Below are 114,082 nucleotides of genomic sequence, written 5' to 3'. Positions count from 1 at the left end.
CGACGTTCTGGCCGCAGATCTGCCAGTGGGCGGCGCTCGCGATGTCGAGGTTCGCGGCCGAGACGTCGCCGGCGTCGATCCCGGACTGCGGGCCCTGGCCGATGTGGTCGCGGTTGTCGCAGACCTGGCCGAAGGACGTGGTCAGGATGTTCTGGCCGCAGATCTGCCAGTGGGCGGCGCTGGAGGCGTCGACGTTGACGAGGCTGACGGGGCCGGCGGAGACACCGGAGCTGTTGCCGGCCATGGCGGGAGCGGCGGCACCGAGGGCGGCGACGGCACCGGCGGCGACTGCGGCGACAGTGAGAACCTTGCGCATGAGTTGCGATTTCCTTCTGAGTTGTGCGCCCGATGTGCCGGGCGGCTTGTTCGGATGACCTCCGCCTCTGTGGAGGCGGCGGCGACGGCCTGACCGCGCGTCGGCGACGGGCAGCCCCGGTCGGCGCCGTGGGCGCCGGGTTCGGGCACTGCTGCCGGTGGGAGTTTCGAAGGCGGACTTCGAGCTCCCGGCGCCGACGCGCGGAGGCGCTAGTCTGGGGCGACGGACAGCTCGGCGGCGCGGTCCAGCGGCCGCCCCAATTCCCCGATCACCGTGCGGGAGAGTGACACCTCTTCCCCCCCGGTGGACGGGGAGACGCAGACAGCGTTGTGGCCGCTGTCGACGCTGATACCGGCGGTCGAGCCAGCGGCTCCACCGGGGATGATCTTCAGGTCGGGCAGTCCGGGGCCGTCGAAAGCCCACGGCCTGGCCGCGGTGCGCGGCTCGCCGCGCACGTCCTCGACTGTGTCGGACCGGTCGGTCCTCCGCTCGTGTTCGGCGGAGCACTCGAAGGCGGCGGCCGGCCGGCCGCTGGGCACTCCGTGGAGTGCCGCCGCCACCTCGTTGGAGGCTGACGTCGCTGTGAGCGCGGTGAGGCTCGGTTGTCCTGCGTCGTCGGCGAGGACGCTCCCGGGCGTCGTCGCAGCACCGAAGCGCAGGCCATCGGTCACCAGTCGCGCCAGTGCGTCGACCTGATCGGTCGAGGGCGCGACAGTCTCGTAGACACCGGGCACCACGGGGACGGGATTGTCCGCAATGGACGTCGTTCCCTTGACAAGGGTTCCCACCAGTGGCGCCACTACTCCAGCGGCGTCGTCTCCGACAGACTCGTCGTCCAAGTCGAGCAAGCCAGGTCCGGCACCGTCCGGCAGCATGTCGCGCACGGCCCCGTCCGTCTCGTGCATCAGTGATCCCACCGGCGCTGCAAGTCCTGACACCAGCCCGGTGACCTCCTCCTGCGCCGCCTGGTCCCGATGTCCCTGCTGGTTGTGCGGGACCAGTCGCGCGGCCAGGCGCGACATGTCGGAGACCTCTGCGGCGAGAGGGTCGGTCATCGAGGCAAGGCCCTGCGATGCGGTGTCGTCTGATGCCCAAGCGGACGTCGCCATCGCGAAGGCTCCCAAGAGCAGGGAGCCGAATGCGGCGAGCGCGGCGCCGAGGAGGAACCGGAGCACGCTGAAGCGGCGAGTGTCCTCGCTGCCGCAGTCGTTGCGTCCCATCGTCTCCCCCGTCGACCCGTACCTGAGCGCGAGCGGTCTGGCCGCTCGCACCTAGAAGAACGAAACCGAACCGAGAGGGGATACGGGGTGAATCAGATTTTCTCGCCGAAAATAGGGCGAGTGCGACTCACAGCCGCTCCGGTCCCGGCCACGGCACCGGTTAACAGACTGTTTACACGGCATCAACGAGCGAGAAATTGGCTCTTGGGAGCGTGGCAGCACAGCTCCACGGCCCGCCCCGGGCCCCAGGGCTGGACCGCGTCATCGCAAGAAGGGCTCCTACCTCATGGCTATCAAGGCCGAGTACATCTGGATCGACGGCACCGAGCCGACGGCCAAGCTGCGTTCCAAGACCAAGATCCTCGGCGCCGGCGAGGAGCCGCCGATCTGGGGCTTCGACGGCTCCAGCACCAACCAGGCCGAGGGCCACTCCTCCGACTGCGTGCTGCGCCCGGTCAAGGTCGTGCCCGACCCCATCCGCGGCGGCGACTCGATCCTGGTCCTGTGCGAGGTCCTCGACACCGACTTCACCCCCCACCCGACCAACACGCGCGCCAAGACCGCCGAGGTCTCGGAGAAGTACGCGGGCCAGGAGTCCTGGTTCGGCATCGAGCAGGAGTACACCTTCATGGTGGGCGACCGGCCGCTCGGCTTCCCCGAGGGCGGCTTCCCGGCCCCCCAGGGCGGCTACTACTGCGGCGTCGGCGCCGACGAGATCTTCGGCCGCGAGATCGTCGAGAAGCACCTCGACAACTGCCTCGCCGCCGGCCTGCCCCTCTCGGGCATCAACGCCGAGGTCATGCCCGGCCAGTGGGAGTTCCAGGTCGGCCCGGCCTCCGCCCTCGAAGTGTCCGACTCCCTGTGGCTCGCCCGCTGGCTGCTCTACCGCACCGCCGAGGAGTGGAACGTCTCCGCGACCATCGACCCCAAGCCCGCCAAGGGCGACTGGAACGGCGCGGGCTGCCACACCAACTTCTCCACCAAGGCCATGCGCGAGGACTACGAGCCCATCATCGCCGCCTGCGAGGCCCTCGGCGAGAAGGCCGACGAGCACGTCAAGAACTACGGCGACGGCATCGCCGAACGCCTCACCGGCGCCCACGAGACCGCCCACTACACCCAGTTCTCCTACGGCGTCTCCAACCGCGGGGCCTCCATCCGCATCCCCTGGCAGGTCGAGAAGGACAAGAAGGGCTACCTCGAAGACCGCCGCCCCAACGCCAACATGGACCCCTACCTCGTCACCGGCCTCATCGTCGACACCGTCTGCTCCGCCCTGGAGAAGAAGGGCCTCGTCTAGGACGCCGAGCGAAGGGCACCGCGCGCCGCGCGGTGCCCTTCGCCGTGCACGGGGCCGTTCAGGCGGCGGCCCGGACGCCGAGCGACGCGACGCGGCGCAGCAGCGCCTCGCGGGAGAACCGCTCGGCGACGACCCGCTTCGCCACCGCGGTCTGCCGCGCGCAGGCGTCGGGGTCCTCGACGACCCCGCGCACCGTCGCGGCGACCTCGTCCGGTTCGCAGTACAGCGCGGCGGGCCCGAAGAGTGGCTCGAACCGGCGGTCCATCACCACGGGGACGCCCGCGGCCATGGCCTCCAGGGGAGCGATGCCGAACGCCTCCCGGCCGTCGGCGGCGATGAAGTAGACCATGGCGTCGATCGTGCCGAGGAACTCCTTGGCGCCGAGGGACCCGAACGGGTGCTCGACCCAGTTCGCGGGGAGGCCTCCGAGGAGGCGCCTGGGGGTGTCGGCGCCGCCGAGGACGTGGATCTCGAAGCCCTCGGGGTAGCACGCCAGCAGTTCGCCCGCGGTGCTCGGCCATTTGAGCTCGTGGTCGCGGGAGTGGCGCCCGATCCGGATCGGGCCGGAGCGCTCGCGCGGCCCGGGAAGCTCCCAGCGGCGCGCGTCGACGCATTCGAACCAGTGCTCGGCGGCCAGGTCGACGCCGACGAGCTGGTCGGCGTGGTGCTCGTCGAGCGCCGCCCTCACCATGGGGCCCACGGTGTACCAGGTGTGGTCGCCGACCCAGTCCCGCACGTTGCGGTGGGCGGTCCGCAGGTCCCAGGCCTCCTCGACGCCGCCGTCGGGCCCGTAGTACTTGAACGGGGTCTGGTTGGCCAGGACGACGGTCCGCGCCGCCTCGATCTCGGGCCGGTCGTCGAGGGGGGCGAGCACGACGGTCGGCAGCCGGACGATCATGAGGTCGCAGCGGACCCGGTCGAACGCGCCGAGCATGACCACCCGCTCCCCGTCGACCAGCCGTTCGATCTTGGGGTTGACCGGGCGCGAGACGTCCCACCGGAAGACGGGGTGGTGGAGGAGCCCGACCCGCAGGCCCGCCTCGGCGTAGGCGGCGATCTCCTCGGCGTTGGCGGTGGTGTTGCCGCCGGGGAGCGCCAGGTGGGAGACGATGACGATGTCGAGGTCGAGGCGCCGCCCCCCGGTCCTGGCGGCGGCCCGCCGGAACTGCCACTCCAGGAGCGCGGCGCCGGTGGCGATCCGGTACGCGGGGGCGGCGTCCGGTGCGGCGAGGACCTTCTTCATGTCGGCGGTCGCCTTGCGGGAGAACCCTACCCGCAGGCGGGCGCGGGACTGGGCGAGCCGGCGCCGCTGGTCCTCGGTCAACCCGTCGGGGCCGGTGCCACGAGTGCTCATGCGGCGGCCGCCTCCCGCCGGACGGCGCCGACGCCGAGACCGCGGACCCGCTCCAGGAGGAACTCCCTGGAGAAGTCGCGGCGCACGCGGGCGAGGGCCAGCTCGGACTGGCGGCGGTAGGCCGCCGGGTCGTCGGCCAGGGACCGGACCAGGTCGGCGACCTCCGCGGGCTCGCAGTACAGGGCGCCGTCACCGTAGAGCGGCTTGAAGCTGGGCGGCAGGATGCACGGCAGTCCGACCGCCATGGCCTCCAGCGGGGTGCGTCCGAACGCCTCCTGGCCGGCGTCGGCGATGAAGAAGACCAGGACGTCCACGTCGTGGAGGAACTCCTTGGGGGACATCGATCCGAAGTCGTGCACCACCCAGTTGGCGGGCAGGGTCCCCAGGAGGCGGCGGGCGGACCTCGCGCCGCCGAGCACGTGGATCTCGAACTCGTCGTCGTCGGGGTAGCAGGCGAGGAGGTCGCCGGTCGACTCGGGCCATTTGCGGACGTGGTCGCGGGCGTGCCTGCCGATCCGGACGGGGCCGCTCCGGGGCCTGGGGAGGTCGCGGCGCCACGCGTCGGGGTCGACGATCCCGAACCAGTAGTCGGCGGAGAGGTCGATGCCGTCGAGCTCGCCGTCGTGGTCGACCGCGAACGCGTCGCGCACGACCGGGCCCTGGGCGTACCAGGTGTGCTCGCCGAGCCAGGACGTGAGGTTGGCGTGGACGGTCCGCACGTCCCAGGTGAGGACCCGGCCCTGCTCGGGGCCGTAGTACTCGTAGGGCGGCTGGTTGACCACCAGCACCGTGCGCTCGGCGGTGATCCGCGGCAGGTCCTCCATGGGCCGCATCATGATCCGCGGGAATCGGACGATGGCGAGGTCGCAGCGGACCGAGTCGTGGGCCGAGAGGACGACCACGCCCTCGTCGTCGACGAGTTCGGCGATCTTCGGGTTGAGCGGCCGGTCGAGGGGCCAGTCGTGGACGCGGTGGTGCAGCAGCCCGACCCGGAGCCCGGCGGCGCGGAAGGCCCGGATCTCCTCGGCGTTGGAGGAGGTGGTGCCCCCGGGCATGGAGAAGTTCGAGACCAGGACGACGTCGAGGTCGAGGCGGCGCCCGCGCTGGTGGCGGTGGTGGTCCTCGTCGAGCCAGTCGGTGAGCGCGCGCAGGGCCGCGATCCGGGTGCCCTTCGGCAACGACGGGTCCTCGGCGAGAGCGGAGAGGGCGGCCGTGGCCGAGGCCGACCAGCCGCCGTGGAGCCGGGACTGCCACAGATCGAGTTCCCGGCGCTGCTCCGGCGTCGGCGCCTCGCGGTCGCGGGAACCGCGCACCACGGCGAGAGCCCGGCGCTTCGCCTTGCCCGCCAGTCGCTTGAGCGCGGCGCGCTTGCCCCGCAGGAGCCGGCGCGGCAGCCGCCGCAGCCCCGCGGGGCCGCCCTTCGCGGCGCCGCGGAGCCGCCGCAGCCCTTCGGCCCGGCGAGCCATGAAGGACGGGCCCTCCAGGACGGTCACGGACCTGCGGGGGTCGGACTCGAGTTCGATCGCGATGGCGGCGTCCATCGCCACGAACGCCGCGCCGGACGCCTCCTGCGGGTCGATCCAGTCGACCGCTTCGGCGGCCGCGAACTCGATCGCCTCGGCCGACAGGATCGTGTGCCGCTCTTCGAGGGAGAACCAGCTGGCGCAGTGGGCGACCGCGACGGTGCGCCCGCGCCGTCGCTCGGCGGCCATCGCGGCGCGCATGGCGCGCTGGGCGGGGCCGTCGTACCGCCAGTCCCCGACGTAGACCAGGTCGGGGGCCGGAGGCCGCTCGCCGTGGCGGACCAGCTGCCGGGGCGCGGGGAACGGACGGGCGCCGGCGCCCTCGGCGGGCATCGCGGGACGGGACTCCTTGCGCTGGACGGCGCGGTGCCAGTGGGTGAACGCGGACTCGTAGACGGCCCGGACCGGGTGCATCCACCCGTCGCCGACCTCGCCGCCGGACAGGGAGCCCGGGCGCTGACGCACGATGGTGTGGGCGACCTGGTCAAGGTGGCGGCGGCGCGAGCCGACGGTCTTCTGGATGCGAAGGCGCAGTTCGGAGTCGGCGCCTTTGAGGACCGCGTCGAAGCCGCCGAACCGCTCGCGGAGGAGTGCGGTCCGCACCGTCATCGACGTGGAGCGCGGTTCGGTGAACCGGCTGCGGGGGGCGGTCACCAGGCGCAGGTCGGCGTCGGCGCGGACGCCCAGGGACTGGGTCATGACCAGTTCCGGGTCGGCCAGCAGCGGTGCGACCTGCTGCTCCAGCCATCGGGGGTGGGCCCAGTCGTCGGAGTCGAGACCGGTGACGAACTCGCCGGCGGCCTCGGCGAGGCCCTGGTTGCGGGCGCGGTAGGTGCCGCCGCTCTCGGGGCGGCGCAGGAGCCGGATCCTCGGGTCGGACAAGGCCGCGGCGAGGCGGGCCCGCGCCTCGGGGTCGGTGGTGCCGTCGTCGACGAGGAGGAGTTCCCATGCGCTCCAGGTCTGGGCCGCGACCGAGCGGACGGCGGTGAGCAGCTCGGGTCCTGGGTCGCGGCAGGTCATGAGCACCGAGACGAGCGGTCCGCCCTCGACCGAGGAGGCGGGCGCGGTGCCGCGGAGGCGGTCGAGGAGCGGCGCCGAGCCGTCCGGGTCGAGTTCGAGGTCGTCCCAGCCCGCGAAGTCGCCGAACGCGGCGAGGAACGACGCGGCCTCGCCGCCGTGGTGCGGGTGGGCCAGGTCCGAGCGGAGCGCGGCGCGGGCGTGGGGGTCGGTGTCGAGGCGCTCGATCGCGGCGCGGTCGGCGGGGTCGACGAGCAGGATCAACTGCGCGTGCAGCGAGCGGTGGCGATCGGGGACCGGTTCGGGGCCTTCCATGGCCTCGGCGAGGCGGTAGAGGTCGAGGGCGTGGGCGAGGTCGAACCGGGAGCGGGGCCGCCGGGCGAGCGCTTCGGCGAGGTCGCGGAGCGCTTCGGGCCGGGCCGTGTCGGGCAACTCGCCCAGGGGGATGGCCGTCCCGAGGGCCCGGGCGGGGTCGGAGGGGTTGACCTTGGCGGCGAGGGCGAAGCGCCCCAGGTCGGAGCCGCCGCGCACGACGGCTTCGACGAGTGCCGCCGGGTCGGCGCGGAGGAGTCGGTCCCGGTGCTCGCGGAGGAAGGCGGCGAGCCGGGCTTCGCGTTCAGGGCCGGCGGTGGACCGGGCAGGGGTGCCGCCGTTGCGCAGTGGTTCCGACATGAATGGTGAATGGCCTCAATTGTGGGTGTCCGGCTGACGTGCGGCGCGCGGAGACTGCGGTTGAACTCGAGGTGAACAACTCCGGGCGCCGGGGTCGCCATTCTATCCTCATCGCGCCGGTGGCCCGGTCCCGCGCGAGTCGGCGCCACGGCGGCCCACACCGGTCCGGGGCTCGGCACCGGTCGGGGCGGGGCCCGCTCGGTATCATGGCGAATTGATGAACGCCCTCGACGCAGCCCCCGCCTCCCGGTTCTCCCGGAACGACCACCCCGCGGTCCCCCGCCCGGCGCTCGGCGCGTGGGCCCCCACTGCGACGGTGTCGGTCGTCGTCCCCGCCTACGGAGGCCAGGACCGGCTCGACCTGCTCCTGGCGGCGCTGTCGGCGCAGACCTACCCTGAGGCGCTGTTGGACGTCGTGGTCCTCGACGACGGCAGCGAACCGCCGCTGCGGCTGCCCGAGCTGCGGCCCTTGCGCACCAGGCTGGTGCGGGCGGCGGCAGGGCGCTGGGGCATTCCGTCCGCGGTCGCGGCCGCGGTCGACGCCGCGGAGGGCGAGGTCGTCCTCCGGCTGGACTCCGACCTCGTCCCTGCGCGGGACCACGTCGAGGCGCACGCCCGCTGGCACGCCGCCGCGGACTACCTGGTGGTGGTCGGCAAGCTCGCGTTCGCGGACGTGGAGGCGGGCGGCTTCGAGCCCGCGGGGGTGCGCGACGCGGTGGCGGCGGGCCGCGCGGACGCGCTCTTCGCGGACGCGGTCGCCTCGGCGGACTGGGAGATCGGCCTGGTCCGCGAGGGGGGCGGGAGAGTCCTGGACGAGCTGCGCGCCTTCACGATCGCGAACGGGGCGACGATCTCGTTCACCAGGTCGCTGTACACCGGGTGCGGCGGCATGGACGCGGCCGTGCCGCTCGGCTCGGACACCGAGCTGGGCTACCGGCTCGCGCAGGCGGGCGCCCTGTTCGTCCCCGACCCCGAGGCCCGCGCGTGGCATCTGGGCCGGTCGCAGATGAACTCGGACCGCCGGGCGGGGAAGCGGTTCCGCCACCCGTTCCTGGCCGACCGGGTGCCGTCGCTGCGCTACCTCCGCGAGGAGCCGGGGCGGTCCTGGACGGTGCCCTACGTCGAGGTCGTCGTGGACGCCCGCGGCGCAGCCTTCGAAGCGGTGCGCGCGACGGTGTCCTCCGTCCTGGGCGGAGCCGTGTCCGACGTCGCGGTCGCGCTGCTCGGCCCCTGGAGCGAGCTGTCGGCGGCCGGGCGGGTTGCACCGCTCGCCGACCCGCTGCTGGACCTGCGCCTGATCGGCGAGTGCTTCGCCGGGGAGGCGCGGGTGCGGCGGGTCGAGTCGGTCCCCGCGTCGTCCGCTCCGGTGCCGTTCCGCCTGTCGCTGCCGGCGGGGGCGGCGTTCACGTACGACGGGCTCGCCGGACTCGTCGCGTTCGCCGACGAGCGGCGCGTCGGCCGGGTCGAGGTCGGCGTGCGCGCCGACGCCGGTCCGGCGGTCGCGGTGCTCGATCGGACCGCCGCGCTCGCACGCGCGGAGCGGTGCCGCGCCGAAGGCGAGTCGGCCGCGGCGGTCCTCGACGCGGTGTGGGGCGTCGCCTCGGTCGACGGCGGCGACTGGTTCGCCGCCTCGGACGCGGAGCCGGTGCGCCGGCTCCGGCGCGAGCACGGGCGGGAGGCGACCGCCCGCGGCGCGGCGCAGCGGCGGCTGCGCAGGCGGATCGCGGCGCTCAAGCCGAAGCGGCAGCCGTTGTCGCGCCGGTTGCGCCGCGGCGCCGGGAAGGTCAGGTCGGCGCTGCGGCGGCTACGCGGGAACCGTTGAGTCCCAAAGGGACTCGGGGAAGGCCCGGCCGATGCGCTCGAGCTCGTCCCGGTCGTCGCGGAGGCGGTGCACGCCGACGTTGCCGAGGGAGTCGGCGGGCCGGTAGGCGCCCTCGCGTTCGACGACGGTGGCGGTGTCGAGTCCCAGTTCGGCGCCGAGTTCGCGACGGTAGTCCTCCGAGGTGACGAAGTCCTCGAAGCGGGCGGTGACGACGCGTTCGGGGTGGGCGAGCTTGGCGACCGCCGCGTCGAAGGCCTCCACGGCCCGCGAGTAGTGGCCGATGAAGCGGTCGGCGGGGAGCGCGAGGCGGTCGGCCTCGACCATGCGCGAGGCGTAGACGTCGCGCATGTCCCGGGTCACGACCACGATCTTCCCGTTCGGGAAGTGGTCGATGCGGTCGACGAGCTTGGCGTTGATGCCGTTGCTGAAGACGCTGACGCGCGGCTCGCGGTCGGGGAGGTTCGCGACGGCGGTGAGGAAGCGCCCGAAGCCCTCCCGGACGGCGCCCTCGCGGTAGGCCGCGGCGAGGTCGGCCACGGCGGCGGCGAGCCTGCGGCCGATCGCCTCGTCGGTGCCGACGGCCTGGACGAGCGCTTTGGAGGCGCACGACCGCGGGTTGCCGCCGGTGCTCCCCGAGAAGCCGATGACGTCCCGCTCGATCGAGGTCGTCAGCGCCTCCCACACTTCGGCGGGGTCGCCGGACCGGGCGATGGTGCGGAACTCGGCGCTGCGGAAGAACGTGATCTCGGCGGGCCCGAACGGCTCGCTCGCGCTCGCGCACTGCTTGTAGTAGTCGAAGAGCGCGCCCGATCCGGTCCAGCCGAATCCGGCGAAGAACACCTGGGAGCCGCCTTCGACGACCGGCGCGGGGGCCGGTTCGGGCGCGGGGGGCCGTGACAGAAGGCGACGCAGGCGCCCCTCGGGGCGGGGCGGCTCTTCGGGTTCGGCGGTGGGGGCCGCAGCGGCGACCGCCTCGCAGATGCCGGTGACGGAGCGGCGCTGCTCGGGGGTGTAGTCGCCGAGTTCGAGGGCCGCGGCGATGTGGTCGAGCTTGGGCGCGGGGCCCTCCCCGGCGCGGGCGGCGTCGAAGAACGCGGCGCCGAGCCGGTGGGAGAGGTAGAGGTTCTCGATCTCGGTGAGGGCCGCGAGCTCCTTGTCATAGCGGCGCTGCTCGAGGCCTTGCCGCTTGGCGGCGTTGAGCTTCATCCTGGCGTTGCCGTAGGAGCCGAGAAACCGGTAGCAGACGGCCGCGTGGTAGTGGATGAGCTTGTGGTGGCTGGAGGTGTGGTCGGGGAGGGTCTTGTCCCACAGGAGCAGGGCCTCGTCGTAACGGCCGAGCTCCATCTTGATGCGGGCCAGGTAGAAGTCGTGCTCCGGGGCGTGCTCCAGGGCCGCGAGTTCGGCGATGCGGTCCTGGTGGGCGAGGAGCCGCTGGCGGCGGGCGTAGAGGCCGGCCTCGCCCTTGTCCTTGGGGACCGAGCCGTAGATGCGGCCGATCTCCTTGTCCAGCGCCTCGCGGGTCGGCTGGAACGGGTCCGTCTGCGCGGTCATCGCCCACTCCTCAGGTGACATGAATGAGAGTCATGATTCCATACCGGACCCGGGGCGCCGCCGTGACCGGCGCCGCGTTCACACGCTCGCGGCCTCCGAGGCCGCGCGGACGCCGAGCCCGCGGACCCGGCGCAGCAGCGCCTCGTGGGAGAAGTGCTCGCTCACGAACTCCAAGGCTCTGCGGGACTGCTCGGCGTACGCCTCGGGGTCCTCCACCAGGCCCTTGACGACCACCGCGACCTCCTCGGGCTCGCAGTAGACGGCCGCGGGGCCGAAGAGCGGCTCGAAGCGCCGGTCCATCACGCACGGCAGGCCCACCGCCATCGCCTCCAGCGGCGCGCGACCGAACGCCTCGGCGCCGTCCGCGGAGATGAAGTAGACCATCACGTCGAGCCCGTGGAGGAAGTCCCTGGACTCCACGGAGTTGAACGGCTGGTCGACCCAGTTCGCGGGCAGGCCGCCGAGGATCTCCCTCGCCGCGTCGACCCCGCCGAGGACCCGGATCTCGAACTCCTCGCCCTCGGGGTAGCACCGCTTGAGCGTCAGCGGGTCGTTCGGCCACTTGAGGCGGCTGTCGCGGGAGTGGCGGCCGATCCGGATCGGCCCGTCCCCGGGGCGGCGCCCCTCGCGGCGCCACTCGGCGATGTCGATCGACTCGAACCAGAAGTCCTCCGCGAAGACGACGTCGCCGGTCTCCTCGGCGTGGTGCTCGCGCAGCGCGTCGCCGACGACCGGGCCGATCGAGTACCAGGTGTGCTCGCCGAGCCAGGCGGTCAGGTTGGTGCGGACGGTCCGCACGTCCCAGATGACCTCGACCCCGCCGAACTCGCCGTAGTAGGAGTACGGGGTCTGGTTGACCACCAGGACCTTCTCGGCCGCCTCGATCGAGGGGGCGTCGTCGAGGAGCTGCATCCCCACCCCGGGGAACCGGACGATGAGCAGGTCGCAGCGCACCCGGTCGTGGTAGCCGATGAGCACCACACGGTCGCCGTCGACCAGGTCGGTGATCTTGTCGTCGATGGTGCGGGACACGTTCCACCGGAACACCGGGTAGTTCAGCAGCCCCACGCGCAGTCCGGCGTTCCGGTAGGCGCGGATCTCCTCGGCGTTCGCGGAGGTCGTGCCGCCCGGGAGGCCGAAGAAGGAGGCGATGACGACGTCGAACTCGTGGTCGACGCCGCTCGCGCGCCACTGGGCCTCGCGGTCGTAGAAGTCGAGGAGGATCTCGGCGGTCGCGATCCGGTAGGCGACGGGCGTCCGCACCGAGGACACCGTGCCGCGCATCAGCGGCAGGGCGGTCGCCGAGAAGCCGTTCCACAGCCGCGCCTTCCAGTTGGCGAGGGTGCGGCTCTCGCTGGGGGTCATGCGCGGCGCCGGCACGACGGCGGGCCCGTCCCGGCGCAGCGAGCGGACCTGCCCGAGCCGGTTGAACACCTGCACGAGCAGGAGGACCCCGAGGGCGGCCTCGAAGACCAGGGCCGCGGCGAGCAGCGGCACGCCGAGCGACCCGGGGAGGAGGTAGACGGCCGCGGCCACGGCGGCCGCGAAGACCAGCGCGAACCCCAACCGAGTCCGGGTTCGGGTCCGCCCCAGGAGCTTTCGGAGACGCTGGATCATGCTCTGCCTTTCGAAGGAACGGCGACCGCGAGGTCGCCGCCGGGGGGCACAGCCACCCGAGGACTCGGTGTTTGATCTGCCGCGCCGCTTCGACGCCGGTCCCGGCGCCGAGAACGCAGCCGAAGGCGACCAGTGCCAGGCCGGCCGGCTCGCCGGGGCCTGCGGCCAGGCCTGCTCCCAGCGCCGCGGCGGACGCCGCGGCGGCGGCGGCGAGCAGGCGCCTGCCGTCCCGGGTGAGCATCGCGGGTCGGACGGGACCAGGCTCGGCGTCGGGCTCGGGTCCCCGCGGCGGGGCGGCGGTCTCGACCGCGGTCGAGGCCGCGTCGTGGTCGAGGCGGGGGAACTCGATCCGGGCGGCGTCCCGGGTCGGCCCGTCGGTGAAGCGCACCCGCGCGGCCGAGACGGCGCCGGCGTCCACGAAGGACCACCCGTGGTGCTCGGCGAGTGCGAGCGCCTCGGCGCTCATGGGTTCGCGTTCGGTGGAGAGCGCGTCCAGCCGCGAGTAGTGCGCGAGCGCGACGGTCCCTTCGCCGCTCGCGGCGGCCGACCGCAGGAGGCCGGTCTGCTCGGGCCCGTCGAAGCGCCAGTCGCCGACCAGGAGCAGGTCGACGTGCTCGGGGGCGCGGGCGCCGACGCGGATGGGGTCGGGCGCGAAGAATCGCCTCGGCCCGTTCTCTGCGTCGACGAAGGCGTCTCCGGTCCGGTCCTCGATGGTCTTGTGCCACTGGCGGAAGGACGATTCGTAGGCGTACCGGTCGGGGCTGAGCCAGCCCTCGCCGATCTCGCTTCTGGACAGTGAGCGGTCGTGCTTGCGGACGATGGTGTGGCGGCCGGGGACGGCCCGGACGGCGGCCTCGCCGAAGTGGCTGATCACGCGGAAGCGGAACTCGGAGTCGGCGGCCTTCCGTGTCGCGTCGAAGTAGCCGACGTGCGGGAAGACCTCGGATCGCCGGTACATGACCGAGGTGGAGCGGATCTCGGTCTGGCGGCTCCCGGGCGAGAGCACGGTCCGCAGGTCCCCGGTGGCCCTGATGCCCTCGGAGAAGGTCATGACCGTGCCCTTGTTCTGTGTCAGCGGCGCGACCTGGTATTCGAGCCACCGGGGGTGGGCCCAGTCGTCGGAGTCGAGGCCGGTGACGAACGCGCCGGTCGCGTGGCGCAGGGCGTGGTTCCGGGCGGTGTAGGTGCCGCCGTTCTCGGAGCGGCCGAGCACCCGCACGCGCGGGTCGAGCGCGGCAGCGGCCTCCAGGACCTCGCCGAAACCGGCGCCGGAGGCGTCGTCGACGAGGAGGAGCTCCCAGTTCTGCCAGGTCTGCGCCCGGACCGAGCGGACCGCGGTGAGCAGTTCGGGGCCGGGTCGGTGGCAGGACATGACGACGGAGATGCGCTGGACGCCGGTGACGGGGGCCGCGCCCCGCAGCTCGATGCGGTCCAGCAGGTCGCCTTCGCGGTCGGCGAGCACCAGGTCGAGCTCGTCCTCCCATTCGGCGAACCGCTTGAACCGGTGCAGGAACTCCTCGGTCTCGCCTCCGGAGGAGGGGTGGACGAGGTCGGCCTCGACGGCCCTGCGGACGGACCGCTCGATCCCGGTGTGCGCCTTCAGGGTGCTGCCGATGCGGCGCCGTTCGCCGAGGTGCAGCAGCAGTTGGGCGTGCATGCCCTGGTGGCGCGGGTGGAGCGGGGTCTCCTGCGCGGCGAGGAGGTCGTACAGCTCCAGGGCGCGCCGGCGGTGCCAGCCGTCGAGCGGCTGGGTGCCGAGCACCAGGGCGAGGGCCGCGGCGGCGGCGGGTTCGGCCAGGTCGGCGGCGAGGAGCGCGGGGTCGGCGTCCTCGGCGAGGGCGAGGTCGGGACGGGCGGCGAAGGCTCGGGCGGCGAGCATGAGGCGCCCGGCGCGGGACCGCTCGCCGATCGACTTCACCGTGATCGCGTCGAGGGACGCGGCGGCGGCGAATCCGGCGTAGGCGCTCGGCGGTGCCGCGGCGCGGTCGAGTGTCGGCATGGCAGTCATGGGAATCAGTGCTCTTCTACGCCTCGGGGAGCGAGGCGGCTACAGCCACCACTCGGGGAACTGGAGGTTGGCGGTGACGTCCTGGCAGCCCTGGAACGAGGCGTCGAAGTCGTCGTGCCACTGGCAGGTGACCAGGATCAGCTGGTTCTCCTTGAACAGGAAGTGGTTCTGCTGGGTGAGCTCGTTCCCGGCGCCGTCGGTGAACTCGTTGAACATCATGACGCCGTCGCGGCGGTGCACGATGGTCGCGCGGTCGTTCATCGTCGTGTACTCGTACCCGGTGGCCTCGAAGTAGGACCTGACGAACTCCAGCTGCGCCGCGTAGTCCTCCTCGACCGCGGCGTCGAGCAGGTAGGTGCTCACGTAGATCCTGGAGGTCTCCGCGCCGCCGTCGAGGGCGAACACGTAGTCGTTGAACTGCTCCGCGACGGGGAACTCGCGGGCGCCCTCGCTCGCGACGTAGCCGGCGGGCGGCGTGACCGTCAGGTCGAGCGGGCCGGTGGCCTCGGGGATCTCGACCTCCTGGACGGCGGGCGAGGTCTGGTCCCCCTTCGGCTCCTCCTTCTCGCCGCCCCCGCCCTCCGAGCAGGCGGCGACGAGGAACGCGAGCACCGCGACCGACGCCGCGACGCGGCCGAGTCGGCCCGAGACGGCGTGGGGACGCGGCGTCCAATGAGAGCGGTTCTGGGGGTAAGGCATAGCTCGATGCTAGCATGTGCGCAGCTAGACCCCCTGCCCACGAGTTCCGGTGCGACCTGGCGTACGGAGGGCTACGGCCGCGGCAGCGCCTCGGCCAGCAGCGGTTGCAGCACCGCCATGTACTGATGCGTGATGTGGTTCGAGTCGCGGTAGACGAGTGTGTCGCTCACGACCGCCGGACAGGATCCGTCGATGCAGAACCATCCGGTGGTGTCGACCGAGGCGATCCCCTCCCGCTCCCAGGCGTCCGCCTCCGCCTCGCGCCAGTCCAGGTCGAGCATCGCGGGCTCCGAGGGGAACACGCACTCGGTGGCTTCCTCGAGGTGCAGCGCGAGGCAGTCGGCCGCGTCGAACGGCGCCCTCGGGGTGTCGGTGAGGGCGACGACGTTCGGTGAGGCCGCCACCAGTCGGCGTGCGGCCCTCGACCAGCCCGCGGCCCACTCCTCCGACCCGCCCTCGTCGACGCCGCGCAGGTCGTAGGAGAGGGAGGAGCTGACGATGACCATGGCGGGCTCGAGTTCGTCGATCTCGTCGAGCACCGCCGCGCGCCAGTCGTCGCATTCGCCGTAGCGTCCGTCGACCGCGTCGTTGTCGACGGTCACCGACGCGACCGGGCACGAGCCCTTGGTGTGCACCACCAGCCGCCACCCGGCCTCGAGCGCGATGGCCTCGACGGCGGGGAACCACTGCGCAGCATGGGAGTCGCCCATCAGCACCACGGTGGTGTCCGCGTCGGTGTCGCCGAACACGCAGTCGTCCGCAGGCTCGGTCGCGTCGAAGGGCAGCAGGCACCCGTTGTCGAACACGCCGCCTCGGTCGTCCTGGATCCCGCCGAGCACCTCGACCACGTCCTCGGGGACGGTTTCGAGCGTCAGACCCTCCGTGAGGGCCAGCTCCATGGCGGAGACCTCCTCGATCGCCTCGACCGGGGGGTCGTCGTCGTCCGCGTCCCCGGCGACCGGTCCGGTCGTCACGGCGGCGACCACGACGGCGACCGACACGACCGAGCAGACGACGCCGACGACCAGCCCCCACACCTTGCCGGACTTGAACGGCTTCGCCGTGCGGACCGGCTGCTCGACGTACCGGTAGGAGAGCTGCGCCAAGGCGAACGAGCCGAGGATGAGCACGACGTTGAGCGCGATCGAGGGCTCGGCGTCGACCGCGAGCGGCACGAGGATGAGCACCGGCCAGTGCCACAGGTACAGGCTGTAGGAGATCCGGCCGACGAACTGGAACGGGCCGGTTCCCAGGAGTCGGGCGGCCGGGGTGGCGCCGGGGGCCGAGCCGGCGGTGATGACGAGCATCGTCCCCACCACCGGCAGGATCGCGGTGTAACCGGGGAACGGGGTGGCCTCCGAGTACAGCACCCCCGCACCGACGATCGCGGCGAGGCCGACGATCCCCAGGACCCAGGCCAGGTATTTCGGCGTCCGCTTCAGCACCGGCAGCGACAGGGCGAGCAGGGCTCCCGCCGCGAGCTCCCAGGCCCGGGTGTGCGCCCCGTAGTAGGCGGCCGTCGGCGCCTGCTCGGTGACGAAGACCGACGCGACCAGGCTGATGACCAGCACCGCCGCGGCGAGCGCGGCACCGGCGGCCACCAGTCGGCGCGGGTCCTTCTTGACCAGCAGCAGCAGGCCGAGCAGCAGCAGCGGCCAGACCAGGTAGAACTGCTCCTCCACGGCGAGGGACCAGTACTGCTGGAACGGCGAGGGCATCTGGTCGGCGTTGAGGTACTCCGACTCCTGGGCGATGAGCCGGTAGTTCACGACGTAGACGATGACGGTGAACGCGTCCTGCATCACCGCTTCGAGCCGGGTGATCGGAAACCACAGCCACGCGCCGGCGATCGTGGCGACGGTGACGAGGCTGGCCGCGGGGAGGATGCGGCGGGCCCGGCGGGCGTAGAACCCGGCGATGGACACCTTCCCGGTGTCGAAGACCTCCTTCACCAGCAGCGAGGTGATGAGGAATCCGGAGAGGACGAAGAACACGTCGACGCCGACGTAGCCGCCCGCGAAGAACCCGAACCCGGCGTGCGAGAGCAGGACGAGGAGCACTGCGACGGCGCGCAGCCCTTGGATGTCGGGGCGGAAGCCGACGCCCTCCCAGCGTTCGAGCGGGCGACGCGGGGCCTTCGCGGGGACCGGGGCGGCGGGCGGGGGCGGGGCGGGGGCTCTGAACGCGGGACGCGGGGGGTAGGGGTTGGGGGCGGTGCGCGGGGGGAAGGGTCCGGGGGCGGCGGCGGGCGGCGGGCCCATCGGGACGGCGGGGCCGGGGGTGGTGAGGGGTAGGTGGAGGGTCTCCTCGTTGACCGCCCCCGCGGTGGTCCGGTTCTGGGGCCTGGGGGGTTGGGGCGAGGTCATGGTGAGAAAGTCTCCGTCTACGGGGTGCCGAGGCGTCGGGTCGCCCCATCCTAGGCGCCGGTGGTTCGCCGGGCGGCTGGGTGGTGCCGGCCCGTCCGTCGAGGACTGCGGAAGGGTCCGTAGGGATCATCGTACCGAGCATTCGCGAGTCGGACCCGCCCCGACCGGTCGCGCGGGGTGCGTATTACCGCAGATCGGGCAGGGCGTCGGCGAGGAGGGTGGCGAGGGCGACCGCGTACGGGGTGGAGATGTGGTGCTTGTCGCGGTAGACGAGGAGGCCGCCGACGACGAGGGGGCAGCGTCCGTCGAGGCAGAACCACGGCTCGGTGTCGACCAGGAGCGCGTCGGAGGCTGCGACGGCGGCGAGGCCGGCGGTGCGGTTGTCCAGGTGGGACAGGGCGTAGGGGTCGCTCTGGAGGCAGTCGGCGGGGGCGTCGGGGTGGAGGGCGAGGCAGTCGGGGGCCGCTTCGCCGGTGGCCCAAGGGGTGTCGGTGAGAACGGCCACGTTCGCGGCGGCGGCGCCGACGCGGTCGAGGGCGGCGGTCCAGCCGTCGGCCCAGGCGGCGGCGGGGTCGTCGGCGCCGAGGGGGGTGGCGTTGTCGGAGGTGCCGATGACGACGAGTTCGGGCCGGAGCACGTCGATCTCGTCGTAGACGTGCTCGCGCCATTCGCGGCACTGGGTGTACTCGCCTTCGGCCTGGACGCTGCCGACGGGGACGTCGACGGGCGTGCAGGAGCTCTTCGTGCGGCTCAGCAGCCGCCAGCCCTCCTCCTCGGCGATCGCGTTGAGGGCCGGAAACCACTGGGCGGCATGGGAGTCGCCGAAGAGGACGACGTCGGTGCCCGACTCCGGGTCGCCCCACACGCAGCCCTCGGGCAGCGCGGTCGACTCGAAGTCGAGGTGGCAGTCGCCGTCGTAGGTCGCGGGCCGGTCGCCGGCGACCTCGGGCAGCGGCGGGGCGAGGTCGGCGGGCACGGACTCGAGCGCGAGGCCGTCGGCGAGGCCCTCCTGGAGCGCGGCGAGGTCGGCGGCGCGTTCGACGGCGGCGAGGTCGACCGCTTCGGCCGCAGGCGCTTTGGGGAACCACAGGGTCAGGGCCAGGACCGCGGCGACGCCGAGGAGCGAGCAGACGAGGCCGGTCGCGAGCCCGGCGAGGTCGCGCTTGAGCGGCCGCCACGTGCGCGCGGGGGTCTCGATCCACGCGTAGGACAGCTGCGCGACCCCGACGGTGGCGGTGAGCAGGATGAGGTTGAGCAGCAGCGAGGGCTCGGCGCCGAGCGCGAGCGGCGCGAGGATGAGGATCGGCCAGTGCCACAGGTACAGGCTGTAGGAGATCCGCCCGAGGAACTGGAACGGCGCGGCGGCGAGCAGCGACGCGGCGGGGTTCGGCCCGGCGGTCCCGGCGGCGATGACCGCGGCGGTGCCCAGGACCGGCGCGAGCGCGGCGTACCCCGGGAACGGTGTCGCCTCGGTGTAGAGCACCCCGGAGGCGCCGATCGCGGCGAGGCCGCCGAGGCCGAGCACGGCCGCGACCGCCCGAGGCAGGCGCCGCAACCGCGGCAGGGTCAGGGCGAGGAGCGCCCCGGCGGCGAGCTCCCAGGCGCGGGTGTGGGCGGCGTAGTAGGCGGTGGGCTGCGAGGCGGCGGTGACGGCGACCGAGAGGGCGAGGGTGGCGGCGAAGACGGCCGCCGAGGCCGCGATCCCGGCCGCGACGAGGCGTTTCGGGTTGCGGCGCACCAGCAGCAGGAGCACGAGGAGCAGCAGCGGCCAGACCAGGTAGAACTGCTCTTCGACCGCGAGGGACCAGTACTGCTGGAACGGCGAGGGCATCTGGTCGGCGTTGAGGTACTCGGTCTGCTCGGCGATGAAGCGGTAGTTGACGAGGTAGACGACGACGGCGAGCGCGTCGTGCATGACCGCTTCGAGGCGGGTGACGGGGAACCACAGCCACGCGGCGGCGACGGTCGCGATGAGGGCCGCGCTGGCGGCGGGGAGGATGCGGCGGGCGCGGCGGGCGTAGAACCCGGCGATGGAGATCCGCCCGGTGTCGAAGACCTCCTTCACCAGCAGGGAGGTGATGAGGAAGCCGGAGAGCACGAAGAACACGTCGACGCCGACGTAGCCGCCCGCGAAGCCGGGGAGTCCGGCGTGGGAGAGCAGGACGAGGCCGACCGCGACGGCGCGCAGGCCCTGCACGTCGGCCCGGAAACCCGTGCCCTTCCAGGAGGCCGGGGCGGCGATGCGCGGCAGCAGGAGCGTGTCGCGTTCGAGGGCGGTCATGAAGCGGCGCGGCGGGCGGGCATCGGCACATCCTCCGCCGCGAAGGCGAAGCGGCGGTGAACGGCGGGGGGAGCCGGGGCGAACAAAAAGCGGCCCCGACCGGGTGGTCGGGGCCGTGGTGCCTAGAGCGCCTTGAGGACGCGCGGTTCGAGCTTGTAGAAGATCCAGCGTCCGAAGAACAGCAGGAACGTCGAGACGCCGACGGCCGTGCCGAGCTGGAACCAGCTGGGCGCGAACTCGGGGATGAAGACCGCGCGGTGCATCGAGAAGATGCCGATGAGCGGGTTCACCGAGTAGAGGTCGTAGACGAGCGGGTGGTCCTTGAGCGCCGTCTCGACCTGGGTGATCGGGTAGATGATCGCCGATGCGTAGAACAGGAGGCGCATGAACAGGCTCAGGAACCGCTGCACGTCCTTGAACAGGACGTTGGCGGCGGAGAGGATGAACACCATGCCGGTGAGCAGCATGGCCTGCACGAGGATCGCGGGGATGAGCCACAGCAGGTTGAGCCCGAAGGTGCCGCCGTAGATGACGGCGATGATCAGGAGGATCGGGAAGCCGACGACGTATTCGGCGAAGCGCGCGAAGACCTTCGAGACCGGGAAGACCTCTCGGGGCACCTTCATGACGGTGATGAGGCTCGACTGCCCGCCGAGGGACTTGGCGCCCTCGCTGGTCGCGGAGCTGAACCACTGGTAGGCGAAGATGCCGGAGACGATGAAGAGGATGTAGCCGACGTTCTCGGCGCCCTCGGGCATCGCCCGGCCGCTGTCGAAGAGCAGGCCGAACACGAACCAGTAGATGAGCGCGAGGCTGACCGGCTCGATGAGCGACCACATGTAGCCCATCGCCGTCGACTGGTACTTGACGGCGAGGTCGCGGCGGACGAGGACCGACAGCGAGTAGCGGTGGCGCAGGAGCGCGGTGAAGCCGGTCGTCAGCGGGAACTTCCGCTTCAGCGGCTTGGTCTCGGCCTCGCTGCTCTCGGGCTTGGCGCCGATGGGGCGCTCGTCGCTGCGGGCGGAGTCGAGGAACGCCGGCAGTTCGGCGGTGTCGTCGAGGTTCCGGCGGATCGGGGAGGCCCCGGCCATCGGCATGTCGCGGCCCGGCTCGATGCGGGTCGCGTGCGGGGCCGGGGGGACCTGGCCGGGCGCGTGCGGCGGGCCCTGGGGGGCCGCCGCATACGGCGCGGTCGCCGGAGGCTGAGCCGCGGGAGGAGGCGTCGGGTGGCCGTAGGGCGCCGGGTTCGGCGGCGGCGCGGTCGGCTGCCCTTGGGGCGGCTGGCCGTACGGGCCGGGCTGGCCGCCCGGGTGCGGCGCCCCGCCGTAGGGCGGCGAGGGGTTGCGCGGCTGCGAGGGGCCGTACGGCTGCTGCGGGTTCGGCTGGCCCTGCGGGGCGCCGTAGGGCGCCTGCTGGGGACGGTGCGCCGGGGCGCCGTAGGCGGCCGGCTGCTGCGCGGCGGGCGCGGGGAAGGAGGCCGGACCGGCGCCGTAGCCCTGCGGCGGCTGCCCCTGGACGGGGTGGGGCGGCTGCGGGGTGATGCCCGGGGCCGCCGACGGCGGCGGGCTCGCGAAAGCCGCCGATCCCGAGCTCATGGCCCCCGGCGGGTAGCCCGCGGGGGAGCCCGAGGGCCCGGTGCCGAAACCGCCTTGGGGAGCGGCCGGGTCGAAGGTGTCCGGGCTCCCGTCGCCGCCGCCGGCTGGGCCGGAGACTCCGTCGGGGTGCGGGCTAGTCGAGCTCATGCATCATCTCCGTCAGGTGTCGCTCCAGCGCCACCGAGTCCAGTTCACGATGTTCGAGAATCGTATAACGGCCTGGGCGGGTCCTCGGCGCATAGGCCACCGCTGTGGCGAGCTCGGCCGTGTTCAGACCCAATTCATCTGCGGTGCGCGGCAACCCGTGCCGCCGCATGGCCGCCGACAGCTCCTTGAACAGGGCGAGGTCGCCGCGCAGCCAGGTGCACACGAGGGCGCCGAGCGCCCCCTCGGCGCCGTGCGTGGCGAGACCGGGGTGGAGCGCTTCGAGCGCGTGCGCGATCTCGTGGCAGCCGCCCGAGCAGGGACGGGAGGACCCGGCCATGCTGGAGGCGAGGCCACCCTGGATGAGCGCGTCGGCGAGGGTCGACAGGAACGCGTCGTCGCCGATGCCGCCGGGGTGGCGCAGGACCGCCTCGGCGCCGGTGCGGGCGATGGCCGCGGCGAGGCCGTCGACGGGCTCGCCGTTCACCTCGTGGGAGAGCTGCCAGTCGGCGACCGCCGAGAGGTTCGTCAGCGCGTCCCCGATCCCGGACCGCAGCTGGTGCGCGGGGGCCTGGCGGATGAAGTCGAGGTCGGCGAGCACCGCCAGCGGCGGGTGCACCCCGTAGGAGACCGAGACGCCGTCGCGTTCGAGCGAGGCCGTGGGGGACGCGAGGCCGTCGTGGGCGAGGCTCGTGGCGACCGAGACCATCGGCAGGCCCAGGTCGGAGGCCGCCCACTTCGCGGTGTCGAGCAGCTTGCCGCCGCCGATGCCCACGAGCGCGTCGACCCGGTGGTCGTCGCGCAGGCGCCGCGTCAGCTCCTTCGCGCTGTCGAGGCTCCCGGGCTTGACGGTGTGGACGGTCGCGTCCGGGAGGTGGTCGAGTTCGGCCGCGATCGTCTCGCCCAGGCCCGGCCCCAGCGCGACGGCGACGCGACCGCCCGAGGAGATCCGCGAGTCCGCGAGCAGCTCCGGCAGGCGCGCGACCGCGCCGGCGGAGACCTCGACGGTGATCGGCGCCAGGACGGTGCGGGCGAAGGTCGGCACTACAGGTCCTTCAGGATGGCCTTCGCCAGCGCCCAGTCGGCGTGGTCGTCGACCTCGGTCCAGGCGACGGGCCCGGTCGAGACCGTCCCGATCCGCCCGGCCTCGGCCAGCAATTGATAAGCGTCCTCGTAGTAGAGGGTCGTGTCGCGCTCGAAGGTCGCTTCGAGGGCCTTGACGAGGTCCTCGGCCACGGCGGCGGGGATGAGGCTGACGCCGATGTACTCCCCCGCGGCCGACTCGACCGGCTGGGCCTTGTGGATGAGCTCGACGCCGCCGGGGCCGGTGCGGACCTTCATGGCCTCCTCGGTGAGCGTCTTGTGGTCGTCCAGGGCCAGGAGCAGGCGCGGGTCGTCCTCGGCGGCGGCCAGGAGGGACCGCTCGACGCTGGTGGGGTGGACGGTGTCACCGTTGACGAGGATCGCGCCGTCGGCGAAGTGGCCGCGGGCCGTCCACAGCGAGTACGCGTTGTTCCAGTGGGGTTTGTCGTTGTCGACGATGGCGACGCGGGCGCCGTAGCGGTCCTCCAGGACCGGGGCGTGCTCGCGGATCTTCTCGGCCGCGTGCCCGACGGTGATCGCGAGGTCGGCCACGCCGACTTCGACGAGGCCGCGCACGATGGTGTCGAGGATCGTCTCGGTCGCGGTGACCGGCAGGAGCGTCTTGGGCAGGTGGTCGGTGTCGGGGCGAAGGCGCTGACCTTGTCCGGCGGCGAGGATGACGCCTCTCACGTGTGTCTGCCTTTCGCTCTGCGACTTGTGACCCGATCAGTTTACAAGCCGGGAAAGGGGGGAGGCCCCTGCCGACTGTGCGACTGCACACGTCGGCCGGGGCCTCCAACTGGGAAGGGACGGCCGCTGCGGCGCCGGGCCGTCGCCGGTCCGGTGCGCGCGGTGACCGCTGCTGGTGAAACGAGCCCGCGGGGGCCCGGTTACGGCCTGCTACCCGGCGATCTTCTTGGCCAGGTTCTCCGAGAGCGTGTCGAGGAACTCGTCGGTGGTCTCCCAGGGGGCGTCGCGGCCGATGAGGAGCGCGAGGTCCTTGGTCATGCGCCCGCCTTCGACGGTGTCGATGACGACGCGTTCGAGGGTGTCGGCGAAGCCGGTGACCTCGGGGGTGCCGTCGAGCTTGCCGCGGTGGGCGAGGCCCCGGGTCCAGGCGAAGATCGAGGCGATCGGGTTGGTCGAGGTCTTCTCGCCGCGCTGGTGGGCACGGTAGTGGCGGGTGACGGTGCCGTGGGCGGCCTCGGCCTCGACGGTCTTGCCGTCGGGGGTCATGAGGACGGAGGTCATGAGGCCGAGCGAGCCGAAGCCCTGGGCGACGATGTCGGACTGGACGTCGCCGTCGTAGTTCTTGCAGGCCCAGACGTAGCCGCCCTCCCACTTGAGCGCGGCGGCGACCATGTCGTCGATGAGGCGGTGCTCGTAGGTGAGGCCCTTGGCCTCGAACTCGGCCTTGAACTCCTCGTCGAAGACCTCCTGGAACACGTCCTTGAACATGCCGTCGTAGGCCTTGAGGATGGTGTTCTTGGTGGACATGTAGACGGGGTAGTTGCGCTGGAGGCCGTAGCGGAAGCTGGCGCGCGCGAAGTCCTCGATGGACTTCTTGAAGTTGTACATGGAGAGGGCGACGCCGCCGGCCTCGGGGTACTTGACCACCTCGAACTCGATGGGCTCGGAGCCGTCGTCGGGGGTGAAGGAGACGGTGAGGGTGCCGGGGCGGTCGACCTTGAAGTCGGTGGCGCGGTACTGGTCGCCGAAGGCGTGGCGGCCGATGACGATGGGCTTGGTCCAGCCGGGCACGAGGCGGGGGACGTTGCTCATGATGATGGGCTCGCGGAAGACGACGCCGCCGAGGATGTTGCGGATGGTCCCGTTGGGGGAGCGCCACATCTTCTTGAGGCCGAACTCCTCGACGCGGGCCTCGTCGGGGGTGATGGTCGCGCACTTGACGCCGACGTTGTGCTCGGCGATCGCGTTGGCGGCGTCGACGGTGACCTGGTCGTCGGTGGCGTCGCGGTGCTCGATCGAGAGGTCGTAGTAGCGCAGGTCCACGTCCAGGTAGGGGTGGATGAGCCCGTCCTTGATCTTGCTCCAGATGATGCGGGTCATCTCGTCGCCGTCGAGTTCGACGACGGGGTTCGCGACCTTGATCTTCGACATGGGTTTCGACACCTCTCCTGCGCCCTCGCGGCGCCTGGTCGGATCGCGCCCTGGTGCGGCGCGGGAGCGTACCGCTCCTAACAGTACGAGCGTACTGACCCTTGGCGGGCGTCCGTAGACCGGCCCGGGGAGTCGATGGTCACAGCCGCCGCGCGCACGCCTGCTGCGCGGGCGCGTCCGCCCGTCGGGGACGTTCAGATCACGCGGCCTCACCCGAACGGACCCATTGCCGGTCATCACAGCCCGGAATCGTTCCGTGCGCGCGCGATGACGGAATCGGCGGGCGGTCGCCCCGATACCGTCGACGGAAGGGCGTGGGATGAGACCAGGGAAAACGTTCACTGAAGTTCAACGTAACGATTCCGTCTCAAGGCTGGCGTGCCCGGGGTCACGACAGGTAGGTTCGTTAACTAGAAACAATCTTTCCAATTTGTTTCGGCTTCGGATCACCCGTCTACGGCGACGCTTGCGAGCCGTGATTTCGACTAGCGCACGAAGGAGTGCACCAAGGTGACTGCACCTACCGCACCCCCGCCGCAGCAGCGCGCGGCGGCCGCGGCGCCCCCTGGGCGCACCGCCTCAGGCGTCATGCGACGCGTCTGGACCTCCTACGCCTTCCGGCGCATCCTCCAGTCCGTGTTCGTCATCTGGCTCGTCTCGACGATCACCTTCCTGCTCATGCACTTCATGCCCGGCGACCCCATCGAGATCATGGCCGGGCGCCTCAACTCCGCGGGCATGTCGCACGACCAGGCGCTCGCCACCGCGGCGAACATCGTCAACTACGACCCCGACGCCAGCGTGTGGGCGCAGTACCTCGACTTCCTCAAGGGCCTCGTCACCCTCGACATGGGCAACTCGTTGACCAGCCCGAGCAAGACGGTCTTCGACCACGTCATGGAATACCTGCCCTGGACGCTCTTCGCCGTCGGCGCCGGCATCGTCCTCGCCACCGTCATCGGCCTCTCGATCGGCATGGCCGCCGCCTACCGCCGCGGCTCGGCCTTCGACCACGCCATGACCTCCATCGGCTCCTTCCTCACCGGCGTGCCGAACTACATCCTCATCGCCGCCGTCGTCGTCATCGGCTACACCGTCCTGGGCATCCTGCCGTTCCTGGACATGCGCGGCCGCGTCACCGCCGGCGTCGAACCGGGCTTCGACCCCGTGTTCTTCGGCGACGCGCTCTACCACGCGATCCTGCCGATCATCGCCTTCGCGTTCACCGCCACCGGCTCCTTCCTGCTCAACATGAAGGCCGCCACCACCGAGGTCCTCACCGAGGACTACGTGACCGTGGCCCGCGCCCGCGGCCTCAAGCCCGGCCGCATCTCCCGCAGCTACGTCGGCCGCAACGCGATGCTCCCTGTCATCCCCCAGGTCGCCCTCCAGATGGGCACCCTCGTCGGCGGCTCCATCGTCATCGAGCAGATCCTCGACTACCCCGGCGTCGGCCAGATGCTCATGAGCGCCATCTCCGACCGCGACTACCCGGTCGTCCAGGCCGCGGTCATCATCCTCGCCACCTCGGTCGTCATCGCGAGCCTGATCGTGGACCTGGTCCTCGTCAAGATCGACCCCCGCATCAAGACCGAAGGGCAGGACGCCTGATGACCGCCATCGACGCCGCGGCCGTCACGACGCCGCACAAGCAGCGCGGGGAGACCTTCTTCGGCCGCCTGTGGACCGGGCTCACCCGCTCCCCCGCCGGCTTCGCCGGGACCCTGCTCGTCCTGCTCATCGTCGGCTTCTCCTTCATCGGCCCGCTCGTGGTCAGCAAGGACAACCCGGTCGACGCCACCAACATCTGGGCCGAGCCCTCCGCCGAGCACTGGCTCGGCACCGAGTACCAGGGCAAGGACACGTTCATCACCCTGGTGAACTCCGGCGCCGAACCGATCTGGGTCGGCACCCTCGCCGCCCTCATGGCCGTGTTCGTCGCCGTCGCCCTCGGCTCCATCGCCGGGTACTACCGCGGCCGCATCGACGCGGTGCTGCTCCAGCTCACCGACGTCACCGTGACCATCCCGCAGTTCCTGCTCATGCTCGCCGTGGTCGCGTTCTTCGAGAACATCCCGCCGTGGGGCATCGCCATCGTCGTCGGCTCCACCATGTGGGCCTTCCTGTTCCGGTCCATCCGGGCGCAGGTCATGTCCCTCAAGGAGCGCGAGTTCGTCGAGGCCGCCCGCCTCCAGAACCTCGGCGGGGCCAGGATCGTCTTCCGCGAGATCCTCCCCAACATGGCCGGCTTCATCTTCGTCAACTTCGTGATCTCGGTGAACCAGGCGATCTACGCGATCGTCGGCCTCTTCGTCCTCGGCCTCATGCCCTCGGGCACGCCGAACTGGGGCCTGATGATCCACAACTCGTGGAGCCAGAACTTCTACCTCAACCCGGTCACGCTGCCGTACGTCATCGCGCCGCTGGTCATGATCGTGCTCTTCACGGTCGGACTGGTGACCATGGGCCGCGGCCTCGACCAGGCCCTCAACCCGCGCCTCCGGGAAAGGTGAGAATATGACCGAACCGATCCTCAGCGTCCGCGACCTCTCGATCGCGTACCGCACCGGCCGCAAGGAGTCGGTGACCGCCGTCAGCGGCATCGACCTCGACCTCTACGAGGGCCAGTCCCTGGCGCTCGTCGGCGAGTCCGGCTGCGGCAAGACCACCCTCGGGCTGGGCCTGCTGCGACTGCTGCCCAACCTCGGCGAGATCACCTCCGGCTCCCTGACCTACCGGCTCAAGGACGGCTCCACGCAGGACCTCCTCGCCATGAAGAAGGAGCAGCTGCGGCGCTTCCGCTGGAACGAGGCCGCCATGGTCTTCCAGGGCGCCATGAACGCCTTCAACCCGGTCATCCGCATCATCGACCATTTCGCCGACACCCTCCGCGACCACGACTGCGGCGACGGCAAGAAGTGGACGAAGGCCGCCGTCGAGGCCCGCGCCGGGGAACTGCTGGAGACCGTCCGGCTCGACCCCGACCGCGTCCTCCAGTCCTACCCGCACGAGCTGTCCGGCGGCATGAAGCAGCGCGCCCTCATCGCGCTCGCCATCGCCCTGGACCCGAAGGTCCTCGTCCTCGACGAGCCGACCACGGCCCTCGACCTGCTCACCCAGCGCTCGATCGTGCAGCAGCTCCACGAGCTGCGCGCGAAGTTCGGGTTCACGATGGTGTTCATCACCCACGACCTCGGCCTCGCCGCCGAGCTCGCCGACCGGGTCGCCACCATGTACGCCGGGAGCATCATCGAGACCGGTTCGGCCCGCGACATCTTCTACACGCCCAAGCACCCGTACACCGCCGGGCTCATCAACGCCGTCATGCCCGTCAAGGGCGACCGCCCCGCGCTGGAGTCCATCCCCGGGTTCCCGCCGAGCCTCAAGGCCATGCCCTCCGGCTGCGCCTTCCACCCGCGGTGCGAGTTCGCGACGGCCGCCTGCCAGGGCGAGCGCGTCCCGCTGGAGCTGCTGACCGAGCGCCCCCAGGCGATGGACCACGCCGTCGCGTGCCTCCACCACGACCGGGTCCGACTCGACCGCAAGCACAACGACTCGCCGAAGGAGACCAGCCGTGTCTGACGCCCCGCTGCTGAAGCTGTCGGGCCTGGAGCAGGTCTTCGACACCAAGAAGGGCCCCGTGGCCGCCGTCGGCGGCGTCGACCTCCAGGTGAACCCCGGCAAGGTCCTGTGCCTGGTCGGCGAGTCCGGCTGCGGCAAGACCACGACCGCCCGCGCGGCGGCCGGCCTGACGCGCCCCACCGCCGGCACCGTCGAGTTCCGCGGGAAGGCCCTGACGGCGATGAACGGGTCCGAGCGCGCGGCCTACCGCCGCTCCGTCCAGTACATCCACCAGGACCCGTACGCGGCCCTCAACCCCACGCGCACCGTCTTCTCGACGCTCAGCGCGGGCCTCAAGCGCCACGGCATGGTCAAGAACCGCACCGAGGCGCGCCTCAAGGCCGCCGAGCTGCTCCAGCTCGTCGAGCTGACCCCTCCGGAGTCCTACCTGGACTCCTACCCGCACCAGCTCTCGGGCGGGCAGCGCCAGCGCGTCAACGTCGCCCGGTCGCTCGCCATGAACCCCGAGCTGCTCATCTGCGACGAGTCGACCTCCATGCTGGACGTCTCGATCCGGGTGAGCCTGCTCAACACCCTCGGTCGGCTCCGCGACGAGCTCGACGTCGGGTTCCTGTTCATCACCCACGACCTCGCCGTCGCGAAGTACTTCGCGTGGGACGGGGAGATCGCGGTGATGTACCTGGGGAAGGTCGTCGAACACGGCCCCACCCCCGAGGTCATCGGGAACCCGCAGCACCCGTACACGAAGGCGCTCATCGGCGCCGTGTGCGAACCGGACCCGGACCTCGCGAGGGCGAACCAGTCCGCGGTGCAGCTGCGGTCGGCGGAGATCCCGTCACTGACCGACCTGCCCGCCGGATGCGCCTTCCACCCGCGGTGCCCGGCATTCGAACCGGGCCTGTGCGACTCGGCGGAGCCGTCTCTGACGCTCGCCGACCGCGCGGGCGACGGCGCCCGGCCCCAGGGCCGGCGCGTGTCCTGCCACGTGGTCGCACGCGACCTCAAGCGGGGCTCCGTCCGGCCGGCGGCCGTTGGTCAAGGGGCCGCCGACCGGACGCTGACGTTCGACGCCGTACCCGGCTCGCGGCGTCCGGCGCCCACCACTCCGGTGGACGATCCACCAACCCCTCGGGGGGCGGCATGGTCGGCCTGATCGCCCGCACGGGGCTTGCGGCGGGGGTCCTGCTGCCCCTCGCGGCGGGGCTCCTGCTGCTCTCCCTGTCCACCGGAACCGCGGAGTTCGCCGTCACCACCTTGACGGCGGGTCTCGGTCTGTTCCTCATCCTCATCTCGTTTATTGCCCTCTACATTGAAAGGAAGCGGCGATGACCTCTCAGCAATTCGAGCTCAGCCGACGTAGGCTCATGCAGGCGGTCGGCATCGGTGCCGGCGCCGTTGCGACCACGAGCGTTCTCGGTGCCTGCCAGGCGGGCGGCTCGGACGACGAAGGCGCCAGCGGCAAGTTCGTCTACGTGTACCCGTTCGACATCACCACGCAGCACTACAACGCGGCGATCAACAACGCCGCGCTGCTGACGTCGGCGCCGGTCGCGGAGCTGTTCGTGCCCCGCCCGGCGATCCTGAACTGGGACACCCAGGAGTGGATCCCGCAGCTGGCCGAGTCGGTCGAACTGGCGGAGAAGGTCCTGACGATCAAGCTGCGCTCGGGCATCAAGTGGACCGACGGCAACGCCCTCACCTCGAAGGACGTCGTCGGCACCATCTACCTGCAGAAGCTCAACGCCGCGCAGGGCACCGTGGGCTGGGACCAGCTCGTCTCGGCGACCGCCGACGACGACACCACCGTCACCGTCACCTACAGCGACGTCTTCACCGGTGTCGAGCACGGCGCGCTCAAGGCCCAGATCCTGCCGCACGCCCGCTACGGCGAGTGGATGGACGAGGCCGAGACGCTCGTGCTGGCCGGCAAGGTCCAGGGCGACCCCGAGCAGTCGGCGCTGTCGGAGAAGATCGCGGCCGAGAACTTCCTGGAGGCCGAGGGCGGGTTCATCACCTGCGGCGCCTACAAGTTCGGCGAGGTCGGCGAGACCGTCGTGACCTTCGAGGTGCACGAGGACGGCCTGTTCGCCGACAACGTGAAGTTCTCGACCATCGAGGTCCAGAAGGGCGACAACGCCGCTTCGGTGCAGTTCCTGCTGGCCAAGGAGGTCGACTACTCGACCCAGGTGCTCGGCGCGACCGACCGCTCCTCCATCGAGGGCGTCGAGGGGCTCGTCGAGCTGTCGACCCCCGGCTACGACGGCATCGGCCTCATGCTCAACCAGGACCGCTTCCCCGAGTTCGCCGACGTGCGGGTGCGCAAGGCCATCCAGTACGTCTTCGACCCCGAGGTCATCGGCGAGATCGCCAAGGGCGCGGGCGGCTACTACATCCCGGCGACCTACACCGGTCTGCCGGACCCGCACGCCGAGGGCCTGTTCGACGACGTCGAGCTCGAGTACTACTCCGCCGACCACGCCAAGGCCGAGTCGCTGCTGACCGAGGCCGGCTGGAAGAAGGAGTCCGACGGCTGGCACAAGCCGGACGGGAAGCTCGCCGAGTACACCATCATCGGCGTCGAGGGCTGGACCGACTTCACCCTCTCGGGCGAGCAGGCGGCGAACCAGCTGTCCGAGTTCGGCCTGGCCGTGAAGTACGCGAACGTGCCGGACGACAACCCGTGGGGCATCTGGACCGCGGGCGACTTCGACATCGCGGTGCGCCAGTGGGCGAACCCGTTCGTGCCCTACGTCTACGGCTCCTGGCAGATGACCTGGTTCACCGACAACGGCCTCACCGCCGACGCGATGGGCATGGGCCTGCCGGTCGACGCGGTCGAGTCCCCGAGCCAGGGCACCGTGAACATCGAGGACCTGTACTTCCAGTCCCAGAAGGGCACCGAGGAGGAGCAGGCCGCGGCGAACAAGACGCTGGGCATCGTGTTCAACGAGACCCTGCCGCGTCTGCCGCTGTTCCTGAACCAGCGCGTGTCGTACGGCATCGAGGGCGCCCGGGTCAAGTCGATCGACCCGGCCGGCTACGAGCTCAACGACATCTTCTTCGACAACCCGATCATGGTCCGCATCCTCGAAGGCGGCATCGAGCCCAAGTAGGGGCCACCTGATCGCGCCCCCTGGAGACGCTGCTCGCTCCAGGGGGCCGAAAACTCGGCGGCGGGATCCCCGATTCCGTCCCGCGGCCGCGCACGACCGAGGCGGGTCAGCGCGGCTTCCGAGAGATGAAGGGCCCCGGCCGGAGACAACGGCCGGGGCCCTTCTGCATGCCCGAGTGGGGCCCGGCGGAAATGTCGCGCTTACGCCGCTCGAACATCGTTGCGCTCCAAGAAGGTTGACCCGATCGATGTGGAGTCTGGGCCGGTGCGGCGGTCGGCGTAGCGGGTGAGGAGGAAGGCCTCGAGGGCGGTGCGGTCGCGGGCCGCCGATTCGCGGGCGGGGCAGCCGTGGCAGCCCCAACACCTGGGGAGTGGGCCTCTGACTTCGCGGATGCTCGGGCTCAAAGACGGCGGCGACAAGGGGAGGGCTGATGGCCGGGGTAGCGTTTGCGGCTTCACGGTTGCGGATGCTCGGAGTCAAGGCGGGCAGCGACAAGAGCAACGAGGCGGGCAGGCGGCGCTTGCGGCTTCACGGTTGCGATTGCTCGATGTCAAAGCGGGCGGCGACGAAAGCGGAGGGTTGGGGCGGGCAGCGCTTGTGGCTTTGGGGCGGTGGACGGTCGGCGTCCGTCCCCGGGCTCGTCGGCATCTTGACATGCTGAGGGGCCCGGCCCCGTCGGGGGCGCGGGCTGCGCGGCGTTCGATCGATCTGGTCGATCATGAAGTGCGGCGCCATCCCCCCAGCAGTCGCCCACTGGGGCAGGGTAAGAACGGCGGCTCCCCGTAGTCCACCGGTCCAGGCGGCCGCGTCATCCTCACAGGAGTCGGTGTCCATGAAGGCACCTCAGGTACCGATGTCGCCGGTGTAAGCCTGACCTCGTCAGCCTTGAATCGCTCACGCGCCCTGGCCCTGGCCGCCTTCGCAGCCTTGACCGCCCGACCGGATTCGATCAGGTCGCCGAAGCCGGTGAGATCAGGCGTCATCCGCTCCGACCATTCAGCGCGGTAGAGCCCAGTCGGGAACAGATCCCATGCGGCCTCACGGTTCTCCGCATCCATATCCGAATCGCCCCGCCAGTCCGCACACCCGCAACCCTCCGAGTCGCCACCCGCCCGGCCCTCATGGCCCCGGAGGTCGTGACCCTCATGGTGGGTGATGACCGCCCGGCCGGGACCGGTCTTCTCGACCGTCCAGCCCGCGGTGTGTACACGGCCATGATGGAAGCGGCACAGCAGGATCAGGTTGGCGGCGTCCGTCAGTCCGCCATTCGCCCAATGAACCACATGGTGCGCCTCAGTCCAAGCCACAGGCCGGTCACAACCCTCCCAAGCGCATCCCTCGGGTTGCTCAAGCTCCAGCTTGCGGCGGAGGGCGGTGTTGGGGAGGCGGAGGGCTCGGCCGAGTTCGATGGCTTCGCCGGTCTCGTAGTCGAAGACGGAGGGGATTACCCCGGCTTCGCAGGCGAGGAGACGGGCCTGAGCCACCGAGATGGGCTTGCCTTCGAGGAGGGGCAGGCGGCCGGTGTCGTCGCCGCGGAGGGTCTCGATGTCCACGGTGAGGTCGAGGGTGGCGGTGTGGCCGTGGCGGGTGGCCGCTTCGGGAGAGGAACCGTAGCCCGCGAGGAGCTGATGGAGGGCCTCGGCGTGGCGGTTCGCCTGCGGGGGCAGGACCTCGTCTGCGTCCTTCTCGTCCTGGCGGGGAGGAGGGCAGGCGGTCTTCAGGTACTTGTCGAGGAGCCTGCCGGTGGTCTCGGAGAGGTCCCCTTCGAGGTGCCACATGCCGTTGGCGGTCTCGGACAACTCCAAGCGCTGGAGGGACTGCTCGCCGAGGCCGTCGAAGAGTTCGGCCTCTTCGGCGATGGAGGCCCACAGTTCGTTCAGGTGCCGACGGAGGTCGTTGAAGGTGGCGTGCTGGGCGTACTGGGCGACCATCGCCTCAGGCGTCGCGCACAGGGTCTCGGAGTCGAAGGGCGAGGGCGCGGGAGTCCTGAAGGGGGTCTTGGCGAACAGGCGCATCGCGGGAGTCTGGTCCAGCTGCCGGATCGCGTAGGCGACCTGATCGATTCGAGCCGCCCCGGTGGTCGCCGCCTCGGTGAGGACCTGGAACTTGCGGGAGAGTCGGGCGATCACGGCGATGGAGCCCGCGGTGTTGAAGGTGAAGTCGAACTGCGAGACCAACAGGTCGCGGAGGGCGGAGAACCCGAACGCCGAGCGGTGCAGGTTCGCGTTCTTCATGTCGATCACCGAGGTGAGGACCTCGACATGGAAGGCGTTGATGCCTGCGGCGGCCGCGTCGAGGGTCGAACGGATCGCCTGGGCCTTGGCGGAGCGGTCGGGGTTGGAGGCGAATGCGGGAGCCGTCCGGGTGGGGGTGCAGGTGCTCATCGGTGGTCTCGCCTCGCTTCCATCTTCTCGAATGCTTGGGTGGTTTTCGTTTCTACGTACTAGATCAATTGTGACAGGGTGACCTCGTAGTGTCATCACCTGAAGGAGTGAATATTCCATAGAGGATAGTCAATGTCTGCCGTCGACTGCCTTGCCCCGCAATACAACGGAGGGAATCGATGGCGCACTGGACCGCAATTATGAGCGGACCTCACGGCCGCCGCCGGGCCCCGGGATGACTCCCACCTCTTCGTCGCTGCCCTCTTTGAGTCCGACCCAATGCGACCGGACAGCCACCGATCAATGACGAAGGCCCCACCGCGAGACGGTGGGGCCCTCTGTAAGGCTTCTTGTCCGAGTTCAGCAGTCTTCAGGGTTGGTGATCCCGCATTCGTCTTCTGTGGGCGTCTCGGTTTCGTCGCCGCCGCCTCCGCCGTCTTCGGCGACCGGGACGATGGTGATCTCCGAGCCCGGGGCGACCACGTCGCCGCTGGTGAGGGGGCCGTCGGGGCCGGTCACGGATTCGATCACGGTGGCTTCGGGGTCGCCGTCGACGGTGGCGGTGAGGCCCGCGGTCGACAGGGCGGTCTGGAGGTCCGTCGGGGTCGTGGCCGCGTCCCAGGTGACCGGGACGCCCTTGGCGGTGATGGTCACCGTGGAGTTCTTCTCCTCCGTGGAGTCCTTGCCGGGGCTCTGGTCGTAGACGACGCCGAGGGTGTCACCGCCGTCGCCCCAGACGACCTCGACTTCGAAACCGGAGTTCTGGAGGGTCGTGGTCGCCGTATCGACGGTCATGCCGAAGACGTCGGGCACCGTGGCCTGGCCGCCGGAGGAGACCGTGAGGACCACCTCGGTCTTGAGGTCGACCATTTCGCCGGCCTCGGGGTCCTGGCTGAGGACCGTGCCCTCGGGCTCGGTGCTGGCGACGTTCTGGCGGTCCACCGTCAGGCCCTGGTCGATCAGGGTGGCCTCGGCGTCGTCGTAGAGCTCGTTGACCACGTCCTCGACCTCGACCTTGTCGGGCGCGGTCATGATCGTGATGGTGACCTCGCTGCCCTGCTCGACCTCGTCGCTCGGGTCGGGGTTCTGGTCGATGACCTTGCCGATCGAATCGTTCTTCGGGTCGTCGGCGACCTCGGTCTCGACCTTCACTTCGAGGTCCCTCGAAGTGAGTTCGGCCGTGGCGTCCTCCTCGGACAGGCCGATCACCGTCGGCACCGTCACCAGGGCGGCCTCGTTCATCGCCTTCATGATCCCCCAGGTCGCGGCGCTGACCGCCACGAGCGCGAGGATCACGCCGAGCGCGATGAGCCAGGGGCGGCGCTTCGAAGACGAGGTCGCGATCGGGGTGATGGGGGCGGTGGAGTCGCCGTCGATGAGCTGGGTCCGGTCGGCCACGCCCATGACGGCGGGGGCCATGACGGCCTGGCCGCGGGCGGCGCGGATGAGGTCTTCCCGCATCTCACCGGCCGAGTGGTACCGGTTCTCGGGGTTCTTCGCGAGGGCCTTCATGATCACGGCGTCCACCGACGCCGGAATGTTCGGGTTCAGCTCCGAAGGCGGGCGGGCCTCCTCGCGCACATGCTGGTAGGCGACGGAGACGGGGTTGTCGCCGGTGAACGGCGGGTGCCCCACGAGGAGCTCGTAGAGGACGCAGCCGACCGCGTACACGTCGGAGCGGGCGTCGACGGTCTCGCCGCGCGCCTGCTCGGGCGAGAGGTACTGCGCGGTGCCGATGACCGCGCTGGTCTGGGTCATGGTCGCCTGGTTCGAGGCGAGGGCCCGGGCGATGCCGAAGTCCATGACCTTGACCTGGTTGGTGTCCGAGAGCATCACGTTGCCGGGTTTGACGTCCCGGTGGATGATGTGGTGCTTGTGGCTGAAGTCGAGGGCCGAGCACATGTCGGCGACGATTTCGCAGGCCGCCGCCGGGTCGAAGCGGCCCTCGGCGAGCAGGACCTCTTTGAGGGTGCGGCCGTTGACGAACTCCATCACCATGTACGGGATGCCGGCGTCCTCGCCGGTGTCGAAGACGGCGACGATGTTCGGGTGGTTGAGGGACGCCGAGTTCTGGGCCTCGCGCTGGAACCGGATGAGGAAGGACTCGTCGCGGGACAGGTCGGCCCGCAGCAGTTTCACCGCGACGTCGCGGCCGAGTCGGAGGTCGCGGCCGCGGTGGACTTCTGCCATCCCGCCGTAGCCGACGATCTCGCCGATCTCGTATCTGCCGCCGAGCAGGCGGGGCTCTGTCGTCATCGCGTTTTACGTCCTCGTGTTCCGTTCATCGCGGGTTGATTCTAGTGGCAGCGCGGGCCCGGAAAACCCGCTATCGGTCGTTGCATTCGGCCCCGGGCAGGCATTCGCCCACGCCACCGCCCTTGGTGGTCTCGGCGCCCTCGTCCGGTCCGGAGGTCTGCTCCTCGGGCGAGGTGTCCTCCTCGGCCTGCGTAGTGCTGGTGTCGGGCGTGGTGTTCTCGCCGCCCTCGGGGTCGTCGCCGCCGGGGAGGTTCATCAGCAGCACCACCATACCGCCGACCAGGACGAGCGCCCCGACGGCGATGAGCACCTTGATGAAGTTCTTGTTCGGGGCGCTGGAGCCCTGAGCGGGGGGAACGGCGCCGAGGTTGATGCTCGGCGGCGAACCGGGGTGCGAGCCCTGTCGCGGGACCAGGGAGGGCTCGGCGACGCCCGCGGGCGGGCCGCCCATGGTCACGACGCCAGCGCGCTGCGGGAGCGCGCCGACGGGGGGCATGACGGAGGTCGCGCCGGGCGCGTCGACGGCGACGCGGGCGGCGGCGGCCATGTCGGCGGCGGTCGCGAAGCGCCGGTGCGGGTCCTTGCCCATGGCGCGCTCGACGAAGGCCCGCACGCCCGGCGGGACGTCGAGCGGCAGCGGCGGGGCGGGGGTGCGCACGTGGTGGAGCGCGAGTTCGATGGGGTTCTCGGCCTGGAAGGGCCGGTGCCCGGTGAGGCCGTGGAAGGCGACGACGCCGAGGGAGTACATGTCGGAGGCGGGCAGGACGCCGGTGCCCTCGGCCTGCTCGGGCGCGATGTAGGAGGCGGTGCCCATGACGGCGCCGGTCTGGGTGAGGTCGCCGGAGGCGCCGGAGCGGGCGATGCCGAAGTCGGTGAGGACGGCCTGGCCGTCCCGGTCGCGGACGAGGATGTTCCCCGGTTTGATGTCGCGGTGGATGACGCCCCGGTCGTGGGCCTGCTGGAGGGCCTCGGCGGTGGCCGCGATGATGGGCATGAGCTCGCGGGCGTCGATGCGTCCGCGCGCGGCGATGAGGTCGGCGAGGGACTTGCCCTCGACGAACTCCATGACGAGGTACGCGGTGGTCTGGCCGTCGGGCAGGTCGGCGTTGCCGAAGTCGTGGACGTTGACGATGTGGGGATGGGTGAGGGCGGCGACGGTCTTGGCCTCGGCGGTGAACCGCTGCGCGAAGCCCGGTTCGCTCAGGAGCGAGGGGAGCATGGCCTTGACAGCGACGGTGCGCTCAAGGACGGTGTCCTCGGCCCGCCAGACCTCGCCCATACCGCCCACGGCAATGCGTTCGCGCAGGCGATAGCGTTGCCCGAGGAGCATATCGGGGCTCAACACGGCGTCTCCTCATCTCTCCGGGGGTCGACGGTTCAGTCTACTGTCAGGCCGCCTGGCGCCTGCGGCGTCGATCCGCCCTATATCCACGTCAGAGCGGGTGCCGGGGTTGCCGTGTGCGGGGATCGTGAGGGAACCGTGTCGTACCCGGTCCCTGATGTTCACCGAACGGTCAGTCCGCGGGACCGTCGAGGACCTGCTGCATGAGGTCGCCGGAGATCTCGGCGGCCTGGGCGGAGGCGCCGTCGCCGTAGGAGTCGAGGAACACGCAGACGGCGACGGCCGGTTCGCCGTCCTCGCCCATGGCCCAGCCGTGGAACCAGCCGTGCGGGGCCTCGGAGCCCTCGGCGCCCTCGGAGTGCTCGGCGGTGCCGGTCTTGCCGCCGACGGTGTAGCCGTCGATCTGGGCGTTGGAGCCGGAGCCGTAGTCGACGACGGCCTCCATGATGATGCGCAGCTGCTCGGCGGTGTCCTTGCTGATCGAGCGGCCCAGGGACTCCTCGCCGCCCTTCTGGACCGTCTCGCCGGCGGAGTCGGTGAGCTCGTCGACGAGCTGGGGGGCCATGCGCTCCCCGTCGTTGGCGATGGTCGCGGCGATGAGCGCGTTCTGGAGGACGGTCTCGCGGACCTCCTGCTGGCCGATGCAGGCCTGGGCGCGGAAGGCGTCTTCGCTGATGTCGCCCATGACGGACTCGGCCGAGTACAGCGGGGTCTCGTAGACCTCGCCGAAGCCGAAGGCCTCGGCGGTCTCCTGGATGTCCTCGACGGAGAGCTCCTCGACGCACATCCGCGAGAAGGTGGTGTTGCAGGACTTCGCGAACGCCTCTTCGAGGGTCATCTCCTCGGCAGGGCACTGGTTGCTGGAGTTGGTGATCTCGTGGTCGGTGCCCGGCGCGGTGTAGGAGTTGCCGGCCTTGACGATCGAGTCGGCGCTGCCGCCGTTCTCGATGAACGCGGCGGCGACGATGGTCTTGAACGTCGAGCCGGGCGGGTAGTGGCCCTGGCGGGAGCGGTCGAACGCCGGCTGGTCCTCGTCCTCGTTCATGACCGCCTCCCATGCGGCGGTCGCGGTGTCGCCGTCGTTGGAGGAGACCTCGGTCGGGTTCCAGCCCGGGTAGGAGGCCTGCGCGAGGATGCGGCCGGTCTGCGGGTCGAGGACGACCGCCGCGCCGTTGACGCCGGTCTCGGCGATGGCGTCGTACGCGGCCTTCTGGAGGTCGGCGTCGATCGTGGTGATGACGTCCCCGCCCGGCTTGCGCTCCTTGAGGACCGTGGCCCAGAAGTCGTCGAAGGCGAGCAGCGAGCTGGTGCCCGAGAGGAGGTCGTTCTCGGCGGCCTCCATGTTGGAGACGCCGTAGATGAGCGACTTGAACCCGGTGATGTTCCCGAAGTAGTCGCCTTCGGGGTAGTCGCGCTGGTAGCCGTAGTCGGAGTTCTCGGTGGGGACCGACTGGGCGATGAGCACGTCCCCCGCGTAGATCGACCCGCGCGGCACCCCGTACTCGTCGAGAAGGGTCCGGCCCGCGGCCTGGCCCTCGTAGTCCTCGTGGTGGAAGAAGCCCACCCAGGTGACCTGGGCGATGAGGGCGCCCAGCAGGATCAGCGCGATGACGCCCATGCGGCGCAGGGCCGGGTTCATTCGCCGCCCTCCTTCTTCTGGTCGCCGCCGGACGGCGGCGGACTGCGGTAAGGGTCGGGGGGCGGGGTGCCGAACACGGACGGCGGCGGAGGCGGGGGGCCCTGCGGCGGTCGCTGCGGCGACTGCGGGGCGGGCCGCGTCGGCAGGCCGGGGCCGCTCGCGGGCCCGTAGGAGGACTCCGGCGGCGGGGGCGGCGTCTGCGGGGCCCGCTCGGTCGTCGGGCTGCCGGTGGAGCCGGGGCCGTAGGGCGGGGAGCCGGGCGGGCTGTACGGCGGGGGCGAGCCGGGGAGCGGGCCGACCACGTCCTCCTCCACGGTCCCGGTGCCCGGGCCGCCCTGGAGATGCCCGGGGATGATGAGCTCGGTCGGCTGGTCGCCGCCGGGAATCGGCCCGGAGTCGGCCACTCCCGCCGCCTGGGCCTTCGCGGCCTCCTCGGCGGCGCGCTTGGCGGCCTGCTCGGCGAGGAACTCCGGCGGGGCCTCGGTCTTCTGGAGGCCGAAGGAGGCCTGCCAGGGCTTGCGGGCGTCGTCGGAGACGCGCACGAGCAGGCCGATGAGCAGCCAGGAGCCGACGAGCGAGGAGCCGCCCGCGGCGAGGAACTGCGTCGTCTGGCCGGTCATCGGGATGAGCCCGGTGACGCCGCCGAAGACGACGAACAGCTGGAACGCGACAAGGAACGCGAGGCCGCCGGCCATGAGCTTGCCGAACAGGTCCCGCGACATGATGCCGGTCTTGAAACCGCGCTCGACGAGGACCGCGTACAGCAGCAGGATGCCGATGAGCCCTATGAGCCCGGCCTCCTCGCCGATCGCGGCGAGGATGAAGTCCGATTCGGCGGCCGGGATGCGGTTCGGGTTGCCCGCGCCGAGGCCAGTGCCCAGCAGCCCGCCGGTGTTGATCGCGACCAGGCCCTCGACGAGCTGGTAGGAGTCGTTCACCGGGTCGCCGACGTACGCCCACGGGTCGGACCAGATCGCGACGCGAGTCTGGAGGTGCCCGAAGAACGGGTAGATCGCGATGCAGCCGCCGATGAACATCGTGAGGCCGATGAGGATCCACGAGGCCCGCCGCGTCGCCATGTACAGCATCGACAGGAAGATGCTGAACAGCAGCAGCGAGGTGCCCAGGTCGCGCTCCATGATGAGCATGAGCAGGCTCGCGGCCCAGACGATGACGATCGGGCCCAGGTCCTTCATGCGCGGCAGCTGGAGCCCGAGGATCTTCTTGCCCGCCACCGAGAGCATGTCCCGCTTGCGCACCAGGTACACCGCGAAGAAGATCAGCAGCATGAGCTTGGCGAACTCGCTGGGCTGGATCGAGAAGGAGCCGAACCGGATCCAGTTCTTCGAACCGCCCGACGAGGAGATCGAGGCCGGAAGGAAGCCCGGCAGCGCCGCCAGCGCGATGCCCGCGAACAGCAGGATGTACGCGTAGCCGCGCAGCACCCGGTGGTTGCGCACGACCGCGAGGAACACCGTGAGCAGCACGACCGCGGCCATGTAGTACATGAGCTGGCGCCCGCCCTGCCCGGCGAACACGCCCGCGTCGGCCGGGAGGGCCTCCTCGCGGATCGCGGTCCGGTCCAGGCGCCTGATGAAGACGATGCCGATGCCGGTGAGGAACGCGGCGATCGGCACGAACAGCGGGTCGGCGTTCGGGGCGAGGAACTTCACGGCGGCCCACGCGCACAGGGTGACGATGAACCACACCAGCGGCAGCAGGTAGGTGACCGACGTGGTCGTGTCGGTGAGCGCCACGTCGATCGACAGCTGGAAGAGGAACACCGCCACGCCGGCCATGAGCAGCATGGTCACTTCGCGGCCGATGCGCTTGGGCATGCCCGCCAGGGGCGTCAGCGGCGGCTCGGACGGCCCCACCGGCCGGGCGGTGGCCGACATGGGCTGGGCCATCGTTTCCCCTCGCGTCTCGGATCGACTCTGGATGGTGCGCGTCCCGGGCCCCGTGCGGAGGACCGTCGCTCAGTCGGCAACAGTGCTTGCGCGCCAGCGCGCTCGGTCCCCGGCGCCCGGCCGTCCGGTCGCAGTGAGCCTACAACGGTGACGCTCAGTCGTCGCGGCAGTCCTTCGCGGCGGCCGGGACCGACTCGGCGTCGATGCTCGCGCAGATCGGGTCGAGGCGGGTGTTCGTCGCGGCCGGGTCGACGAGGTCGTCGAGTTCGGCCTCGGCGTCGGCGAGGCTGTCGGCGGTGATGCCGTCCTGGAGGTCGGCCTCCTCGGCGTCGTTCGCGTCCTCGGCGGGGCGGGCCGACTCGACCTCCAGCCATGCGGCCTGGAGGCCGGCCACCTCAAAAGGGAGGCCCCGGTAGATGCTGATGTTGCCCGCATCCGAGACCCCGACGAAGTACTGGGTGCGGATCCACCACACGCCGCCGCCGGCGGCCAGGGCCAGGACGATGAGGCAGGCGAGGATGGTGCGCCACACGCGCCCGCGCCTGCGGCTCTTCGGGGCGGGTTCCTCTTCGGCGTCGGGGGCCTCTTCGGGCCCCTCCTCCTCGGCTTGGATCGCGCGCAGGACCGCCGTGTCGGACTCGGCCAGGCGGGCGTCGGCGGCGGCGCCGCCGATGATGGGGCGCTGGTCCCCGGGGTCCTCTTCGACGACGTCGGCGATGAGCACGGTGACGTTGTCGGGGGCGCCCGCGTCCAGGGCCTGCTGGACGAGCGATTCGGCGGCCTCCTGCGGCGAGGCCGCGGTCTGGAGGGTCCGGGCGATGTCGGCGTCGGAGACCGGCCCCGAGAGGCCGTCGGAGCACAGCAGGAGCCGGTCGCCGGGCACGCCCTTGAGGGTCTGGAACGCCGGCTCGACCTCGGAGGCGCCGAGCGCGCGCAGCAGGAGCGAGCGCTGCGGGTGCCGCTCGGCCTCCTCGGCGGTGATGCGGCCCTCGTCGACGAGCATCTGCACGTACGTGTCGTCGACGGTGATCTGCTCGAACCCGCCGTCGCGCATCCGGTAGGCCCGCGAGTCCCCGATGTGCACGAGGTTGAACCACTCGCCGTCGAACCACAGGGCGGTGAGCGTGGTGCCCATGCCCTCCTTCTGCGGGTCGTCGGCCACGACGCGGCGGATCGCCCGGTTCGCGTCGGCGACGGCGTCGGCGAGCTCGTCCACGACCGAGTCGGCGGGCGGGGGCACGTCCAGCCGGGCGATCGTGTTGACGACGATCGCGGAGGCGAGGTCACCGGCGGCCATGCCGCCCATGCCGTCGGCGACCGCCACGAAGTGGGACCCGGCGAACACCGAGTCCTGGTTCCCTTGCCTCACCACCCCGCGATCGGAGATGGCCGCGTATCGCAGGTGCAAACTCATGATTCAACCGCCGTAGCGCGGGGCACGCCCGCCGTTGGATGCCGACATCGCCGTGTCACCAGCTCAAGGGCGCAACTCGAAGGAGGAACGCCCGATCCGGATGGGCACTCCGAGCGGGACAGGCGTGGGTCTGGTGACTCTAGCGCGCCCCAGGTACGTGCCGTTCGTGGAGCCCACGTCCTCGACCATCCACTGCCCGTCCACCGGCAGCACCCTGGCGTGCCGGTTCGACGCGAAGTCGTCGCGGATCACGATCGTCGAATCGGGGGCGCGCCCGATCGTGATCGGCTGACCCGAGAGCACGAAGCGACGCCCGGCCAGCTCGCCGGTGGTCACCACCAGCCACTGGGCCGTCTGCGCGGGCGCCTGGGGGCGGGCGCCGCGGCCCGAGGCCGGGGGCGCCGAGACCGGGCCCGCGGCCGGGCCGGCCGCCGCCGGGCGGCGCTGCGCGAGCAGGTCCCTGGTGATCGTCCGGGCCGCCGCGAACACGAACAGCCACAGCAGCACCAGGAACCCGAACCGGGCGACGGTCTGGACTATCTCAGGCATTCGGCGCTCCCCGCGGACGAACGATCGGTCCAGGACACGGTAGCCCACGTCGACACGGGCGAGGCGGCGAGCCGCCGGAACCGCCCGGTCATCCGACCGCTACCGGCTTGGGGCCCTGGACGTCTCGACCGCTGCGCACCGTCCCGAACCGGCCCCGGACGCGACGGCACCCCGCCCGCGGCGCGGACGGGGTGTGCCGGTCGGCCGGGAACTAGCCGGCCTGAAGCGTCAGGGAGGTCGTGCCGATCTGGATCACGTCACCGGGCTGCATGCTCACCGTCGCGATCCGCTGGCCGTTCACGAGCGTGCCGTTCGTCGAACCGAGGTCGGTCACCGACACCTGGCGGCCGTCGAAGTCCACGCGCACGTGACGGCGCGAGATGCCCACGTCCGGCAGCCGGATCTGCGCCTGCTCACCGCGGCCGATCACCGTCGCGCCGTGCGCCACCGTGAACTGGCGCCCGTCCGCGGTCACCAGCACCGGGCCCGTGGGCGCCTGCTGCTGCGCGGGACCGTAACCGCCGCCGGAGACCGGCTGGTCCACACCCTCGTTCAACGCCGCGACCTCGGCCGTCACACGGAACATGCCGGTGTCCAGGCCCTCGCCGCGCTCGATCTCGACGATCACGTCGCCGTAGACCGTCCAGCCGTTCTCGCCGATGAACTCCGCCTGCGACTGCGCGAGCTCCTGCGCCAGCGCCGCCGCGTACGGCGCGAGGCGGTCGTGGTCGGGCGGGGAGAGGTCGATGACGTACCGGTTCGGCACCAGCACGCGACCGCCGGCGAGGACCGCCTTGTGGGTCTCGGCCTCGCGCTGCATGGCGCTGGCGATCTCGACCGGGTGCACAACGCCCTTGAACATCTTGTTGAAGGTGCCCTCGAACAGGCCCTCCAGTTGTTTTTCCAAGCGTTGCAGAACGCTCACCGGTTCTCCTCCTCGTCTGACGTCAACCGAAACGGCGACGCATCCCGAAATAGCCGCGTCGACCTCCGATGGTATCGGCTGGCTTCACGCGACGGCGAGCGGTTGAGACGCAACCCTTCCGCGAGTCCGATTCGCCTCCTCTGATCGGGTGAGGGCCGTGTCGGCTGGTGGTACCGAATACCGGGACCCCCAGGCAGGGGCGGGTGGCGGACCCGGGCGAAGGCGCGTATGGTGACGCGGGTGACAGATCGCGACTTCAGCTCATTCGTCCGGGACGTGCGCAAACGCGCCCACGTCTCGTTCCGCGAGCTCTCCGACTCCGCCGGGGTCTCCAACCCCTACCTCCAGGGCGAACGCGGCGTCCGCCGCCCCAGCGGCGCCGTCCTGCGCCAGCTCGCACTCGCCCTGCGGATGACCACCCCGATCATGTACCTCCGCGCCGGGTTCACCCCCGAGAACGGCTCCGCGACGCCCCTGGCGATCGCCACCGACCGCGAACTCACCTCCAAGCAGAAGCAGACCCTCGCCGAGATGTACGAGGCCTTCTGCTCCGAGAACGAGCGCGCCGCGAAATAAGGCCCGGGCGCCCACGGCGCCCGGACCCTCGAGCACTACCTCAGCGGCCCGCCTCCACGAAGCGCCGCAACGCCTCCAGCACCGCGTCGTTCTCCTCGGGCAGACCGATCGTCACCCGCACCCCGTCACCGGCGAACGGCCGCACCAGCAGCCCCAGCCCCTCGCAGTGCGCCGCGAACTCGACCGTCCGGTCCCCCAGCGGCAGCCAGAAGAAGTTCGCCTCCGAATCCGGCACCTCCGGCACCAGCTCCCGCGCCGCCATCACCGTCCGCTTCCGCTCGGAGGCCACCAGCGCCACACGGCGCCGCATCTCCCCCTCCGCATCGAGCGCCGCCAACGCCGCCGCCTGCGCGACACCGTTGACCGCGAACGGGATCACGCACCGCCGCACCGCCTCGGCCACCTCCGGCGCCGCGACCATGTAGCCCACGCGCAGCCCCGCCAGGCCCCACGCCTTCGAGAACGTCCGGAACACCACCGCGTTCGGCCGGTCCCCGTACCGCTCCACCGCGTCCGGACAATCCGGATCGGTCACGAACTCCCGGTACGCCTCGTCGACGACCACGAGCACCGACTCGTCCACGGCTTCAAAGATCCGGTCGAGCTCCGCGGCCGTCACCGCCGGCCCCGTCGGATTGTTCGGACTGCACACGATCAGCGCCCGCGTGTCCGGGCCCACCGCGGCGATGAGCGCCTCCACGTCGTGGCGGTGGTCGGCCGTGTTCGGCACCCGCACACTCCGCAGCCCCGCCACCGTCGCCGCGATCGGATACGCCTCGAACGAGCGCCACGAATAGACGACCTCGCCCCCCGGCCCGCCGATCGCCTGGAGCAGGTGCCCGATGAGGGCCACCGAACCCGTCCCGGTCACGAGACGGTCGGCATCGACGCCGAGGCGCCGGGAGAGGGCGTCGCGCAACGCGACGACCGCGAGGTCGGGATAGCGGTGGACGTCGCCCGCCGCCGAGGCGATCGCCTCGGCCACCCCCGGCAGCGGCCCGTATGGGACCTCGTTGCTGGAGAGCTTGACGGCGTCCGGGATCGCCTTGCCGGGGACGTACAGCGGGATCTGCCGCAGCTCGTCGCGGATCGGCTTGGTCATGAGGACTCCTTATCAGGGTGCGCCTCCGCAGTGCCCGCGTCGACCGAACTCGCGTCGACGACGGCCGTGCCGGGGGATTTGTCGTGCAGGCACTGGCGGAACGGCTGGTCTCGAATGCACCATATCCCGTCCAGGATCCACAGCACCGCGCCGAACGGGAAGCAGATCAACGGCAGCGCCGCATACGCCCACCGCAGCAGCAGCCGCCCCCAGCCCAACGCCACCGGCGCCAGCGACACCACCTTGATCCCCATGAGCCGCTTGCCGAGCGTCTGCCCCGTGTTCAACGTCGCCGGCACCTCGTACGCGAACCACAGGCCCAACGCGATGAGCAGCACCACCGTCAACTGCTCGTTGAACGCCGAGGGCACCGCCACGTCCTGCGCCCCGCCCTCCCCCGCCGCCAGCACGTCGGAGAAGTACGGCAGCAGCGACTCGTTCACGAACAGGTACAGGAAATAGCCGTTCACCACGGCGTTGAGCGCCAACATGCACACCACGTCCACGATCCGCGCGACGAAGCGCTGGCCGGGGTGGGCGAGGACGCGGCCGCCGAGGATGCGGCTCACGTCGGGGCGGGAGATCCAGCCGATGGTGACGCCCAGGGACCGGATGGGGACCGTGTCGAGGGGCTGGACGGCGCCGGGCGTGCGCTGGATGACGCGCGGCGGCGGGCCGTCGCCGTAGCGGGGGTCGCGCGGCAGGGTCTGCACCGCGGGGTCCGAAGGGGACTCGGGGAGCGGTTCGGGTTCGAGCGGCTCGGGTTCGGCGGGGGGTTCGGCACCGGCGGGGACGGGCTTGCCGATCCAGGCGCCGCCGTCCCAGTAGCGTTGGGTGGCCGGGTCGGCGGGGTCCGGGTACCAGCCCGGTGCGATCGTGCTCATCGAGGCCCATTCTTGCAGCCGCCGCCGAGCATTCCCAGTCAGTTCGGACACAGGGGCCGCAGGGGCCTGCGGCGGGCAACGATACGGCCCAGTCGGTTACTGCCTCGACTGGGCCGCTCGCAACTAGCTCCACATCCAACCGAGTTACCAAGCGTGAAGTCTTGTATAGCGGTGTCCTGCTCCTAGGTGCTGGACCCGCTGTGCCTCCCGACGGCAAAGGTCGCACGTGGGTACTCGGCGGCTGTGCGCGAATCCTTCTGATCTGCGAGGACCGTGTCCTCGGGAAGTCCGTCCGGATCCGTAACTCATTTCTACTCGCGTACTGACGGGTAGTAAACCCCTAACCGCAAAAAACCGAGGAGAGTTCTCGAACCGGTGACGCGAGTGTCGCTTCGGTGCCGCTGTTTCCCCTGATTCGGCACATCGCCCACGAGATCGGACTACCTTGCGGGGCAGCGGCGCCGCGAGCCCGCGACCAGCGGCGCCGAGACACGAGGAGGTCACCATGACCACGTATCCGCCGGTCCCCGACCCGCCCGAACCCGAGCGGTCCGAACCGGACCCGCCCGGCGGCGACCCGGCCGCGGGCGGCTGGAACCCCTCCTCCCCCTCCGCCGAGAACGCGTCCGGCTCCCTGCCCGACCCCGCGCCCGAAGGCACGCCGCAGTTCCCGCCGCCCTCGCCCGCGAACCCGCCGCCCTCCTACCCGCCACCACCCGTCGGCGGCGGCTTCGACCCCTACTCCGGCGGCGCCGTCCCGCCGCCCCCGCCACCGCCGCCGCCCTACAACGGCGACGGACCGATCCAAGGCCAGCAGCCGCGCAACGGCCTCGGCACCGCGGCCCTCGTCTGCGGCATCATCGCGGTCGTCACCTCGTTCATACCCGGCCTCAACTGGTTCACCTGGCCGCTCGGCGTCCTCGCGATCGTCTTCGGCGCCATCGGCTGGAGCCGCGCGAACAAGGGGCAGGCCACCAACAAGGGCATCGCCATCACCGGCCTCGTCCTCGGCATCCTCTCCTTCTTCACGTTCTGCCTCATCTGGATCATCATCGGCGCCGGAGCCGGCTCCATGACCTACGACGCCGCGCCGTTCCTCTAACGGGCGAGCGCCGCTTCGCCGGCCCTCCAACCGGAACAGCGAAAGGGCCCGCAGTCCTCACGGACTGCGGGCCCTTGCACGTTGCCAAGCGGCGCAGCGATCACCGGCCCGTTCGGACCCACACCGCCCTCGGAACCGCCGAGGCGCAACCGCCGTGCGACACCGAAGCGGCCGACTCCGACCGGACAGCCGCTCCGACAGCGCAACCGCTCCTAAGGCGCCGACTCAGAGCGCGAGCCAGGCGCCGCGGCGCATGACCGACACCAGGTTGAGGTCGTCGTCGAGGACCACGGCGTCGGCGAACTTCCCCGTCTCGATCGCGCCGACCTCGTGCAGACCCAGCAGCTCCGCGGGCGTCGCCGAGGCCATCTGCGAGGCCGCCTCCACCGACTGCCCCGCCAGGCGCACCGCGTTGCGGAAGGCGTCCAAGAGCGTGATCGTGGACCCGGCGATGACGTCGGTCCCCGCCACCGTCGCCACCCCGTCCAAGACCTCGACCTCGTGGCGGCCCAGCATGTACGTGCCGTCGGCCAGGCCCGCGGCATCCATCGCGTCCGAGACCAGCAGCGTCCAGGCCGGCAGCGACGTGTCGAACGCGAACCGCATCGTGCCCGGGTGCAGGTGGACCGGGTCGGCGACGATCTCGGAGAAGATCCGCTCGTCGTCCAGCAGCGCCGGGATCGGGCCGGGCTCGCGGTGGTTGAAGGCGCGCATGGCGTTGAACAGGTGCGTCGCCGCCTGCGCGCCCGCGTCGATGCCCGCCGCCGTCTGCTCGTAGCTCGCGTTCGTGTGCCCGATCGCGGGCACCACCCCGCGCTGGTCGAGGAACTCGATCGCCGCCAGGGCCCCGTCGAGCTCGGGCGCGACGGTCACCATCTTCACCGCGCCGCGCCCGTCGTCGAGACGGCCGGCCTCGATGAGCTCGGTCAGCTCGGCGATGTCGGGGTCGCGCAGCACCTCGACCACGTGGGCGCCGCACTTCGCCGCCGAGATGTAGGGGCCCTCGTAGTGGACGCCCGCGAGCGTCCCGTCCGCGACCAGCGGCCGCAGCGCACGGGTGGCGCCGAGGAGGAATTCGTGGGTCGAGGAGACCAAGGAGGCAACGAGGGTCGTGGTGCCCTTCGCGGCGTGGAAGGCCGCGGCCCCGCGGGCCGAGTCGGGGTCGCCGTTCGCGAGCGAGAACCCGCCGCCGCCGTGGCAGTGCACGTCGACGAAACCGGGCAGGACCCAGCCGGTGGGCGCGCCCTCGCGTTCGAGGACCCCTTCGAACCGGTCGCCTTCGACGATGAGGGTCCCGTTGACCACGCCGTCGGGGGTGACGATCCGGCCCACGGCCGGGAGCATGACGCCGTCCACCGGCGCTCCTTCCATTCGATCCGGGGTGCGCGAGGCCACCCCGGTGCGGCAGAATGTCAATGAGCGCGCGAACATGACTTGAGCACCGTTCGAGCGCCGACAGACGTAGTTCGAACACTATCGTGCACACCGCGCGATCCCGACCCGAGGAGCGACGTGGACCGCTATGCCCGGTGGAACACCCTGCTGGAGATCCTCGCAGAGACCGGACGCATCACCGTGGAGGAGGCCGCCGAGCGCCTCGGCGTCTCCCAGGCCACGATCCGGCGCGACTTCGACCAGCTCTCCCAGCAGCAAATGATCACCCGCACCCGCGGCGGCGCCGTCGCCGGCGGTATCTCCTACGACCTGCCGCTGCGCTACAAGACCGCGCGCCACGTCGAGGAGAAGCACCGGATCGGCACGGCCGCAGCGGGTCTGGTCAGTGCGGGCCAGGTGATCGCGCTCAACGGCGGCACCACCATCACCGAGGTGGCGCGGTCGCTGGCGATGCGCACCGACCTCGTGGCGACCCCCGGCTCCACCGGGCTCACCATCGTCACCAACGCCCTGAACATCGCCAACGAGCTCATCGTGCGCCCGCACCTGAAGGTCGTGGTCGTCGGCGGCGTGGTCCGCCCCCAGTCCTACGAGCTCATCGGCCCCCTGGCCGCCCCGATCCTGCGCGAGATCACCCTCGACATCGCCTTCCTCGGCGTCGACGCGATCGACATGAAACTCGGCGCGACCAGCCACCACGAAGGCGAAGCGGCCATAAACGCCCTCATGGCCGCCCGCGCCCGCAAGGTCGTCGTCATCGCCGACGGCTCCAAGATCGGCGGCCACGCCTTCGCCCGCATCTGCCCCACCGACCGCGTCCACACCCTCGTGACCGACGGCAACGCCCCACCCGAACAACTGCGCGGCTTCGAAGAAGCCGGCATCCGAGTCATCGTCGTCTGATCCGCCTGCGGGCGTCCAACCACCCCGCCCAGCGGGCCCGGTCATCTGATCCAGCCGCCCCCGCAGGCCCGGTCGTCCGACCGAACCCGCCCCACGGGCCCAAGAACCGCGCGACCAGACCCGCCCCACGGCCCGGAAACGGCCGGCCGAAACACGACACGGCCCGTTGGCGCTCGCTCTCCCCAACCGATTCGGTCGGTCAGGGCTCGTTCGGCTCGACCAGGCGGAACATCCCCGCCATGTCCCCGTGGCCGAACCCGTGCCGCTCGTAGAGCGGCACCGCACCGTCGGTCGCGAAGAGCCCGACGAACGCGGTCGACGGCACGGTCCTCGCGATGTGGTCGAGCAGCCGACGCACCACCGCGGCCCCGATCCCGGCCCCCTGCCGGTCGGGCAGGACCGCCACGTCCTGCACGTAGAAGTACTTGGCGCCGTCGCCGACCAGCCGGCCCATCCCGACGATCTCGTCTCCCGCAAAGGCCACCACGCCCGCCAGGGACCCGTCCAAAGAGGCGGGCGTCGTGTCCCAATCGAACGCCTCGCCCCAACCGACCGCCTCGGCGAGGCGCCGATGCTCCTCGGGAGTGGGCAGTCGGTCGAACAGCGCGTAGGGCTCGGTCATGCCCCGATTCTGTACCGGCGGCGATCGGCCTACTTCCGTTTTCGCTCGACGTGGTGTCCGGTTCTTGCGGGGCGGTCGGACTGTACGGGTCCGGCCGCCCCGCGCTCCGCGGAGGAGCGGCTGCGGCGGGGACCGGGCGCGGGCGGCTTCCCGCGCCCGCTCGTGGAATGGCGACGTTCGCGAAACCCCTCTGTCGCCGCCCTCCCGCCGCAACCGGATGGCCTTCTTTTTTGATATCTACTAAACCCGGTACGCCAAGGCACGGCAACAAAAGTTTCCCGCCTGTGGATAACTTCGCGAAGGATGCTTAGATTGCCTGCTCGCATAGGGCAGAGTTATCCACAGGGTGGGTGGTCGTCGGTTCGCTCGGGGCGGTTCGGATATGCGGCTGGGGCCGCGGGCCTTCGGCCCGCGGCCCCAGCCGCATATCCATGTGATCGTCGTGTTCGGACTCCCGTCAGCGGGGCGCTCCGGTCGCGTGCGGGAGGGTCGGTTCGAAGAGGCCGCTGTCGTTGACGCCGCCCTGCAGGGAGTCGAACGGGGGCATCTCGCCGTTGAACACCGGCGTCTCGGGCTCGGGGACCTCCTTGGGTTCGCCCAGTCGGTCAAGGCCGTAGGACACCGTGAGTCCGAGCAGAAGCAGACCCACGTACAGCACGCCCGTGAGCTCCTCGATCAGCGCCGGGTTGGACGCCGGCGCTTCGAAGGTCGGCCACAGCATGATCAGGGCCCACACGGTAACGGCCGCAAGCGACGTGCCGAAGACGCCGCCGCGGCGACCCCACGGGCTCGTGCCCGCCAGGAACACCACGATGAGCGCGACCGGGCTCAGCATCACGGTGGCGACGGTGCTCACCGAGAAGGAGCCGAGCAGCAGCCACTCCGAGGTCGGCTGCACACCGGAACCGAACACCACGGGCACGAAACCCGCGAGGGCACCGAGCATGAGCGACAAGAAGGTGCCGCCCAACAGCGTGAACACCGAGGCGGCGTTCCTGGGGCCGGTGCCCTCCACGGCCGACTTGACCGCGCTGAACCGATCGCGCACCGACGGGAGCAGCCCGATGAGCCCGCCTGCCACCGAGATCGCGACGGCGCCGACGAACAGCCACAGCTCCCCCGGGTTCGTCCAGGTCGTGGCCTGGTCGGGGGCGCCCATCCGCTGCGCCAGCTCGATCACCGCAGGGTACGAGGCGCCGACCACCAGCAGCGTCGCGAGGCCGGCGATCCAGGCCGGCAGGCGGAAGAGCGCCGTCAGAACGGTGAAGAGGATGGCGAGCACCGCGACGGCCCCCGCGGTGAGGGCGAGGCCGACGAGCGGGTTGTCCCCGACGAACACCGGGGACATGGTCACGACGAGTGCCGGCAGGGCGGGAACGGCGAGGTTGACGGCGCCGAGGCGCAGCGACAGGCCGAAGCCCGAAGCGATGAGCACCAGTGAAGCGATGGTCATCAGATGCGCGTCGAGCGTTTCCATCGTCGCCTCGCCGCCGAAAACTGCGTCCCTGCTCTGGTACGCGAAGAACAGCGCGTTCAAGGTGAGCAGCAGCAGGATGCCCTCCCAGATGAACTGGAAGAGCGGCCGGTCGCGGCGGACGGGGGTCTCGACGTAGCCGACGGTGGTGGCGGCCTGGCCCGCGAAGGGGTCGACGGGCTGGGCGCTCTGGGCGTCCACGCCGTTGCCGACCGCGGGCAGGCCGGGGCCGGGGGCGACGTCGAGCTGCCGGGTCTGGTCGAGCGCGGGTTCGTCGCCGCGCTCGGGGGGTACGTAGGTCATCGTTGTCGTCCTCTTCGGGGGATAAGGAGGGGTGGACGTCAGCGCCCGTAGCGCCGGTCGTCGTCGGTGGCCGGGCCGAAACGGGTGCCGTAGCCGCCCTGGTTGTCGCGCAGGTCGTCGAAGACGCCGGAGGCGCCGAAGGGGTCGGCGGTCTTGGGGATGCCGCCGGTGGTCGACCAGGGGTCGCCGCCGCCGGAGCCGAGGTCGGCCAGGTCGTCGTCGTAGCGTTCGAAGGAGTCGGTGCGGTCGGCGGGGAGCGGGTCGTCCTCGCGCAGGTCGGCGAGGGAGCCGGCGCGGCTGGTCGAGGCGGCCTCGGCTTCGTCGACGGTGTTCATGGCCTCGACGAGGCGGGTCACGAGGAATCCGGCGACGATGGCGCTCAAGGCGATCCAGCTGGGGTCGAAGCTCCAGCCGCGCGCCTGGGCGAGCCACATGAGGGCGAGCACGAGCATGGAGGCGAAGACGGTGCCGCACACGCCGCCGCGGCGGCCCATGAGGCTGGTGCCGCCCAGCAGGGCCGCGCCGAGGGCGAGGACGGTGAGGAGGATCGGGTCGGGGAGTCCGGCGGCGCCCGCGTCGGGGACGGCGGTCCAGGCCGCGACGACGCCGGCGGCGCCGGCGAGCGAGGAGGAGAGGAGGACGCCGAGGAACACGATGCCGCCGCGGCCGTGGCGTTCGCCCGCGGGGGTCTCGCGGATGGGCGCCAGTCGGGAGCGGATGCCGGCGAACGCGCCGACGAGGCCGAGGAACAGCGACAGGCCGGCGGCGGCCGCGAGCGCGGCGAGGGCGCCGGTGGTCGGGAGCTGCTCCAGCATGAACGCGGAGGGGTCGCCCGCGGAGCCGGCCCACAGGCCGATCGCGCCGCCGACGGCGCCGCTGGCGGCCCAGCCGGGGGCGCGCAGCCAGGCGGAGAGCGTGGCGAGGACGATGCCGACGAAGGCGGCGGCGCCCAGGCCCATCGCGAGGGCGACGGCCGAGCCGGAGCCGGAGGCGTCGACGAACATCCAGGCGGCGATGAGCGCGATGGGGCCGACGGCGAGGTTGACGGCGCCGACGCGCAGGGACACGGCCATGGCGCAGGCGAGGAGGACGACGGGGGCGAGGGCGGCGGTGAAGGCCGACCAGGAGCCGTCGGCGAAGGGGCCGGAGGCGGACTGGGTGAGGGCGAACAGGACGCCGCCGCCGAGCAGCAGCAGGCCGATCTCCCAGACCACGTGGACGGCCATGCGGTCGGCCGGGCTGTCTGCTGCGCCGTCCGTGGTCGACACGCCCGGCGAGCCGAGGCTCATCGTCGCGGTCGTGTCGCGGTCGTCGCTTCGGTTGGGGGAGTCAAACTTCATGGAGCGCACCTCTAAACGCGCGGATTGTGGGGAGACGGGGATGGGGGCCGGGGCCCGGGAGCGGGGTCCGGGGACGGGTGGTCAGTTGCGGTTGGGGCGGTCGTCGTCCTGGTCGTCGTCCTGCGGGGGGATGCGGCAGGAGTGTTCGAGCCAGAGGGCGGCGGCCGTCAGGACGGCGCACGCGATGGTGCCGAGGATGGCTTCGGGGAGGTCGTCGGCGGCGGCGGTGAGCCGCCCGGACTGGACCGCGAGCCAGACGGTGAAGCCCAGGTAGGCGCCGAAGAACGCGGCGCCCGCGACCGCGGCGGCCTTCGCCAGTACGGCGAAGCGGGCGATCTGGAGTGCGTGTTCGGGGCCGTCGAGCCGGCCTGAGGGGGGTGCGGCGCCGGCCTGGTCGACCGCCGCGCGCGATCGGCCGCGGCCGGGGCGCAGCACCGTCCGGGTCGTCCAGGCCAGCCATGCGAGGAGCGCGGCGAGGGCGAGGATGACGGCGGAGTTGTACCAGTTCAGGCTGGGTGCGTGCTGGTAGTAGCGGGCGACGAGCAGCAGGGTGAGTGCGGCCCCCGCCAGCGCGGCCACCCCGATGGTGGACGGCGACGTGGGTCGCAGGCTCGGCCTCGGGCCGTGCTCGTCGTCACTCATGCTGTCTCCGATCACGGCTCGCGAGCGTCGCCGTGTCCCGACCATATCGGGTGGAGTCGGCGCAACGCGCGCGCGTCCGCCGCGACGGACTCGTCGCGTAGCAGGTCCCTCACTCGGCCGCGGCCGGGGAGTTCGGCGTCGCGGTCGATGGCGAACCAGGGGACGAGGACGAAGGCGCGGAGGTGGGCGTGGGGGTGCGGGAGGAGGAGTTGCGGGTCGTCGCCGTGGACGGGGGTGCCGTCGTCTTCGAAGACGGCGATGAGGTCGACGTCGAGGGTGCGGGGGCCGTAGCGGCGTTCGGGGTCGCGGATGCGGCCGTTGTCCTCTTCGAGGCGTTGGGCGAGGGCGAGCCAGCCTTCGGCGTCCTGGCCGGGGTCGTCGGCGATGACGGCGATGTTGTAGTAGGCGGGTTGGTCGTCGTCGCCGCCCCAGGGCGGGGTCTCGTAGACCTCGGAGACGGCGTCGGGGGCGATGTCGCGGAGTGCGGCCTTGAGGTGGGCTTCGCGGTCGCCGAGGTTGGATCCCATGCTGAAGACGACGCGGGTCATGACTGTCCTCTGGTGACGGTGACGGAGACGTCGGTGAACTGTTGGGCGATGGGTGCCTGGGGTTTGTGGACGGTGAGTTCGACGGCGTGGACGCGGTCGAATTTCAGGCAGGCGTCGGCGAGTCGTTCGGCGAGGGTCTCGATGAGGTTGACGGGTTCGCCGGCGACGATGTCGGCGAGGGTGTCGGCGAGGGCGCCGTAGTCGACGGTGCGGGTGAGGTCGTCGGTGGCGGCGGCTTCGGCGGTGTCGGTGCGCAGGGCGACGTCGACGATGAAGTCCTGTCCGGTGGCCCGTTCGTGGTCGAAGACGCCGTGGCGTCCGTGTACGCGCAGGCCGGTCAAGGTGATCAGGTCGGTGTCCACGGGCCGAGCCTACTCGAATCGGGGGGTTTGTCGAGGAAGGACGATGGGGGGTGGGTGGTCAGGGTGTTTCGGGGGTGTCGGCGGGGTCGGGGGTGAGGGGGAGTTCGGGTGCGGGGGTGCGCCTGGCGGTGCGGGTGCGGACGACGAGCCAGGTGGCGACGGCGAGGACGGCGCCGGCGAGGAGGATGGGGAGGAGTCTGAGGTTGGTGTCGAGCCAGTGGAGGAGTTCGCGGTATTCGGCGTCGGGGTCGGCGAGGAGGACGACGGCGACGGCTGCGGCGATGACGCCGGCGCCGGTGAAGAGGCCGGATTTCCACCAGATGCCGAGGCTGAAGCGGCGGACGAGTATGGCGGCGGCGTCGACGATGCGTTTGGCGCGGAGGGCGCGGATGGTGCCGACGAGGTAGGCGAGGCGGAGGACTTGGGCGCCGCCGGCGGCGGCGGCGAGGCTGAGGAGGGTGAGGGCGCAGACGAGGAGCATCCACTTGTGGCGCCAGAGCCATTCGCGTTTGTTCTCGGCGGCGAGGAGGAGGATCACCGATTCGAGCCAGAGGACGGCGCCGGCGGCCCAGCCGACGATCTTGCCGGCGAGGGCGAGGTCGCCGTCGGTCCAGACGGTGAGGAAGACGGCGGGCACGGAGGCGCAGACTGCGACGATGACGGGGACGCGCAGTTTGTACTGGACGAATCGGGCGAAGACGGTGAGTTTGTCGGGTCGCCTTGGGGGGTGGGGGCGCACCTGTCCAATTTACGAGGTGTCCGCCCGGTCGGTTGCGGGGGACGGCGGTGGTCCGCGGTGCGGGAGGGGCGGGTGGGCGGACCGGCGCAGCGCCGTCGCCGCGGGGATCGGTTAGACTCTGCTGTCGTCGCCCCAGTAGCTCAGGGGATAGAGCGTCGGTTTCCTAAACCGTGCGTCGCAGGTTCGAATCCTGCCTGGGGCACCGAACCACACCCGCAGACCAGTAAGAACGGCCCCTGACCAGGAAAGTCCCGGTCAAGGGCCGTTGTCGTCCCTGGGGCGGTGGTCCGACCGAGTCCGGCCCTGAACGGCCGATTCCGGCCCGCCGGTCAGAATGAGGTCAGATTTCTAGGCGGCCTCTCGCAGAGTGCTGCGTCCCTGCATTGTTCAGGCGATGCCGTACGAGCGGAGGGTCTGGTGTTCGACGATCGCGCCGGAGGCGTCTGCGGCGCTGAACCGGACCGAGACGAAACCGGGAACCTGGGGCAGAGCGAGTTCGGCGGTGGCCCGGTCGCCGACGCGGTCGATCGGGACCTGTTGCCAGGTGATGCCGTCGTCGAAGGAGACTTCTAAGGTCATCGCGGTGCACGCCTGGGGTTCGGTGCCGGCCTGGGGCGTGTAGGCGAGATCGATCTGCTGCGTGGTTCCGGCGGTGGCGTAGCCGTCGACGATACCGGTTGCGGCGAAATCGACGACCGAGACCGGCAGGGCCATGTTGGTGCCGGACGGGGCCATCGGGAAGGTCCATTCGGCGACCGAGAGGGTACCCAGCGGCGTCCAGGGCACGGCGCGTCCTGCTTTCGCGGTGAAGGTGTACCAGCCGTCCTCGATGAGCGTCGCGTCGAGGTCGAGTCCGCTGCCGGTCTCGGACTCGGCGACAACCTGGCCGTCCCGGGCCAAACGCGACCAGCCGTCAAGACCATTGCTGTCGATCGCCTCGCCGTCCGCGCCCGAGGAGAACATGAGCGGGGCGAACTGCGCGAACCCGTACTCGCCGTATAGGTAGAAGCCGGGGGTGAATGCCGGCGTTCCTGCTTCGAGGCCGACCGACAGCGGCGCGCGCTGCCATGCGGCAGTGGTCGTCTCGCCCGGGCTCATCTCGCCGGACCGGCGCACCACCATGTCGTTGGTGGATTCCCCTTCACCGAGGGTGCCCAGGTGAATCCAGGTCAGGCCCGGCGCGGCGGTGTAGAACTCGGTGCGCTCGGAGGGGACGTCGACGGTGCCGGCGCGCAGGTTCAGGCCCGCCGAGCCGTCTCGGACGGCGATGTCGTGGCGCACCATCGTGGTCGTCTCGACGCCGAGGCCGTGGTAGTCCGCCTCGACGCGGGCGAGTTCGGCATCGCAGATCCTGAAACCCGGGCGGTTCGGAATCCCGTTGCGGTGCTCGCCAATGAGGCTGTAACTGTACGGTTCAGCGGTACCCGCCGGGCTGACCAGCTCCTGCTGCATCTCGAGTCCGACCTCGCGACCGTCCAAGCCACCTCTGGTGGGGAGGGCAGAATACGACCACGGCTCCTGCGCGATGAGCCCGGATCCGATACCGTCCTTCGTCCCCGGTTCGAAGCTGAACATCAGGAACGTGCTGGCGGCCGGCTCGACTGGGCGGTCGACGGTGAAGGCGACCGTTCGCGCCCGGGTGCCGTCGAAGACCGCCTGGGCGCCTTCGGTGCCGACGCTGAGGTCGACCATGCCGGTGATCGAGTGGAACTCGTCCAGGTCCTGCATGAGCACCAGGAGGTGGTACTCGCCCGGCTCCATCGCCACGGTCCCGGATGACTCGGGCAGGAACTCTTCACCGATCACGCCGGTGGCAATGTTCACCCAGCTCAGGATCGCGTAGTCGGCAGTCTTGCCCGGCGGCATCACGCCGGTGAAGTCGACGGCGACCGCTTCCTCCGCGGCAGCGGTGCCAGGTGATGCAGGCGGCTCCTCGCCGCGCGACGCGGCGTCGACATTGAAACCTTCGAGTCCGTTCTCGGCCAGGCTGTCGGCCGCATCGACTGGCACGACCAGCCTGTCGCCGTTCGGTCGGGTGAGCAGCTGAAAAACGCCCTCCTCCGGAAGGGTCAGGCTCCCATCAGGCGAGATGTCGACCGTCTCGCCGGTCGGCAGCTCGACCGTTCCAGGACCGCCGGCTGTCACGGGCCCGTCGGGATCCGGTTCTTGAGCCGCGACCGACTGCGGCGGTCCGACGACGGCCACTATGCCCAGTACCGCCGCGACTGCGGCAAGACGCTTGCGCAATGTACCTCCATGGGGAAATGTTCAGGCACTTTCGTTGCCTGACAACAGGTTTCTGAAATGGAGACTCCGAAAGGAAGGTCGGGAGTTGCACGCATCCCCGGCCTCATCCGCCGATCGATAGGCGACCGTTCACGCAACTCCTCTTCGACGTCGCCGTCGCCGTCAAGCAGCTTGCCGTCGCACTCAAACGGCGTTCCAACACCTCGTGCTGGGCGACGACCTGCGTCGATGTGTTCGCATAAGCGACCAAACGGGGCACCGCACACGAGGGCCTGGCGAGTCGCGCTTGCGTCGCGCCGCCAGCCTTTTCTCTTTGCATTCCCATGTCAACAGACGCCCGGTTTGTCCATTCCGGAATGTGGCCTGAAACTTCCGGTTATCTTTGAACCGGCTGTGGCCTGAAACGGGCGCTCGTATCGATGTATCTCAATGTTATCGGATGCTCACGAGTCTGTGATCTGGGAATATTCTAACTCGTTCTCACGATGCCTGCTCCGATAAATTCCGGAAGTTCTCCGGAAGTTCTTGACACGCGAATGCCGCAACTCCATACTTATCGCATCGAAACCGATCGATGCTTCTGGAGGACGCATGTCTGAGAATCACGACGCCGAACACCACGACCGCGAGGTCCCGGCGCGCAACCCCTTCGGCCGCAGGAGCCTCCTGCTCGGCGGCGGCGCCGCGCTCGTGTTCGGCGGCGCGGGGCTGCTGGCGGGCGGCACCGCCTTCGCCCAGGACACCATCACGACGAACCAGGAGGGCACCCACAACGGCTACTACTACTCGTTCTGGACCGACTCGCAGGGCAAGGCCTCGATGACCCTCGGCTCAGGGGGGAACTACAGCTCCCAGTGGAACGGGGCCAACAACTGGGTCGGCGGCAAGGGCTGGTCGAACGGCGGGCGCCGGACGGTGAACTACAGCGGGTGGGTCAACCACGGCAGCAACGGCTACCTCGCCCTGTACGGCTGGACGTCGAACCCGCTGGTCGAGTACTACATCGTCGAATCGCACGGCCCCTACAACCCCAGCTCGGGGGCCGAGAACCGCGGCAGCGCGAACATCGACGGCGGCACCTACGCCCTGGGCCACTCGATGCGCTACAACGCGCCGTCGGTGGAGGGCACCAAGACCTTCGCGCAGTACTGGAGCGTCCGCCAGGGCGCCCGCAGCTCCGGGTCGATCAACACCGGCGCCCACTTCGACGCGTGGGCGAACGCGGGCATGAACCTCGGCTCGTTCTCCTACTACATGATCATGGCGACCGAGGGCTACCAGTCCAGCGGCAGCTCCGACATCACCGTCAGCTGACCGGGACGCGATGGCGGGCGGGGCCTCTCGGTCCCGCCCGCTTCGGTGTGTCAGCACTGTTCGCAAGTTCGTCGAGCTCTGGTGCAGAGCTCGGGGAGGCCCCCACCGGCCTCCCCGAGGCTCTATCCCACCAAACAGAACAAGGTCTCGGGGGCGCGGCGCCGCGGCGCGCGCGTGCGCGGCGTCCTCATCGGAACCGCGCGGTGTAGATGTCGCCGTCCCTGACCCAGGCGAGCTGGAGGGCGGCGAACATGTCGTCGACGATGTCCTCGTCGGGGAGTCCGTAGTGCTCGCCGAGGCTGCGCCCGCGGTAGTGCCACAGGAGTCCGTTCTGGACCTGGACGGCGTCGGCGGTGTGCTTGCCGCAGGAGCGGGCGCACCGGTAGAGGACGCGGCCGCCGCGGTCGTACTCGATCGCCATGACCTGCTGACACATCGAGCTCCGCAGCTTGCCTGCCGCGGCTGCCTGAAGCAACGTCTGCGTTTCGAGACGCTCCATGGCACCCAACCCCTCTCCGGGCATCTGTCGAACCGGGGGGCCTGGCCCCGTCCGGCACTGCGTTCCGACTGACATGTCCGGTTGTGTGATGCGGAGCGCCCGGGTGCGAGGGCGGTTGCCTTGCCGCGGCCGAAGCCTCGGTCCCGGTCTGCCCGTCGCGCACCGAACCTCGGTTAGCGCCAACGTGTCCGTGACCACGGTCGCATACCTTTCGCGGCCGTGTCTATGTGCATTGTCACATTCATCGTAACATGCATCCACACGGGGAAGATGCACGTGCATCTGCGCGGGCAGCCTCATGTGCAGTGACTGTGTGTAATGTGCGACACTTGGTCCGGCCCTCATTGGGGATGTCGGAATCGTCCGTCGTGGACACGTTCTGCTAGCGCATCGGTGCGGCTCCGGCGACTTCAAAGTCGGCCGTGGCTATACGAGTTCCGGCCGGAACGTCCGGCCAATGGTGGAAGGAATCTCTGATGGACAACGCCCGCAACGGCATCCCCGCCGGGGAACTCCCCTCGACGCTCCAGTGGCGCAAGAGCGTCCGCAGCGGCCCCAACGGCGGCAACTGCGTTGAACTGGCGGCGCTGCCGGGTGGGGACCAGATCGCCGTCCGCAACTCGCGCGACCCGCAGGGCCCGGCCCTCATCTACACGGTCGCCGAGATCAAGGCCCTCGTCGAGGGCGCCAAGGACGGCGAGTTCGACGACATGATCGCCTAGAACCCTCCGCCCGAGAGTTCTTGCGCGACACGCTCACCCTGGTGGGGCAGGCCATACGGCTACCCTGTCAGGGTGAGTCCTTTTCCAGGCCGACCGAAACCGGAGGGAGGTGAGCGATGGCCAAGGCGACACCCGAGGACCTCCCGTCGGGACCGACCACACTGCGCGTCATGATCGGCAGCAACCTGCGCCGGCTGCGCGAGGCCGCCGACATCTCCCGCGAGGAGGCGGGCGAGGAGATCCGCGGATCGGCCTCGAAGATCAGCCGTGTCGAGCTCGGCCGCGTCTCCTTCCGGCTCAGGGACGTCCGCGACCTCATGATCATGTACGGGGTCCAGGACGAGGAGGAGATCGAGCGGTACGTCGACATGGCCCGCGAGGCCAACCAGCCCAGCCGCTGGCACCGCTACACCGACTTCCTGCCCGACTGGTTCAGCAACTACCTCGACATGGAGGGCGCCGCCTCCATGATCCGCACCTACGAGGTGCAGGTCATGCCCGGACTGCTCCAGAGCGAGGCGTACGCCCGCGCGGTCATGATGCTCGGCTACGGGCACACCCCGCTCACCGAGATCGACAAGCGCATCGAAGTGCGCATGAAGCGACGCGAAGTCCTCGACCGCGAGGAGAAGCGCCCCGAGCTGTGGGCCGTGCTCGACGAGGCCGCCCTCCACCGCCCCTTCGGCGGCGCCGCCGTCATGCGCAGCCAGATCCAGTCCCTCCTGGACTTCTGCGACAAGCCGAACGTGCGCATCCAGATCGTCCCGTTCACCTCGGGCGCCCACTCCGGCGCCGGCGCGCCCTTCACGTGGCTGCGCTTCGCCTACGAGGAACTGAACGACGTCATCTACCTGGAGCACCTCACCGGCGGCCTGTACCTCGAACGCGACAACGAGATCGACGCCTACCAGGCCGCCATGGAGCACCTGTGCGTCCAGGCCACCCAGCCGAACAAGACCCAGGACTTCCTGCAACGAGTCCTGCGCGAGCATTACAGCTAGTAACCGCCGACGCCGACGGACGCGGTCCGCCGCCGCGAAGGGAATTCACCCGATCGAGTGAGCCCTGTGGTGCAACCCCGGACGAGACGGCACCGACGACAAGGCACGGGTGTCAAGGGCACAGACGAGGAGGGCGCACAGGTCACCCTGTGCGCCCTCCTCGTCGTCTCGCCGCGCTACGGCTTGCGCGCGACGCCCATCATGATGATGCGCTGGTGCTCTTCGAGGTCCTCCACGGGAATGAGCTCGCGGTCGGGCTCCTCGGGGAACCAGCGGGTGGGGTACTCGATGCCCGGCGCCACCAGCGGCAGCCCCTGGAAGTGCGCCTCGATCTCCTCGGGGGTGCGCATCCACCCGTTGCCCAGGGCCTGGATGCAGGACTTCTCCATCGCCTCCTGCTCGGGGAACCCGGTGTTCGCGAAGTCCGTGATGTGCAGGTAGGACCCGCTCGGGCAGGCGTCCAGCAGGGCCCCGATCCACTGGCCGGGGTTCTCGGCCGGGTGGAAGTGCATCATCAGGCCCACCACCATGAGACCCACGGGACGGTCGAAGTCGATCGCCTTGCGCACGTCGGGGTGGCCCAGGATGCTCGGCGGGTCCCGCAGGTCCGCGGTGGCGATCACCGTGGACTCGTCGTCCGCCAGCAGCGCCCGGCCGTGCGAGAGCACGATCGGGTCGTTGTCGACGTAGCAGACCTTCGCGTTCGGGTTGACCGCCTGGGCGACCTGGTGCGTGTTCTGCATCGTCGGCAGGCCGGCGCCGATGTCGAGGAACTGGTCGATGCCTTGGCGTGCAACGTAACGCACGCCCTTGGCGAGGCCAAGCCGGTTGTCCTGGCTCGCTTCGCGGATCTTCGGGACGTACTTCGCGATCATGGCCGCGCCCTCGCGGTCGACCGCGAAGTTGTCCTTGCCGCCGAGGGTCGCGTCGTACACGCGGGCGATCGAGGGCCTGGAGATGTCGAAAGCGTACTCTTGCTCGTCTTCGGGCAGATTCCCGTCGTTCTCTACCATCGGCTCAGCCTCTTCGTCGAAGGAACGTTGCGCACATCGTACGACCTTGATCACACTGACGGAAGTCGGGATATTCACGTCCGACCACACCAGACCCACTGTGGCCGGAGTGAATCACCAGGCGCACCAAGCACATCCGGTCCACTCCGCACCGCGACCGGGGAACGGCGAAGGGCCCGGGCGTCGCCGCCCGGGCCCTTCGCGCAAGGGTCTACTCCCCTTCGTCCTTCGGGTTCGCCTCGATCCAGGCGCCCACCTCGTCGTCGACGACGGCCTCCCACAGGGACGCGCCGGTCTCCTCGTCGTACAGCACGACGGACTCGCCGCCCTCGTCGCCCGTGCCGAGGTTCGGCGTGGTCAGGAAGACCAGGTCGTCGCTGCGCAGGTCCATGAGGTTGATCGCGGTGCCGATGACGTTGAGCTCGGTGTCCACCTTGACCGCGTCCGACGTGGACTCGATGAAGCTGGTGAGCCGGCCCCGGTCGGTGAGGACCCCGGCGCTGAGCGCGGAGTCCATGATCGCCTTGATGAGCTCCTGCTGGTGCTGCATCCGCGCGAAGTCGCCGCGGGCCCACTGCTTGCGCTGGCGCACGTAGTCGAGGGCGCGCTCGCCCGAGAGGAGGTTCGGGCCCTCGGGGAAGAAGTAGTGGTCGCCGTGGATCGAGGTGACGCCGGGCGCGTCGCCGATGTAGCCGTCGGCGTCGGCCGCCTCGATGTCCATCGTCACGCCGCCGAGGGCGTCCACGACCTGGATGAGGCCGTCGAAGTTGATCTCCACGACGTGGTCGATGCGCACGCCGGTGAGCGACTCGATGGTGAGGACCGTCAGCGGCACCCCGCCCCAGGCGTACGCGGCGTTGAACTTCGCGTCGCTGCCGGTGTACTCGGGGTAGTTCGAGGCCGCGGCGTACTCGGGGATGTGCACGTACAGGTCGCGGGGGATCGAGATGCCGTACGCCTCGGTGCCCGACTCGTTGACGTGCAGGATGATGTTCGTGTCCGAACGCGCGTCGGCCTCCTCGTTCCCCTCGCGGTGGTCGGAGCCGACCACGAGCAGGTTCATCGCCTCGTTCGTCTTCTCGGGGCGGTCCTCCTCGGGGATCGCGTCGAGGTCGAAGGGGCGGTCGAGGTCGGCGTTGGCCCGATTGGCGGTCGACCAGAGGGCGAAGCCGCCGCCCGCCGCCGCGATCGACGCCACGAGGCCGATCCCGGAGCCGATGAGGCCCCGCCGGGTCGGCCCGCCGGCCGCCGCGGCCGCGACGCGGGCGCCGCCCCCACCGCCGGCCGGAGGCACCGAGGCGCTGCCGCGGTAGTTGGAACCGGAATACGTCATGGTGCCAGCTTACGTGGTGTCCGCCTACCGGACGCGCCCGCGCACGCCCGCCCAGGCGCCCGGAGGGCAGGGGCCACAGTGAGTTCGGTCGCGCCGAGCCGCGGTCCGCGGGGTCAGCGGCCCTCGGACGCGAAGTGGTCGATGGTGGTCTTGAGACCGGCCTCATAGTGGACCTGCGGCTCGTAGCCGAGCAGCTCGCGGGCCGCGGTCAGGTCCGGGCGGCGCCGCTCGGGGTCGTCGGAGGGCCGGTCCACGTACTCGATCGTCGAGGAGGAGCCGGTCAGACGCAGGATGGTCTCGGCCATCTCCCGCACCGTCAGCTCGTACTCGGTGCCGAGGTTCACCGGCCCGTACTCCCCCGACTCCAGCAGCAGCACCAGGCCGCGCACCAGGTCGTCGACGTAGCACAGCGAACGGGTCTGCGAGCCGTCGCCGTGAACGGTCAGCGGCTCGCCCGCGAGCGCCTGGGAGATGAAGCTGGGGATGACGCGGCCGTCGTCGTGGCGCATCCGCGGGCCGTACGTGTTGAAGATCCGCACGATCGCCGCGTCCAGGCCCTTGTGCCGGTGGTAGGCCGCCACGGCCGCCTCGCTGAAGCGCTTCGCCTCGTCGTAGCACGAGCGGATGCCGATCGGGTTCACGTTGCCCCAGTACGACTCCGGCTGCGGGTGCACGAGCGGGTCGCCGTACACCTCCGAAGTGGAGGCCATGAGGAACCGGGCGCCGTCCGCCAAGGCGCGGTCGAGGGCGTGGAAGGTGCCGACGGAGTCGACGCGGAGGATCTCGATCGGGAGGGTCGCGAAGTCGACGGGGCTGGCGGGGCACGCGAAGTGCAGGACCGCGTCGAAGGGGGCGTCGCCGACGGGCAGGCCCTCGGTGACGTCGGCCTCGACGACGGTGAGGCGGGGGTGGTCGGCGAGGTTGCCGCGGGAGCCCGTGGAGAAGTTGTCGACGGCGGTCACTGCGCAGTCCTTCGCCAGGAGCGCGTCGACCAGGTGGCTGCCCACCAGGCCCGCGCCACCGGTGACGAGGATGCGGCTGCCGGTTCCGTAAGTAGTCATCAAGTTCCCACATTATCAGGGTTGGCCTGGCGTTCACCTGGACGCAAGCTGTGTGTTCGCTCAGTGCACGCCGTCGTGCCCGCTCAGTACGCACCTTTTCGGCGCAACACTACAGCGACGGTGCGGAAAAGGATCTGGAGGTCGGTCGTGAGGGACCAGTTGTCGACGTAGTAGAGGTCGAGGCGGACGGCGTCGTCCCAGGAGAGGTCGGAGCGGCCCGAGACCTGCCAGAGGCCGGTGATGCCGGGGCGCACGAGGAGGCGGCGGCGCACGTCGCCGAGGAAGTCGCCGTTCTCGGCGGGGAGGGGGCGGGGGCCGACGAGGCTCATCTCGCCGCGGACGACGTTGACGAGCTGCGGGAACTCGTCGATGGAGGTGCGGCGCAGCCAGGTGCCGACCTTGGTGATGCGGGGGTCGTCCTTCATCTTGAACAGGAGGCCGTCGGTCTCGTTGTGCATCATGAGCGCGGCCTGGCGCTCCTCGGCGTCGATGTACATGGTGCGGAACTTCCAGCACGAGAACGTCTCGCCGTCGCGGCCGACGCGGTTCTGGCGGAAGAAGACCGGGCCGGGGCTGTCGACCTTGATGGCGATGGCGACGGCGAGGAAGAGGGGGGAGAGCAGGATGAGGCCGAACACCGAGGAGGAGATGTCGAGGATGTTCTTGATGAGCCAGCCGACGCCGGAGATCTTCGGCTCCTCGACGTGGAGGAGGGGGAGGCCCTCGACGGGGCGGATGTGGACGCGAGGCCCGGCGATGTCGGTGAGCTGGGGGGCGACGACGAGGTCGCGGCCGGTGCCTTCGAGCTGCCAGGCGAGGCGGCGCAGGTCGGCGGCGTCGGCGGAGGCGGAGCCGCAGACGGCGAGGGTGTCGGCTTCGAGCTGCTCGGCGCAGGTGACGACGTCGGTCCCGGCGAAGACGGGAACGGGGGTGTCGAGGTTGCGGACCGAGGAGGCGCCCTCGGTGACGTAGATGCCGACCGGGACGAGTCCGGCGGCGGGGGCGCGGCGGACGGTCCGGTAGACCTCCAGGGCCTCGGGGTAGGCGCCGATGAGGAGGACGCGCTGGACGCCGCGGCCGGCGGCCCGGGCGCGGTGGAGGATGTAGCGGGCGGCGCCGCGGGAGGCGCACACGAAGATGGCCGCGGCCAGGAGGATGACGGCGACGGCGGCACGGGAGACGTCGGCCTTGAGGGTGAGGGCCATGAAGGAGACGAGGGCGAGCATGAACATGGAGGCGCGGATGACGCGCTTGAACTCCTCGTTGCCCATGCCGAAGTAGCGGCGGTCGTAGGAGCCGGTGCCCCAGAGGGTGAGGACCCAGGCGGCGGGCAGGAGCAGCCAGACGGTGAGGTTGAAGAAGTTCAGCTGGTCGTCGGTGCTGAAGCCGGAGTGGGGGGTGGGGGTGAGGTTGACGGCGATGACGCTGCCGAGGATCGCGGCGAGGAGGTCGCCGCCGACGAGTGCGCCCTGGTAGTAGCGGTGCCAGTTGGAGGCGCGGACGAGACGCCGCCACGCGGAGCGGGTGACGCCGTTGGTGACCAGTTGGGGGTCACGGCCTTCGCGAGCTCCGGCCACGCGCGTCCCCGTCCGTCCGAAGTTCCCGGCTGGACGCTGCGGAGCACCGCCACTGCCGTGGAGATGGTTTGCCGGGCGTTCCAGGCTCGTAGCCACTGCACATCCCTGCGGTCGTCAGCTTACGGTGGAGGTGAGTGTCCGCGGGCGGAGATCAGCGCTGCGTCTCCGTACCGGGCGGCCCGCCGACACGGTACCCGACAACCTACACCTATTCTGCCGCTGCGGTATCTTCGGCCGAGCCGGGTGCCGTTCCCGCCACCTGGAGCACGAACGAGGAATCCCTGTGAAGATCGTCATCGCCCACAACCGGTACTCCTCGGCGCAGCCCTCGGGCGAGAACGTCATCGTGGACTACGAGATCGGGGCCCTGGCGGACGCGGGCGTCGAGGTGGTGCGGTTCCTGCGCTCCTCCGACGAGATCGGCGCCCTGCCGCTGCACGAGAAGGCGGCCCTGGTCGCCTCGCCGGTCCACGCGGCCGGGACGCAGCGGGAACTGGCGGCGCTGCTGGAACGCGAGCGCCCCGACCTGCTGCACCTGCACAACCCGTACCCGCTCCTGTCGCCGTCGGTGGTGCGCACCGCGCACCGGCACGGGGTGAAGGTGGTGCAGACGATCCACAACTACCGGCACGACTGCATGAACGGGCTCTACTTCAGGGACGGGCACGACTGCCGCGACTGCCACGGGCGTCGCTGGAACGGGCCGGGGGTCGCGCACGCCTGCTACCGCGGCTCGCGCGCGCAGAGCGCCGTCATGGCCGTGGCCCTGGGGGCGCACCAGGGGACGTGGCGCAGCGTCGACCGGTTCGTCGCGTTGACCGACGCGATGGCCGAGTACTTGGAGGGCATCGGGATCGAGCCTGGGCGCATCCGGGTGAAGCCGAACGCGGTGGCCGACCCGGGCCCGGTGCCGCTCGGGGAGGGCTTCCTGTTCGGAGCGCGCCTGGTGCCCGAGAAGGGCGTGGACCTGCTGCTGGAGGCGTGGCGCCTGGCCGACCTGCCGGGCGCGACGCTCCGTGTCGCCGGGGACGGGCCGCTGCGCCCGCTCGTGGAGACGGCCGCGGCCGAACGCGACGACATCGTCTACCTGGGGCAACTGGACCCGGCCGAGCGGGACGCGGCCCTGGCCGCCTCGGCGGCGGTGGTGATCCCCTCGGTGTGGCAGGACATCCTGCCGACCACGGGCATCGAGGCGTTGGCGAGCGGCAGGGCGGTGGTCGCCACCCGCATGGGCGGGGCGCCGTTCATCGCCGGCGACGGCACCGCGGCCCCCGCGGGCGTCGCGGTCGACCCGGAGCCCGCGGCGCTCGCGCGGGGCCTGGAGGCGGTCGCGAAAGACCCGTCGTTCGCCGCGAACGCAAGGGCCCGTTACGAGTCGGTGTTCGCCCCGGCCGTGACGCTCAAGCGGCTCATCGCGATCTACGAGGAGCTCCTGGCCGGCGGCTAGGCGGCCGGGCGGCGGAGCGCGGTGCGGGCGCTGGCGGCGATGCTCGCGAGCAGGAAGAGGGCGTTGACGGCGCCGAAGCCGAGCATGACGACGACCATGAGTTCGGGCCAGATGAGCGCGAGGGCGATCACGGTGATGACGAAGGCGTAGTCGCGCACGAGTTTGACCAGGCGCACGGCGAGCCGGTCGGAGGCGACGAGGGAGGCCCCGGCGACGCCGGAGTCCTCTTTGGCCATGACGGAGGTGACGAGGTTCGTCATCCACAGGGCCGCGAACGCGGCCCCGCACCAGGCGGGGATCTCCGGCGTGTAGGCGTGGGTGACGGCGACGACGACCGAGACGACCGAGGCCTGGATGGCGATGTCGCACAGGATGTCGACGCGCGCGCCCGCGTCCGAGCCGGTGCCGGTGGCCCGCGCGAGCTGGCCGTCGGCGCAGTCGAGCATGTACGCGACCTGCCACAGCACGAGCGCGGCGAGGGCGACCGGCCACCACGGCGCGCCGTCGCGCGCGGCCGGGAGGTAGAGGAGCACTCCGGCCGAGGCGATGAGGCCGAGCACGAAGCCGGTCAGCGTCACGTGCGTGGGAGTCAGGCCCGACCGCCAAGCGGCGTAAGCGAACACGGCGCCGCCGCGCTGCTCGAACTGTGTGAGCATCCCGCCGCCGCGCATGGCGGCGAGGAAGTCGGCGGGCCGCAGGGAAGGGCGCTGGTCGGTCACCCGGCGATCCTATACACCACCGCGGGCGCCCTCGCGCGGCAGCGGCGCGTGACGCGCGATACCCGTTCGGTGACCAGGCGGTGTACGGACAGTGGCGGCCCGGAACCAGGTTGTGTCAAGATCCCGACACCGCCCGACGCGGCCGGTCCCTAATATGAGCGCGATCCGCGCCATTTGGGACGAAACTGCGACTCCCTTGGTAGCCAGCACATGACCTACCGTCCTAAAGTTGATGGACCATCGATTCCTGGGGAGGAAACATGGGCGACGAGGTGACCGGCGCTGCCTTGAAGCACTGGGATCATCCCGCGTACTCCGCGAGACTCCAGTCGGGGCGAGCGGCCCTCGCGCAGCTGCTGACCGAATCGCGGCTCGACCGCGACCGTCCGATGACCGGGCTCGAACTCGAACTCGACCTCGTCGAACCCGGCGGCGACCCGGCCTTCGCCAACGACGCCGTCCTCGAACACCTCCGCACCGACGGGGAAGAGGACGCGCTCTACAGCGCCCAGCACGAGCTGGGCGCCTTCAACATCGAACTGAACCTGCCGCCGCGGCTGCTCGACGGGGCCGGGATCTCCTGGTACGAGAGCGACCTGGCGGCGATCCTCGCGGAGGTGCGGGAGGCGGGCGACAAGGCCGGCGTCCACATCTGCCCGATCGGGACGATGCCGACGCTGTTCACCGACCACATGGGCGTGGAGGCCCTCTCGCGCGCCAAGCGCTACCGCATCCTCAACGAGGAGATCATGTCCCAGCGCGGGGAGGACCTGCGCATCGACATCGAGGGCGCCGAGTCGGTGGACTACACGTCGCCGACGATCGCGCCGGAGTCGGCGAACACCTCCGTCCAGTTCCACCTCCAGGTCGCCCCCGAGGACTTCGCGAGGTACTGGAACGCCGCCCAGGCCGTGGCCGGGGCGCAGGTCGCCACGGGCGCGAACTCGCCGTACCTGTTCGGGCGGCAGCTGTGGGCCGAGACGCGGGTGATCCTGTTCGAGCAGGGCACCGACACGCGGCGGGCGAACCAGCGGGCCGAGGGCGCGCGCCCGCGCGCGTGGTTCGGCGAGCGGTGGGTCGACTCGGTCCTGGACCTCTTCGATGAGAACTACCGGCACTTCGCGCCGCTTTTACCGCTGTGCGACGAGGAGGACCCGGCCGCGGTCATGGCCGCCGGCGGGGTCCCGGGCCTCACCGAGCTGCGGTACCACAACGGCACCGTCTACCGGTGGAACCGCCCGGTCTACGACGTGCAGGGCGGCAGACCGCATGTGCGCGTGGAGAACCGGGTGCTCGCCGCCGGTCCGACCGCGGTCGACATCTGCGCGAACATGGCGCTGTTCTACGGCCTGGTCGCGCATTACGCGAACGCCGACGAGCCGTTGAGCGCTCGCCTGGAGTTCGCGCAGGCGGCGGCGAACTTCCGGGCGGCCGCGCGCCACGGCATCCACGCCGACCAGGTGTGGCCCGGCCGCGGGCTCGTCCCGGCCCGGCGGCTCGTCCTCGACGAGCTGCTCCCGGCCGCCGCCGAGGGCCTCGCGGCCCTGGGGGTGGGCGGCAGGGACGCCGACCGGTACCTGGGGGTCGTCGAGGCGCGCTGCCGCCGCGGCGTCAACGGCGCGACCTGGCAGGTCGCGCGCGTCCAGGTCGCCGAGCACCGGCAGCGGATGGAGCGGCGGGACGCCCTGCGGGCCATGGTCCTCGACTACGCGGCCCGCTCGGCCGACGGGCGGCCCGTCCACGAATGGGAGGTGTGAGGTGGCCGCGCACGGCGCCGCGGCGCCTTTACGACACTGCACACGGCGAAGCGGCCGGGCCAGATGGCCCGGCCGCTTCGCCGTTCGGTCAGGGCCGCACGGGCGTGACGGCGCCTCCGCGCGAGTGCGGCCCGCACACGCGCCTTCCGGACACCGGTACCGCTAGGACTCGCTCGCGGGCTTGCGGCGGGTCCGGGTGGCGGTCTTCTTGGCGCGGCGGGCGGGCTTGGGCTGCTCCTCGGGCTCGGGCTCGTCCATGTCGACGGCCTTGAGCTCCTGGACCCAGTCGACGTCGGGGTTCGGCTCGTCGTCGCCTTCCTGGGGCTCCCATTCCGCCCGCTTCTGCTGCTCGATCTTGGCGGCCTTCGCCTGGCCCTGCTCCTGCTGCTTCGCCGCGCGCTTCTCGCGCCGGGAGGGCCGCTTCGCTTGGGCGGGAACGGTGTCGGCGGGCAGATCCTTGGTGTCGCCGGGGCCGTAGGCCGACACCGGCTCGGGCACGGTCCAGCCCGACACCGATTCGACCAGGCCGGTGCGGTCCGGCTCGGGCGGCGCCGACCGGTCGTCGAGCTGCCCGCCGGACTTCGGCAGAGCGCACACGATGAGCGAGCCGAGGAGCCCGGCGATCGCCGCGTACGGGCCGACGAGGATCACCGACATGGATTCGGCGTTGTCGACCCGGGACGGGCCCGCGACCAGGTGCGCGACGGTCACGATGAGGGGCCCGGCGATCCCCGAGGCGGCCGCGATCCGGTAGCCCGAGCTCGTGATGGGGCCCCGGCGCGCGAACGCGGCGACGACCGCGCCGATGAGCGCCGAGCCGATCACGAACGGCACGGCTATAGCGAAGCCGCGGCGTCCCAGGATCGTGTCGGGCCCGGCCCACGAGCCCCACACGGCGAGTTCGTGCACCGGCGAGACGCGCTCGCCGACGTCCACGAACACCGACAGGACCGCGAGCAGCCAGACCAAGGCGACCGAGGCGCCCACATTGACGGCCACCGACCGGGAGCTCATGCCGATGAGCGTGAGGGCGAAACCGACCGCCGCGCCGAGACCGGCGGCGACCAGCGGTTTCGTGGGGAAGTCGTCGAAGCCCGCGCCCTGGGTCGCCGAGAGCGACACGAGCGGGCCGACGATGAACGCGCCCGCCGCGCCCGCGAGCACGGCCGTGGCCCTGGCGGCCGGACCGAGGCCGGCGGAGGCGCGGGAGCCGATCGCGCCGGAGGCGAGGCCCCCGATCACGCACGAGGCGGCGGCGAACCAGGCCACCCAGGCCTGGTTGGCGTTCTGGCGGAAGTCGAGGACGGCGGCGGTCGCGCCGGGGGCGTCCTCGGCCCAGGAGAGGAGGCCGAAACCGTAGGCCAGCCCGAGCTGGGCGAGCGCGGCGAGCGCCGCGACCGCGAACCCGGCGCCGACGGTCTTCGCGGCGGATCTAGGTGACATACGTCGCACCGTACTGCGTGTACGCAATGGAGTCTCGCACGGCCGATCGAGTGACCGCCCGCTCAGCGCCCCGGCGGTCGCCCCGACCTGCGGCTGCGTCTCACATCCCGCAATCGCGGAGGCCCCGGCCCGCTTCGCCCCGCTATGCTCGGGACATCAAGGCCACCTGCCCGGTCGCCGTGCGAGATCATGCCGATCAGCGAGGAGCATTGCATGTCCGACGCCTACGAGGCCCTCACCGCGTCACTCGCGGCCGCCGACCCCGAGATCGAACGGCTCATCGAAGCCGAGGGACGCCGCGAATCCGAGAAGATCCGCCTCATCGCGTCCGAGAACTACGTCTCCCAGGCGGTCATGGACGCCACCGGGTCCATCCTGACCAACAAGTACTCCGAGGGGTACGCCGGGAAGCGCTACTACGAGGGCCAGCAGCTCATCGACCAGGTCGAGCAGCTCGCCGTCGACCGCGCGAAGGCCCTGTTCGGGGCCGACCACGCCAACGTCCAGCCCTACTCCGGGTCCCCGGCGAACCTGGCCGTCTACATGGCGTTCCTGTCCCCCGGCGACAAGGTCCTGGGCATGGGCCTGCCCGCGGGCGGGCACCTCACCCACGGCGCGAAGGTCTCCGCGACCGGCAAGTGGTTCGACGCCGTCCACTACGGGGTCCGCCGCGACACCGGCCGCGTCGACCTCGACGAGGTCGCCGAGATCGCGCGCGCCGAACGCCCGAAGATGATCATCTGCGGCGGCACCGCGATCCCCCGCACCGTCGACTTCGCCGGCTTCAAGGCCATCGCCGACGAGGTCGGCGCCGTCCTCATGGCCGACATCGCCCACATCGCCGGGCTCGTCGCCGGTGGGGCGCACCCGACCCCGGTCGGCCTCGCCGACGTGGTCACCACCACCACCCACAAGACGCTCCGCGGCCCGCGCGGCGCGATGATCCTCACCAACGAGGAGCACGCGAAGGCCATCGACAAGGCCGTCTTCCCCGGGCTCCAGGGCGGGCCGCACAACCACACGACCGCCGCGATCGCCGTGGCGCTGCGCGAGGCCGCGAAGGACTCCTTCAAGGCGTACGCCGCGCAGATCGTGAAGAACGCGAAGGCGCTCGCCGCGGGCCTGACCGCGCGCGGGTTCGACCTGGTCTCCGGCGGCACCGACAACCACCTCATCCTGGTGGACCTCACCAGCAAGGACATTCCCGGCAAGCCCGCGGCGAAGGCCCTGGACGCGGCCGGGATCGAGTTGAACTTCAACTCCGTCCCGTTCGACCAGCGCAAGCCCTTCGACCCGTCGGGCCTGCGCATCGGCACCTCCTCGGTGACCACCCGCGGCATGACCGAGGGCGACATGGACCTCATCGCGGGCTGGATCGACCGGGCCGTGGCCGCCGCGAAGGACGGCAAGGACGCCGAGCTCGACGTCATCGCCGGTGAGATCCGCGAGCACACGAAGTCCTTCCCGATCCCGGGGTGGAAGGCGTAACGCCAAGCGACGCAAGCGAAACGGGGGCGCCCGGCCGGTATCGGCCGGGCGCCTTCCGCGTCCCCGGAGACCTCCTCGCAAACCGTTACCGAACGGTTACGAGAAAAGTTCAACTGCTGTACACCTCGGTAGGCGTCTAGGAAATGTCACGACGCACGGCCGTCCTCTCCGGACGGTCGGATCCCACGAGGAGACCAGCCATGTCAACACCCCTGACCCGATTCGGACGCGCCCCCGCGCGCTTCGCCGCCGCGGCGGCGGCCGCGGCCCTGGGGGCGGCGGCGTTCGCCGCGCCCGCCGCCGCCCAGGCGCCCGACCCGACCGACTCCTACTACGACTTCTCCGGGCCGGTCACGGCCGGCGAGGGCACCCGCCACGGCGCCTTCGGCCTCTTCTTCGGCGACGACCTCGAACCGGGGGCGCACACCGTCGCCTTCTCGCTGGTCGTCGACGCGCACGAGTCGACGTTCGCGTTCGAGGGCTTCGACGAGCGCTGCGAGGACTTCCCGGGCTCGAACGCCCTGAACTGCGCCGAGGAGAAGGCCGACTCGGCCGTGTTCTTCGACTTCGACTACAGCGCCGCGGCCGGCACCGAGCCGGGCGTGTACCCGTACGCCGTCACGATCTTCGTCGACGACGAGGAGGTCGACGTCGTCGAAGGCGACATCGAGGTCCTCCCCGGCGAGGACCAGCCGTCCTCGGCCTGGCCGTTCCTGCACGGCGACGCGGTCTTCGAGGGCGTCGAGCCGGGTGCGACCGTGGAGGTCCAGCCCGAGTTCCTCCAGGAGCACGCCTTCCCCGAGGACGCGGCCGCGGTCATCGTGACGTTCAGCGAACCGGAGTACCCGTTCGGCGACGGCAAGGGCGCCGCCGCCCGCGCCGACTACGACAACTGCGTCGACCGGTACTTCGACTCGCCCGGCGCGACCTGCGTCGTCACCGACTTCACCGACGCGCCGGGCACGGTGTTCACGCCCACGGTCCCGGTCCACTACGACGTGAACGAGCGCGCGCCGGGACCGGTCGACGTGTGCGTCTGCTACTACAGCGCCTATGTGGTCGACGCCGCCGAGCTCGAAGCGCGGTTCGGCGACGTCGAATGGGACCCCTCGGGCGACCTGTTCGGCCTGCGGACGGTGAGCGAACCGGAGTCGGAGTTCGCCGACTCCACGGTCGGCGAGATCGTCATCCGCACCGCCGACAACCCCTGGGACCTCACCGTCGCCGACGCGAAAGCGAAGGGCGCCAAGGGCTCCGAAGTGAAGGTGACGCTGAGCCCCGGCAACGGCGGCCCGGCCGACGCGTACGACTTCTTCGACGGTCCCGGCTCCTACGCCCTGTTCGGGACGCTGCCGACGGGCCTGGCGCTCGTCGACGTCGCCGGAGAGGACTGGCACTGCCTCGCCGAGGCCGACTGGGACGACTACCTGCCCGCCGAGGACCCCGCCGACCTCGCGAAGCTCGACTTCGCGTGCCTCATCGGCGAACTCGCCGCCGACGAGACGAAGCCGCTGACGGCGACCGTCAAGGTCACCGGCTCGGTCGCGAAGGCCGACGGGACCCTTGAGATCGTCGCGCTCGACAACGACGGCTACCCCGGCGGCCTCGAAGGCGACCCGACCAACGACACCGCCGTCTTCAGCGTCGACCCCTCCGGCTCCGGCCAGCTCCCCACCACCGGCGGCTCCATGACGATGATCCTGGTCGGCGCCGCGGCCGCCATCGTCGCGGGCGTCCTCCTGTTCGTCTTCACCCGCCGCCGCAGAAGCGCCGCCGAGGAGTAGCGGACGGCGGGGCGGGCGCCGTTCGGCGCCCGCCCCGCCGCTCCCCGGGAATGCGAAACGCGCCGGGCTCTCGGTGAGAGCGCCAGCGCGTCGCGTTCTGAGGCCGTCTGGCGACGGCGGTGAGTCGTGCAGTCGTGCGGTGCGGCGCCTTGTGGGCGCGCTCGGCTCGGACCTAGCGGGCGAGACCGGCGAGGGCGCGGCCCTCGACCCGGTCGGCCACGCGGCGCAGGACGCCGGCGGTCGAGAGACGGACCTTCTCGGGACGGGTGACGCCGAAGACATACGGCTTGTCGGCCCGCCCGTCGTCAACGACCGGCGCGTTCGGCAGGGCCGAGGTGGCGACGGTGTTGGCGGCGTCGACTGCGAGGTAAGCACCTACGAACTCGTTCATGATGATTCCTTCCCGGCAGGGTGTGCCGGATGTTCGTACTGAAGGGGGACCGCTCGTCGATGACGCCTTTGTCGACGGCGGGATCCGGGCCAGCCGCTGCGGGCCGCCCGGGGCCGGTTCGCCGCCGCGGTCCGGGTTCGCCGTGCCGCGGCCGTTCTTCCGGCCTCGTGTTCAATGCTAAGACCGTTCGAGGCGGGAAATCCAGGGATTTCGCGTGGGTCACATGTATCGCGCGACACTGTCCACAAGCAACTAAACTACCGTTCGGTCGGGAATTCCGGGGGCGCGGGGGCGACCGCTGCCGGTAGTCTGTCCGGATGCGGGACTTGGGAGTTCGCGTCGGCCACTGGACCGGCGAGCACACCGGATGCACGGTGCTCGTCTTCGAGCGGGCCACGGTCGCGTCGGGCGAGGTCCGCGGGGGCGCGCCCGCAAGCCGCGAGTTCGAACTGCTCGACCCCACGCGCGCGAACGCCGGGATCGACGCCGTCCTGCTCACCGGCGGGTCCGCGTTCGGGCTCGCCGCCGCCGACGGGGTCATGCGCTGGCTGGCCGAGCACGGCCGGGGCGTGCCGACGCCGGGCGGCCTGGTCCCGATCGTGCCGACCCTGGGCCTGTACGACCTCGACGGCTCGGGGAACACGCCCGAGTCGGAGCAGGGCTACGAGGCGTGCGACGCGGCGATGGCGCCGTTCGAGCCGGCGCTGGACGGGCCGGTGGGCGCAGGGCGGGGCGCGACGGTCGGCCAGTGGCGGGGGGTCACGCTCCCTTCGGGGCTGCGGTCGGCGACCGTGACGGCCGGGCGGCTCCAGGTGCACGTCCTCGCGGCGGTCAACGCGTTCGGCGAGCCCGGCCCGATCGACCGGGGCCTGCTGCGGCCCGAGGGGTTCGCGAGCGGCTCGTTCGGGCGCAACACGACCATCGGCGTCGTGGTCACCAACGCCAGGCTCGACAAGGTCGCGTGCGCGCTCACCGCGCAGGGCGCCCACGACGGCCTCGCGAAGGCCATCAGCCCCGTGCACACCCGCATGGACGGGGACGCGTTCGTGGCCGCCGCGACCGGCGAGGTCGAGGCCTCGGTGGACGTGGTCCGGGCCCTCGCGGTGGAGGCCGTCGCCGAAGCGGTCGGCACCCCTTAGTCTCGGGCGCATGAGACGTCCCGCCGCCGCGCTCGCGGCCCTCCCGCTCCTCCTCGCCGCCTGCACCACCGGCGGCGGCGCCCCTGCGGACGGTCCGGACGGGGCGACGTGGCTGTACTGGCTCACCGGCTACCCCGCAGGCGGGTTCGACGCCGCCGAGGCCGGGGCCTTCGACTACGCGGTGGTCGACCTCGCGCGCGACGGCGGCGAGGACTACTGGAGCGCCGAGGAGGTCGGCGCGCTCCAGGCCGAGGGGACGAGCGTGTTCGCGTACTTCTCGATGGGGTCCATCGAGGACTACCGGCCCGAGAGCGAGGCGGTCGAGGACGCCGGGCTCGTGCTCAACCGGTGGGGCGACTGGCCCGACGAGCACTTCGTCGCGTACTGGGACCCGCAGTGGTGGGACCTCGTCATGGCCCCGCGCCTCGACCAGGCCGCCGCCGCGGGGTTCGACGGCGTCTACCTCGACGTCCCGAACGCCTACGAGGAGATCGACCTCGCGCTCGTCCCCGGCGAGACCCGCGAGAGCCTCGCCGCGAAGATGGCCGAACTCGTCGTCGCCGCCGCCGAGTACGCGGGCGAGGACCTCATGATCCTTCCGCAGAACTCGCCGGAACTGCGCGAGCACCCCGGCTACACCGACGCGATCGACGGCCTCGGCGTCGAGCACCTCTACTACCTCGACACCGGCGAGGCCTGCGAGGAGGACTGGTGCGCCGAGACCCTCGACCACGTCAGGGCCCTGCGCGAGGCCGGGAAGCTCATCCTCGCCGTCGACTACACCGACGACCCCGGCGAGCGGGCCGAGGCCTGCCGGCGCTACCGCGAGGAGGGCTTCGCCGGAGCGGTCGCCGGCATCGACCTCGACGCGCCCTACGAGCCCTGCCCCTGAGAGCGGCGTTAAACCGCCGTCGATCCAGGGGTGCTTCCTCGAACGTTTCATCTGATACATCGCCTGGTCGGCGGCCCATAGCGTCTGCGCCGGGTTCCCCCCGGCCGACAGGCGCGCCCACCCGATCGACACGTCCACCGGCGTGCCCGGCACCGAGTACTCCCACTGCTCGGCCGCCACCGCCACCCGGATGCGCTCGGAGACCGCGTCCGCGTCGTACTCCGTGGCGCCCGGCAGCACCAGGATGAACTCGTCGCCGCCCGTGCGCGCCAACAGGTCCCCCGAACGCACCACACTCGACAGCAGCGCCGCCACCCTTTGGAGGATCGCGTCCCCCGCCTGGTGGCCGTGCGTGTCGTTGACCGCCTTGAACCCGTCGAGGTCGAGCACCGCGATCATCCCGTCCCCCTCCACATCGGACAGGAACGCGTCGAGGCGCCGCCGGTTCGGCAGGCCCGTCAGGTCGTCGGTGTTCGCCCGGTCCGCCCAGCCCGCCGCCGCACGACGCAACTGGTCGTGGTCCACCAGCGCCGCCGCCGACGCCAGATAGATCGTGTGGAACTCGTTGATCTGCTTGTACAGCGCGTACGTCGTCGCATGGGCCGCGAGGATCGACGCCGCATGGTCGCCCTTCGCCACCAGCGCCAGCGACTTCAGGTGCTGCGGCTCCATCACCCCGAGCGTCTCGTCGCCGATGTCCCGCGCCTCCAGCACCTCCAGCGCCTCCAGGCCCCGCGCCTGCGCGATGAGCCGCGACGCCCGCGCCATCGCCCGCAGGTCCAACGCCTCCACCGACGACGTCTCCTCCGGCAGCAGGTGCTCCACCGACCACTGCTCGCTGAACCCCAGCAGGCTCAACCGCGCGATCGCGTAGTGCACCCACTCCAGCTCCCGCGTGTCCAGGTCGTGCAGGCTCGACTTCACCCGCCGCAGCTCCTGGCGCAGCTGGCCCGTGCACGCCCGCGGATCACCCGTGTAGTACCGCAGCAGCGCGTCCCGCACCCGGATCTCCACGCCCTCCACCGAGGACCGGCTCACCCCCGCCCGCTCCGCGAGCGTGTGGCACTGGTCGAGCGCCCCAGCCGCCTGCTGCTGGTAGCCGCAGTTGGACAGCACCACCGCCAGGTCGTACCACGCGTCCACCGCCGCCTGGCTCGCCTCCGTCATCGACCGCAGCGCCCGCGAGGCCAGGACCAGCCGCTGCGCCGTGAAGTCGAGCGACTTGATGTGGTGGTGGTAGTACCAGGCCGCGAGCGCGTGGTAGCGCCCGTCCAGGCGCGGGTCCCGGCAGCGGGTCACCGCCGTGCCGGCCTGGTCGATGGTCCCGGGGATCTTGTCGATGATGCGCTGGTTGATCTGGCCTTCGAGGATGAACAGCCACGCCTGGGCCCGCTGATGGGCCGTCTCGGTGTTGTAGACGATCCAAGTGGCCTCCGCGACCGCCTCCGCGACCTGCCCCGACCGCATGAGCGCACGCAGACGCCGGTACTGATCGGCATAATCACGCGCAGACGTGATCCCCCTCCGTGGCGTCACGCGCTCTATCCTGCCACCGCCGCGCCGATATATCCAGTGGCGCAGGTCGTGGCCGTTTCGTCCCGGCGTCACCGGAAGGCATGGGCCCGAACCGTTTTCCTCCACCCGGCCCGCCCGCCGCCTAGAGTGGGTGCAGCGCCCGAAATGGAAGGATGGTGCACTTTGGTCCCCGCATGTCCATGCGCCACCTGCGGCGCCGCCCTCACACCCGCCCCCGGTGCCACCGTCCTCGCCTGCGCGCACTGCGGCACCGAACTCCACGGCCGCCCCGCCCCCCGCCGCCTCGCCGACCCCGACTGGACCGCCCTGGCCCCCAAGCCGACCCTCCGCTACGCCGACGACACCCCCCAGGCACTCTGCGCCCCCGACGCCCTCGTGCCCTTCCGCGTCGAACGCGCCACCGCCCGCCGCCTCCTGCGCGAATGGTCCCGCCGCCAGTGGTTCGCGCCCCGCGCGCTGCGCCGCGTCGACGAGTCGGAGTCCTTCCGCGCCGCCTTCGTCCCCTACTGGATCTGGGAGGCCCGCACCCGCTCGCGCTTCCGCGCCGCCCGCGGCGAGTACCGCTGGAACTCGGCCGGCGGCGGCCGGGTGCGGGCGATCCGCTGGTTCCCGGCGGCCGGAACGGTCGACCGCGACTTCACCGGGGTCGCTGTCGCGGCCACGGTGCGCCTGGACTCGCGGGCGCTGGGCGAGCTCATGCGGGACTGGCGGCTGGGCGGGGCGCTGCCGTTCGAGCCGTGCCTGCTGGAGGGCTGCTGGGTGCAGCGCTACGACCTGGAGCCGGAGGTCGGCCTGGAGCTGGCGAAGGCGCGGATGGCGGCGGCGGTGGAGCGCGAGGTGCGGGCCCGGGTGGGCGGGGACGAGCAGCACGTGCCGCGGATCGAGACGGCGTACGCCGGGCTCGGGTACCGGCTGGTGCTGCTGCCGGTGTGGCTGGCGTCGTACCCGCACCGGGGGCGGCGGCGGATGGTGGCGGTGCACGGGGAGTCGGGCCGGGTGGTCGGCGAGCGTCCCCGGAGCGCCGCGAAGGTCGCGTCGGCGGCCGTGCTCGCCTTCGCAGTGGCAAGCGTCATACTGTATTTCAGCCTTTTATCCGCATTGCGCGCGCCGATCGGTCGGCGATGCGGTGCAGATGATGGTCACTCCCTGGATATGAACTATCGTCGGGTCTGCGCAACCCCCCAGTCGTACTGCGCGTGTACCCCCCAGAGCGAGCCAGCCCACCCCGGCTGCCCCGCGCACCCCACTGGAGTTTCCGGGAGAGGCAATGAGCGACCCGATCAGTCATGCCGCCAAGGCGTCGTCCCCGTGGTGGGCGAAGGCCATGGTCGTGAGCGGATCGATGGTCATGGTGATCGCGGGCGGCGGCGCGGTCGCCGCGCAGGTCGGCGTGAACCTGGTCAACGACTCGGTCAACCAGGAGAACCTCCTCGACGACCAGCGCGTCGAGGTCGAGGAGGGCGCCGACATCGAGGGCCCGTTGAACTTCCTGGTGCTCGGCACCGACGAGCGCGTGGACGCCGGCGGCGTGGCCCGCACCGACGCCGACATCATCGTGCACATCAACGAGGACCTCACCCAGGTCTCGATGATCTCGCTGCCGCGGGACCTCCTCGTCGACATCCCCTCGGGGGTCCCCGAGTCGCAGACGAAGCTGACCGAGGCGTTCGCGTACTCCGAGGACTGGGGCGAGTCGTTCCAGAACACCGCCGAGACGATCACGAACCTGACCGGCGTCAAGTTCAACGGCGGCGCCATCGCGAACTTCGAGGGCTTCCTCGACATGGTCGAGGAGCTCGGCACGATCGAGCTGTGCCCCTGGCACGACATCAAGTCCATCCATACCGACAAGGTCTTCCCCGAGGGCTGCGCCGAGTACAACAAGGAGGACGCCCTCGACCTGGTGCGCCAGCGCTACGGCTGGGACTCCGCCGAGGACGTCGAGCAGGGCATCTGGGGCGACTTCGGCCGCCAGAAGATGCAGCAGCAGGCCATCAAGAAGATCCTCGAGCGCGCCAAGGAGCAGGGGTACGCGACCAACCCGGCCAAGGCCGTGGAGCTGCTCAACAGCTTCGGCGACGCCCTGACCCTGGACGTGGGCGGGTACAACCTCATCGACATGATCACGCAGATGCGCGACGTCGACCCGGGCGAGATCCTCTCGATCGGCACGCCTTCTTCCGCCGGCAATTTCAACGGCACCTCGTACGTGCTCATCCACGAGGGCACCGAGGAGCAGACCGACGCCGAGTCGCTGTGGGCGGCGATCGCCGACGACTCGCTCAACGAGTGGGCCTGCGAGAACCCCGAGTGGCTCAGCGGCGATTCGAGCCCCGACTGCACCGTGGAGGCGCCGACGGACGGCGCCTCGGCGAGCGAGGGCGCGAGCGAGTCGGCCGAGGACGGCTCGACCACCGGCTGACGGCGCCGCGGGGGAGGCAACCGCGGGCGCGTCCCGCCGCGTCCTGTACTGGGAACTCTCCCCCCGAGCCCTTTGGAGCACGATGGCCGGCAAGAGCGGCGCGCCCTGGTGGGCGCACCTGATGTTGTACACCGGCGGCTTGACGCTGGTCGTCGCCGGCGGCACCGCGGCGGTCACGCAGTACGGCCTCAACGCGGCGAACAGCGCCGTGCCTGAGGAGGACATTCTCGGCGAGCACCAGGCCGAAGTCGACGTCGACAACCTCGAGGGCCCGCTGAACATCCTGGTACTCGGCGTCGACAAGCAGGGTGCCACGACGCGCTCGGACACGATGATCATCGTTCATGTCAATGAGGAGCTCACCGAGGCGTCGATGATCTCGCTGCCGCGCGACCTGTGGGTGGAGATCCCCGACTGCGGGCCGACCATGAACAGCCCCTGCGAGTTCAAGATCAACCACGCCGCGTCGATCTCCGACGACTGGGAGGTCACGCGCCCCAACGTGGTCGAGACGATCTTCGACCTCACCGGGGTCGACTTCCATCTGGGCGCGACGGTCGACTTCAACGGATTCCTCGACCTCGTCGACCTCGTCGGCGAGATCGAGCTGTGTCCCTGGCACGAGATACAGTCGATCCACGGCGAGAAGCGCGTCTTCCCCGAGGGGTGCGCCTACTACGACAAGGACGAGTCGCTCGACCTCATCCGCCAGCGCTACGGCTGGAAGCTGGACTCTGACTGGGCGGAGGGCCGCGGCGGCGACTACGGGCGCCAGGCCATGCAGCAGCAGGCGATCCGGTCCCTGATCACCGAGCTGAAGGCCGACGGCTACCACAAGGATCCGGCCAAGTTGACCGAGATCCTCGAAGGCTTCGGCGGCTCGCTCACCATCGACAAACCCAATGAGCTGTCGATCACCGACCTGGTGGTGAACCTGCGGGACCTCGACCCCGACGCGATCACCTCGATCCAGGTGCCGTCCACGCCCGAGCGGATCCAATGGGACGACGATCCGCTCGACATCGTGCGCATTCACGAGGGCGAGGAGCAGGCCGCCGCCGACGCGCTGTGGGAGGCGCTCAAGAACGACACACTCGACCAGTGGATCGCCGCGAACCCCGGATGGGTCAAGAGCGAGACCGAGGCGACCGAGACGCCCACCGGCGAGGAGGCCACGACGCCCGCGGGGGGCACCGACTAGCGCGGGCGGGCCCTGGGGTCGGCGCGAACCTGAGGGGTATTGGATAATGCTCCCCTGACCCTTGGAGAGGCATGGCTGGCAAGAGCAACGCTCCCTGGTGGGCACATGTGATGTTGTACGCGGGCGGGGTGACCCTGGTGGTCGCCGGCGGCGCGGCGGCGGTGACCCAGTACGGCCTCAACGCCGCGAACAACGCGATCGAGCACGAGGACATCCTCGGCGACGCCCAGGCGGACATGGACGTCGAGGACATCAGCGGCCCCTTGAACATCCTGGTGCTCGGCGTCGACAAGCAGGGCGGCTCGACCCGCTCGGACACCATGATCATGGTGCACATCAACGAGGACCTGACCGACGTCTCGATGGTGTCGCTCCCCCGCGACCTGTACGTCGAGATCCCCGACTGCGGCCCCGACTGGGGCAACAACACCTGCATGCAGAAGCTCAACCACGCCGCCTCGATCTCCGACGACTGGGACGTCACGCGCGCCAACGTGGTGCAGACGATCTACAACCTCACCGGCGTCGAATTCCACATGGGAGCCACTGTGGACTTCGAGGGGTTCATGGACCTGGTCGACCTCGTCGGGACCGTCGAGCTGTGCCCCTGGCACGAGATCACCTCGATCCACGGCGACAACCGCGTCTTCCCCGAGGGCTGCAACGACTACAGCAAGGAAGAGGCCCTCGACCTCATCCGCCAGCGCTACCCGTGGGACGACCCCGAGGACTACGAGAAGGGCCTGTGGGGCGACTACGGGCGCCAAGCCATGCAGCAGCAGGCCATCAAGGCGCTCATCACCGAGCTGAAGGCCGACGGGTACCACAAGGACCCGGCGAAGCTCACCGACGTCCTCAACGGCCTGGGCTCCAAGCTCACCCTGGACCTGCCGGACGGCCTCACGGTCACCGACCTCGCCGTCAACCTGCGCGGCATCGACCCCGGCGACATCACCTCGATCCGGGTCCCGGCCACGTCCCAGGAGACCGACGTCGGCTCCTCGGAGGTCATCGCCGAGGGCGAGCAGCAGATCGCGGCCGACGCGCTGTGGACGGCGCTCCAGGAGGACACGATGAGCGAGTGGATCGCCCAGCACCCCGAGTGGGTCAAGCAGACCGGGAACGCCGCCACGGTGCCCGCGGAGACCCCGACGACCGAGGAGTCGACCGGGACCGTCGACTGACCCCGATGTGAACGGCCCGTGGGGCTCCGGCTCCCCACCGGTGGCCGATCGGGCCTAACCTGGGGTTCCCTGCTTTGTTGGAGCCCGCGATGACCCCTGCCGACGCGCCCGAGCCGCTCTACGAGACCCCCGGCCCCGTCAAGGGCGCCCAGACGATCGCCTTCCTGCAAGTGGTGACCCTGTTCGGCATCGGTACGACCTTGAGCACGGTCGGGTCGCTGGGGACGTGGCTGACGCGGCTGCTGGAGTTCTTCACCGACGCCGATGTGGCGGTGCTGCACGACGACGCGTTCGCGGTGCAGCTCGCCGGGTGGACGATGCTCGGCGCCGCCGTGATCCTCGGGGTGCTGACCTGGGGCATCGGCGCCGGGAAACGCTGGGCGCAGATCGGTCTGGCGGTCCTGGAAACCGCGCTCGGCGCGTCGATCGCGGTGGGCACGGGCCTCCTCGGCAACCAGGCCCTGGCACTGGTCACGGTGCCCTTCGCGGTGATCCCGGCGCTCGGCTCGGTGGTGCTCCTGGTGACCGGCTCCGCGAACCAGTGGTTCGCCCAGCACGGCTGGGAGCCCTGGTACCGCCGCTACTACGAGAAGCGGAACCGGGCCTGAACCGGGGCGGCTCCCTCAATCCGCAACGCCCGCCAATACCGCGCACCCAGGGCCCTGTGGATAACTCTGCCCTATGCGAGCAGGCAATCTAAGCATCCTTCGCGAAGTTATCCACAGGCTGGAAAGTTTTGTTGCCGTGCCTTGGCGTACCGGGTTTAGTAGATATCAAAAAAGAAGGCCATCCGGTTGCGGCGGGATGGCGGCGACAGAGGGGTTTCGCGAACGTCGCCATTCCACGATCGCGCGCGGGAAGCCGCCCGCGCCCGGTCCCCGCCGCAGCCGCTCCCCCGCGGAGCGCGGGGCGGCCGGACCCGTACAGTCCGACCGCCCCGCAAGAACCAGAACCGGTTTCGCTAACGCGCCTTCGGCGCGGGCCTCGTCGGCCTCGTCGACCTTGTTCCATTCGCGTTTGGAGGACTGCCAGCCGTCCTCGTTGTGGCCGAGCCGCCAGTACCCGGAGATGGACAGCCGCTCGCGCGGGATCTCGCGCTCGAACCTGAGGTACCGGCGGATCTCGCGCACGAAGCCGGCCTCGCCGTGCACGAAGGCCTGCACCGCGCCCTCGGGGAACTCGAAGCCGCGCACCGCCGCGACCAGCCGCTCGCCGACCGGGGCGTCGCCGCGGTGGATCCAGGTCACGAGCACGTCGCCCGCGGACTTGAACTGCTGCTCCTCCTCGGGGTCCTCGACCTCGATGAACACCCGCGCCCGGGCCCCGGGGGCCAGGTGCTCGACCGCCGAGGCGATCGCGGGGACCGCGCTCTCGTCGCCGATCAGCAGGTGCGAGTCGGCGCCGGAGTCGGGGGCGTAGCCGCCGCCGGGTCCGGCGAAGCGGAGCAGCGTCCCGGGCTGGGCGTTCGCGGCCCACGGGCCCGCGACGCCCTCGTCGCCGTGGTAGACGAAGTCGATCCACAGCTCCCGCGCGGCGGGGTCCCAGCGGCGCACCGTGTAGGTGCGGCTGACCGGCCATTGCTCGGGTGGGAGTTCCTCGCGGATGCGGGCGAGGTCGAACGGCTCGGGGTACTCGACGCCCTCGACCGGGAACTGGAGCTTCAGGTAGTGGTCGGTGAACTCGCCGCACTCGAAGTCCGCCAGGCCCTCGCCGCCGAGGACCACGCGGATCATGTGCGGGGTGACCCGCTCGGTCCGCACCACGGCGGCCGTCTTGATGTTCGGGGTCCTGCGTCCTCGGCGTTCCGCCATAGGGGCTCCTCAAAAGCGCGGCTCGCAGTACGGTCCGGCGAAGCCTGCGAGCCGACTGGCGGCCTCGTCGCGGAAGGCGTGGTTAGGGCTCCCTAACTATCACACCCTTCAGTTGTAGCGCGATTTCCGGGACGGCGCAGGAACCGCCACACCGAGCGGTGACACGACCCCGGACCGTATGCGGCGCGAAGCGGCCGGCGCTGATCGCCCTGTTCGGGTCCGGATCGACGGCGGGTGCGGACGACACGACGGATCGATGGTCGGTTGGAATCCCGGGCCCGGCGGGATGGTGCGGGCGGCTGATCAGAGGGAGGCGGTGGGTGGTGAGACACGGAGGTGGGTGGTGAACGCATCGACCCGTCTGGGGCACGGCACCGCAGGTGCCGTGCCCCAGACGGGTCCGCCGGGCCGGTCGTCGAGCCCCCTGATGAGGGTCTCGCGGGCCATGCGGCGCCTCCAGAACCAGGCGGGTTCGCCGCGTGGTCGGGCCGGTCGTCCGGCCCCCTGATCGTGTGCGCTGGGCTGGTTTCTCGCCCGGTTCAGTCGGGTCGGGGGCTCACGTCCAGCATCGCCGAGCGCAGCAGGGGCCGGGAGAGGCTTCCCGCGGCGATGACGGCGGTGACGCCGAGGGCGACCGTGGCGGTGAGGATGAGCAGGCCGCTCGCGTCGAAGCCCATCGCCCCGATGACGGGGAAGGTGAGGATCATGCCGGTGAGGATCGACGCGCCGCCGATGAAGGCGAGCGGCAGCACCGTCTCCTGCCTGCGGGCCCGGTCGAGAACCTGCTGCGGGGTTCCGGCCAGGTGCAGGAGCCGGTAGGTCTGGCGGCGGTCGAGGACCGAGCCGATCGCGCTGATCGCGGCCGAGACGGCGGCGGTGGCGAAGACCACGGCGAGGACGACGGTGACGCCGGTGCGGACGGAGCCGATGAGCCGGTTCGACATGATGCTGGAGTCGATCTCGCGTTCGGGCGGGTCGCCGGGGAGGACCGCGGTCATGGTCGAGCGCACCGACTCCAGGTCGGCGCCCGCGGCGGTCGCCTCGATCACCGCGGCCCCGTCGTCGGCGGTGAGGAACCCGCTCGATTCCACGACGGCGACCTCCGCGCCGGCGCCGAGCGCGGCGGTCAGGTCGGCGGCGAGGGCCTCCGCGTCGTCGGCGGGGACCATCGCGGCGATCGTCTCGGTCTCCTGGACGTCGGTGTCGGTGATGACCATCGGGAACATCGCGACCGACCCGGCGATGAAACCGGCGATCGCGACGCCCGAGACGGCCCGCCACGCCGACCGGGGGTCCTCGGCGAGGCGCCGAGCGGCCAGGAGCCGCGCCGGGGTCCTCGCCGTGCGCGCCAGGACCTTGCCGAGCCGCTGGACGATCCACGGCCCGACGAGGTTGACGGCGGCGAGCGTGCCGCCGAACAGGACCAGCATCACCGCGACCGCGACCATGCTGCCGCCCATCGCCTGCGAGCCGACCATGAACGCGAACGCGAGAACCGCGAACACGACGACGCGGATGGTCTTGAGGCCCTTGGGTTTCACACGCCGGGCGACCCCCAGCGGACTGATGACGACGCTGCGGAGGCCGATGAGCGCGGAGACGGCGACGAGGACGGGCACGGCGACCGCGACCGCGGCGGTCCAGGGCGCCCCGGCCCACAGGTCGGCGACGTACCAGCGGCCGCCGTCGATGGGTATGAGCGCGAACAGCGGCGTGCTGAGCAGCCAGGCGACCGTGCCGACGAGGGACCCGGCAGCGGCCGCAAGCGTCGTCTCGATGAGGGTGAGCCGCACGACCTGCGCGGGCGTGGCGCCGATGAGGCGCAGCGCGGCAAGGCGCTCGTCGCGGCGCGAGACGGTGAGGCGGGCGGCGGCCGCACCGAAGACCGCGGCGGGCACGGCCATGAGCACGGCGGCGAGGGCCATGAGGATCTGGTAGAAGCCGTACACGGTGTCGGGGGTGCCGCCCGTGTAGGCGTCGAAGGCGCGCGGCGAGACGGCGTCGGCGTTGTACCGGTCGGTGGTCATCGCGGGGTCGTCGTCGTCGCGGCCGACGACGGCGACGAGTTCGTTCGGGTGGGCGAGGGCCGCTTCGCCGAGCTCTCCGGCCACGTGGGCGTCGCCGTAGCGGGCGAGGAAGTCGGCGGCGGGCGCGCCGTCGAGGAGGTCGGCGGCGGCGGGCGAGAGCCACACCTCGCCGGGGGCGGGGAACGCGTCGAGGCCGGGCGGGACGGGCGCGTCGTCGGTGAGCGCGGCGAGGTCGACGCGCGTGACGGTGGCGCCGCCGAAGTGGTCGGCGGCGGTGGCGATGATCGCAGACGCGTCGGTTTCGGCGGCGACCGGCTCGCGCCACGAGGTGCGGTCGGCGCGTTCGGCGAACGCGAAGTTCCCGGCGACGGCGAACTGGAGGAGGAGCGTCGCGACGGCGACCGCGAGGGCGGTGAGGCCGGTGCTGAGGAGGGCGCGGCGACCGCCGAGGCGGGTGAGGCGCCAGGCGAGTTCGGTCATCGCCAGACCTCGGCGACCGGTTCGTGGCCGAAGCGCCCCGCCGAATCCGGGGCGGGCCCGGCCGGGGCCGTCCCGGCGAAGCCGTCGAAGCCGTCGCCGGTACGCGGGGCGCCGCTGAGGCGCCCGTCCCTGATCTCGATGGTGCGCGTGCAGCGGGCGGCGATGCGGGGGTCGTGGGTGACGACGACGAGCGCGGCGTCGAGTTCGGCGACCGTGTCGAGCAGGACGCCCATGACCTGGTCGCCGGTGGCGCGGTCGAGCGCGCCGGTCGGTTCGTCGGCGAAGACCACGGCGGGGCGCACGACGAGCGCGCGCGCGAGCGCGACACGCTGGGCCTCGCCGCCGGAGAGTTCGCCCGGCCGGCGCTGCTCCTTGCCTTCGAGGCCGAGGCGACGCAGTTCGGCGCGCGCCGGTTCGAGCGAGTCGCGGCGCGAGCGCCCGTCGAGCATGAGCGGCAGGGCGACGTTCTCCTCCGCGGGCAGTTCGGGCAGGAGCTGCCCGAACTGGAAGAGGAACGCGAAGCGGGTGCGCCGCAAATGACTGCGGCGGCGCTCCGAGAGCGAGTCGATGCGTTCGTCGAAGAGGCGGACCTCGCCGTCGTCGGGGCGCATGATCCCGGCGAGGCAGTGCAGGAGCGTGGACTTGCCGGAGCCGCTGGGCCCGGTGACGGCGACCGACTCGCCGGGCGCGGCGTGGAAGTCGACCCCGTCGAGGGCCGGGGCGGTCCCGAAGCGCTTGACGAGCGCACGGGCGGTGAGCATGGGCGGCCTCATCGGCGGTCCTTTCGCTGGGCGGGGAGGAAGGGCGCGGCGATGCCGGCGACGAGGAACACGGCCAGGAGCACGAGGCTCACGGCGGTGGTGGCGTCCAGGAATCCGTTCATGACATCAGCGTCGCCCCGGGCGGGACCCCGCCGCTTCGGCTCGCGGACGGGTTTCGGGCGGCGCGGGTCGGCCGTTCGACGGAGGGCCCGTTCACAGCGGATACGGTCGGGGGCATGACCGCGACGTCCGCCCAGTCGGCTTGGAGCAGCCGCTTCAACCGGGTCTCCATGCGCCTGCTCAAGGCCGGCATCATCGGCCTACTGCTGCTGACGCTGCTTGCCGAGATGTTCTCCCACGGCGACAATCAGAAACCGCCGGTTCACTCGTGGATCGCCTGGGTGGAGACGGCGGTCTCCCTGTTCGTCATCTTCGTGTACTACTGGTACCGCCCGGGCCGCAAGCGCTGGATCGCGGCCGCGGCGGCCGCGTCCCTCGCGGCGACGCTGCTCGATCTCATCTACGACCAGGGCATCCGGGGCGTGGGTACGGCCGAGTTGCTGGCGCTGGGTCTGCTCATGCTCTTCGCGGTCCGCCATTGGGACGCCGCGCCCGGTCGATGGGTCGCGTTCGCCACCGGCACGGCGGTGATGCTGATCGGTGTGGCGCGCCTGTACAGCAACGACCTTCAGAGCGCCGCGATCGGCGGGACGATGCTGACCGCCATGGCGATGACCACGGTGATCGGCTTCGGCGCGTACCTGCGGAGCCTGGACAAGCTGCGCCGGGAAACGCAGGAGGAGGTGCGCCGGGCCGAGCGCCTGGAGCTGGCGCGGGAGATGCACGACTTCGTGGCGCACCACGTGACGGGCATGGTGGTGCTCGCGCAGGCCGCGCAGGTGACGGACACCGATCCGCGGAAGGCGTTCGCGGACATCGAGGGCGCGGGCCTGGCGGCGCTGGCGTCGATGCGGCGGATGGTGACGGTGCTGCGCGAGGAGGACTCGGGCGGCGGCGTGGACCCGTTGGGGGACCTGTCGCAGATCGAGGACCTCGTGGAGCGGTTCAGCCGGGAGGGCACGGACGCGACCTGCTTCATCTCGCCGGAGCTGGCCGGTGCGGTGGCGCCGGAGATCGCGGCGACGGCGCACCGGGTGGTGCGGGAGGCGTTGACGAACGTGCGCAAGCACGCCCGCGGGGCCTCGCGCGTGCGCGTGGTGGTCGCGGCGGCGGGCGGGAAGGGCCTGGAGGTGTCGGTGCGCGACAACGGCCGCCCGCCGAAGGGCCGGGCGTCCGGTCCGCTCGCGCAGTCGGGTGCCGGCATGGGCCTGGTCGGTCTGGGCGAACGCGTGGACGCGGTCGGCGGCCAGCTGCGGGCGCAGCCGCGCCCTGAGGGCGGCTGGGAGACCGCGGCCTGGCTCCCGCGCGAGATCCCCGAGTCGGTCTGAGAGTCGACCGGATACGCGAGCGGCCCGTCCCGGGTTTCCCCGGGGCGGGCCGTTCGCTACTGGTGGCAGGTGCAGGATTCGAACCTGCGAAGTCGATGACGGCTGATTTACAGTCAGCTCCCTTTGGCCACTTGGGTAACCTGCCGTGGCGTGTAGCGAGAGCAAGAATAGCCTCCCGCCCGGGGGGCGGCGCAAGCGGGTTCTCCCCCGTTGAGACGGCGTTCACTGCCGTCGCGTCCGGGCGCGCGCGTCCGGGGCGGCGGGCCCGGACTAAGCTAGGCGATCGCGCCCCGGTGTCGCGGCGCGCCGCCGCGCCGACGACCGCGCGCCCCGCCTCCGCGGTCGCGGATCGGCCGGGCCCGAACCTACCGGAAGGACCGGACTGCCATGGCCGACGCCTCGTTCGACATCGTCTCCGAGATCGACCTCGCCGAGCTCGACAATGCGATCAACCAGGCCCAGCGGGAACTGGGGACCAGGTTCGACTTCCGCGGGACGGGCGCGAGCGTGGAGCGCAGCGGTGACGAGGCGGCCGTGGTGGCCGCCGAGACCGAGGACCGCGCGAAGGCGGCCCTGGAGGTCCTCAAGGAGAAGCTCATCAAGCGCGGCATCTCCCTCAAGGCCGTCGACGCCTCCGACCCGCGCCAGTCGGGCAAGGAGACGAAGATCGACGTGGCGTTCAAGCAGGGCATCGCGACCGAGGACGCGAAGAAGATCGGCAAGATCATCCGCGACGAGGGCCCCAAGGGCGTCAAGCCGCAGGTGCAGGGCGACAAGCTCCGCGTGACCGGCAAGAAGCGCGACGACCTTCAGGAGGTCATCGCGCTGCTCAAGGGCAAGGACCTCGACGTCGCCCTCCAGTTCACGAACTACCGCTAGCGGTGCCGTCATGACCTTGGTGAACGTGCTGGTCCTGGCCCTCTTCGTCGTCGGAGGGGGCCTGGTGGCGCTCATGGTGACGGTGACGCAGCGGTCGTACAAGAAGGACGAGCGCTCCGAGCACTGGGTGGTGTACCCGTCCGCGAAGGGCGAGCTGCCGGTGATCCCGTCGCAGCCGGGCGAGTGGATGCTGGTCCTCGAGGACGCGGGCGCCAAGCGCATTCAGGTGATCAAGGAGATCCGCGCCCTCACGAAGCTGGGTCTGGCCGAGGCGAAGGGCCTCACCGACCGGATGCCCTCGGTGGTCCTCGCGGGCGTCGACCACGGCACCGCGAGCACGGCCTACCGGGTGCTCGCGAACGCGGGCGCGACGGTGCGGATGACCGAGGCCCCCGCGGCGATGGCCCCTGCGGGAACGCCCGACGGGCTTGCGACCGACGCCGCCACCGGGCGTTTCACCGTGGTCATGGACGACGCGGGGTCGAAGAAGATCCAGGTGATCAAGGAGATCCGGGCGATCACGGGTTTCGGCCTGGCCGAGGCCAAGCGCTTGGCGGACGTCACGCCCTCCACGGTCCTCTCCGGCGTCGGCCACGCGGCCGCGGCCGCCGCGCACGGCAGGCTCACGGCCGCCGGCGCGGTCGTGCGAGTCGCCGAAGCGTAGACGCGCCGGACCGCCGAGCCCGCAGCGCGGGCGCGGCGGCATGTCGCATCGGCGCGGCCGGACCGTGCTCCTGAACGGTGCTCCCGGACCGCGCCGCAGAACCGCGCCGCCGACGCACGCCGTCAGATGGCGAGCCGGTGTGTCAGCCCGGTGTGGCGTTTGCCGGTCCCGGCGGTGCGCACGGCCGCTTCGAGCGCCTGCTTCGAGCCGACGAGGACCACGAGGCGCTTCGCGCGCGTGATCGCCGTGTACAGGAGATTGCGTCGCAGCATCGTCCACGCGCTCGTGGTCACCGGCACCACCACGGCCGGGTATTCGCTGCCCTGTGAGCGGTGCACGGTGATCGCGTAGGCGTGCGCGAGTTCGTCGAGTTCCCCGAAGTCGTAGGCGACGTCTTCGTCCTCGTCGGTGCGGACGGTGAGGGTCTGTTCGACCGGGTCGATGGCGCTGACGAGTCCGACGGTGCCGTTGAAGACGCCCGCGGCGCCTTTCCCGTAGTTGTTGCGGATCTGGATGACCTTGTCGCCCACGCGGAAGACGCGTCCGCCGTGGCGGCGTTCGGGGGTGGCGTCGCGTGCGGGGGTGAGGGCTTCCTGGAGGCGGGCGTTGAGGTTGCCGGCGCCGGGGCCGCCGCGGTGCATGGGGGCGAGGACTTGGACGTCGCGGACGGGGTGGAGTCCGAACTTGGCGGGGATGCGGGTCGCGACGATCTCCACGACCCGGTCGGCGACGGCTTCGTTGTCGTCGCAGGCGAACCAGAAGAAGTCCGTGTGCTCGGTCAGTTCGGGCATGGCGCCGCGGTTGACGAGGTGGGCGTTGGCGACGACGCCCGATTCGGCGGCCTGGCGGAAGATCCGGGTCAGGCGCACACGCGGAATGGTCTCGGCGGCGAGGAGGTCGCGGAGGACTTCGCCGGCGCCGACGCTGGGGAGCTGGTCGACGTCGCCGACGAGGAGGAGGTGGGCGCCGGGCGGGACGGCTTTGACGAGCCGGTTGGCGAGGATGGTGTCGAGCATGGAGGATTCGTCGACGACGAGGAGGTCGACGTCGAGGGGGTTGTCGCGGTCGTAGGCGGCGTCGCCGCCGGGCCGCAGTTCGAGCATCCGGTGGAGGGTGCGGGCCTCGAATCCGGTGAGTTCGGCGAGGCGTTTGGCGGCCCGCCCGGTGGGGGCGGCGAGCATGACCTTGGCGCCCTTGGCTTTCGCGAGGGCGACGATGGAGGCGACGGTGAAGCTCTTGCCGCAGCCGGGGCCGCCGGTGAGGACGGCGACCTTCTCGGTGAGCGCGAGTCTGACGGCTTCGGCCTGCTCGGGCGCGAGTTCGGCGTCGCCGCGGCGGTGGAGCCAGGCGAAGGCGCGGTCCCAGTCGACGCCCGCGAAGGCGCCGAGGCGGTCCTCGTCGGCGTGCAGGAGGGCGAGGAGGCCGGCGGCGAGGCCGCGTTCGGCGTGGAAGAACGGGGCGAGGTAGCGGGCGGGGACGGTGCCGCCCGAGGCGGGGACGTCTTCGGCGACGACGTGCTCTGCGGCGGCGGCGAGTTCGTCGAGGGAGCGGGCGACGAGGCCGGGGGCGAGGCCGAGGAGTTCGACGGTGTCGGCGACGAGGTTGGGGGCGGGCAGGAAGCAGTGGCCGGCGTCGGAGGCCTGCGACAGCGTGTACTGGAGGGCGGCTTTGACGCGTTCGGGGGCGTCGTGGGGGATGCCGACGGCGCGGGCGATGGCGTCGGCGGTCTTGAAGCCGATGCCCCACACGTCGTTCGCGAGGCGGTAGGGCTCGTGTTTGACCACGCCGATCGCGGCGTCGCCGTACTGCTTGTAGACGCGCACGGCCAGCGAGGTGGAGACCTCCACGGACTGGAGGAAGACCATGACCTCCTTGATGGCGCGCTGCTCGACCCAGGCGGCGCCGATCGCCTTGGTGCGCTTGGGTCCGAGGCCGGGGACTTCGACGAGGCGGGCGGCGTCGCCGTCGATGACGTCGAGGGTCGCGGTCCCGAAGTGCGCGACGATCTTCGCGGCGGTCTTGGGCCCGATGCCCTTGATGAGGCCCGAGCCGAGGTAGCGCTCGATGCCCTGGACGGTGGCGGGCAGGACGGTCCGGTAGGAATGCACTTCGAACTGGCGGCCGTACTTCGGGTGGCTCGACCAGCGGCCGGTGAGGGAGAGGGACTCGCCGACCTGGGCGCCCAGGAGCGGGCCGACGACGGTGACGAGGTCGGCGCCGCCGCGGGCGGGGCTGGCGCGGGCGATCGTGTACCCGGTCTCCTCGTCGGCGTAGGTGACGCGTTCGAGCACCGCCTCCAGGACGACGCCGGTGTCGGTGGGCGTGCGCCGGGCGGTGGCGCCGGGTCGGGGTGCGCTCATGCGGCGAGGGTAGTCCGGGGGTGCGTCATCGCCTCCGTCCCGAAGCGCCCCTGGAGGACCTCGGGCGGGCTTTCGCGGTCTTTGGCATGGTTTCGCCTGGTCGCGGTGCGCGAGGGAGGGATCGTCGTACCCGGCCGGTACGGTGTCGACATGAGCGAACAATGGTTTACGGGGCCCCTGTTGGGCTTCGACACCGAGACGACCGGCGTCGACGTCGCCGGGGACCGGATCGTGCAGGTCGCCCTGGTGACGAGTGAGGGCCCGACGACGTGGCTGATCGACCCGGGCGTGCCGATCCCGCCGGGGGCGTCCCGCGTCCACGGCATCACCGACGAACAGGTGCGGTCCGAGGGCGGGGACCCGAAGGAGGTCCTCGCGGGCGTCGCGGAGCAGATCGCGGCCGCGATCGCCGCCGAGGTGCCGCTGGTGGCCTTCCGGGCGGGCTTCGACTGCACACTGCTGTCGTACGAGCTGGAACGGCACGGCCTGCCGCAGCCGGAATGGCACCGCGCGGCGGTGGTCGACCCGTCGGTGCTCGACAAGCGGGTCGACCGCTACCGCAAGGGCAAGCGCACCCTGGGCGCGACCGCCCTGCACTACGGCGTCGCCCACGCCGAGGCGCACTCGGCGGGCGGCGACGCGGAGGCGACGGTGGCCCTGGCCCGCGCGATCGGCGCCATGTACCCCGAGGTCGGCGGCCTCACCGCCCGCGACCTCCACGACTCGCAGGTGCGCTGGCACGCCGAGGACGCCGCGAGCCTGGAGGCGTACTTCCGCCGCAAGGGCCGCGAAGAGACCGTGGAGCGCCGCTGGCCGCTGTGCAAGTAGCGAACGCCGCAGCAGGGTAGAACGACGACGGGCACGGTTGCACCGGCTCGGTCTCCCCGGGTGCCTCGACCCGCCGCCGCGACCGCGCGCGACGATGCCGGCGCCCAAATCGGCGGGCACTCCGTACCCAGTACGACGACGGGCCCCGATCCTTGTGGATCGGGGCCCGTCGTGACGCTGTCGCCTAGTGTTCGGCGGGCTCTTCGGGCTCGTAGAAGGAGCGGTCCTCGGCGTCGAGGGACTGGCCGATCGCCAGTTCGACGCCGAACTCCTGGCCGTTGGAGAAGGTGAAGGTCACCCACACGGAGCCGCCGACGGGGAGGTCCTGGGTGAGGTCTTCGAGGAGGAGGTAGTCGCCGCCTTCGACGCCGTGGTCGAGCCGGGCGTAGTCGGCCGGGGCGATCGCCACGTCGATGGCGGTCTCGCCTTCGAAGGGGTCCTCTTCGGGGGTCGCGGGGGCCTCGGTGGTCTCCTCGGCGTCCGCGGTCTCGTCGGTCGACTCCTCGTCGGCCTCCTCGGAGGCGTCCTCGCTCGCAGACTCGGCGGCTTCGGCTTCGGCCTCGGCGGCCTGGGCGGCGGGGCTGACGAAGGTCACGGTGCCGAGCAGGTCGTCGGGGGCGGTCGCCTCGTCGGCGCGGACGGTGACGCCGGTGAGGCGCACCTCCTGGTCGCCCTCGTTGCCGATCCACACGCGCAGTGCGGCGTCGGCACCGGCGGCGTAGCCCTCGGTCGAGTCGAACTCGATCTGGAGGTCGCGCAGGGCGAGGTCGTCGACATCGACGTTCACGCCCGCGACCGCCGACTGCTTGCTGTCGGTCTGGGTCTCCCGACCCGCGCCGCAGGCGGACAGGGCGACCGCCGTGGCCCCCGCGATCGCGATGGCGCCGACGCGGCGAACCGTGAACGACGAGTTGTTTCCCCTGACCACTGCTGGTCCTCCCTGAGTTCCGACAGGAATGCTGACGACAGCGTAGACGACGAGGACTCATCGCTTCCCTTGGCCGTGCGTGCGATGGGCCCTGCGTCTCACCGGAACCCGTTCGAACACCGATGCCGTTGCGCCCGAACGGATGTTGCAGACTCCGGGGCGAAAAGGGCCGGTCGCGGGCCTGCCGGACCGGCGCGCGGGAGCCGCTCGGAGCATCCCCGGAACGGCGCCGCGCGGGCCCGACACGCCGGAGCGACCCAGGCCTCATTTGCGTCCTCCGCGCGCCGCCCGGAAGCCCAAGGTGCCGTAGAGTAATCAGTCACATACCAATTGACCAGGGAATTCGTAACGATCCGCTGTCGGGGAAAACCCCGATGACGTGTTAGGCTAGACACAGCGAAAGGGGTTTCGATCCTATGGGTTTTAGTGTCGGCGAGACCGTTGTCTACCCCCACCACGGGGCCGCACTCGTTGAAGCTGTAGAGACTCGCGTCATCGGTGGTATCGAACAGGAATACCTCGTGCTGCGCGTCGAGCAGGGTGACCTCACGGTCAAGGTTCCAGCCAAGAACGTCGAGCTCGTCGGCGTCCGGGAAGTCGTCGGCGCCGAAGGCCTCGAAGAGGTCTTCGAGGTGCTGCGCGCCCCACACACCGAGGAACCCACCAACTGGTCGCGGCGTTACAAGGCCAATGTCGAGAAGCTCGCCTCCGGCTCTCCGCTGAAAATAGCAGAGGTCGTCCGCGACCTGTGGCGGCGCGACCGCGAACGCGGCCTCTCCGCCGGGGAGAAGCGGATGCTCTCCAAGGCCCGCGAAATCCTCACCGGCGAGATCGCCCTCGCCGAGGACTGCGTCAAGGCCGAGGCCGACAACATCCTCGACAAGGTCCTGCTCTCGGAGGCCCCGGTCAAGTAACCGGCCTCCGCCAGCGAACCAAGTGGACACCGACGAGAGCGAACGCTCGAATACGCCCTTCGTCATCGGGCACGGCAGCGACGTGCACCGCTTCGACGAGGACGTGCCATGCCGCCTCGCCTGCCTGGAATGGCCCGGCGAGGCGGGCCTGGCCGGGCACTCGGACGGCGACGCCGCCGCGCACGCGGCCTGCGACGCCCTCCTGGCCGCCGCCGGGCTCGGCGACCTCGGATCGAACTTCGGCACCAGCCGCCCCGAATGGGCCGGCGCCTCCGGCGAGGCCCTCCTCAACGAGACCGTCCGCCGCGTCAAGGACGCCGGATGGGCCGTGGGCAACGTGTCCGTCCAGGTCATCGGCAACCGCCCCCGCATCGGGCCCCGCCGGGCCGAGGCCGAGGCCGCCCTGTCCGCCGCGATCGGCGCCCCCGTCCGGCTCTCCGCCACCACCACCGACGGCCTGGGCTTCACCGGACGCGGCGAAGGACTCGCGGCCACCGCGGTAGCGTTGCTGTACCAGCACTGATTCCCATCCGGGAGTAGAGACCCATGGACGACCCCACCCGCGGCACCGTCGCCGAGCACCTCCAGCGCGCCGAGCTCATGTACGAGCTGGGCCAGGTCCCCGACGCGCGCGCCGAGGCCGACGCCGCCCTGCGCATCGACCCCCTCGACCCGGACGCGAACGCCATGGCCGCCGCCTGCGCGCTCGCCGACCACGACCCCGACGAGGCCCTCGTGTACGCGGGCGCCGCCCTCGCCCACCGGCCGCGGCACACGCGGGCGATGGTCACCCGCGGGTACGCGCTCGCCGACGCCGGACGCGACGACGAGGCACTCCAGGCCGCCGCGAGCCTCCTCGACCTCGACCACACCTCCTGGCGCAACCACATCCACTACGCGCTCATCACGCGCCACGCCGGGGCCGCCCAGCCGGCGCTCGACGCCGCGTGGAACGCCGTGAACCTCGCGCCCGACCAGCCGCGCACGCACCTGGTGCTCGCGGCCATCGCCGAGGACCTCGGCATGGACGACCTCGCGCGCCGCTCCCGGCAGGCCGCCGCCGACCTCGGCGACACCGGGCCCGACAGCACCGGCCCGGACAGCGCCGGCCCCGACCGTGCTGGCCTCGACCGTGCCGGCCTCGCATTCGACCTCGGCAGGCAGCTGCCGCCCGAGGCCAGGCGCACCCCGCGCCGCTGGGTCGACGCCGACGCCGACGACCCGCGCTGGCGCGAGAAGGTCTTCGGCCAGGGCCTCTTCAGAGGCGCGCTGGGACGCTCGGTCCTGCTCGGCACCGCGATCGTGTTCGCCGTCCCGGCCCTGCTCGGCTCCGAGATCGCCGCCGGTCCGCGCCTCGCGTTCGCGGCCGTCGCACTCGCCGCATGGGTGGGATGGTTCACAGTTCTGCGCCGCCACCGCGACCCCGAGTGACCTTTCGCGGGCGGCGATCGTTACTCCCTTCACACAAGTGACTGGAGGACGAACACGTGACGACCTGCTGGGTACCCGGGGCGGACGAGAGCCCGTACAACATCCACAACCTCCCCTTCGGCGTCTTCTCGACCGTCGACGAGGACCTGCCGCGCATCGGCGTGCGCATCGGGGACCAGATCCTCGACATGCACAAGGCCGTCCTCTCAGGGGACTGCCAGACCTGCGCGGCCTGCACCGCCCTGCGCGACCCGGCCCTCAACCGGCTCCTGTCGCTCGGGCGGCCCGCGTGGCGGCAGGTCCGCGCCCAGATCCAGGAGGCCCTGAGCGAACCGAGCCTCCAGGACGTCGCCTCGAACTGGCTCACGCCGGTCACCGACGCCCGGATGCACGCCCCGCTGCTGGTGACCGACTACGTCGACTTCACCCTGCGCGTCCCCGGCGCCATGAGCGTCCACCCGCGCGCCTCCAACGGCCGCGCCTCGACGCTCATCCCCTCCGGGATGGAGCTCGTGCGCCCCGCCGGGCACCGCCGCGGCGAGGACGGGCGCCCCGTCTTCGGCCCCACGGGGGCCCTCGACATCGAAGCCGAGGTCGGCTTCCTCATCGGCGGCGAGACCGAGATCGGCCGGCCCGTCTCCCCCGACGCGTTCGAAGAGCACGTGTTCGGCGCGGTCCTGCTCAACGACTGGACCGCCCGCGACTTCGCCGAACTGGAGACCGACGGCCTCGGCCCGGTCGCCTCGAAGTCCTTCGCGACCTCCATGAGCGCCTGGGTCACCCCGATCGAGGCGCTCAACGCCGCCCGCACCGCCGCGCCCCAGCCCGGGCCCGACATGGCCTCCTACCTGAAGGAGTCCGACCGGTACGGCTACGACCTGCGACTGAGCATCGAGGTCAACGGGGTCGCCGTCGCCGGCGCCGACTTCGCCGAGGCGTACTGGACGCCCGCGCAGCAACTCTCGCAGCTCACCGTCGGCGGCGCCGTCCTGCGCCCCGGCCTGCTCTACGGCTCCGGCGAGGCCGTGACCGGCCAGTGGCGGCTCGAGAACGGCGACACCGTCAAGGTCACCGCCACCGCCCCGGGCCCGCGCGGCACGACCATCGCCCTCGGCGAGGTCGAGACCCGCGTCCTCCCGTCCATCACCTGAGGACGGCACGGCGACGGCCGCTCCCGCGAGGCGGGAGCGGCCGTGCGGAAGGACTAAACGAGGACGGTCTTGGCGCCCGGCGCGAGGCGGGCGATGAGCTCGACCTCGACGGGGGCGCCCAGCGGCAGCTCGGCGACGCCGACAGCGCTGCGGGCGTGGACGCCGGCCTCGCCGAACACCTCGCCCAGCAGCTCGGAGGCGCCGTTGACCACCTTCGGCTGGCCGGTGAACCCGGGCGCCGAGGCGACGAAGCCGACGACCTTCACGATCTGCACCACCTGGTCGAGCGGGGCGACCGAGGCCACCGCCGCCAGCGCGTTCAGGCCGCAGATCCGCGCCAGCTCGTACCCCAGCTCGGGGTCGACCTCGGCGCCGACCTTGCCGGTCGCGGCCAGTGCGCCGTCGACCATCGGGAGCTGGCCCGAGGTGTAGACGAAGTCGCCGGCCCGGACGGCGGGCTGGTAGGCGGCCACCGGCGGGACGACCGCGGGGAGCTGCAAGCCCAGGCGCGCGAGCGCCTTGTCCACATCGGTCACCGCTACTGCTCCTTCTTCCGCTTGAAGTAGGCCACGAGCTGCTCGGAGTTCTGGCCGGGCAGGACGGTGACGAGTTCCCATCCGTCCTCGCCGAACGTATCGAGGATCATCTTCGTGTTGTGGATGAGCAGCGGTGCGGTGAAGTACTCCCATTTCTCCATGGGCCCACAGTACGGCGTCTTGATTCGCCCGCGCCGCACCGCTACGCTCGGAGTGCGTCGCCTCCCCACTGTGCTTTCCCGCTTCGCCGCCTCTGCCGCGGCATCAGTGAACCAGGGAGTTTCCGTGTCGTCAGACACCGCGGCCCAGCCGCAAGAGACCGCCGCCTCGCCCGCGGCCCCTTCCGTTTCCCCCGCCTCCGCGACCGGGTCCGGTCGTGGCGTGCGCGGCGCGCGCCCGCGTCGTCCGGGCCGGGGGTGGGCGCTGCTGACCGCCGCCGCGGCGCTGGCGTTCTGCGGCGCGCTCGTGTTCGGTGCGCTGCGGCTGCTGCCGGACGTCGCGGAGGTCGCCGATTCGCCCGAGCACACCGTGGAGGCGTTCTTGGCGGCGCTGCTGGACGAGCGGGACGCCGAGGCGTCGGCGGCCTGGTTGTGCGCGGACAAGGCGGACCGGGATCTGGCCGGTGCGTTGGAGCGGATGGCCGCCGCGGAGGGGCCCGGGGCGTTCGCCTGGGGTGAGGTGACGGAGACGGCGCGGTCGGTCGGGGCGGCGACGGTGACGGCCGAGATCCGGGTGGACCCGGGCGGCGGGGCGGCGCTGTCGGACCCGGCGACGTGGGTGTTCTCGCTCGTCGCCGAGGCGGGTGAGCCGCAATGGCTCATCTGCGGCGTCGCGGCGCAGTGACTAGACTCCGTTGAATGACTGCCAGCTCGCTTCCGGTGCCGCGCCTGCACATCGTCACCGGGAAGGGCGGTACGGGGAAGACCTCGGTGGCCGCGGCGTTGGCGCTGGCCCTGGCGGGGCCGGGGCGGCGGGTGCTGCTGGTGGAGGTCGAGGGCCGGCAGGGCATCGCGCCGCTGTTCGAGGTGCCGTCGCTCGGTTACGAGGAGCGGCATCTGGCGGCGGGGCCGGGCGGGGGCGAGGTGTTCGGGCAGTCGGTGGACGCCGACGAGGCGCTGCTGGACTATCTGACGATGTTCTACCGGCTCGGTTCGGCCGGGAAGGCGTTGCAGCGTTTCGGGGCGATCGACTTCGCGACGACGATCGCGCCGGGGCTGCGGGACATCCTGCTGACGGGGAAGCTCAAGGAGGCGGTGTCGCGCACCGAGTCGGGGCGGATGGCCTATGACGCGGTGGTGCTGGACGCGCCGCCGACGGGCCGGGTGGTGAAGTTCCTGAACGTGACCGTCGAGAGCGGGCGTCTGGCGAAGACCGGGCCGATCGGGAAGCACTCGCGGTCGGTGGCGCGGATGCTGCATTCGAGTCTGACGGCGGTGCATCTGGTGACGACGCCCGCGGCGATGCCGGTGCAGGAGACGTTGGACGCGTACAAGGAGCTCGCGGCGGCGGATCTGCCGGTGGGGCGGGTGGTGCTCAACAAGGTGTCGGCGGCGAAGACCGTGGAGGTCTCCGGCGAGGAGGTCGGGGCGGGTCTGGCCCGTGCGGGGCTGGGCGCGGACGCGGCGCTGGTGGAGGGCCTGATGTCGGAGTACGCGGCGGCGCGGGCCGAGATCGAGGCGGTGGGCGGGTACCGGGAGCGGTTGGAGCGGCTGGGCCGTCCGGTCGAGGAGTTGCCGCTGCTGCCCGAGGGTGTGGACTTGTCGGGGCTGTACGGGTTGGCGCGGGTGCTGCGGCAGGGTATCGAGCAGGGTGTCGAGGAGCCGCGGCGTGCGGACGGCGGCGCCGATGCGGTGTGAGGCTTGGGGCGGGTCGCGTCCCGTCGTGGAGATCGGAGCGGCGCATGGGCGTTGAGCTGGACGTCGACGGTCTGCTGGGCGATGCCGGGAAGCATGTGGTCGCGTGCTGCGGTTCGGGCGGGGTGGGGAAGACGACGACGGCGGCGGCGCTGGCGCTGCGGGCCGCGGAGGTGCACGGCCGCAGTGCGGTGGTGTTGACGATCGATCCGGCGCGGCGGTTGGCGCAGTCGCTGGGCATGGAGGCGCTGGGGAACACGCCGAAGGCGGTCGCGGGGGTGGCGGGCGGTTCGCTGGACGCGATGATGCTCGACATGAAGCGGACGTTCGACGAGGTGGTGGCGTCGCATACGAGTGCGGAGCGGGCGGCGGAGATCTTCGCGAACCCGTTCTACCAGGCGGTGTCCTCGACGTTCTCGGGGACGCAGGAGTACATGGCGATGGAGAAGCTGGGGCAGTTGCGGGCGACGGGGCGGTGGGACCTCATCGTGCTGGACACGCCGCCGTCGCGGTCGGCCCTGGATTTCCTGGACGCGCCGGCGCGGTTGGCGCGGCTGCTGGACGGGCGGGTGATCCGGCTGCTGTCGGCGTCGACGCCGGGGGCGCGGCGGTCGATGCTCTCGCTCATGGGTGCGAGTGCGGCGGTGTTCACGCGGGTGTTCAACAAGGTGCTGGGCGGGCATCTGCTGACGGATGTCGCGGAGTTCACGGCGAGTCTGGAGGACACGTTCGGCGGGTTCCGCAAGCGCGCGGAGGCGACGTTCCGTGCGTTGCAGGGGGACGAGACGTCGTTCCTGGTGGTGGCGGCGCCGGAGCCGGCGGCGGTGGGCGAGGCGGTGTACTTCACGCGGCGGCTGACCGAGGAGCGGATGCCGTTGGACGGGATGATCCTCAACCGGTTGACGCCGGTGGCGGCGGACCTGTCGGCGGAGCGGGCGCTGGGTGCGGCGGCGGCGCTTGAGGAGTCGGACGCGGAGGACCCGGTGGCGGCGGTGCTGCGGGTGCACGCGGATCTGGCGCGGCGGCGGGCGGCCGAGGAGCGGGTGGCGGTGCGGTACACGGCGGCGTGCCCGTCGGTGCCGCAGCGGTGGGTGCCGGCGTTGGGCGTGGAGGTGGTCGACCTCGACGACCTCCGCGCGTTCGGGGCCGCGGCGGCGGGGGCCTGAGCGTCCCGGTCGGGTTCGCGTTCGGCGGTCGGCTCGGCCGCGGAGGTTTCCGGGAACGCGAACGCGCCCGGACGGCGGTGCCGTCTCGGGCGCGGTGGTCTGCCTTCGCCGCTGGTGAGCGGCTCGCCGGTCAGTAGTTCACGTTCACCGGTATCCGGCGACGTCCTCCCTTGCGGGCGCCCCGCTGTTCCTCCTCCAGAGCGACATCGAAGACGGCCCTCCAGGAGCGGACGTCGGCGTGCTTGCGCAGCAGCGCCCTCCGCTCCCGTTCTGTCATGCCGCCCCAGACGCCGAACTCGATGCGGTTGTCGAGCGCGTCGGCGAGGCATTCCAGCCGCACCGGGCAGCCGCGACATACCTTCTTCGCGTTGTTCTGTTCTGCCCCTTGCACGAACAGGGCGTCAGGATCACCTTCCTGACACAGCGCCTTGGTCGTCCAGTCGATCAGCAGTCCCATCCGCATGACCTCCCCGTGAGATCTTCCCTTCAAACCCCCCGACGACTACATTCGAGTGATCTCTCGATCACTCAACGTCGCCGCCAGAACGGACCTTACACCTCTTGTAACTGTTTGACTACTCTCCGAGACGAAATTCGGACTCACCGGCACGGCTTCACCCCTACGGTTCGCTTCGCGACGGCGACTCGCGATAATAACGATTCCGATACGGGCGCAGCTTCACTCCGAACTCGCGGCGTATCACCAGAGGACGTCCGTCTCGCCTGGGCCGGTACGCGGTCCGCGAGCGGTCCCCCGCGGCGCCCGCATCGGAACCCGGCGCCGCCGGGACCGTATCCGGGCCGTCGGTTGACACAAGGATGTGGCGATGCACGCGCTTCCCGACGTCCGTTCTAATCTGAGGCGGTGGAGACCTTGAAACGCGACCGGAGTCCCCTGGGGGGCGCCCTGACCCTGCTCGTCTGCGGTGTGCTCGCCGGCGTGCTCGCGGCCGCGGCCGCATTCCCCCTCGTGGGCATCGCCGGGATGGTGGCGGAGGACGGCGTCGACTCATTCGAGTCGCTGCCGACCGAGCTCACCAAGCCGACCCTGCCGCAGACGTCCTATGTGTACGCATCGGACGGCAAGACCCTCATCACCTCCTTCTACGAGGAGAACCGCCGCGAGGTCACCCTCGACGAGGTCTCCCCCCTCATGATCGAGGCCCTCCTCGCCGCGGAGGACTCGAAGTTCTACGAGCACAAGGGCGTCGACTGGGCCGGCATCGTCCGCGCCGCGGTGGCGAACCAGGGCGGGGACTCCCAGGGGGCGTCGACCCTCACCATGCAGTTCGTACGCAATACCCTGATCTACTCCGCTTCAAGCATCGACGAGGTCATCGAAGCGTCCGAGGACACCTACGAGCGCAAGCTCCGCGAAGCCCGGTACGCCATGGCGATCGAGGAGACGATGTCCAAAGAGGACATCCTTGAGGGCTACCTCAACGTGATCTACCTCGGCAACCAGGCCTACGGCGTCCACGCCGGCTCCTACACGTACTTCAACAAGCCCCCGAGCGAACTCACCCTCGCCGAGGCCGCGACCCTCGCCTCCCTCCCGAAGTTCCCCTCCTACGCCGACGGCCTCATCGACGGCGAAGGCGACGACGGCGACATCATCGACCGCCGCAACTGGGTCCTCCAGCGCATGGTCGACCTCGACTCGATCACCCAGGCCGAGGCCGACGAGGCCGCCGAACTGCCCCTGGGCCTCGACCCCCGGCCCGTCCGCAGCGAATGCGTCGACGTCGCCACCCCCAACTGGGGCTTCTTCTGCGACTACTTCAAGGACTGGTGGAGCGACCAGGAGGCCTTCGGCGAGACCGAGCGCGACCGCATGTCCCTGCTCAAGCGCGGCGGCTACAAGATCGTCACCTCTCTCGACCCCGAGCTCCAGGACGCGGCGATGGACGCCATCCACGACGAGATCGACGACGACGACCCGCGCGCCCTCGGCTCGGTGACCATCACCCCCGGCACCGGCCACATCCGGGCCATGGCCGTCAACCGCGTCTACAGCCTCGACCTCACCGACAACGGGCCGCGCACCGACGGCGACGACGAGAAGCAGTCGAGCTACCCGAACACGACCATCCCCCTGCTCAGCGGCAACGAGCAGTCCTCGGGCTTCCCGGCCGGGTCGACCTTCAAGATGTTCACCCTGCTCGCCGCACTCGAAGAGGGCTTCCCGCTCAAGACCACCCTGCCCTCGCCGATGCGGTACACCACGATGTACCCCGCCGACGCGAAGGAGGACTCCGCCTGCGGCGGCTACATCGACGACGGCGTGAAGCACTGGTGCCCGAGCAACGACGGCTCCTACGCCTCCGGTGCGCCCCTGAACATGTGGGGCATGTTCGGCAAGTCCTCCAACACCGCCTTCGCGCAGCTCCAGCAGATGGTCGGCACCTCCAAGGCCGTCGACGTGGCCGAGCGGCTCGGCGTCACCTTCTACCCCGGCAGCGGCGTCGACCAGAACCGCGACAACCTCGACTCCTACGGCGTGTTCACCCTCGGCATGGGCGACACCACCACGCCGATGGACATGGCCGAGGCCTACGCCACCGTCGCCGCCGGCGGCAAGCACTGCGAACCGCTCCCGGTCCTCCAGATCATCGGCGCCAACGGCGAAGAACTGCCCGAAGCCGTCGAGCCCCAATGCGACCAGGCCATCAAGAAGGAAGTCGCCCTCGCCGCCGTCAGCGCCGCGCACTGCCCGGTCTACGACTCGGCCGACCGCACCCAGTGCGTCGGCGGCACCGCCCGCGAGGCCGAGGACTTCGGCCGCCCCATCATGGGCAAGACCGGCACCGCCGACTCCGACCGCGCCTACTGGTTCATCGGCGCGACCCCCAACGCCGCCACCGCCACCTTCGTCGGCGACCCCGACAACTCCTCGAACGCGGACCTCGCCGCGAACTTCCACGAGCAGGTCCGCGAGACCGGCGTCGACATCCTCAAGGCCGCCGTCAAAGGCCTCGACAAGAAGGACTGGGACGAACCCTCCGACAAGATGGTCAACGGCAAGAACCTCGTCTCCATCCCCTCCATCGAATGCATGGACGCCGACGAGGCCCGCTCGAAGGTCGCCGGCGCCGGCTTCGAAGCCTCCATCGCCCCGGGACAGTTCGACTCCGAATGCAAAGAGGGCGAAGCGTTCGCGACCTCGATGACCGGCTCGGCCCCCAAGGGCAGCCCGATCTACATCCTCGTCTCCAACGGCTCCGACTACAAGGAGGAGGACGAGGAGACGCCCGAACCGGGCGACGACGCGTCCACACCGCCGGGACCGGGCGACCGCGACTGACCGGGCGCGTCCGGGCCTTCAGAGCCCGGACGCGGACCGCGACAACGGATATGAGGGAGGGCCCGCGCCGTACGGCGCGGGCCCTCCCTCATATCCGTTGCGGCAGCGGCGGTCTCAGGCGCGCCGCTGCCGACCCGCCACCGGCTGCACCGCCGTCGGGGCCGCGCCCGGCTGTACCGCTGTGGGGGCCGCGCCCACCGAAGGCATGACCAGCGTGCCGGGGTCGGCCTCGTCGGTCGGCGTCCGGTCGGTCTCGGGCTGGTGGTCGTCGTGGAGGTGGTTGCCTTCGCGGAGCTGGCCGTCGCGGATGGTGACGGCGCGCTCGGCGCGTTCGGCCACGTCGTGGTCGTGGGTGATCATGAGGATCGTCAGGCCCTGGGAGTGCAGCTCGTCCAGGGTCGCCAGGATCGCGTCGGCGGTCTTGGAGTCGAGGTTGCCGGTCGGCTCGTCGCACAGGAGCAGGCTCGGCTCGGCCGCCAGGGCGCGGGCGATCGCCACACGCTGGCGCTCGCCGCCCGACAGCGTGGTCGGCAGCGCGTCCAGGCGGTGCGAGAGGCCGACGAGTTCGAGCTTCTCGCGGGCGATCTGGCGGCGCTTGCGGCGCGGGATGCCCTGGTAGACCAGGGCCATCGCGACGTTCTCGGTGGCGGTGCGGTGGGCCATGAGGTGGAAGGCCTGGAAGATGAACCCGATCTTGTCGGCGCGCAGCTGGGTGCGCTTGGCCTCCTTCATCGTGGAGGTGTCGTGGCCGTCGAACCAGTACGTCCCGGCGGTCGGGGCGTCCAGGAGGCCGAGGAGGTTCAGGAGCGTGGACTTGCCCGAACCGGAGGGGCCCACGATCGCGACGTACTCGCCGTCGTCCACGCGCAGCTCGACGGGCTTGAGCGCCTCCACCGGCGGCGGGCCCGGATAGGTCATCCCGACCCCGTCCAGGACGATGAGCGCTCCGCCTCGCGGCTCTGCCACGTCGGCGACCCGCGCGAACACCGCGGTGTCGTCGCGGTCGCGGTCGTCGAGGTCGCCCACGGCGGGCAGGATCACGGTGGCGTCGTCTTCGGTCACACCACCAAGACGCCCGAGCGCCCGTCCCGGGTTGCAACCCCTCAGAGCGTGAAGTCGGCGAGCACCGGCCGGTGGTCGGAGGCGGTCGCGTCCAGGACGTCCGAGCCGGTCGCCTCGAGCCCGCGGTAGAGCACCTGGTCGATGCGGGCGAGCGGGGCGTCCGCGGGCCAGGTGAACCCGAAGCCCTTCCCGGCCGAGGCGTGCGCGGATTCGAGCTGGTAGGTGATCGGGGCGAGCGAGCGGTCCTGGACGGTCCCGTTGAGGTCCCCGGCGAGGACGACCCGATCGAGCGGCTCGTCGGCGATGGCCTCGCCGAGGAGCTCGGCGGTCTCGTTGCGCTGCTCGGAGGTGAAGCCCTCGGTGTTGACGCGGACCGACAAGAGGTGGGCGACGTAGACCGCGACCGGCTCGCCGTCGATGTCGACCTCGGCGCGGAAGGCCCGGGCCCAGCCCAGGTTGAGGTCGACCTCGTTGGAGGCCGCGACAGGGTAGGCCGACCACAGCGCGACGGTGCCGTAGGCGACGGAGTACGGGTAGCGCTCGTTCAGGGCCTCGGCCCAGGAGAGGCGCTGGTCCTCGGTGAGCTCGACGAGCACGATGATGTCGGGCTCGGCGGCGGTGAGGGTCGCGGCCGTCGCCGCGGTGTCGAAGTTCTCGGCGTTGACGTTGTGGGCGACGATCCGGAAGTCCCCGGGGCCCTCGTGCTTGTCGGGGAACAGCCCCGCGTACATCTGGAGCCAGACCAGGGCCGGCAGCAGCGCGCACACGATCGCCAGCGGGCGGCGGCGGATCGCCGCGAGCACGAGCAGCACCGGCACCGCGAGCCCGAACCACGGCAGGAACGTCTCGATGAGGCTGCCGAGGTTGAACCAGCGATTCGGGATGAAGCGGTGCAGCAGCAGGATCGCGGCCAGCAGGAGCGAGGCGCCGATGACGACGCCGTTGAAGACCTTCGCGCCCGTCGAGGACCGTTTCACCCGCTGTCCGCCCTTCGCTGTGCCGCCGACCGCGCCGCTCCGGGCCGCAGTCCTTGCGCGCGATGCCGACAGACTAGCCTTCCGCCGCCACGGAATCGGGAGGCGCCTCCGGACCGACCGCATCCCCGCGAACGCGAACGCCGGGCCCCCCGATTCGGAAGGCCCGGCGTTCGTCGTGCTCTTGGCGGTGGCGGTGGGATTTGAACCCTATAGCCACTGACCAGCGGTGATGCTGCGCCGCTGGTGAACGCCCATCACTGTGCGCAATGTGGACGATGGTGGGGGGATACTGGGGGAATCGCTCTGCGGAGGTATGCGGGAAGCCGCCGCCCGACCGGGCGGCGGCTTCGGGGGGACAGGCCCGACGACCCACCAGGAGCGGGTCCCGACGCCGGAGTCACGTCCCTACTGTGAGTGTCACTCGGCATCCCGCGTCGCAGTATCGGCCGATCAGACAGAGTGCGGCCCGGCCCCTCACAGGGCCGGGCCGCTACCCCGCACGAAGCGGGGCACCCCGTCGACGGGAGCTGTGGCCGGGCGGCAGTACGGGGGGACTGCCACCCGGGGTTTGGGGCCTCCCGGCGGCCCGCCGTGGACACCGTGGTGCCGACCGGGAGGGTGCCTGCGCCATCGGGACGCGGGCGAGGCCGGCGAGTTCCATGTCCGGCCGTTCAGGGGAGGGCCGCCGCGGGTCGAGCAGTCGATGCGCGGCGGCCCTCGAAGGTGGAGCCGCCGCGTTGCCCGGCGGCTCCATCGGGGGAGGTAGGTCAGCTCTCCCGGGCGCTCATGTCCAGCTCTGCTGCTTTACGTTGTGGCGGTGGGCCCGCTTGAGCTGGTCGCCGACCCATGCCTCGCCGTACTGCTCGACGGCCTCGGCGTCGGGCGTGATGACCGGGTGGCCGCTGGCGTCCTGCTCGATCTCGCCGAGGATCGGGCCTCGCAGGATGCGGATCTGGGACCGGCGGCGGCCGCGGTTCCTCCAGTGCTCGACGGTGACCGTGTCGCCGGCGCCCGTCGGGGCCCGCCAGTCGATTTCGATCTCCATGTCCTCGGGAACGGGCGGGGAGGTGAAGGTCACGTCGTCGCCTCCCGCTCCCGCGTTGCGGAGACCTTGCCCCACTTGTGCGCCAGGCGGAACTTGGCGTGACGGAGTTGGCTGGTCACCCAGTCCTCGCCGTGCTCGGCGACGGCGACGGTGTCCAGAACCAGGTTGAGAACGAGGCTCGGACCTGCGCCCGTCGCGGTGACGGTGCCGAGCAGCGCCCCGTCGCGGAGGCGGATCTCGGCGGCGCGCGCCGACCGGTCCTCCCACAGGGGGATGTTGGCGGCGACGCCGACGGGCGTGAGTGCGGTCCACTGGGTGTCGAGGTCCATGCCCTCGGGCGGCGCGGGCGGTTGATCGGTGGAATCTACGCTAGGTGTGCGCGTCATCAGAGGCTCCAACTCTGGTCGACGTGTGAGGCGGGGCGCCGGCGATGCCAAGTCGGACCGGCGCCCCGCCGCTTGCAAGCGCCATCGGTGACGGCGCCCATACAAGGACGGTATGACGGGAACCGGACGCGGGGAAGCAGGCACGCGACAGGCATTTTGCCCGGGTCAAAATGGCGGGGGCAGACTGCCCGCGTCATGAGTTGAGGCGCCTGTCACACTCAAGGCATGTCACGAACTCCGTACATCTGCCGCGTCATTCTCGGGCGGCGCCTCGTCGAGTACCGCGAGCGCCGCGGCATGAGCGTGCCCGACGCCTACCGCAAGACCAAGGTCTCCGAGACCAAGCTCCGGAAGCTGGAGCGCGGCGTGAACGACGCCATCCGCTTGTCCGACATCTACGCCTTCTCGGCGGTCTACCGCTGTAGCCCCGAGGAGACCGACCACCTGATCGACCTCGCCGAGTCGGCCGACTCGCCGGGCTGGTATCACCCGTACGACGTCGCCCCCGAGTTCGCGCACTTCATCGAGCAGCAGGAGGCCGCCAGCGCGATCCACATCTACGAGCAGGAGTTCGTGAACGGCCTCTTCCAGTTGGAGGAGTACCTGGAGGAGCTCCGGGCGAACCGGCCTCGCCAGGGCGAGGAGCCCGATCGGGGTCTGCGGGCGCAGCGCCAGGAGAACGTGTTCGAGAAGTCGGCGCCGCCGGAGATCGTCTACGTGTCCAACGAGGCCGCGCTGCGGCGCCAGGTCGGCGGCCAGGACGTCATGCGCACGCAGCTCCGGCGCCTGATCGAGCTGGACGAGCGGGACCACATCTCGATCCTCGTCGTCCCGTTCGCCGCCGGCGCCCACCAGTCGATGTCCGGCCCGTACTCGATCCTGTACTTCGCCGACGGTGTCTTCCCGACGACGGTCTATCTAGAATCGCTTCACGGGAGCCGCTACGAGGATGAGGACGACATCGTCCTCCACCACGAGGAGGCCTTCGCAGGGACGCGGCAGATCGCCGTACCGATTAAGGAGTTCATCGATGAGCACTACCAGCTGGCGTAAGTCCAGCCGCAGCTCCGGCAACAACAACAGCGATTGCGTGGAGGCCCGTCGGCAGGACGGGACCTTCCAGGTTCGCGACTCGAAGCTCGGCGAGTCGTCGCCGATCTTCGACCTCGGAGCTGCGGAGTTCAAGAGCCTATTGGGTGGCGCCGCCCGGGTGTGACGACTGACCCCATCAGCGGCATACCGGACGACGCCTTCGACTTGGCATCTTGACCCAGAGTAGCGGCCCGCCCCGACGAATGGGGCGGGCCGCTTCGTTCGCTCTATCCGGTCATACTGAGGGCGAGCAGCGCCGACCTGCCCCTGGAGGACCTGATGTCCGATACCCGCCTGCTGTACGCGACCGACGGCGACGCCGACGAGGTCGAGCGCGCCGAGGAGATCACCGCGGCCGCGCGCGAGGGCGTCCTCGTCGACCACAGGCCGGCGCCGACGCTGCGCCCCGAGGTCGTCCTGGAGCTGCGGCGGTACACCGACCCCGTCGCCGGGGCCGAGCGGTGGGCGGTCATCGCGGTTTTCGGGTCGGAGACCGTGGTCGACGCGGGGACCGAGGCCGCGGCCCGCTGGGAGTACGAGCAGACCGGCGACGCGATCGGCGCCGCGATCTACATGGGCCGCGGCGAGCTGCGCTTACGAATCTGCCGCGCGTTGTGGATGAGCTTGTGCACCACGGGCTCGCCGAGGCCGAGGAGGGCGGCGACCTCGGCGGCGCCGCCGTAACCGCGGCGTTCGACCTCGGCGAGGACGAGCAGTGCGCGACGTTCGCCGAGGTCGCTCATGGCCCGGCGGTGCTCCTCGATCGCGGCGCGTAGGCGCGGCTCGGCCTCCTCGATCGGGAGGTCGTCATATTTATCCGGCATGGTCGTACCCTACCCTATGATGAGTTCATAGGGTAGGGTACGATCTAAGGCAGTAGCCCTTCCGAGTGGATGGAGATCCCGTGGCCCGCATCAACCTCACCGCCGAACTCACCGCCACTCTCGACGCCTACGCCGCCGCCCAGGGCATCAGCCGCGACGAGGCCGCCGGCCACCTCATCACCCAGGCCCTCGCGATCGGCGACGTGGACGGCCTTCTCGCCCGGCTCCAGGGCCAGGTGAAGGGGTCCTCGATCTGGGAGCTGTTCCCGGACCTGGAGGAGGACGAGGAGGCCCTGCACGTCGCCATCTACGATGTGGGAGACACCGACTGGGCCGAGTTCGAGATCGGCGACGAGCACGCAAACGTCGCCTACGGGCAGCACCGCGGCGCCTGGATCTACCACGACTCCCGCGACATCGTGGATCGCGAAGGCGAGTACGACATGTACTCCACCAGCTACACCATCGTCGCCGACGAGGCCACCGCCCGACAGATGATGCACGACGAGGTCATGCGCATCCAGGCCCGCTGGACCCCCGGCGACGAGCCGATCTGGGGTGACTGCGGCTATGACGGCGACATGATCGACCAGCTCGTTCAGGCCGGCGAGATCCCCCGCGCCGCCTGCTACTGCGGATAACCGACCACGGGCCCCGGTCGACCGGGGCCCGGCCCAACCCTCCCGAGAGGATCGATCCATGGACCGCATCATCGACCACGTGACCGCCGTGTGGACGTACGTCATGACCTCGCCGTTCACCACGGTCGCCCTGGTGGCGACGATCGCGGCGTGCGCCGTCATCGTGCTCGTGCAGCGCCGCCGCCCGTAGCAAGCGAGGGACCCGGCCACCTTGGACGGCCAGGCCGGGCCCCTCTATTCCCATCAGAACGAGACAGGAGAGACCAATGGTAGACGTCATCGACCGGATCGACCGGACGTGGGAGCCCGACGAGGCCGCGCGCATCGAGGTTCTGCGCCTGTACGACGAGAGCATCGCGGCGCGCGCACCGCGCACGGGTGCCGAGATCGCCCGCGAGCTGAAAGGCCTCAAGCCGCGGTGGACGCAAGGCGTCATCCGGTCGGCGGTCAGCGACCGGCGCCGCGCGGCGAAGGCGGACGCGAAGCGCACCGCCGCCACCGCCGAGGTGCCCGAGCCGGCGAAGGAGCCGAAGGCCGCCCGTGCGGATCGCGCACGGCCCGCCGCGGTAGTGACGCCCGACCCGCTGGTGCGGGCGCAGCGCACCGGGGCGGGGATCGCGTGGAGCGCGTTCGCGCTCGGCCTCGCGGTGAGCATCGCGGCGAACATCGGGCACGTGCTCATCGTCGTGCGCCCCGAGGCGGGGCTCGTGCGTATCGCGTCCATGGGCATGTCGGCGCTGTGGCCGCTGCTGCTGGCCGTCGCCGTCGAGGTGGTTTCCCGGGTGGCGTGGCCGCACTCGTGGCGGTGGTGGTTGCCGGGGTATGCGGGCACGATCATCGTGGGCCTGATCGCCTTCACCATCAGCTATCAGCACCTGCACGGCCTGCTGCTCGCGTTCGGCGAGTCGGCGTTGACCGCGCTCGTCGGGCCGATCGCCCTGGACCTGACCATCGTGGTCGCCGGCGTCGCGCTGCTGGCGATCGGTGAGGCCCGCAAGAACGCTCCGGCGACCGCAACAATCGAGCCCTAACCCCTTGGGGCCCAACCGAAAGGACGTTCCATGACGACGTGTTTCACTTGCAAGGAGCCGACCGAGGACGGCGCGGAGTTCTGCTCGCCGGCGTGTTTCTGGGAGGGCGAGGCCGAGCTGGGTGTCTCGCTCACCGGCCGCAGTATCGCCGAGGCCCTCGCCGCCAAGGAGGAGGCGGCCGCCAGCGCCGGTGACGGCGAGGCCTAGGCCTGGGCACGACGAAAGGCGCCCACCCCCGTGCGGGGGTGGGCGCCTTGGCGTTGCGGGGGTTAGGAGGTGGTGAGGGTCCAGGCGCCGTTGGCGGTGATGACGAGGAGGCCGGGGCCGTCGGTGAGGGCGACCGTGCCGTCGTAGGCGCCGATCTCGTTGACGAGCAGGGGCATCTCGAAGTCGGCGTCGGTGTAGTAGGAGACGGCGAAGTTCGCGTCGCCGTCGTGGGTGGCGGCGAGCGTGGCCGCGTCGCCCTCGTAGCGGAAGACGGCGTCGCCCTCGCCGGCGTCGGCGAGGTCGGGGGCGTC

At 71.1% G+C, this 114,082-nt stretch carries 99 protein-coding genes, 2 tRNA genes and 4 pseudogenes (1 of these 105 only partly in view); 47 read left to right on the top strand and 58 right to left on the bottom strand.

All coding sequences use genetic code 11. The features are described from left to right. Both E9998_RS13745 and E9998_RS13740 read right to left on the bottom strand, forming a co-directional pair. Positions 1–316: the 5' portion of a hypothetical protein gene (locus E9998_RS13745; protein ID WP_136530270.1), read on the bottom strand. It extends 56 nt beyond the left edge of the window; the window shows 316 of its 372 coding nt (coding positions 1–316); it begins with the start codon at positions 314–316; its stop codon lies off the left edge, out of view. A gap of 209 nt (positions 317–525) precedes the next feature. Continuing rightward, on the bottom strand, positions 526–1,536 hold the full coding sequence (locus E9998_RS13740) for a hypothetical protein (RefSeq protein WP_136530269.1): 1,011 nt from the start codon (positions 1,534–1,536) through the stop codon (positions 526–528). Between the two features lie 286 nt (positions 1,537–1,822). Between E9998_RS13740 and glnII the strand changes: the two genes are divergently transcribed. After that, positions 1,823–2,836: a glutamine synthetase gene (gene glnII / locus E9998_RS13735; RefSeq protein ID WP_136530268.1), complete on the top strand. Its 1,014-nt coding sequence runs from the start codon at positions 1,823–1,825 to the stop codon at positions 2,834–2,836. Between the two features lie 58 nt (positions 2,837–2,894). Here the strand turns inward: glnII and E9998_RS13730 are convergent, their stop codons facing one another. Both E9998_RS13730 and E9998_RS13725 read right to left on the bottom strand, forming a co-directional pair. After that, positions 2,895–4,190, bottom strand: a complete 1,296-nt coding sequence (locus tag E9998_RS13730; RefSeq protein WP_136530267.1) for a glycosyltransferase — start codon at positions 4,188–4,190, stop codon at positions 2,895–2,897. Continuing rightward, a complete protein-coding gene (locus tag E9998_RS13725) occupies positions 4,187–7,402 on the bottom strand; it encodes a glycosyltransferase (RefSeq protein WP_136530266.1) in 3,216 nt (1,071 codons plus the stop codon). Before E9998_RS13725 ends, E9998_RS13730 begins: the two co-directional genes overlap by 4 nt. 217 nt (positions 7,403–7,619) lie before the next feature. Between E9998_RS13725 and E9998_RS13720 the strand changes: the two genes are divergently transcribed. Continuing rightward, a complete protein-coding gene (locus tag E9998_RS13720; protein WP_136530265.1) occupies positions 7,620–9,224 on the top strand; it encodes a glycosyltransferase family 2 protein in 1,605 nt (534 codons plus the stop codon). Here E9998_RS13720 and E9998_RS13715 read toward each other — a convergent pair. Both E9998_RS13715 and E9998_RS13710 read right to left on the bottom strand, forming a co-directional pair. Further along, on the bottom strand, positions 9,207–10,775 hold the full coding sequence (locus E9998_RS13715) for a sulfotransferase (RefSeq protein WP_136530264.1): 1,569 nt from the start codon (positions 10,773–10,775) through the stop codon (positions 9,207–9,209). The genes E9998_RS13720 and E9998_RS13715 overlap by 18 nt on opposite strands. A gap of 78 nt (positions 10,776–10,853) precedes the next feature. After that, positions 10,854–12,392, bottom strand: coding sequence for a glycosyltransferase (locus E9998_RS13710; RefSeq protein WP_136530263.1), 1,539 nt, complete (start codon positions 12,390–12,392; stop codon positions 10,854–10,856). A gap of 67 nt (positions 12,393–12,459) precedes the next feature. Here E9998_RS13710 and E9998_RS13705 point away from each other — a divergent pair, with 67 nt between their 5' ends. Then, on the top strand, positions 12,460–13,191 hold the full coding sequence (locus E9998_RS13705) for a hypothetical protein (RefSeq protein ID WP_136530262.1): 732 nt from the start codon (positions 12,460–12,462) through the stop codon (positions 13,189–13,191). Between the two features lie 159 nt (positions 13,192–13,350). On the opposite strand, the pseudogene E9998_RS27225 reads toward E9998_RS13705, so the two are convergent. The 8 genes and pseudogenes from E9998_RS27225 to E9998_RS13665 form a co-directional block, all read right to left on the bottom strand. Beyond that, positions 13,351–13,764 (bottom strand): annotated as a pseudogene (locus tag E9998_RS27225) (glycosyltransferase family 2 protein); the annotation flags it as partial. A gap of 675 nt (positions 13,765–14,439) precedes the next feature. Then, the gene (locus E9998_RS13695) at positions 14,440–15,099 is read right to left on the bottom strand and encodes a hypothetical protein (protein ID WP_136530261.1); all 660 of its coding nucleotides are present in this window, start codon (positions 15,097–15,099) and stop codon (positions 14,440–14,442) included. Between the two features lie 71 nt (positions 15,100–15,170). Next, on the bottom strand, positions 15,171–17,465 hold the full coding sequence (locus E9998_RS13690) for an acyltransferase family protein (protein ID WP_136530260.1): 2,295 nt from the start codon (positions 17,463–17,465) through the stop codon (positions 15,171–15,173). A 184-nt stretch (positions 17,466–17,649) separates the two neighbouring features. Beyond that, a complete protein-coding gene (locus E9998_RS13685; protein WP_136530259.1) occupies positions 17,650–19,746 on the bottom strand; it encodes an acyltransferase family protein in 2,097 nt (698 codons plus the stop codon). Between the two features lie 122 nt (positions 19,747–19,868). After that, positions 19,869–21,488 (bottom strand): ABC transporter permease, encoded by a 1,620-nt coding sequence (locus tag E9998_RS26315; RefSeq protein ID WP_240037611.1) that lies wholly within the window; start codon positions 21,486–21,488, stop codon positions 19,869–19,871. After that, positions 21,475–22,530, bottom strand: coding sequence for an iron-containing alcohol dehydrogenase family protein (locus E9998_RS13675; RefSeq protein WP_136530258.1), 1,056 nt, complete (start codon positions 22,528–22,530; stop codon positions 21,475–21,477). Before E9998_RS13675 ends, E9998_RS26315 begins: the two co-directional genes overlap by 14 nt. After that, positions 22,530–23,258, bottom strand: coding sequence for a phosphocholine cytidylyltransferase family protein (locus E9998_RS13670; protein WP_136530257.1), 729 nt, complete (start codon positions 23,256–23,258; stop codon positions 22,530–22,532). Before E9998_RS13670 ends, E9998_RS13675 begins: the two co-directional genes overlap by 1 nt. 210 nt (positions 23,259–23,468) lie before the next feature. After that, positions 23,469–24,689 carry an NADP-dependent isocitrate dehydrogenase gene (locus tag E9998_RS13665; protein WP_136530256.1) on the bottom strand — a complete coding sequence of 407 codons (1,221 nt, stop codon included), beginning with the start codon at positions 24,687–24,689 and terminating at the stop codon, positions 23,469–23,471. 510 nt (positions 24,690–25,199) lie between these two features. Here E9998_RS13665 and E9998_RS13660 point away from each other — a divergent pair. From E9998_RS13660 to E9998_RS13635, 6 genes are read left to right on the top strand one after another with little or no spacing between them, the layout of a single operon-like run. After that, the gene (locus E9998_RS13660; RefSeq protein WP_240037610.1) at positions 25,200–26,300 is read left to right on the top strand and encodes an ABC transporter permease; all 1,101 of its coding nucleotides are present in this window, start codon (positions 25,200–25,202) and stop codon (positions 26,298–26,300) included. Further along, positions 26,300–27,202, top strand: a complete 903-nt coding sequence (locus tag E9998_RS13655; protein WP_136530255.1) for an ABC transporter permease — start codon at positions 26,300–26,302, stop codon at positions 27,200–27,202. Before E9998_RS13660 ends, E9998_RS13655 begins: the two co-directional genes overlap by 1 nt. A 4-nt stretch (positions 27,203–27,206) precedes the next feature. Then, positions 27,207–28,271, top strand: a complete 1,065-nt coding sequence (locus E9998_RS13650; RefSeq protein ID WP_136530254.1) for an ABC transporter ATP-binding protein — start codon at positions 27,207–27,209, stop codon at positions 28,269–28,271. Next, positions 28,264–29,424: an ABC transporter ATP-binding protein gene (locus tag E9998_RS13645; protein ID WP_204745432.1), complete on the top strand. Its 1,161-nt coding sequence runs from the start codon at positions 28,264–28,266 to the stop codon at positions 29,422–29,424. The genes E9998_RS13650 and E9998_RS13645 overlap by 8 nt, the downstream gene beginning before the upstream one ends. Then, positions 29,412–29,600, top strand: a complete 189-nt coding sequence (locus tag E9998_RS13640) for a hypothetical protein (RefSeq protein ID WP_136530253.1) — start codon at positions 29,412–29,414, stop codon at positions 29,598–29,600. Before E9998_RS13645 ends, E9998_RS13640 begins: the two co-directional genes overlap by 13 nt. Beyond that, a complete protein-coding gene (locus E9998_RS13635) occupies positions 29,597–31,384 on the top strand; it encodes an ABC transporter substrate-binding protein (RefSeq protein ID WP_136530252.1) in 1,788 nt (595 codons plus the stop codon). The genes E9998_RS13640 and E9998_RS13635 overlap by 4 nt, the downstream gene beginning before the upstream one ends. Before the next feature lie 716 nt (positions 31,385–32,100). Here E9998_RS13635 and E9998_RS13630 read toward each other — a convergent pair. From E9998_RS13630 to E9998_RS13595, 8 genes are all read right to left on the bottom strand, one after another. Then, the gene (locus E9998_RS13630) at positions 32,101–33,768 is read right to left on the bottom strand and encodes an HNH endonuclease signature motif containing protein (protein ID WP_158299802.1); all 1,668 of its coding nucleotides are present in this window, start codon (positions 33,766–33,768) and stop codon (positions 32,101–32,103) included. Positions 33,769–34,128: 360 nt separating this feature from the next. Then, positions 34,129–36,024, bottom strand: a complete 1,896-nt coding sequence (gene pknB / locus E9998_RS13625; protein WP_136530250.1) for a Stk1 family PASTA domain-containing Ser/Thr kinase — start codon at positions 36,022–36,024, stop codon at positions 34,129–34,131. A gap of 70 nt (positions 36,025–36,094) precedes the next feature. Continuing rightward, complete coding sequence (locus E9998_RS13620) at positions 36,095–37,369, bottom strand: serine/threonine-protein kinase (RefSeq protein ID WP_136530249.1); 1,275 nt, start codon at positions 37,367–37,369, stop codon at positions 36,095–36,097. 169 nt (positions 37,370–37,538) lie between these two features. Continuing rightward, a complete protein-coding gene (locus tag E9998_RS13615; protein WP_136530248.1) occupies positions 37,539–39,005 on the bottom strand; it encodes a penicillin-binding transpeptidase domain-containing protein in 1,467 nt (488 codons plus the stop codon). Then, positions 39,002–40,915: an FtsW/RodA/SpoVE family cell cycle protein gene (locus E9998_RS13610; protein ID WP_136530247.1), complete on the bottom strand. Its 1,914-nt coding sequence runs from the start codon at positions 40,913–40,915 to the stop codon at positions 39,002–39,004. Before E9998_RS13610 ends, E9998_RS13615 begins: the two co-directional genes overlap by 4 nt. A gap of 154 nt (positions 40,916–41,069) precedes the next feature. Further along, the gene (locus E9998_RS13605; protein ID WP_158299801.1) at positions 41,070–42,287 is read right to left on the bottom strand and encodes a PP2C family protein-serine/threonine phosphatase; all 1,218 of its coding nucleotides are present in this window, start codon (positions 42,285–42,287) and stop codon (positions 41,070–41,072) included. Between the two features lie 105 nt (positions 42,288–42,392). After that, the gene (locus E9998_RS13600; RefSeq protein WP_136530245.1) at positions 42,393–42,878 is read right to left on the bottom strand and encodes an FHA domain-containing protein FhaB/FipA; all 486 of its coding nucleotides are present in this window, start codon (positions 42,876–42,878) and stop codon (positions 42,393–42,395) included. 211 nt (positions 42,879–43,089) lie between these two features. Next, complete coding sequence (locus E9998_RS13595) at positions 43,090–43,803, bottom strand: FhaA domain-containing protein (RefSeq protein ID WP_136530244.1); 714 nt, start codon at positions 43,801–43,803, stop codon at positions 43,090–43,092. A 240-nt stretch (positions 43,804–44,043) separates the two neighbouring features. Here E9998_RS13595 and E9998_RS13590 point away from each other — a divergent pair, with 240 nt between their 5' ends. Beyond that, positions 44,044–44,379: a helix-turn-helix domain-containing protein gene (locus E9998_RS13590; protein ID WP_204745431.1), complete on the top strand. Its 336-nt coding sequence runs from the start codon at positions 44,044–44,046 to the stop codon at positions 44,377–44,379. A 40-nt stretch (positions 44,380–44,419) separates the two neighbouring features. Here E9998_RS13590 and E9998_RS13585 read toward each other — a convergent pair whose 3' ends face one another. After that, positions 44,420–45,481: a histidinol-phosphate transaminase gene (locus E9998_RS13585; protein WP_136530242.1), complete on the bottom strand. Its 1,062-nt coding sequence runs from the start codon at positions 45,479–45,481 to the stop codon at positions 44,420–44,422. Next, positions 45,478–46,365, bottom strand: a complete 888-nt coding sequence (locus tag E9998_RS13580) for an RDD family protein (protein ID WP_136530241.1) — start codon at positions 46,363–46,365, stop codon at positions 45,478–45,480. The genes E9998_RS13585 and E9998_RS13580 overlap by 4 nt, the downstream gene beginning before the upstream one ends. Positions 46,366–46,870: 505 nt before the next feature. Here E9998_RS13580 and E9998_RS13575 point away from each other — a divergent pair. Beyond that, entirely contained in the window at positions 46,871–47,467 is a 597-nt protein-coding gene (locus tag E9998_RS13575; protein ID WP_136530240.1) for a DUF4190 domain-containing protein, read from the top strand. Between the two features lie 225 nt (positions 47,468–47,692). On the opposite strand, the gene E9998_RS13570 is transcribed toward E9998_RS13575, so the two are convergent. Continuing rightward, positions 47,693–48,811 (bottom strand): N-acetylglucosamine-6-phosphate deacetylase, encoded by a 1,119-nt coding sequence (locus E9998_RS13570; protein WP_136530326.1) that lies wholly within the window; start codon positions 48,809–48,811, stop codon positions 47,693–47,695. Between the two features lie 168 nt (positions 48,812–48,979). On the opposite strand from E9998_RS13570, the gene E9998_RS13565 reads away from it, so the two are divergent. Continuing rightward, complete coding sequence (locus E9998_RS13565) at positions 48,980–49,765, top strand: DeoR/GlpR family DNA-binding transcription regulator (protein WP_136530239.1); 786 nt, start codon at positions 48,980–48,982, stop codon at positions 49,763–49,765. Between the two features lie 199 nt (positions 49,766–49,964). Here the strand turns inward: E9998_RS13565 and E9998_RS13560 are convergent, their stop codons facing one another. The 7 genes from E9998_RS13560 to E9998_RS13530 form a co-directional block, all read right to left on the bottom strand. Next, on the bottom strand, positions 49,965–50,387 hold the full coding sequence (locus tag E9998_RS13560) for a GNAT family N-acetyltransferase (RefSeq protein WP_136530238.1): 423 nt from the start codon (positions 50,385–50,387) through the stop codon (positions 49,965–49,967). A 457-nt stretch (positions 50,388–50,844) separates the two neighbouring features. Then, a complete protein-coding gene (locus E9998_RS13555) occupies positions 50,845–52,164 on the bottom strand; it encodes a hypothetical protein (protein WP_136530237.1) in 1,320 nt (439 codons plus the stop codon). A gap of 38 nt (positions 52,165–52,202) precedes the next feature. Next, on the bottom strand, positions 52,203–53,504 hold the full coding sequence (locus tag E9998_RS13550; protein WP_136530236.1) for a hypothetical protein: 1,302 nt from the start codon (positions 53,502–53,504) through the stop codon (positions 52,203–52,205). A gap of 81 nt (positions 53,505–53,585) precedes the next feature. Then, positions 53,586–54,146, bottom strand: a complete 561-nt coding sequence (locus E9998_RS13545) for a DUF3180 domain-containing protein (RefSeq protein ID WP_192907091.1) — start codon at positions 54,144–54,146, stop codon at positions 53,586–53,588. A gap of 11 nt (positions 54,147–54,157) precedes the next feature. Then, complete coding sequence (folK, locus tag E9998_RS13540) at positions 54,158–54,694, bottom strand: 2-amino-4-hydroxy-6-hydroxymethyldihydropteridine diphosphokinase (RefSeq protein WP_136530235.1); 537 nt, start codon at positions 54,692–54,694, stop codon at positions 54,158–54,160. Then, positions 54,691–55,056 (bottom strand): dihydroneopterin aldolase, encoded by a 366-nt coding sequence (folB, locus tag E9998_RS13535; protein ID WP_136530234.1) that lies wholly within the window; start codon positions 55,054–55,056, stop codon positions 54,691–54,693. Before folB ends, folK begins: the two co-directional genes overlap by 4 nt. A 58-nt stretch (positions 55,057–55,114) precedes the next feature. Then, positions 55,115–55,795 carry a metal-sensitive transcriptional repressor family protein gene (locus E9998_RS13530; RefSeq protein WP_136530233.1) on the bottom strand — a complete coding sequence of 227 codons (681 nt, stop codon included), beginning with the start codon at positions 55,793–55,795 and terminating at the stop codon, positions 55,115–55,117. A 129-nt stretch (positions 55,796–55,924) separates the two neighbouring features. Here E9998_RS13530 and E9998_RS13525 point away from each other — a divergent pair. Further along, a tRNA-Arg gene (locus tag E9998_RS13525) sits at positions 55,925–55,997 on the top strand. A gap of 185 nt (positions 55,998–56,182) precedes the next feature. On the opposite strand, the gene E9998_RS13520 is transcribed toward E9998_RS13525, so the two are convergent. Further along, positions 56,183–57,805 carry a hypothetical protein gene (locus E9998_RS13520; RefSeq protein ID WP_136530232.1) on the bottom strand — a complete coding sequence of 541 codons (1,623 nt, stop codon included), beginning with the start codon at positions 57,803–57,805 and terminating at the stop codon, positions 56,183–56,185. A gap of 828 nt (positions 57,806–58,633) precedes the next feature. Between E9998_RS13520 and E9998_RS13515 the strand changes: the two genes are divergently transcribed. Further along, complete coding sequence (locus E9998_RS13515) at positions 58,634–59,356, top strand: glycoside hydrolase family 11 protein (protein ID WP_136530231.1); 723 nt, start codon at positions 58,634–58,636, stop codon at positions 59,354–59,356. Between the two features lie 187 nt (positions 59,357–59,543). Here E9998_RS13515 and E9998_RS13510 read toward each other — a convergent pair whose 3' ends face one another. After that, the gene (locus E9998_RS13510) at positions 59,544–59,792 is read right to left on the bottom strand and encodes a hypothetical protein (protein WP_136530230.1); all 249 of its coding nucleotides are present in this window, start codon (positions 59,790–59,792) and stop codon (positions 59,544–59,546) included. Positions 59,793–60,331: 539 nt separating this feature from the next. Between E9998_RS13510 and E9998_RS13505 the strand changes: the two genes are divergently transcribed. Both E9998_RS13505 and E9998_RS13500 read left to right on the top strand, forming a co-directional pair. Beyond that, on the top strand, positions 60,332–60,577 hold the full coding sequence (locus E9998_RS13505; protein ID WP_136530229.1) for a DUF397 domain-containing protein: 246 nt from the start codon (positions 60,332–60,334) through the stop codon (positions 60,575–60,577). A gap of 116 nt (positions 60,578–60,693) precedes the next feature. Next, entirely contained in the window at positions 60,694–61,578 is an 885-nt protein-coding gene (locus E9998_RS13500) for a helix-turn-helix domain-containing protein (protein ID WP_136530228.1), read from the top strand. A 176-nt stretch (positions 61,579–61,754) separates the two neighbouring features. On the opposite strand, the gene E9998_RS13495 is transcribed toward E9998_RS13500, so the two are convergent. From E9998_RS13495 to E9998_RS13480, 4 genes are all read right to left on the bottom strand, one after another. Then, entirely contained in the window at positions 61,755–62,591 is an 837-nt protein-coding gene (locus tag E9998_RS13495) for an SAM-dependent methyltransferase (RefSeq protein WP_136530227.1), read from the bottom strand. 211 nt (positions 62,592–62,802) lie between these two features. Next, positions 62,803–63,924, bottom strand: coding sequence for an LCP family protein (locus tag E9998_RS13490; RefSeq protein WP_136530226.1), 1,122 nt, complete (start codon positions 63,922–63,924; stop codon positions 62,803–62,805). 113 nt (positions 63,925–64,037) lie between these two features. Beyond that, complete coding sequence (locus tag E9998_RS13485; RefSeq protein ID WP_136530225.1) at positions 64,038–64,985, bottom strand: NAD-dependent epimerase/dehydratase family protein; 948 nt, start codon at positions 64,983–64,985, stop codon at positions 64,038–64,040. Between the two features lie 83 nt (positions 64,986–65,068). Next, positions 65,069–66,562, bottom strand: coding sequence for a sugar transferase (locus E9998_RS13480; RefSeq protein ID WP_136530224.1), 1,494 nt, complete (start codon positions 66,560–66,562; stop codon positions 65,069–65,071). 283 nt (positions 66,563–66,845) lie between these two features. On the opposite strand from E9998_RS13480, the gene E9998_RS13475 reads away from it, so the two are divergent. Next, on the top strand, positions 66,846–68,009 hold the full coding sequence (locus E9998_RS13475) for a glycosyltransferase family 4 protein (RefSeq protein ID WP_136530223.1): 1,164 nt from the start codon (positions 66,846–66,848) through the stop codon (positions 68,007–68,009). On the opposite strand, the gene E9998_RS13470 is transcribed toward E9998_RS13475, so the two are convergent. Then, positions 68,006–68,680, bottom strand: a complete 675-nt coding sequence (locus tag E9998_RS13470; protein WP_136530324.1) for a CDP-alcohol phosphatidyltransferase family protein — start codon at positions 68,678–68,680, stop codon at positions 68,006–68,008. The genes E9998_RS13475 and E9998_RS13470 overlap by 4 nt on opposite strands. 308 nt (positions 68,681–68,988) lie before the next feature. Here E9998_RS13470 and E9998_RS13465 point away from each other — a divergent pair, with 308 nt between their 5' ends. After that, complete coding sequence (locus tag E9998_RS13465) at positions 68,989–70,485, top strand: glutamate-cysteine ligase family protein (RefSeq protein ID WP_136530222.1); 1,497 nt, start codon at positions 68,989–68,991, stop codon at positions 70,483–70,485. Between the two features lie 162 nt (positions 70,486–70,647). Here the strand turns inward: E9998_RS13465 and E9998_RS13460 are convergent, their stop codons facing one another. Continuing rightward, complete coding sequence (locus tag E9998_RS13460) at positions 70,648–71,928, bottom strand: DMT family transporter (RefSeq protein WP_136530221.1); 1,281 nt, start codon at positions 71,926–71,928, stop codon at positions 70,648–70,650. Positions 71,929–72,141: 213 nt separating this feature from the next. On the opposite strand from E9998_RS13460, the gene E9998_RS13455 reads away from it, so the two are divergent. Further along, positions 72,142–73,416 carry a serine hydroxymethyltransferase gene (locus E9998_RS13455; protein WP_204745430.1) on the top strand — a complete coding sequence of 425 codons (1,275 nt, stop codon included), beginning with the start codon at positions 72,142–72,144 and terminating at the stop codon, positions 73,414–73,416. Positions 73,417–73,616: 200 nt separating this feature from the next. Next, positions 73,617–75,200: an LPXTG cell wall anchor domain-containing protein gene (locus E9998_RS13450; protein ID WP_136530219.1), complete on the top strand. Its 1,584-nt coding sequence runs from the start codon at positions 73,617–73,619 to the stop codon at positions 75,198–75,200. Between the two features lie 172 nt (positions 75,201–75,372). Here the strand turns inward: E9998_RS13450 and E9998_RS13445 are convergent, their stop codons facing one another. After that, the gene (locus E9998_RS13445) at positions 75,373–75,591 is read right to left on the bottom strand and encodes a hypothetical protein (protein WP_136530218.1); all 219 of its coding nucleotides are present in this window, start codon (positions 75,589–75,591) and stop codon (positions 75,373–75,375) included. Between the two features lie 317 nt (positions 75,592–75,908). On the opposite strand from E9998_RS13445, the gene E9998_RS13440 reads away from it, so the two are divergent. Then, complete coding sequence (locus tag E9998_RS13440; RefSeq protein WP_136530217.1) at positions 75,909–76,730, top strand: P1 family peptidase; 822 nt, start codon at positions 75,909–75,911, stop codon at positions 76,728–76,730. A 10-nt stretch (positions 76,731–76,740) separates the two neighbouring features. After that, positions 76,741–77,622 carry a glycoside hydrolase family 191 protein gene (locus E9998_RS13435; RefSeq protein WP_136530216.1) on the top strand — a complete coding sequence of 294 codons (882 nt, stop codon included), beginning with the start codon at positions 76,741–76,743 and terminating at the stop codon, positions 77,620–77,622. Positions 77,623–77,715: 93 nt separating this feature from the next. Here E9998_RS13435 and E9998_RS27075 read toward each other — a convergent pair. Then, positions 77,716–78,294, bottom strand: a pseudogene (locus E9998_RS27075) (GGDEF domain-containing protein); the annotation flags it as partial. Between E9998_RS27075 and E9998_RS26305 the strand changes: the two are divergent. After that, a complete protein-coding gene (locus E9998_RS26305; RefSeq protein WP_136530215.1) occupies positions 78,188–78,496 on the top strand; it encodes a hypothetical protein in 309 nt (102 codons plus the stop codon). The pseudogene E9998_RS27075 and the gene E9998_RS26305 sit on opposite strands and share 107 nt — an antisense overlap. A gap of 231 nt (positions 78,497–78,727) precedes the next feature. Further along, positions 78,728–78,862 carry a hypothetical protein gene (locus E9998_RS26770; RefSeq protein WP_275669513.1) on the top strand — a complete coding sequence of 45 codons (135 nt, stop codon included), beginning with the start codon at positions 78,728–78,730 and terminating at the stop codon, positions 78,860–78,862. 799 nt (positions 78,863–79,661) lie between these two features. Here the strand turns inward: E9998_RS26770 and E9998_RS13420 are convergent. Beyond that, on the bottom strand, positions 79,662–79,856 hold the full coding sequence (locus E9998_RS13420) for a hypothetical protein (protein ID WP_136530214.1): 195 nt from the start codon (positions 79,854–79,856) through the stop codon (positions 79,662–79,664). Between the two features lie 69 nt (positions 79,857–79,925). Next, positions 79,926–80,231, bottom strand: a complete 306-nt coding sequence (locus tag E9998_RS13415) for a hypothetical protein (RefSeq protein ID WP_158299800.1) — start codon at positions 80,229–80,231, stop codon at positions 79,926–79,928. A gap of 194 nt (positions 80,232–80,425) precedes the next feature. Here E9998_RS13415 and E9998_RS13410 point away from each other — a divergent pair, with 194 nt between their 5' ends. From E9998_RS13410 to E9998_RS13395, 4 genes are all read left to right on the top strand, one after another. Next, positions 80,426–81,580: an LCP family protein gene (locus tag E9998_RS13410; protein WP_136530212.1), complete on the top strand. Its 1,155-nt coding sequence runs from the start codon at positions 80,426–80,428 to the stop codon at positions 81,578–81,580. An 82-nt stretch (positions 81,581–81,662) separates the two neighbouring features. Continuing rightward, positions 81,663–82,781, top strand: coding sequence for an LCP family protein (locus tag E9998_RS13405; RefSeq protein ID WP_136530211.1), 1,119 nt, complete (start codon positions 81,663–81,665; stop codon positions 82,779–82,781). 71 nt (positions 82,782–82,852) lie between these two features. Then, a complete protein-coding gene (locus tag E9998_RS13400; RefSeq protein ID WP_136530210.1) occupies positions 82,853–83,965 on the top strand; it encodes an LCP family protein in 1,113 nt (370 codons plus the stop codon). Between the two features lie 89 nt (positions 83,966–84,054). Further along, positions 84,055–84,573 (top strand): hypothetical protein, encoded by a 519-nt coding sequence (locus E9998_RS13395; protein ID WP_136530209.1) that lies wholly within the window; start codon positions 84,055–84,057, stop codon positions 84,571–84,573. A 357-nt stretch (positions 84,574–84,930) separates the two neighbouring features. Here the strand turns inward: E9998_RS13395 and E9998_RS13390 are convergent. The 3 genes and pseudogenes from E9998_RS13390 to E9998_RS13380 form a co-directional block, all read right to left on the bottom strand. Beyond that, a pseudogene (locus tag E9998_RS13390) lies at positions 84,931–85,776 on the bottom strand (siderophore-interacting protein); the annotation flags it as partial. A 539-nt stretch (positions 85,777–86,315) separates the two neighbouring features. Beyond that, positions 86,316–88,283, bottom strand: a complete 1,968-nt coding sequence (locus E9998_RS13385; RefSeq protein WP_136530207.1) for an FtsX-like permease family protein — start codon at positions 88,281–88,283, stop codon at positions 86,316–86,318. Next, complete coding sequence (locus E9998_RS13380; RefSeq protein ID WP_240037606.1) at positions 88,280–89,044, bottom strand: ABC transporter ATP-binding protein; 765 nt, start codon at positions 89,042–89,044, stop codon at positions 88,280–88,282. The genes E9998_RS13385 and E9998_RS13380 overlap by 4 nt, the downstream gene beginning before the upstream one ends. Positions 89,045–89,280: 236 nt before the next feature. On the opposite strand from E9998_RS13380, the gene E9998_RS13375 reads away from it, so the two are divergent. Continuing rightward, on the top strand, positions 89,281–90,492 hold the full coding sequence (locus E9998_RS13375) for a sensor histidine kinase (protein ID WP_136530205.1): 1,212 nt from the start codon (positions 89,281–89,283) through the stop codon (positions 90,490–90,492). Between the two features lie 60 nt (positions 90,493–90,552). Here the strand turns inward: E9998_RS13375 and E9998_RS13370 are convergent. Beyond that, positions 90,553–90,637 (bottom strand) — tRNA-Tyr (locus tag E9998_RS13370). Positions 90,638–90,879: 242 nt separating this feature from the next. Between E9998_RS13370 and E9998_RS13365 the strand changes: the two genes are divergently transcribed. Both E9998_RS13365 and E9998_RS26765 read left to right on the top strand, forming a co-directional pair. Next, on the top strand, positions 90,880–91,371 hold the full coding sequence (locus E9998_RS13365; protein ID WP_136530204.1) for a YajQ family cyclic di-GMP-binding protein: 492 nt from the start codon (positions 90,880–90,882) through the stop codon (positions 91,369–91,371). Positions 91,372–91,381: 10 nt separating this feature from the next. Further along, positions 91,382–92,035 (top strand): ribosomal protein L7/L12, encoded by a 654-nt coding sequence (locus tag E9998_RS26765; protein ID WP_275669512.1) that lies wholly within the window; start codon positions 91,382–91,384, stop codon positions 92,033–92,035. Positions 92,036–92,157: 122 nt separating this feature from the next. Here the strand turns inward: E9998_RS26765 and recD2 are convergent, their stop codons facing one another. After that, positions 92,158–94,395, bottom strand: coding sequence for an SF1B family DNA helicase RecD2 (recD2, locus tag E9998_RS13355; RefSeq protein WP_136530203.1), 2,238 nt, complete (start codon positions 94,393–94,395; stop codon positions 92,158–92,160). Positions 94,396–94,545: 150 nt separating this feature from the next. Here recD2 and E9998_RS13350 point away from each other — a divergent pair, with 150 nt between their 5' ends. Then, positions 94,546–95,223: an exonuclease domain-containing protein gene (locus E9998_RS13350; protein ID WP_136530202.1), complete on the top strand. Its 678-nt coding sequence runs from the start codon at positions 94,546–94,548 to the stop codon at positions 95,221–95,223. A gap of 184 nt (positions 95,224–95,407) precedes the next feature. Here E9998_RS13350 and E9998_RS13345 read toward each other — a convergent pair whose 3' ends face one another. After that, complete coding sequence (locus E9998_RS13345; protein WP_136530201.1) at positions 95,408–96,151, bottom strand: copper chaperone PCu(A)C; 744 nt, start codon at positions 96,149–96,151, stop codon at positions 95,408–95,410. Positions 96,152–96,567: 416 nt separating this feature from the next. Between E9998_RS13345 and E9998_RS13340 the strand changes: the two genes are divergently transcribed. From E9998_RS13340 to E9998_RS13325, 4 genes are read left to right on the top strand one after another with little or no spacing between them, the layout of a single operon-like run. Then, complete coding sequence (locus E9998_RS13340; RefSeq protein ID WP_030160960.1) at positions 96,568–97,065, top strand: CarD family transcriptional regulator; 498 nt, start codon at positions 96,568–96,570, stop codon at positions 97,063–97,065. A 22-nt stretch (positions 97,066–97,087) separates the two neighbouring features. Next, positions 97,088–97,588: a 2-C-methyl-D-erythritol 2,4-cyclodiphosphate synthase gene (gene ispF / locus E9998_RS13335; RefSeq protein WP_204745429.1), complete on the top strand. Its 501-nt coding sequence runs from the start codon at positions 97,088–97,090 to the stop codon at positions 97,586–97,588. Between the two features lie 23 nt (positions 97,589–97,611). Beyond that, complete coding sequence (locus tag E9998_RS13330; RefSeq protein WP_136530200.1) at positions 97,612–98,496, top strand: tetratricopeptide repeat protein; 885 nt, start codon at positions 97,612–97,614, stop codon at positions 98,494–98,496. 56 nt (positions 98,497–98,552) lie between these two features. After that, the gene (locus tag E9998_RS13325) at positions 98,553–99,647 is read left to right on the top strand and encodes a fumarylacetoacetate hydrolase family protein (RefSeq protein WP_136530199.1); all 1,095 of its coding nucleotides are present in this window, start codon (positions 98,553–98,555) and stop codon (positions 99,645–99,647) included. A gap of 53 nt (positions 99,648–99,700) precedes the next feature. Here the strand turns inward: E9998_RS13325 and E9998_RS13320 are convergent, their stop codons facing one another. Both E9998_RS13320 and E9998_RS25705 read right to left on the bottom strand, forming a co-directional pair. Further along, positions 99,701–100,183, bottom strand: a complete 483-nt coding sequence (locus tag E9998_RS13320) for a RidA family protein (RefSeq protein WP_240037605.1) — start codon at positions 100,181–100,183, stop codon at positions 99,701–99,703. 2 nt (positions 100,184–100,185) lie between these two features. Then, positions 100,186–100,344, bottom strand: a complete 159-nt coding sequence (locus E9998_RS25705) for a Sp36 family protein (RefSeq protein WP_091037332.1) — start codon at positions 100,342–100,344, stop codon at positions 100,186–100,188. Positions 100,345–100,468: 124 nt separating this feature from the next. Between E9998_RS25705 and E9998_RS13315 the strand changes: the two genes are divergently transcribed. The 3 genes from E9998_RS13315 to E9998_RS13305 are packed head-to-tail and all read left to right on the top strand — an operon-like array spanning position 100,469 to position 103,202. After that, positions 100,469–101,026, top strand: a complete 558-nt coding sequence (locus E9998_RS13315) for a hypothetical protein (protein ID WP_136530197.1) — start codon at positions 100,469–100,471, stop codon at positions 101,024–101,026. 14 nt (positions 101,027–101,040) lie between these two features. After that, positions 101,041–102,039: an ArsA-related P-loop ATPase gene (locus E9998_RS13310; protein ID WP_136530196.1), complete on the top strand. Its 999-nt coding sequence runs from the start codon at positions 101,041–101,043 to the stop codon at positions 102,037–102,039. A gap of 44 nt (positions 102,040–102,083) precedes the next feature. Next, on the top strand, positions 102,084–103,202 hold the full coding sequence (locus tag E9998_RS13305; RefSeq protein ID WP_136530195.1) for an ArsA family ATPase: 1,119 nt from the start codon (positions 102,084–102,086) through the stop codon (positions 103,200–103,202). A gap of 130 nt (positions 103,203–103,332) precedes the next feature. Here E9998_RS13305 and E9998_RS13300 read toward each other — a convergent pair whose 3' ends face one another. Then, positions 103,333–103,659 carry a WhiB family transcriptional regulator gene (locus E9998_RS13300; RefSeq protein WP_136530194.1) on the bottom strand — a complete coding sequence of 109 codons (327 nt, stop codon included), beginning with the start codon at positions 103,657–103,659 and terminating at the stop codon, positions 103,333–103,335. A gap of 408 nt (positions 103,660–104,067) precedes the next feature. Between E9998_RS13300 and E9998_RS13295 the strand changes: the two genes are divergently transcribed. After that, the gene (locus tag E9998_RS13295) at positions 104,068–106,506 is read left to right on the top strand and encodes a transglycosylase domain-containing protein (protein WP_136530193.1); all 2,439 of its coding nucleotides are present in this window, start codon (positions 104,068–104,070) and stop codon (positions 106,504–106,506) included. A 114-nt stretch (positions 106,507–106,620) separates the two neighbouring features. Here E9998_RS13295 and E9998_RS13290 read toward each other — a convergent pair whose 3' ends face one another. The 4 genes from E9998_RS13290 to E9998_RS13275 form a co-directional block, all read right to left on the bottom strand. Beyond that, complete coding sequence (locus tag E9998_RS13290; protein ID WP_240037604.1) at positions 106,621–107,568, bottom strand: ABC transporter ATP-binding protein; 948 nt, start codon at positions 107,566–107,568, stop codon at positions 106,621–106,623. 41 nt (positions 107,569–107,609) lie between these two features. Further along, positions 107,610–108,545 carry an endonuclease/exonuclease/phosphatase family protein gene (locus E9998_RS13285; protein ID WP_240037603.1) on the bottom strand — a complete coding sequence of 312 codons (936 nt, stop codon included), beginning with the start codon at positions 108,543–108,545 and terminating at the stop codon, positions 107,610–107,612. 784 nt (positions 108,546–109,329) lie between these two features. Then, positions 109,330–109,623, bottom strand: coding sequence for a hypothetical protein (locus tag E9998_RS13280; protein ID WP_136530191.1), 294 nt, complete (start codon positions 109,621–109,623; stop codon positions 109,330–109,332). Then, positions 109,620–109,976: a hypothetical protein gene (locus tag E9998_RS13275; protein ID WP_136530190.1), complete on the bottom strand. Its 357-nt coding sequence runs from the start codon at positions 109,974–109,976 to the stop codon at positions 109,620–109,622. Before E9998_RS13275 ends, E9998_RS13280 begins: the two co-directional genes overlap by 4 nt. Before the next feature lie 225 nt (positions 109,977–110,201). Here E9998_RS13275 and E9998_RS13270 point away from each other — a divergent pair, with 225 nt between their 5' ends. The 7 genes from E9998_RS13270 (at position 110,202) to E9998_RS25355 (ending at position 113,771) form a co-directional block, all read left to right on the top strand. Beyond that, the gene (locus tag E9998_RS13270; RefSeq protein WP_136530189.1) at positions 110,202–111,029 is read left to right on the top strand and encodes a helix-turn-helix domain-containing protein; all 828 of its coding nucleotides are present in this window, start codon (positions 110,202–110,204) and stop codon (positions 111,027–111,029) included. Next, on the top strand, positions 111,007–111,192 hold the full coding sequence (locus E9998_RS13265; protein WP_136530188.1) for a DUF397 domain-containing protein: 186 nt from the start codon (positions 111,007–111,009) through the stop codon (positions 111,190–111,192). Before E9998_RS13270 ends, E9998_RS13265 begins: the two co-directional genes overlap by 23 nt. A 155-nt stretch (positions 111,193–111,347) precedes the next feature. After that, complete coding sequence (locus E9998_RS13260; protein WP_136530187.1) at positions 111,348–111,752, top strand: hypothetical protein; 405 nt, start codon at positions 111,348–111,350, stop codon at positions 111,750–111,752. Between the two features lie 220 nt (positions 111,753–111,972). Further along, entirely contained in the window at positions 111,973–112,533 is a 561-nt protein-coding gene (locus E9998_RS13255; RefSeq protein ID WP_136530186.1) for a hypothetical protein, read from the top strand. 58 nt (positions 112,534–112,591) lie between these two features. Beyond that, entirely contained in the window at positions 112,592–112,723 is a 132-nt protein-coding gene (locus E9998_RS26760; RefSeq protein WP_275669511.1) for a hypothetical protein, read from the top strand. A gap of 76 nt (positions 112,724–112,799) precedes the next feature. After that, on the top strand, positions 112,800–113,564 hold the full coding sequence (locus E9998_RS13250) for a DUF2637 domain-containing protein (RefSeq protein ID WP_136530185.1): 765 nt from the start codon (positions 112,800–112,802) through the stop codon (positions 113,562–113,564). Positions 113,565–113,594: 30 nt separating this feature from the next. Then, positions 113,595–113,771 (top strand): hypothetical protein, encoded by a 177-nt coding sequence (locus E9998_RS25355; RefSeq protein WP_158299799.1) that lies wholly within the window; start codon positions 113,595–113,597, stop codon positions 113,769–113,771. Between the two features lie 62 nt (positions 113,772–113,833). Here the strand turns inward: E9998_RS25355 and E9998_RS25350 are convergent. Then, positions 113,834–114,082, bottom strand: a pseudogene (locus tag E9998_RS25350) (TM2 domain-containing protein); the annotation flags it as partial.

The organism is Glycomyces paridis (genome assembly GCF_004912155.1).
Taxonomy (GTDB): domain Bacteria; phylum Actinomycetota; class Actinomycetes; order Mycobacteriales; family Micromonosporaceae; genus Glycomyces; species Glycomyces paridis.
This window is presented reverse-complemented; position numbering and strand designations above follow the sequence as displayed.

Bases quoted from the DNA above. Each gene is read 5' to 3' on its own strand.
- E9998_RS13740 (WP_136530269.1), bottom strand. From the start codon at position 1,536: ATGGGACGCAACGACTGCGGCAGCGAGGACACTCGCCGCTTCAGCGTG.
- glnII (WP_136530268.1), top strand. From the start codon at position 1,823: ATGGCTATCAAGGCCGAGTACATCTGGATCGACGGCACCGAGCCGACG.
- E9998_RS13730 (WP_136530267.1), bottom strand. From the start codon at position 4,190: ATGAGCACTCGTGGCACCGGCCCCGACGGGTTGACCGAGGACCAGCGG.
- E9998_RS13725 (WP_136530266.1), bottom strand. From the start codon at position 7,402: ATGTCGGAACCACTGCGCAACGGCGGCACCCCTGCCCGGTCCACCGCC.
- E9998_RS13720 (WP_136530265.1), top strand. From the start codon at position 7,620: ATGAACGCCCTCGACGCAGCCCCCGCCTCCCGGTTCTCCCGGAACGAC.
- E9998_RS13715 (WP_136530264.1), bottom strand. From the start codon at position 10,775: ATGACCGCGCAGACGGACCCGTTCCAGCCGACCCGCGAGGCGCTGGAC.
- E9998_RS13710 (WP_136530263.1), bottom strand. From the start codon at position 12,392: ATGATCCAGCGTCTCCGAAAGCTCCTGGGGCGGACCCGAACCCGGACT.
- E9998_RS13695 (WP_136530261.1), bottom strand. From the start codon at position 15,099: ATGCCTTACCCCCAGAACCGCTCTCATTGGACGCCGCGTCCCCACGCC.
- E9998_RS13690 (WP_136530260.1), bottom strand. From the start codon at position 17,465: ATGACCTCGCCCCAACCCCCCAGGCCCCAGAACCGGACCACCGCGGGG.
- E9998_RS13685 (WP_136530259.1), bottom strand. From the start codon at position 19,746: ATGACCGCCCTCGAACGCGACACGCTCCTGCTGCCGCGCATCGCCGCC.
- E9998_RS26315 (WP_240037611.1), bottom strand. From the start codon at position 21,488: ATGAGCTCGACTAGCCCGCACCCCGACGGAGTCTCCGGCCCAGCCGGC.
- E9998_RS13665 (WP_136530256.1), bottom strand. From the start codon at position 24,689: ATGTCGAAGATCAAGGTCGCGAACCCCGTCGTCGAACTCGACGGCGAC.
- E9998_RS13655 (WP_136530255.1), top strand. From the start codon at position 26,300: ATGACCGCCATCGACGCCGCGGCCGTCACGACGCCGCACAAGCAGCGC.
- E9998_RS13650 (WP_136530254.1), top strand. From the start codon at position 27,207: ATGACCGAACCGATCCTCAGCGTCCGCGACCTCTCGATCGCGTACCGC.
- E9998_RS13640 (WP_136530253.1), top strand. From the start codon at position 29,412: ATGGTCGGCCTGATCGCCCGCACGGGGCTTGCGGCGGGGGTCCTGCTG.
- E9998_RS13635 (WP_136530252.1), top strand. From the start codon at position 29,597: ATGACCTCTCAGCAATTCGAGCTCAGCCGACGTAGGCTCATGCAGGCG.
- E9998_RS13630 (WP_158299802.1), bottom strand. From the start codon at position 33,768: ATGAGCACCTGCACCCCCACCCGGACGGCTCCCGCATTCGCCTCCAAC.
- pknB (WP_136530250.1), bottom strand. From the start codon at position 36,024: ATGACGACAGAGCCCCGCCTGCTCGGCGGCAGATACGAGATCGGCGAG.
- E9998_RS13615 (WP_136530248.1), bottom strand. From the start codon at position 39,005: ATGAACCCGGCCCTGCGCCGCATGGGCGTCATCGCGCTGATCCTGCTG.
- E9998_RS13610 (WP_136530247.1), bottom strand. From the start codon at position 40,915: ATGGCCCAGCCCATGTCGGCCACCGCCCGGCCGGTGGGGCCGTCCGAG.
- E9998_RS13600 (WP_136530245.1), bottom strand. From the start codon at position 42,878: ATGCCTGAGATAGTCCAGACCGTCGCCCGGTTCGGGTTCCTGGTGCTG.
- E9998_RS13585 (WP_136530242.1), bottom strand. From the start codon at position 45,481: ATGACCAAGCCGATCCGCGACGAGCTGCGGCAGATCCCGCTGTACGTC.
- E9998_RS13580 (WP_136530241.1), bottom strand. From the start codon at position 46,365: ATGAGCACGATCGCACCGGGCTGGTACCCGGACCCCGCCGACCCGGCC.
- E9998_RS13575 (WP_136530240.1), top strand. From the start codon at position 46,871: ATGACCACGTATCCGCCGGTCCCCGACCCGCCCGAACCCGAGCGGTCC.
- E9998_RS13570 (WP_136530326.1), bottom strand. From the start codon at position 48,811: ATGCTCCCGGCCGTGGGCCGGATCGTCACCCCCGACGGCGTGGTCAAC.
- E9998_RS13560 (WP_136530238.1), bottom strand. From the start codon at position 50,387: ATGACCGAGCCCTACGCGCTGTTCGACCGACTGCCCACTCCCGAGGAG.
- E9998_RS13555 (WP_136530237.1), bottom strand. From the start codon at position 52,164: ATGACCTACGTACCCCCCGAGCGCGGCGACGAACCCGCGCTCGACCAG.
- E9998_RS13550 (WP_136530236.1), bottom strand. From the start codon at position 53,504: ATGAAGTTTGACTCCCCCAACCGAAGCGACGACCGCGACACGACCGCG.
- E9998_RS13545 (WP_192907091.1), bottom strand. From the start codon at position 54,146: ATGAGTGACGACGAGCACGGCCCGAGGCCGAGCCTGCGACCCACGTCG.
- folK (WP_136530235.1), bottom strand. From the start codon at position 54,694: ATGACCCGCGTCGTCTTCAGCATGGGATCCAACCTCGGCGACCGCGAA.
- E9998_RS13515 (WP_136530231.1), top strand. From the start codon at position 58,634: ATGTCTGAGAATCACGACGCCGAACACCACGACCGCGAGGTCCCGGCG.
- E9998_RS13510 (WP_136530230.1), bottom strand. From the start codon at position 59,792: ATGTGTCAGCAGGTCATGGCGATCGAGTACGACCGCGGCGGCCGCGTC.
- E9998_RS13505 (WP_136530229.1), top strand. From the start codon at position 60,332: ATGGACAACGCCCGCAACGGCATCCCCGCCGGGGAACTCCCCTCGACG.
- E9998_RS13500 (WP_136530228.1), top strand. From the start codon at position 60,694: ATGGCCAAGGCGACACCCGAGGACCTCCCGTCGGGACCGACCACACTG.
- E9998_RS13495 (WP_136530227.1), bottom strand. From the start codon at position 62,591: ATGGTAGAGAACGACGGGAATCTGCCCGAAGACGAGCAAGAGTACGCT.
- E9998_RS13490 (WP_136530226.1), bottom strand. From the start codon at position 63,924: ATGACGTATTCCGGTTCCAACTACCGCGGCAGCGCCTCGGTGCCTCCG.
- E9998_RS13485 (WP_136530225.1), bottom strand. From the start codon at position 64,985: ATGACTACTTACGGAACCGGCAGCCGCATCCTCGTCACCGGTGGCGCG.
- E9998_RS13470 (WP_136530324.1), bottom strand. From the start codon at position 68,680: ATGCGCGGCGGCGGGATGCTCACACAGTTCGAGCAGCGCGGCGGCGCC.
- E9998_RS13465 (WP_136530222.1), top strand. From the start codon at position 68,989: ATGGGCGACGAGGTGACCGGCGCTGCCTTGAAGCACTGGGATCATCCC.
- E9998_RS13460 (WP_136530221.1), bottom strand. From the start codon at position 71,928: ATGTCACCTAGATCCGCCGCGAAGACCGTCGGCGCCGGGTTCGCGGTC.
- E9998_RS13455 (WP_204745430.1), top strand. From the start codon at position 72,142: ATGTCCGACGCCTACGAGGCCCTCACCGCGTCACTCGCGGCCGCCGAC.
- E9998_RS13450 (WP_136530219.1), top strand. From the start codon at position 73,617: ATGTCAACACCCCTGACCCGATTCGGACGCGCCCCCGCGCGCTTCGCC.
- E9998_RS13445 (WP_136530218.1), bottom strand. From the start codon at position 75,591: ATGAACGAGTTCGTAGGTGCTTACCTCGCAGTCGACGCCGCCAACACC.
- E9998_RS13440 (WP_136530217.1), top strand. From the start codon at position 75,909: ATGCGGGACTTGGGAGTTCGCGTCGGCCACTGGACCGGCGAGCACACC.
- E9998_RS13435 (WP_136530216.1), top strand. From the start codon at position 76,741: ATGAGACGTCCCGCCGCCGCGCTCGCGGCCCTCCCGCTCCTCCTCGCC.
- E9998_RS13420 (WP_136530214.1), bottom strand. From the start codon at position 79,856: ATGAGCTCGCCCAGCGCCCGCGAGTCCAGGCGCACCGTGGCCGCGACA.
- E9998_RS13415 (WP_158299800.1), bottom strand. From the start codon at position 80,231: ATGACGCTTGCCACTGCGAAGGCGAGCACGGCCGCCGACGCGACCTTC.
- E9998_RS13410 (WP_136530212.1), top strand. From the start codon at position 80,426: ATGAGCGACCCGATCAGTCATGCCGCCAAGGCGTCGTCCCCGTGGTGG.
- E9998_RS13405 (WP_136530211.1), top strand. From the start codon at position 81,663: ATGGCCGGCAAGAGCGGCGCGCCCTGGTGGGCGCACCTGATGTTGTAC.
- E9998_RS13400 (WP_136530210.1), top strand. From the start codon at position 82,853: ATGGCTGGCAAGAGCAACGCTCCCTGGTGGGCACATGTGATGTTGTAC.
- E9998_RS13395 (WP_136530209.1), top strand. From the start codon at position 84,055: ATGACCCCTGCCGACGCGCCCGAGCCGCTCTACGAGACCCCCGGCCCC.
- E9998_RS13385 (WP_136530207.1), bottom strand. From the start codon at position 88,283: ATGACCGAACTCGCCTGGCGCCTCACCCGCCTCGGCGGTCGCCGCGCC.
- E9998_RS13380 (WP_240037606.1), bottom strand. From the start codon at position 89,044: ATGCTCACCGCCCGTGCGCTCGTCAAGCGCTTCGGGACCGCCCCGGCC.
- E9998_RS13375 (WP_136530205.1), top strand. From the start codon at position 89,281: ATGACCGCGACGTCCGCCCAGTCGGCTTGGAGCAGCCGCTTCAACCGG.
- E9998_RS13365 (WP_136530204.1), top strand. From the start codon at position 90,880: ATGGCCGACGCCTCGTTCGACATCGTCTCCGAGATCGACCTCGCCGAG.
- E9998_RS26765 (WP_275669512.1), top strand. From the start codon at position 91,382: ATGACCTTGGTGAACGTGCTGGTCCTGGCCCTCTTCGTCGTCGGAGGG.
- recD2 (WP_136530203.1), bottom strand. From the start codon at position 94,395: ATGAGCGCACCCCGACCCGGCGCCACCGCCCGGCGCACGCCCACCGAC.
- E9998_RS13350 (WP_136530202.1), top strand. From the start codon at position 94,546: ATGAGCGAACAATGGTTTACGGGGCCCCTGTTGGGCTTCGACACCGAG.
- E9998_RS13340 (WP_030160960.1), top strand. From the start codon at position 96,568: ATGGGTTTTAGTGTCGGCGAGACCGTTGTCTACCCCCACCACGGGGCC.
- E9998_RS13330 (WP_136530200.1), top strand. From the start codon at position 97,612: ATGGACGACCCCACCCGCGGCACCGTCGCCGAGCACCTCCAGCGCGCC.
- E9998_RS25705 (WP_091037332.1), bottom strand. From the start codon at position 100,344: ATGGAGAAATGGGAGTACTTCACCGCACCGCTGCTCATCCACAACACG.
- E9998_RS13310 (WP_136530196.1), top strand. From the start codon at position 101,041: ATGACTGCCAGCTCGCTTCCGGTGCCGCGCCTGCACATCGTCACCGGG.
- E9998_RS13305 (WP_136530195.1), top strand. From the start codon at position 102,084: ATGGGCGTTGAGCTGGACGTCGACGGTCTGCTGGGCGATGCCGGGAAG.
- E9998_RS13300 (WP_136530194.1), bottom strand. From the start codon at position 103,659: ATGGGACTGCTGATCGACTGGACGACCAAGGCGCTGTGTCAGGAAGGT.
- E9998_RS13275 (WP_136530190.1), bottom strand. From the start codon at position 109,976: ATGACGCGCACACCTAGCGTAGATTCCACCGATCAACCGCCCGCGCCG.
- E9998_RS13270 (WP_136530189.1), top strand. From the start codon at position 110,202: ATGTCACGAACTCCGTACATCTGCCGCGTCATTCTCGGGCGGCGCCTC.
- E9998_RS13265 (WP_136530188.1), top strand. From the start codon at position 111,007: ATGAGCACTACCAGCTGGCGTAAGTCCAGCCGCAGCTCCGGCAACAAC.
- E9998_RS13260 (WP_136530187.1), top strand. From the start codon at position 111,348: ATGTCCGATACCCGCCTGCTGTACGCGACCGACGGCGACGCCGACGAG.
- E9998_RS26760 (WP_275669511.1), top strand. From the start codon at position 112,592: ATGGACCGCATCATCGACCACGTGACCGCCGTGTGGACGTACGTCATG.
- E9998_RS13250 (WP_136530185.1), top strand. From the start codon at position 112,800: ATGGTAGACGTCATCGACCGGATCGACCGGACGTGGGAGCCCGACGAG.
- E9998_RS25355 (WP_158299799.1), top strand. From the start codon at position 113,595: ATGACGACGTGTTTCACTTGCAAGGAGCCGACCGAGGACGGCGCGGAG.